We start from the raw sequence: 114,600 nt of genomic DNA, 5'->3' as shown, positions 1-114,600 counted from the left end.
CGGCGCCGCCCTGGCTCCCGAGCGCCTTGGAGAGGGTGACGGTGACGACGACGTGTGGCAGTCCCGCGAGCCCGCGCTCGCGCACCAGGCCGGGCCCGTGCACTCCGAGCCCGTGGGCCTCGTCGACGACCAGCAGGGCACCGTGCTCCTCGCACAGGGCGGCGAGCTCGACGAGCGGCGCCTCGTCGCCGAGCACCGAGTAGACCGACTCGGCGAGCACGAGCACCCGGCGACCGTCGGCGGCCTCGAGCGCCGTGCGGACGGCCGCCACGTCGGAGTGGGGCACGACGGTCAGCGTCGAGCGGGAGAGCCGCACCGCGTCGACGAGCGAGGCGTGGATGTGGGCGTCGGAGACGACCAGCACGTCGGGTCCGCCGAGGGCGGCGACGATGGCGAGGTTGGCGTGGTAGCCGGTGGAGAGCACCAGCCCGGCCGGCTGCCCGACGTACGCCGCCAGCTCGCGCTCGAGGTCGGCGTGGAGCTCGAGCGAGCCGGTGACCAGGCGCGAAGCGCCCGCGCCCGCACCCCAGCGGCGAGCCGCGGCACCCGCGGCCTCGACGACGGCGGGGTCGCGGGCGAGGCCGAGGTAGTCGTTGCCGGCGAGGTCGACCAGGCCGTCGTCGGACGCGCGCGGGCGCAGGGTGCGCACGAGCCCCGCGGCCTCGCGGGCGGCGGCCTGCCCGGCCAGCCAGTCGCTCCAGGTGGCGCTCATGCGACCGCGACCGCCGCGGCGACCCCGCGGCAGATGAGCTCGACGTCGGCGTCGGTGGTGACGTAGGGCGGCATGACGTAGACCAGGTCGCGGAACGGCCTGACCCACACCCCCTCGGCGATCGCGGCGTCGGAGGCGGCGACGGTGTCGACGGGGTGGTCGAGCTGCACGACCCCGACGGCGCCGATGGTGCGCACGTCGGCGACGCCGGGTGCGGTGCGCAGCGGCTCGAGGCCGCGAGCCAGCCCGGCGCCGACGCGGGAGACGTTGGCGGACCAGTCCGAGGACTCGAGCAGGTCGAGCGAGGCCAGCGCCACGGCGCAGGCGAGCGGGTTGCCCATGTAGGTCGGCCCGTGCATGAGCACGCCCGACTCCGACGCCGAGAGCCCGCGGGCGACCTCGCCGGTGCAGACGACGGCCGCCATCGTGAGGTAGCCGCCGGTCAGCGCCTTGCCGACGCACAGGACGTCGGGGGTGACCCCGGCGGCCTCGGCGGCGAAGAACGTGCCGGTGCGCCCGAACCCGGTCGCGATCTCGTCGAAGACCAGCACCAGGCCGTGCTCGTCGGCCACCTCGCGCAGCACGCGCAGACAGGCGGCGTCGTAGACGTGCATCCCACCGGCGCCCTGGAGCAGCGGCTCCACGACGATGCCGGCGAGGTCGTCGTGCCGTTCGGCGAGGGCGCGGACGCCGGCTGCCCAGGTCTCGACGTCGCCTCCGGGCGCCGGGGGACGGTCCGCGAACACGTGCTGGGGGAGCACGCTGGCGAACATCGAGTGCATCCCGCCCACCGGGTCGCACACGCCCATGCAGCCGAACGTGTCGCCGTGGTAGCCGCCGCGCACGGTCAGCATCCGGGTGCGCTCGGGGTGCCCCGTCCCGCGCTGGTGCTGCAGCACCATCTTCAGCGCGACCTCGACGCTCACCGAGCCCGAGTCGGCCAGGAAGACGTGCTCGAGCCCGTCGGGGGTGACCTCGACGAGCCGCTGCGCGAGGCGTACGGCGGGGGCGTGGGTCAGCCCGCCGAACATCACGTGGGCCATGTCGCCGAGCTGGTCGCGCAGGGCGGCGTCGAGCTGCGGCACGGCGTACCCGTGGACCGCCGCCCACCACGAGGACATGCCGTCGACGAGCTCGGTGCCGTCGGCGAGCCGCAGCCGGGTGCCGGCGGCCGAGGCGACCATCCGCACCGGCGCGGGGTCGGTCATGGAGGTGTAGGGGTGCCAGACGTGCTCGCGGTCGTAGGCGAGCAGGTCGGCGGGGGAGTCGAGCGTCACGCGTTGGGCGCGATCGCCGTCCCGGCGCCGCGGCGGCGCTTGCTCGGGTCGCGCGTCTCGACACCCGACCCGGCGTCGAGGACCTCGACCGGGGCGTCGGGCGCACCGAGCACGGTGAAGCCGTGGTCGCGGATCAGCTCGAGGTCGGCCTCGGCGGCCTGGCCCTCGGAGGTGAGGTAGTCGCCGAGGAAGATCGAGTTGGCGACCTGCAGCGCGAGCCCCTGCAGCGAGCGCAGGTGCATCTCGCGGCCGCCGGCGATGCGGATCTCCTTGTCGGGGCACACGAAGCGCGCCATCGCGAGGATCTTGACGCAGCGGAGGGGGGTGAGGTCCCAGACGTTCTCGTAGGGGGTGCCGTCGAACGGCATCAGGAAGTTGATCGGGATCGAGTCGGAGTCGAGCTCCTTGAGCGCGAAGAGCGCCTCGACGAGCTGCTCGTCGGTCTCGCCGAGCCCGGCGATCAGGCCGCTGCACGGCGACAGGCCGGCGCCCTTGGCCTTGGTGACGGTGTCGACCCGGTCGGCGTAGGTGTGGGTCTGCACGATCTGGTCGTGGTGGGACTCGGCGGTGTTGATGTTGTGGTTGTAGGCGTCGACGCCGGCCTCGCGCAGCCGCTCGGCCTGGCCGTCCTTGAGCAGGCCGAGGCAGGCGCAGATCTCGACCTCGGGGTGCTCGGCCTTGATCGTGCCGACCATGTCGGCGACGCGCTCGACGTCCTTGTGGGTCGGGCCGCGGCCGCTGGAGACCATGCACACCCGGGTCGCGCCGCCCTTGAGCCCGGCGCTCGCCTGGGCGAGGGCCTCGTCGGTGTCGAGCCACTTGTACTTCAAGATGTCGGCGGTCGAGCCGAGGGCCTGCGAGCAGTAGTTGCAGTTCTCGGGGCACAGGCCGGACTTGAGGTTGACCAGGTAGTTGACCTTGACGGTGCGGCCGAAGTGCTCGCGCCGCAGCCGGAACGCCGCGGCCACCACGTCCAGCAGCTCGTCGTCGTGCGAACGGAGCACCGCGAGGGCGTCGTCCTCGGTGGCGGGCTTGCCGTCGAGGATGGAGCTGGCCAGCTGGTCGAACGGCGACGTCATGGTCAGCAGTATGCCGACCGGCGCGGGTCACCCGGCTGAGGAGTCCACCACAAGGTCCACGACAGCGCCGTGCAGCTCGGCCAGCGCGACCGCTCCCGCCAGGTCGAGCCGGGTGCCGCGCAGCCGGGCCGCCGTCAGGTCGACGCCGTCGAGCTGCGCGCCGCGCAGGTCGGCCTCGCTCAGGTCGGTGCCGTGGAGCTCAGCCCCGCCGAGACGGGCGCCGCGCAGCACCGCCCTGGTCAGCACCGCCGACGACAGGTCGGCCTCGCGCAGGTCGAGTCCGGTGAGGTCGAGCCCGGACAGGTCGGCGCTGCGCAGCGACACCGCCCGCCACTGCCCGCCACGCACCGTCACCGGCTTGAGCGTGCAGCGCGTGAACGTCGAGCCGGTCAGCTTGCAGCCGTCGAGGGTGGCGTCGAAGAGGTTGGTGCCGCTGAAGGTGCAGCCCGTGAACGCCGTGGCGGTGTGCACCGAGGCGTTGAAACGGCAGCGCTCGAACGAGCAGTCCTCGAACACCGCGCCGTGGGTGCGGGCCTCGGTGAGGTCCACCTCGACGAACCGGACCCCCACGTGGCGGGTCTCCGGGCCCAGCTCGACGGCGTACCAGTCCTCGTCGCGCACCTCTTCGCCCGCGTTGCCCACGAGGGTCAGACTAGGGAAGTGCTGATCAATGGGGGTGGATGTCAGCGTCGTTCCGGTGCGTGCACGGGCGGTGCCGACGAGGGAGCCGTGCCGGAGGCACGGCGACTGAGGAGAAACCGCTCGGGTGCGTGCTGGGGCGGGGCTGACGCCGCCCTCGCCATTGGTCAGCGCTTCCCTAGGCAGTCGTGAGGACACTGCGCGTCGCTCCGGTCGTGGCTCCGCTGGCCCTGCTGATGCTGCTGGTGGGGGGATGCAGCGGAGACCCGCAGTCCTCGTCAGAGCCGTCCGGTGCCGACGCCGGAGCCTGGGTCGAGGCGGTCGCCTCGGGCGACCCGTCGTCGCTCGACCGGGCCGCCGAGGACGCCGCGCCGGGCTCGCCCGCACGCGAGTACGCCGCCGCGCTGGCGACGTACGCCCGCGCGTCGGCCGCGGCCGGGCGACCGGTGAGCGCCGCGACGGTCAGCGGCGACGGACCGTGGAAGGTCTGCGTGGCCGACGCCTGCACGACGTACGCCGACCCTGTCGGCGCCGAGGGGTCGGACGGGGCGCTCGCCGACCTGAGCGTCGACAGCGGCTCGCTCGCCGACGAGGTGGTGGACGTGAGCGGGCAGGGACCGTTCGAGCCCGACGGGCTGTTCGAGGTCGCCCCTCGTGTGGCCGTGGTCGCGCCCGGCGGCGACCTCGCGATCGTCGTCGGCCTCACCTCCCGCGACGCCGCCCTCGAGGTGCGCGCCCGGGGCGCGCTCTACGTCGAGGCCAGCACGGTCCTCACCGGCGCCGACGCCGCGACCTCGGTCCCGGCCGGCTCGTCCGCCGGCGCCGTGCTCGTGTTCCCGGGCGCCTCCGGCGTCGCCCTCGACGGCCAGGTCACCTTCGACGTGCTCCTCGGCGACCGTCCGACCTCCGTCGGGTTCGGGCTGGGCGACGCTGGCTGATGTCGACAGTCGAACTTTCGGTACGTGCCAGCGTCCCGGATGTTCGACTGTCGAGGAACTGGCCTCAGGGACCGTCGAAGTCCGACCCGGACCCGAGACCGAAGACGTCGAGCCAGAACGTCGGGCGACCGGTCTCGGACCAGCGGTGGGTGAAGGCGGCGTCGAGGAGGGCCCAGCCGAGCTCGAGGGTGGTGGCGGGGGCCTGGCGGGCGGAGACGTCGAGGTCGTGCCAGACGAGCGCGACGCGGGCGCCGTCGTGGTCGGACACGAAGCCGTGGACGCAGTCGGCGAAGGCGTCCCACGAGGCGCCGTACCAGTCCGGGAAGTCGAGCAGCGAGGCGAGCTGGGCGTGGGCCGAGGCGCGGTCGACGACCTGGCGGCCGTCGAGGTCGAGGCGGAGGTACTCCTCGGAGGCGAGGTAGGCGTCGACGAGGCCGGCGTGCTCGGCGGAGACGCGCCACAGCGGCCCGGAGCGCAGCCACGGCATCGCACCGCGGACGTGGGGCGGCCTCACGTGAGCCCGACCGCCTGGACGCCGTGCACGACGAGCTCGACGCCGATGGCGAGGATGAGGAAGCCGATGATGCGCGTCAGGGCGCCGATGCCGGTCGGGCCGAGGCGAGCGACCAGGGGCGTGCCGAAGCGCAGCAGGACGCCGATGACCACGGCGAGCACGGCCACCGCGGCGACGATCGCGCCGCGCTCCGCGATGCCGGGGTGGCGGGCGGACAGCGCGATGACGACGCCGATCGCGCCGGGACCGGCGACCAGCGGCAGCGCCATCGGCGAGAACGACACGTCGTCCTTGGTCGCCGCGTGGTCCTTCTCGGCCGCGGTGAACCCCTCGCGCGGCACGATCATCCCGAATCCCGAGTGTGCGACCACCAGTCCGCCGGCGATCTGCAGCGCGCCGAGGCTGATCCCGAACGCCTCCAGCACCAGCGAGCCGAGGAGTGTGAAGACGGCGAGGATCGCGAAGACGTAGATCGCCGTCATGGTGGCCTGCCGCTTCACCTCGGCGGGGGTGAAGGACCCCGTCAGCCCGGCGTACGCCGCCAGCGCGCCGAGCGGGTTGGTGATGGGCAGCAGCGCGGCGAGCGAGGCGACCGCCACCTGCACCACGTCCACGAGGAGAGCCTAGACAGCCGCGCCGGCGACCGCGGCCAGCAGCCGCTCGCACACGACGAGCAGCTCGGCCCGCAGCACCTGACCGCGCTCGGCGAAGCCGCGCTGGGCCTCGGCGTACTCCTGCTTGCCGGACGGTGTCTCGATCCGCACCGGCTCGTAGCCGAGCGGGGCGAGGTCGTACGGCGAGGCGCGCATGTCGAGCACCCGGATGTCGCGGGCGAGCTCGAAGCAGTCGGCCACCAGCTCGCTCGGCACGAGCGGGGCGACGCGGAAGGCGTGCTTGTAGAGGTCCATGCCGGCGTGCAGGCAGGCCGGCTGCTCGAACTCCACGCGGTCGGCCGACGTGGGGGCGAGCGTGTTGAGCGGGCGCGCCGGCTCGGTGAAGAACCGGAAGGCGTCGAAGTGCGAGCACGCGATGCGGTGCGACTCGACGACCCGGTCGGTGCCCTCGGGGCCCAGGCGCAGCGGGTGGCTGGCGTGGCGGGTGCGGGTCTCGTCGAGGCGGTAGACCATCGCCCACTCGTGCAGGCCGAAGCAGCCGTAGTGCGCCGGGCGGCCGGCCGTCGCGGCCAGCAGGCGGCGGGTCGACTCCACGAGGGGAGCTCGCGACTCCAGCAGGTCCGCCCCCGGCTCGAGGTCGGCGCCGCCCTCGAGCCGCACGCCCCACCCGGGCGACCAGCGCCGCAGCTGGGCGGGGCGGAAGGAGTAGTAGGTGAAGAGGAAGTCGTGGACCGGGTGCTTCACACCCGCCTGGCGACGCGCGAGGTGCTCACCGACGAGCGCGTCGACCCGGGCCTCGTGGGCCGCGGCGCGGGTGCGCCACTGCTCCTCGCTGAGGCTCGCCGGGCGCGACGCGGTGAGGTCCACGCCACCAGTGTGCGCGACGGCGTACGCCGCGACGAACCGGCCGGTGGCGCCGCTCGATAGTGTCGAGGGGTGCGCATCGCGAGGTTCAGTGCAGGTGAGGAGCCCCAGTTCGGGGTCGTGACGGGCGAGCTCGACGAGCACGGCCAGCCGGATCCGGACGCGGTCGTGGTCGCGCTCGCCGGCGACCCGTTGTACGTCGGCACGAAGGTCCTGAGCCAGGAGCACAAGCTCTCCGACGTCAAGCTCCTCGCCCCCGTGCTGCCGCGCAGCAAGGTCGTCGGCATCGGACGCAACTACGCCAAGCACGCGGCCGAGATGGGCAACGACGTGCCCACCGAGCCCCTGATGTTCCTCAAGCCCAACACCAGCGTCATCGGCCCCGGCGAGTCGGTGCTCTACCCACCGCAGACGAGCAACCTGCACTACGAGGGCGAGCTCGCCGTCGTGATCGGCCGGATCTGCCGCGACGTGCCGGTCGAGCAGGCCACCGACGTGATCTTCGGCTACACGATCGCCAACGACGTCACCGCCCGCGATCTGCAGAAGTCCGACGGGCAGTGGACCCGCGCCAAGGGCATGGACACCTTCTGCCCGCTCGGCCCGTGGATCGAGGACGACCTCGACCCGCAGGCCTTCGCCGACGGCCGCCGCGTGCAGACCTACCTCAACGGCGACCTCGTCCAGGACGGCACGACCGCCGACCTGGTCTTCGACATCCCGACCCTGGTCGCCCACGTGAGCGCGGCGATGACGCTGCTGCCCGGCGACGTCATCCTCACCGGCACCCCCGACGGCGTCGGGCCCATGGAGGTCGGCGACGACGTCGAGGTCGTCGTCGAGGGCATCGGCAGCCTGAGCAACACGGTGGCCAAGCGATGACCGAGACCAGCACCAGCACCGGCGACCGCCCCGTCCGCGTCCGGTTCTGCCCCTCGCCGACCGGCTCGCCGCACGTCGGCTTCGCGCGCACCGCGCTCTACAACTGGGTCTTCGCGCGCCGCCACGGCGGCACCTTCGTCTTCCGCATCGAGGACACCGACAAGGAGCGCAGCACCACCGAGTCGTACGACGCGATGCTGGGCGCGATGGAGTGGCTCGGCCTCGACTGGGACGAGGGTCCGGGCAAGGGCGGCCCGCACGCGCCGTACCGCCAGTCCGAGCGCGGCGACCTCTACCGCGACGTCCTGGCGAAGCTGCGCGACTCGAAGTTCACCTACGACTGCTACTGCACCACCGAGGAGGTCGACGCGCGCCGCAAGGCGAGCGGCTCCAAGGTGCAGGGCTACGACGGCTTCTGTCGCGACCTCTCGGCCGATCAGGTCGCGGCGTTCGAGGCCGAGGGACGCCGTCCGGTGGTCCGGTTCCGGATGCCCGAGGGTGCGGTGACCTGGGACGACCTGGTGAAGGGCGAGACGACGTTCCAGACCGAGTTCGTCCCCGACTTCGCGCTCTGCCGGGCGAACGGCGACCCGCTCTACACGCTGGTCAACCCCGTCGACGACGCGCTGATGGGCATCACCCACGTCCTGCGCGGCGAGGACCTGCTCTCCAGCACCCCGCGCCAGATCCCGCTGCACCGCGCGCTGGTCGAGCTCGGCGTGAGCGAGGGCGTGCCGGAGTTCGGCCACCTGCCGCTGGTGATGGGGGAGGGCAACAAGAAGCTGTCCAAGCGCGACCCCGAGTCGCACCTGTTCATGTACCGCGACCAGGGGTTCCTGCCCGAGGGACTGCTCAACTACCTCGCGCTGCTCGGCTGGTCGATCGCGCCCGACCGCGACGTCTTCACGCTGGAGGAGATGGTCGGGGCCTTCGAGGTGCGCGACGTGGTGCCCAACCCCGCGCGCTTCGACCTCAAGAAGGCCGAGGCCATCAACGCCGACCACGTGCGGATGCTGTCGATCGAGGACGTCGAGCACCGGGTCGTCCCGTGGCTGCAGCAGGCCGGGGTGCTCACCGACCCGGTCTCGGACGCCGACGCGCAACTGCTGTCGCTGGCGATGCCGCTGGTGGCCGAGCGGATGAACAAGCTCACCGAGGCCGCCCCGATGCTCGGCTTCCTGTTCGCCGACGAGGACTCCCTCGAGCGCATCGACGCCCTCGACGACGCCGGTCGCGACGTCGTACGCGCGGCCCACGAGGCCCTCGCGGGACTCGAGGTCTGGTCGACAGCGGAGATCGAGGCGGCGCTGCGCGACGCCCTCATCGAGGGCCTCGGGCTCAAGCCGCGGGTCGCGTTCGGTCCGGTGCGCATCGCCGTCACCGGCCGCAAGGTGTCGCCGCCGCTGTTCGAGTCCCTCGAGCTGCTCGGGCGCGAGCGGTCGCTGCGGCGGCTGCAGGACGCGCTCGGCTGAGCGGGGCCGACGTGAGCGCAGGCGTGGGGCCGGGACCCGAGGGGCCGGGACTGGAGTACCACCTGCTCCAGCGCGCCCGCCGCTGGTCGTGGTGGCGGCCGCTGGTCGGCGTGCTGACCCTCGGGATCCTGACCCAGTTCATCGCGCTGATCGTGCTGATGGTCGCCTTCACGGTCGGCTTCGTGGTGCTCGGTGGCGGCGGGAGCGTGGGCGACTTCCTGTCCTCGCTCGCCGACACCGACGACGTCAGCCCGCTCAGCCTGGCCTTCCTCAACGCCCTGTGGGCTCTGGCGATCCCGTGCGTGCTGCTGACGGCGTTCGCGCTGCACGGCATGCGCCCGGGCTGGGTCGCCTCCGTCGCGGGTCGGCCGCGCTGGCGCTGGATGGCGACCTGCTTCGGCCTGGCGCTCGTCGCGCTGGTCGCGACCCTCCTCGTCTCCGCCCTCCTGCCCGCGCAGAGCGGCGACCCGCAGATCACCGGACAGGTCAACGACTGGACGAGCACGACGCGCGACTTCGTGCTCGTCGTGCTGCTGCTGACCCCGCTGCAGGCGGCAGGGGAGGAGTACGCCTTCCGCGGCTACCTCACCCAGGCCTTCGGCGGCCTGCTGCGCTCCCGCTGGGCGGCCGTGCTCGTCCCGGCGTTGATCTTCGCGCTGGCCCACGGCGCCCAGGACCCGCCGGTCTTCGTCGACCGGTTCGCCTTCGGGCTGGTCGCCGGGGTCCTGGTCATCACGACCGGCGGGCTCGAGGCCGGCATCGCCATGCACGTGCTCAACAACTTCCTGGCCTTCGGCCTGGCCCTGGCCTTCTCCGACATGAGCTCTGCGCTCAACCCGACCGGCGGCACCTGGTGGAGCCTGCCGACCACGGTGACCCAGTCGGTGGTCTACCTCGTGCTCGCGACCTGGGCCGCCCGGCGTGCTGGCATCGCGACGCGCACGGTGCCCGAGGCGGGTGGCCGGGGTGGTCAGGCGGGTGCTGAGTTGGAGCCCGCACGACCGCCCGTGTAGGTTTCTCTTCGGCCTCGGGCCGATCTGCCGAGCAGGTCGCCGGGGCCGAACACTGGTAAGACAGTGGGATATGGTGTAATTGGCAGCACGACTGGTTCTGGTCCAGTTAGTCTAGGTTCGAGTCCTAGTATCCCAGCGAGACCGAGGCCACACGGCCACGATTTCACCCCTGCAGAGCGTTCCCAGTAGTGTTCAGCAGGTTGCAAGCCCCCGTTGTGTAGCGGCCTAGCACGCTGCCCTCTCACGGCAGTAGCGCCGGTTCGAATCCGGTCGGGGGTACTCGCCACGAAGCGCCGCCGGGCCCCGCCCGGCGGCGCTTCTGCGTTCGGGCGTGGTTTCGAGACAGGACTTCGTCCTTCCTCGACCACCGGCACCGGTGGTCGAGGAGGCCGGCTACGGCCGTCTCGAGACCACGCGACCGGATTCCCCGCGACAGCCCCTGTTCGGTGGGTCTTGGCATCCGTACGATCGACCCGCACGACGGGGTGTCGCCGTGCCGCGACGGGAGGACACGGGGCACGGTGGCAGGAGTCGGTCTGGGACTGCCCGCGGCGCCCGAGCGCGCGCCCGAGTGGGGCCACGACGCGCTCGTGGTGTGCGACAACCTGGTGCGGATCTACCAGTCCGAGGGCATCGAGGTGCAGGCCCTGCAGGGGCTGGACCTGCTCGTCCACGCCGGCGAGATGATCGCGCTGGTCGGCGCCTCGGGATCCGGAAAGTCGACGCTGCTGCAGGTGCTGGCCGGGGTCGACGCCCCGACCGCCGGCCGGGCCCGGGTCGCCGGGCACGACCTGCTGACGCTCACGCGCGCCGAGCGCCTGCACTACCGCCGCCACATCGTGGGGTTCGTGCGGCAGCAGACCGCGCGCAACCTGGTGCCGTACCTCACCGGCCGCGAGGTCGTGGACCTGCCGATGAGCATCGCCGGCACGCCTCGTGGCGAGCGAGCCGAACGGGCCGAGCACCTGCTGACGACCCTCGGGGTGGCGCACTGCGCCGACCGGCGTCCCGACCAGATGTCGGGCGGCGAGCAGCAGCGGGTGGCGATCGCGGTGGCCCTGGCCAACGCGCCGCGGGTGCTGTTGGCCGACGAGCCGACCGGCGAGCTCGACAGCGAGACCGCCCAGGAGGTCTTCGACGCCCTCCGCACCGCCAACCGCGATCTCGGCGCCACGGTCGTCGTGGTCACCCACGACCCGTCGGTGAGCGGCCAGGTCGCCCGCACGGTGGCGATCCGCGACGGCCGTACCAGCAGCGAGGTGCTGCGCGCCGACGGCGGTGGTGCGACCCTCGGCCCCGCGGAGGAGTACGCCGTGATGGACCGCGCCGGCCGGGTGCAGGTGCCGCGGGAGTTCCGCGAGGCGCTCGAGCTCACCCGGCGGGTGCGGCTGGCCCTGACCGGTGACCACGTGGAGATCCGCTCCGACGGACACCGGGACGCTGAGACCCCGTGAGCGACACCTTCCGGCGCCCGCACGACCCGATGGTCGTGGTCCGCGGCCTCACCCGCACCTACGGCACCGGGCCGGCGCCGGTGCACGCGCTGCGCGCCGTCGACCTGGAGGTGCGCGCCGGCGAGCTGGTCGCGGTGGTCGGGCGCTCGGGGTCCGGCAAGACCACGCTGCTCAACCTGGTCGGCGGGCTCGACCGACCCGACGCCGGCACCGTCGAGGTCGACGGCACCGAGGTGACCGCGCTCGACGACGACGGGCGCAGCCGGCTGCGTCGCGACACCGTGGCCTTCGTCTTCCAGACCTTCGGGCTGATGCCCGCGCTCACGGCAGCGGAGAACGTCGGCGTGCCGCTCCGGCTGCGGCGCACTCCGGCCGCCGCGCGCGAGGAGCGCGTCGCGCTGCTGCTCGACCTGGTCGGCCTGCGCGACCACGCCGACCAGCGTCCGGGGGAGCTCTCGGGTGGGCAGCAGCAGAGGGTCGCGATCGCGCGGGCGCTCGCGGGCTCGCCCCGGCTGCTGATCGCCGACGAGCCGACCGGCCAGCTCGACGCCGAGACCGGGCTGGCGGTGATGGCGCTGCTGCGTGCGGTGGTCGAGTCGGAGGGCGTCACCGCGATCGTCGCCACGCACGATCCCGTGATGATGTCGCTCGCCGACCGGGTGCTCACGATCGCCGACGGGCGCGTGGGGGAGTGACGGGCCGGACGTGCTGACGCTGCTCCTGCGCCGCGCCCGGGCGCAGTGGGGTCTCGCGCTGTCGGTGACCGCCCTGGTCGCGCTGGCGGCCACGCTGCTGGGCGTCTGTGCCCTCCTGCTCGGCCCGACCCAGGACCTCGCCTTCACCCGCGGGGTGCAGCGCAGCGACCCGCAGGAGCTCGCCGTCGACGCCTTCCTCGTGGACCTCGCCGCCGACGACGCGGACGGGGTGGGTGACGTCGCCGCCGGGCAGCTGCGCGACGTCCTGCGCGGGCTCGACCCGTCGGTGAGCGCGGTCGTGACCTCGAGGATGCGGGAGCTGGAGAGCCCGGCCGGTGCCGGGCTCGCCTACCTCGCGGCCGGCGACGGCATCGCCCCGCACGCGCAGATCGTCTCCGGGCGCTGGCCTGAGCCGCCCGGGTCGCTGCCCGAGTCGGGGCTCGCGGAGACCGCCGTGCCCGTCGCGGCCGCCGAACGGCTCGGGCTCGCCGTCGGCACCCGGGTCACCCTCGGCCGGGCGACCGGCATCGGCGGCTCCGTGGAGCCCGTCTCGCTCGTGGTCGTCGGGACCTACCGCGCCTCGTCGCCGTCCGGGTGGGACGCCGACCCGCTGCGCGGGGCGGGCTACCAGGCCGACTACAGCGACGGCTCGCAGCAGGCCGCGGCCTACGGACCGCTGGTCGTCGAGGAGGGCGCCCTCGTCACGTCAGGATCGCCGGTCTCGAGCCTGCGGGTCGAGGCCGAGCCGGACGTCGCACTCGCCACGCCCGCCACCGTGCGGGCCGCCGCCGCCAGGCTCGACGGTGCGACCACCCTGCTCGACACCGAGGTCGGTGACCGGGTGCGCATCACCCGGATCGCCTCACAGCTCCCCGCCACGGTCGAGCGGATCGAGGGTCAGCAGACCGCGGGCCGCGCCACCGTGCTCGTGGCCGTCCTGCTGGGGGCCGCGCTGTCGCTGGCCGCCCTCGTGCTCGCCGGTCGGCTCGTGGCCTCGGCGCGCGACGAGGAACGGGTGCTGCTGGTCGCGCTCGGCACGAGTCCGCAGCAGCAGGTCGCGGCCGCGGCGGGCGAGGGGGCGCTCCTCGCGGTGGCGGCGGCGGTGGTCGCCGTCCCGGCGGCGTCGTTCCTGCACGCGGCTGTGACCCGCACCGGTGCCCTGTCCGCCGCCGGGCTCCGGCAGGCGCCCGCAGCGTCGCCGGGGCTCGTGGCCGTCGCGGTCCTCACCGCCGCCGCGGTGGTGCCCGTGCTGGTCGCGACCGGCGTCGACACCCGCACCAGCTCGGTCGCGACGCGGCGCCGCTGGGCGCTGGCGCGCGCCGGTGCCGACCTCGTCCTCCTGGCCGTCGCAGCGGGCGTGGCCGTCCTTGGCTGGTGGCAGCTGCGCTCGCAGCCCGAGGCGGCGACCGGTCGCACCGACCTCGTGGCCACGCTCGCGCCGGCCCTCTGCCTCGGCGCCGTCACGGTGGTCGCCGTGCGCGTGGCGCCGCTCGCGCTGCACCTCGGCGCCCGGCTCGCCCCGCGCTCGCGCTCGCTGGTCGGGCCGCTCGCGATCCAGCAGGCGGCGCGCCGTGCCCACCCCGGCACGGCCGTGCTGCTCGTCGCGGCCTCGGTCGCCGCGGCGACGTTCGGCATGGGACTGCGTGCGACCTGGGAGCGCTCGCAGGCCGACCAGGCCGACCTGCGCACCGGCAGCGACCTCACCCTGACCCTGCCGGGCCCGGCCGACACCTCCGAGCTCGCCACGCTCGAGAGTGCGGCCGCGCGGGTCCGCGCCGCGGCCGCCTCCGCGGTCGTCGACCGGCCGCTCGCCCTCGGGAGGTACGTCGGCGGCGCGGGCCCCGCGCCCCGGCTCGTCGCGCTCGACACCACGGTCGCCGGTGCGCTGCTGCGCGGCCGCGGGGCGCCGGGCACCACGTGGGCCGGGATCGGCGAGGCTCTCAGCCCGGGCTCCGCGGTCACCGGTGCGGCTTTCGGCGACGCCGTGCTCCTGGGCCGCGCGGACACGCCCCTGGCCCTCACGGTCACGCCGACCGCCGTCGTGCAGGACGCGCACGGGCTGAGACACCCGGTCGGTGCGACCGCGGTGGCGCTCGACGGCCGCCCGCACGTCCTGGACTGGGACGCCCCGGTCGCGGCGGGGTCGAGCCTGGTCGCCCTGTCGCTGCGCCTCGACGGCCCGTCGCCCGACACCGGTCAGGCCGGAGTGGTGCCGGTGCGCATCAGGATCGGGTTGCGCGGCTCGGGTCCGCTGGCTGCAGGCCGCGGAGCCGGGGACGGGTGGCACGTCGAGACTGCGCGGGACAGCCCCGTGCAGGACGCCCGCGTCGCCGTGTCCGCGCCGGCCACCGGTCGCGCGCTGGTGGCGGTCGGTGCCGACGTCGACGTGACCTACCTGTCCTACGGGGGCGGCACGGTCCTGGCGACGGCGTTCGACCCGCCCGACGCCGTCCCGGTCGCGGTCTCGTCGTCGCTGGCGTCGTCGGTGGGCACCCGCGTGGGCGGGGAGCTGGCTGCGGTGGTGGGGACGGCGGCGGTGCCGCTGCGCGTCGTCGCGGTGGTGCCGAGCGTGCCGTCGGCCCCGGGGGCTCCGGCCCTGCTCGCCGACACCGACACCCTGTCGCGGGCCCTGGTCGCGGGTGGCGCGCTCGACCCGGTCGTCGACGGCTGGTGGTTCGCCGACCCCGCCGCGGGAGCGCCCGCGGCCCTGAGGGACCTCGACCTCGGCACCGTGCGCACCCGCGCCGCGGTGACCGCCGACCTGACCCGGGGGCCGCTGCAGGTCACCGTGCCGACGGCGCTCACGCTGCTGAGCGCCGCCTCGATCGCACTGCTCTGGGCCGGCACCGCGATCGTCACCGGCAGCGACCGGCGACGTCGTGCGGCCGAGCTCACCCGGCTGCGCGCCCTCGGTCTGTCGCGCCGCGGTGCCCGGTGGCTGCTGCTGGGCGAGCAGGCGGCGTTCCTCGCGCCGCTGGTGGTCGTCGGGGCCGCGGTCGGTGCCCTCGTCACGCTGGTGCTCGGACCGCTCGTCGTGCGCTCCGACCTCGGGGCGGCGCCCGTGCCGCGCGCGCTGGCGACCTGGCCGTGGGCCCAGGAGCTCCTCGTGCTGGGCGTCGCCGTCGCCGGGGTCGCCCTGGTGACGTGGGTGTTGACGGCTCGTCAGGTGCATGGCTCCGACACCGCCGGGCTGAGGGTGGGTGACTAGTGGTCATGTCCGGAAGTTGTTCGGGGGTGGCCCGTGCTCCGAGTGCGTGCATCGCAAGGCGCAGGCGCGACGCCATACCGGGTCGTCTTGCGAGTGTCTGCAACGCAGCGAGGTGCGTGCTCGGGGTGCGGGACACCCGGAGAACTTCCGGAGATGACCACTCATGAGGACGCTGCCTCGCCCGCACGGCCCGAGCGTGCGCGGCCGGCTGCGCACCGACCGCGGCCTGCTGGTGCTCACGGCGGCCGTGGTGGCCCTCGTGACCGCCCTGCTCGCCGCGGTCGGGCCGCTCACCGTCCGCACCGCCGACCGGGCTGTGGCGGCGTCCGTCAGGGACGCCGGCACCCGGGGGGCCGTCGTCGCCACCGTGGCACAGCCGGACTCACGAGGCCCGCGCCGGCGCGACCCCGGCTCGGTCGAGCGTCTCGCGGGCGACGTCGAGTCGGCGCGCAGCCGGATGCCCCGCGTGCTCGCCGCCGCGGTCCGTCCCGGGGTGGTCTCCCTGACCTCCAAGCCCCTCCAGCTGACCGACGCGGGACCCGGCCGCTACCTCCGGCTGGCCTACGTCGCCACGGCCTCGGGTCCGCCGTCGGTCACCTGGGTCGACGGCGAGGCGCCCGCCAGCAGCGCCGCGCCCGGCCAGGAGGCCGTCGTCGTCGACGCGGCGGCACCGCCCTGGCCGGTGCAGGTCGGGCTCTCGACGAGCGCCGCGTCCGCCCTCGGAGTCGGGGCGGGCGACCAGCTCGAGGTCGAGGACGAGGCCCGTCGCTCCGTGGACGTGCGGGTCAGCGGCATCTTCAGTCCCGTCGATCCGGACGACGAGGCGTGGCTCGCCCAGCCGGGGCTGCTGAGCGCCACGACCGGCACCACCGAGGGCGTGGTGCGCACCTCGGCCACCGCGCTGGTCGGTGACGCGTCGCTGCCCGACCTGCGGATCGGCGTACCGTCCGACGACCTGAGCGAGCAGGTCAGCTTCCTGCCGGTGCCCGAGGACGTCACCTGGCGCGGGGCGCCGGCGCTGCGCCGGGCCGTCGTCGGGCTGCAGTCGGGCGGCCAGGGTGAGCTGACGGGCACGGGCTTCGACACCCTCCTGGACCGGGTGCTCGACGACGCGCTCACCCAGGTCGCGACGGCGCGCGGACAGGCGCAGCTCCTGCTGGTCGGTCTGACGGCGACCGCCCTGCTGGTGCTCGTGCTGGGCGCGCAGCTGCTCGTGAGGCGCCGGGCCGGCACGCTCGCGCTCGCCCGCGAGCGGGGGGCGGGTCTGCTCGGCCTCGGTCTCGAGCTGGCGGTCGAGTCGGTGCTCGTCACGGCCGTCGGGACGGCGCTCGGGCTCGGAGCGGTCCTCGCGCTGCTCGGCCCCGAGGGGTGGACGGTGGCGCCGTCCGTCGTCCTGGTCGTCGTGGTGGTCGCCGGGCTGGCCGCGCCGGTGCTGGGGGCGGTCGAGGCGGCGCGGGCCACCGGGGCCCGACGGGTGCCGGCCAACCGGGCCGCTCGCCGCGCGCTGGTGCAGGCCCGCGCGACCCGGCGGCTCCTGCTCGAGGGGCTCGTCGTCACCGCAGCCGTGCTGAGCCTGCTCGCGCTGCGTCAGCGCGGCGTGGGCGACGGCGACCTCGCGGTCGGGAGTGTCTCGACCTGGTGGGCCCTCGTCGCCGCCCTGCTGCTGGTGCGAGCGCTGCCGCTGCTCGTGCGCCCTGCCCTGCGCTGGGCCCGGCGCACGAGCGGACTGAGCCGCCTGGTGGTGGTCGCCCGCGTCGCCGAGGCGGGCACCCGGGCGCTGCCGCTGACGGTGCTGACCGTGGCCGTGGCCCAGCTCGTGCTGGGTGTGTCCCTGGCCGCGACCGAGCGGGCCGGCCAGGAGGCCGGGGCTCGCGTCGCCGTCGGCGGCGACGCCCGGCTCCGGGCCTCACCGGAGCCCTCGCTCGTCCGCACCGCCGCGACCGTCGCCGCCGCCCCGGGAGTGCGGACCGCGGTCGCCGCGCGGGTCACGGACGCACGGCTCTCCTCGAGCAGCCAGGCGGTCGACGTGCGCCTCGTGGTGGTCGACGCGGCAGCGTGGGCGCGGCTGCTCGACGACAGCGACCTGCCCGCGGGGTCGGGTCCGGCCCGGCTCGAGGGCCCTGGTCGGGTCCGCGCCCTCGTCTCCGGTGGATCGGCAGCGGTGGGGGAGGGAGCGCAGCTGCGCTGGGACGACGCGGTCGTCCCGCTCGACGTCGTCGGCACGGCACCGCAGGTCGAGGGGTCCGCCGAGCCCGTCGTGGTCGTCGACACCCGGGCCCTGGCCGGTGCCGGCACCACGGCACCTCCCGACACGGTGTGGGCCACCGGCCCGGGCGCCGTCGAGGCGGTGCGGGCCGCCGCCGAGGCGGGCGACGACGTGACGACGTACGCCGGCGTGCTGGCGCAGCGCCGCGCCGCGCCGCTGCCGAGCGCGCTCGTCGCCCTGGCGGCCGCGTCTGCACTGGTGCTCCTCGCCCTCGCGGCCCTCGGCGTGGTGCTGGCCGCCACGGTCGACGCGCCCGCCCGCCGCGTCTCCGCAGGCCGGCTGCGCTCGCTCGGGGTGCCCGACCGCACGCTGCTCACGATGCTGACCGGCGAGCTGCTCGTGCCGGTGCTGGCCGGCGTCGTCGCGGGACTCGTCGCCGGCGCGACCTGCGCGGCGGCGATCACCGGTCACCTCGGCCTCGAGGTGGTCACCGGCGAGACAGCGCCTCCTTCGCTGGTCGTGCCGTGGTGGGTGCCGCTCGCGGCACTTCTCGTCGCGCTGGTCGTGCCGGTCCTCGCGGTGCGCGAGGCGGCTGCCGTGCGGCGCGCCAGCCTGGCGCGGCTGCTGCGCGGCGGCGGCCCCGGCTGAAGAGTTGGCTGAGGACGTGGCTCAGGATCGGGGGCCGGATCAGGCGCAGAGGCCGTTCTGCGCGGCCTGCTCCTCGGTCTCCTGCTGGGTGGGTCCCTCGGTGGGGGCAGCCGACGTCGCGCCGTCGGAGGGCGACGCGCTAGACGTGGTGCCGGGGGAGGCGCTGGGGCTGCTCCCGGAGGCCGTCGCGCTCGGGGTGCCCGGCGTCTCGGCGGCGCTGATGCTCCCGTCGCGGTAGCGGGCGGGCAGCGGCTGGTCGGCGGTGATCGCCTTCCAGAGCCCCTGCGCCTGGTCGGTCCACACGAGCCGGTTCGGGTCGGAGGGCGCCTCGGCGATCGGGACGGTCACGAAGGTGATGTCGTCGAGTCCCGTCTTGCGGAACTGCAGCGCCAGGTCGCCCAGGTCGCGCAGGGAGTCGAGCTCGGGGTCGGTGACGATCGAGGCGGTCGCGGCCCGCAGGAAGGCGAAGACCCGGGTCGGCTTCGAGAGGGTGCCGGCCGAGACGACCTTGCTGACCATCGAGGCGATGAAGGCCTGCTGGCGCTTCATCCGGCCGATGTCGGCGTTGGGCGTCGAGGAGCGCTCGCGCACGTAGTCGAGGGCCTTCTGGCCGTCGAGGGTCTGCGTGCCGGCCTGGAAGGTGATGCCGTGCTCGCTGTCGTCGATGTCCTCGGGGATGCACACCGTGACGCCGTCGACCGCGTCGACCATGTCCTTGAAGCCGGCGAAGTCGACGACGACGTAGTGGTCGATGTAGACCCCGGTGAGGTCCTGCACCATCGCGACCGTGCACGTCGGACCGCCCACGGAGAATGCGTCGTTGAACATCACGTCGTCGGCGGCCGGCACGGTGTCGCCCTGTGCGTCCGTGCACTCCGGTCGGTCGACGAGGGCGTCGCGCGGCAGCGAGACGCCGTAGACGGTCTGCCGGTCGGCGGAGACGTGGACCAGGATCGTGGTGTCAGCACGTTGACCGATGTCGGTCTGCCCGTCGAGGTCGTTGCCGGCCCCGACACGGGAGTCCGAGCCGAGCACCAGGACGTTGAGGGCGTCACCGCCGATGGCGGGCTTCTTCCCGCGGTGGGGGATCGGGTCGCCAGCGCCGATGTCGTCGACGCGGCCGTACGCGTAGCTCACGGTCAGCCCGGTCAGCAGGGCCAGCACGAGCTGGGTGGCGACGACGACGATCAGCACGGTACGGCGATCGCGCGGCTCCAGCCGCCTGGCGGACACGTGTGAATCGTGGCAGACGTCCGCAACCGGCGTCGGCGGATCGCGCCTGACCGGCGCGGACGACGTTCTGTCCTGGTGTCCGAATCCCGCCAGCCCGGTGTCGGTGCCGTGGGTCAGGATGGTGGGGTGACGACGAACACCGAGGACGAGGAGCCGCGCGCCGGGCTCGATCCCGAGTCCTGCTACCGGGCGGTGAAGTCGCGCGACCGCCGCTTCGACGGGGTGTTCTGGACGGCCGTGCGCACGACCGGCATCTACTGCCGGCCGTCCTGCCCGGCCCGCACCCCGGCGTACGCCAACGTGAGCTTCCACCCGAGTGCGGCCTCGGCCCAGGCGGCGGGCTACCGCGCCTGCAAGCGCTGCCTACCGGACGCCGTCCCCGGCAGTCCCGACTGGGACGTCGCGGCCACGGTCGCCGGCCGCGCGATGCGCCTGCTCGCCGACGGGGTCGTCGACCGCGAGGGCGTGGAGGGGCTGGCCCGTCGCGTCGGCTACACCCCGCGCCACCTCACCCGTCTGCTGACCGCCGAGCTGGGCGCCGGACCGCTCGCGCTGGCCCGGGCCCGTCGCGCCCAGACCGCCCGCGTGCTCGTCGAGACGACCGACCTGAGCTTCGCCGACATCGCCTTCGCGGCCGGGTTCAGCAGCGTGCGGCAGTTCAACGAGACGGTGCGCGAGGTCTACGCCTCGACACCGACCGAGCTGCGCCGCCGCAGCGGTGGTGGCCCGACCCGGGCTCCCGGCGAGCCGGTCGCCGTGGGGACGGTGCGGATGCGCCTGGCCGTGCGGACGCCGTTCGCGGGCCGGGCGCTGCTCGCCTTCCTGGCCTACCACCTCGTGCCCGGTGTCGAGACCGCCGGTCACCACCCCGACGGCAGCGGCTGGTACGCCCGCACCCTCGACCTCCCGCACGGGCCCGGCACGGTGCGGGTCGAGCTCGACGACGCCCCGGCGACCGGCCAGACGGCGTTCGTCACTGCGGAGTTCCGGCTGCACGACCTGCGCGACACCGCCGCCGCGCTCGAGCGTGCCCGCCGGCTCGTCGACGCCGACTGCGACCCGGTCGCGGTCGACGACCAGTTCCTCGGCGACCCGGTCATCGGTCCGCTGGTGCGGGCCTGCCGGGGCCTGCGCGTGCCCGGGCAGGTCGACGGCGACGAGACCGCCATCCGCACCGTCGTCGGACAGCAGGTCAGCGTGACCGGCGCGCGCACCGTGCAGGGCCGGATGGTCGCCGAGCACGGCACTCCGGTCGAGACCGGCGAGCCCGGCCTCACCCACCTCTTCCCGTCGGCGGCGACGCTGGCCGGTGTCGACCCCACGACGCTGCCGATGCCGCGGGCTCGCGGGCGGGCCCTGGTAGCACTGGCCGGCGCCCTCGCCGACGGCACCGTCGCCCTCGACCGCGGGGCCGACCGCGACGCCGTGCGCACCGCGATGATCGCCCTGCCCGGCATCGGGCCCTGGACCGCCGACTACGTCGCGATGCGCGCCCTCGGCCACCCCGACGTCTTCCTCCCCACCGACATCGGCGTCCGCAACGCCCTGCGCGGCCTGGGCCACGACCCCGACTCGGTCGCCGCCGTGATCGCCGACAGCGACCGCTGGCGTCCGTGGCGCTCCTACGCCCTGCTGCACCTGTGGAACACCCTCATGCCGGCCCCCGCAGCCCTCCCAGACCAAGGAGCCTGACGTGTCCTGGACCGTCCTCGACTCACCGATCGACGAGCTGCGGCTCGTCGCCCACGACGACGCGCTGACGATGATCGAGTTCTCGCCGTTCCCGGTCGTCGGTCCCGACCTGCCCGCCGACGGTCTCGACCGGGGCGAGCGGGATGACGCCGATCCGGTGCTGGTCGAGACCGCCGCCCAGCTCACGGCCTACTTCGCCGGCGAGCTCGAGGATTTCGACCTCCCGCTCGCCCCGCGCGGCACGCCGTTCCAGCAGACCGTGTGGACGGCGCTGCGCGGCATCGGCTTCGGCGAGACCGCGTCGTACGGCGAGCTGGCGCGGCGCATCGGCAAGACCCCGGCCGCCTCGCGCGCCGTCGGTCTCGCCAACGGCCGCAACCCGATCCCGGTCGTCATCCCGTGCCACCGCGTCATCGGGGCCAACGGGACCCTCACCGGCTACGCCGGCGGGCTCGGGCGCAAGCAGACGCTGCTCGACCTCGAGACCCGCGGCGCCCTGTTCTGACGCCGACCCGGCGCGAAGTGCTGCTGGACGTACGCCGACCCGGCGCGAAGTGCTGCTGGACGTACGCCGACCCGGCGCGAAGTGCTGCTGGACGGACGCCGACCCGGCGCGAAGTGCGGCGCCTCAGGCCCAACCGAGCTCGAGCGCGGCGAGCAGGAGTGCTCCGGCGGTCTCGGAGTCGTGGATGGTGCCGTCGCGCAGCATCTCGCGCACCTCGCCCCACGGGTGGGCCGAGACGGCGGCGATGCCCTCGGCGGCGTCGAGGCTCGCACCGGGCTCGCGGCTCAGGCCCCTTGCGAGGAAGACCCGCGCCTCGGCGCGCGCCACGCCGTTGAGCGAGAACTGCGTGCCCAGCGGCGTCCAGTCTCGGGCCGTGTGACCGGTCTCCTCCAGCAGCTCACGACGAGCGGCGACCTCGAGGTCGTCGCCGTCGCTGCCCCCGGCCGGCACCTCGACGCTGCGCCCGGTCGTGTAGCGCTCCAGCGTCACGAGCAGCACCTCGTCGGCGTCGGTCACCGCCACCACGAACACCGCGGGCTGGCGCACCTCGACCACGCCGTAGATGCCCGCACCGCCGTCGGGGCGCGTCACGTCGTCCTCGCGCACCCGGATCCAGCGGTTGGCGTAGACCTCCCGCGTGGCCAGCGTCCGCCACCCGGCGCCCTCGGTCGTCACCCCCCAATTGAACGCCACGGCGTTCCGGCGGAACCCCAGCAGATGCTGGTACTGCCAACGTTCTGGGCCGTTGCAACACCCCAGAACGTTGGCGATCCCAGCAGATGCTGGGGTTCCGACACCCTCAGACGGCGTCGGTGGCGGCGGCGCGCCGCAGCGACTCGGAGAGCCGCTCGGCGGCGGCGAGGACGGCAGGGGCGTGCATGCGGCCGGGCTGACGCGAGAGGCGCTCGAGGGGGCCGGAGACGGAGACGGCGGCGATGATCTTGCCGCTGGGGGAGCGCACCGGGGCGGACACGGAGGCGACGCCCTGCTCGCGCTCGCCGACCGACTGCGCCCAGCCGCGGCGACGGATGCCGGACAGCGCCGCGGCGGAGAAGGCGGCGTTCTGCAGGCCGCGGTGCATCCGCTCGGGGTCCTCCCAGGCCAGCAGCACCTGCGCGGCGGAGCCGGCGCGCATCGTGAGCTGCGAGCCCACCGGGATGGTGTCGCGCAGGCCCGAGGGGCGCTCGGCGGCGGCGACGCAGACGCGGACGTCGCCCTGGCGGCGCCACAGCTGGGCGGACTCGCCGGTGATGTCGCGCAGTCGCGCGAGAACCGGACCGGCGGTGGCGAGCAGCCGGTCCTCGCCGGCGGCGGCGGACAGCTCGGCGAGGCGCGGACCGAGGACGAAGCGCCCCTGCATGTCGCGCGCGACGAGGCGGTGGTGCTCGAGGGCGACGGCCAGACGGTGAGCGGTCGGTCGGGCGAGGCCCGTGCCGGCGACGAGTCCTGCCAGGGTGGCGGGGCCTGCTTCGAGGGCCGTGAGCACCAGGGCGGCCTTGTCGAGCACCCCCACGCCCGATCCGTTGTCCATATGGCAATACTGCCGTCTCAGACTATGGGACCGCAAGGCGTACACTCGACCGGTCGAGTGACGAAGGAGTGCACATGGGCAAGACACTGTCGGAGAAGGTCTGGGACGAGCACGTCGTCCGCTCGGAGCCGGGCGAGCCGGACCTGCTCTACATCGACCTCCACCTCATCCACGAGGTGACCAGCCCCCAGGCCTTCGAGGGCCTGCGGCTCAGCGGTCGCACGGTGCGCCGCCCCGACCTGACGCTGGCGACCGAGGACCACAACGTCCCCACGGTCGACTGGGACAAGCCGATCGCCGACCCCGTCTCCCGCACGCAGGTCGAGACGCTGCGCAAGAACGCCGCGGAGTTCGGCGTGCGCCTGCACCCGCTCGGCGACCTCGACCAGGGCATCGTCCACGTCGTCGGCCCGCAGCTCGGGCTCACCCAGCCGGGCATGACGATCGTCTGCGGTGACAGCCACACCAGCACCCACGGTGCGTTCGGTGCGATCGCGTTCGGCATCGGCACCTCCGAGGTCGAGCACGTCCTGGCCACCCAGACGCTGTCGCAGTCGAAGCCCAAGACGATGGCCGTCACGGTCAACGGCTCGCTGCCCGAGGGCGTCACCGCCAAGGACCTCGTGCTCACCCTCATCGCCCACACCGGCACCGGCGGGGGACAGGGCTACATCGTCGAGTACCGCGGCCAGGCCATCGAGGAGCTCTCCATGGAGGGCCGGATGACGGTCTGCAACATGAGCATCGAGTGGGGTGCCAAGGCCGGTCTCATCGCGCCCGACCAGACGACGTTCGACTACATCCAGGGCAAGCCCGAGGCGCCGCAGGGCGAGGAGTGGGACGCCGCCGTCGCGCACTGGCGCACCCTGGTCACCGACGACGACGCCGTCTTCGACGAGGAGATCGTCCTCGACGCCTCGACCATGACGCCGTTCGTCACCTGGGGCACCAACCCCGGCCAGGGCGTGCCGCTCGGTGGGGTCGTGCCCAGCCCCGACGACTTCGAGGAGCCGACCGACAGGACGGCCACCGAGAAGGCGCTGGAGTACATGGGCCTCGAGGCCGGCACCCCGATGCGCGACATCAAGGTCGACACCGTGTTCGTCGGCTCCTGCACCAACGGCCGCATCGAGGACCTCCGCCTCGCCGCCGAGATCGTCAAGGGCCGCCGCGTCGACTCCTCGACCCGCCTGCTCGTCGTCCCCGGCTCGGTCCGGGTGCGGCTGCAGGCCCAGGACGAGGGCCTGGACGTCATCTTCAAGGAGGCTGGCGCCGAGTGGCGCGGCGCCGGCTGCTCGATGTGCCTGGGCATGAACCCCGACACCCTCGAGCCGGGCGAGCGCAGCGCCTCGACCTCCAACCGCAACTTCGAGGGCCGCCAGGGCAAGGGCGGTCGCACCCACCTCGTCTCGGTGCCGGTCGCCGCGGCGACCGCGATCCGCGGCACGCTCTCCTCGCCCGCCGACCTCGAGCCGCTCGAGGTCGCCAGCACCAGCACCGGACAGGAGGGCTGACGTGGACGCGTTCACCAGCCACACCGGCGTCGGCGTCCCGCTGCGCCGCAGCAACGTCGACACCGACCAGATCATCCCCGCGGTCTACCTCAAGCGCGTGACCCGCACGGGCTTCGAGGACGGGCTGTTCTCCGCCTGGCGCAACGACCCGTCGTTCGTCCTCAACCGTCCGGAGTACGCCGCTGGCACGGTGCTCGTCGCCGGCCCCGACTTCGGCACCGGCTCCTCGCGCGAGCACGCCGTGTGGGCGCTGATGGACTACGGCTTCAAGGTCGTGATCTCGAGCCGCTTCGCCGACATCTTCCGCGGCAACTCCGGCAAGGCCGGGCTGCTCGCGGCCAAGGTCGACGAGAAGGTCGTCCAGCGCCTGTGGGACTTCCTCGAGGACAACCCCGGTGGCGTCATCACCGTCGACCTCGAGTCCCGCACGGTGCGCGCCGGTGAGGGCCCCGACGCGATCGAGGACTCCTTCGACATCGACGACTACACCCGCTGGCGGCTGCTCGAGGGGCTCGACGACATCGGGATCACCCTCGGCCACGCCGAGGCCATCGACGCCTTCGAGCAGCAGCGCCCGTCGTTCAAGCCGGTCACGATCTACTCCTGACCCGCGTCTGACCCGCGTCTGACCCGTCCGTCGGGGCGGGGGTACCGAACCACTCCTGGTTCCACCCCCACCCGACGGAAAGGCGCGCTGTGCCCACGATCGAGTCCAACGGCATCTCCCTCAGCTACGAGGACACCGGCGGCGACGGCGCCGTCGTCGTGCTCATCCACGGCTGGCCGCTCAGCGGCGCCTCGTGGTCCGAGCAGGTCCCGGCCCTCACCGAGGCCGGCTACCGCGTCATCACCTACGACCGGCGCGGCTTCGGCCACTCGGACAAGCCTGACGACGGCTACGACTACGACACCTTCACCGCCGACCTCGCCGGCCTGCTCGACGGGCTCGAGGTCCAGGACGCCACGCTCGTCGGCTTCTCGATGGGCGGCGGCGAGGTCGCGCGCTACCTCGGCACGTACGGCGGCACGCGGGCCTCGGCGGGCGTCTTCGCCGGCGCCGTGCCGCCGTACCTGCTGAAGAGCGAGGACAACCCCTCCGGCGGGCTCGCCGAGGAGGACGTGCAGGAGATGGAGGAGGGGGCGCGCTCGGACCGCGCCGGCTTCCTGCAGGAGTTCATGAAGGGCTTCTTCTCCGCGGGCAGCGAACTGATGGTCAGCCAGGCCCGGGTCGACCAGGCCATCGGGCTCTCCGAGCCCGCCCGCGACGAGGCCGTGGTCGGGTGCATCGGAGCCTTCGGCCGCACCGACTTCCGCGCCGACCTGGCCGCGATCTCCGTGCCCTGCCTCGTCATCCACGGCGACAGCGACGGCGTGGTGCCCTTCGAGGTGTCGGGCCAGCGCACCGCCGACGCGCTGTCCGACAGCACCCTCGTGGTCGTCGAGAAGGGCCCGCACGGGTTCAACGTCAGCCACGCCGAGGAGTTCAACCGGGCGCTGCTGAGCTTCCTCGACCGCTGAGCGCTTCCCTCACACCGAGCCCGGCCCCGCGAAACTTCCCGGTTTCGCGGGGCCGTGGTCGTTGTGGGTGGGAGCGTGTGTCCCTAGGTTGCTCAGCAGGGACGGGCGACCGCTCTGCCACGGCATCCGGAAGGGAAGTCAGTTGAACAAGAACCAGCTGATCGACGCGCTCGCCGAGCGCTTCGAGGGCAACAGGAAGGCCGCCCGTCACGCGCTCGAGGCGGTGCTCGACACCATCACCCGCGAGGTGGTGAAGGGGGAGCGCGTCGCCATCACCGGCTTCGGCGCCTTCGAGAGCCGGGTGCGCCAGGCCCGGATGGTCCGCAACCCGCAGACCGGTGAGCGCATCGAGGCCCGCGAGACGACGGTCCCGAAGTTCACCGCCGGTCAGGACCTGAAGAACATCGTCTCCGGCGCCAAGAAGCTCCCGCAGCTGACCATCGCCGCGGCCTACCCGGTGGCCAAGAAGACCGCCGAGAGGGCCGTCGCCGTCGCCACCCCGGGCTCGAGCGGCTCCGCGTCGAAGAGCACCGCGTCGAAAAGCACCGCGAAGAAGGCGTCGGCCTCGAAGACCACCACCTCGAAGACCACCGCCACGAAGGCACCGGCGAAGAAGGCCTCGGCGAAGAAGGCCCCGGCCGCGAAGAAGTCGACGACCGCGACGAGCACCGCGTCGAAGAGCACCGCGTCGAAGAGCACCGCGAAGAGGAGCACCGCGAAGAAGACGTCGGCGTCGAAGACCACCGCGAAGAAGACGTCCACGGCGAAGAAGACCTCGACCGCGAAGAAGGCGCCGGCCAAGAAGACGACGGCCAAGAAGACCGCCGAGAAGGCCTGAACCCGATCAGCCCACGCGCGGGCCGTCTCCCCTCAGGGAGGCGGCCCGCGCGGCCGTCCGGGGCCCGACACCGAGGGCGAGGGCGACGTCGAGGTCGTGCAGGTCGTCGACGTCGCGGCGCAGGCGCTCGGTGGCCTCGAGTCGCCGGGCCCCGCCCGCCTCGTGCGCGGCGGCCGATCCGGGACCGAACCGCGGCGCGAACGCGTCGTACGCCGCCGTGTACGTCGTCGTGCCCACGCCCTCGCTGTCGGCGACGTACGCCGCCTCGCCGGGCTCGACCCCGGCCAGGGCCGCGTCGAGGTCGGGCGCACGCAGCGCGGGGAGGTCGGCGGTGAGGGCGACGGGCACCAGCTCGGGCCAGCGGCGGCGAGCCTCGGCCGCGCACTGCAGCAGCGTGCCGTTGAGGTCCTCTGCGACGCCGTCGGGGATCGTGTGCGCGCCGAGGGCGTCGAGCTCGCTGGCGAAGGCGGCGTCGTCGGTCGCGACGAGCACGTGCGCGACCAGGGCGGCGTCGAGGCAGGCGGTGACGGTGTCCATCGCGAAGGCCGCGGCGAGCGTGCGGCGCTGCTCGTCGTCGAGACCGACGAGGCGCGACTTGCCGACCGCGGGCGGCTTCACGGGGACCAGGGCGACGTACATCGAGCCCATCGTCTCAAGGCGGCCGGGCGCTGCCGCGCGCGGGAGATAGCCTGGCGCGCGTGAAGGTGCGGTCCTTGCAGGAGCGGCCCCGGGGCTGGGCGTGGTGGTTCGCCGTCCCGATCGTGAAGCCCGCTCTGCTGGCCACCACCCGGCACCGCTGGATCGACGGCGACAAGCTGCCCGCGCACGGCGGGTTCATCCTCGTCCTCAACCACATCTCCGAGGCCGACCCGCTGATCGTCGCGCACCTGGTCTGGGACCACGGCCGGATCCCGCGCTACCTCGCCAAGTCGGGCCTGTTCAAGAACCGGACGCTCGGCTGGTTCCTGCGCTCGGCCGGCCAGATCCCCGTCTTCCGTGCCAGCCGCGACGCCCTCAGCGCCTACTCCGCGGCCGTCGACGCCGTCCGCAACGGCAAGTGCGTCGTCGTCTACCCCGAGGGCACGATCACCCGCGACCCCGCGCTGTGGCCGATGACGGGCAAGACCGGTGCGGCTCGCATCGCGCTCGCCACCGGAGCGCCTGTCGTGCCGGTGGGGCAGTGGGGCGCTCACGAGGTGCTGGCGCCGTACGCCAAGCGGCCGCACCTGTTCCCGCGCACCCTCGTCACGATGAAGGTCGGCGACCCCGTCGACCTGGCCGATCTCGAGGGTCAGGAGGGGGCGGCGGCGATCGCCGAGGCCACTGAGCGGATCATGTCGGCTCTCACCGCGCTCGTCGCCGACGTGCGTGGTGAGGAGCCGCCGCCCGAGCGGTTCGACCCGCGCACCCGTGGTGTCTCGGAGTTCGGCAACCCCCACCAGGAAGGACGTCGATGAGCAAGGTCGCGGTGTTCGGAGCCGGCTCGTGGGGCACGGCGTTCTCGATCGTGCTCGCCGACGGCGGCAACGACGTGACGATGTGGGCCCGCCGCGAGGAGGTCGCCGCGACGATCAACGAGCGTCGTGAGAACACCGACTACCTGCCCGGCATCGAGCTGCCGCCCGCGATCTCGGCGACGCACGACGTCGAGAAGGCTGCCCACGACGCCGACGTCGTCATCTTCGCGACCCCGTCGCAGACCTTCCGCGACAACCTCGCCGAGTGGGCGCCGCACATCGGCGACGGGGCGGTCATGGTCTCGCTCATGAAGGGTGTCGAGCTCGGCACGCTCAACCGGATGAGCGAGGTGATCGCCCAGGTCACGGGCGCAGGCCCCGAGCGGGTCGCCGTGATCTCCGGGCCCAACCTCGCCAAGGAGATCGCCCGCCGCGAGCCCGCCGCCTCCGTCGTGGCGTGCGAGGACGAGGGCGTGGCCAAGATGCTGCAGGACCGCTGCCACTCGCCGGCGTTCCGCCCCTACACCTCCACCGACGTCCTCGGCTGCGAGCTCGGTGGCGCCTACAAGAACGTCGTCGGTCTGGCCGTCGGCATGGCCGTCGGCCTCGGCTTCGGCGACAACACCACCGCCTCGGTGATCACCCGCGGGCTCGCCGAGACCGCCCGCCTCGCCATGCGCCTCGGCGCCAACCCGCTGACGCTGATGGGGCTCGCCGGCCTCGGCGACCTCGTCGCCACCTGCTCCTCGCCGCTCTCGCGCAACCGCACGTTCGGCGAGCGCCTCGGTCAGGGCCAGACCGCCGAGCAGATCTACGCCTCCACCCGGCAGGTGGCCGAGGGCGCCAAGTCCTGTGCCTCGCTGCGAGCCCTCGCGGAGTTCAACGAGGTCGACGCCCCCGTCGCGCAGTACGTCGACGACGTGGTCTCGGGGCGTCTCGACGCCCGCCAGATGATGGACGCGATCCTCGCTCGCGACACCAAGGCTGAGACGGACTGACGACCGGGCCGCGCCGTCGGAGTGGCTTCGAGACAGGACTTCGTCCTTCCTCAACCACCGGCACGGTGGTTGAGGAGGCCGGCCGACCACCGGCACGGTGGTTGAGGAGGGCCGGCTACGGCCGTCTCGACACCACCTCAGCCGGGCAGGCGGTCGAGGGCCTGCTCGAGGTCGTCCCAGAGGTCGTCGACGTCCTCGATGCCGACCGAGAGGCGCACGAGGCCGTCGGGGACGGTCGCGGGCTCGGCCTGCCAGCGGCGGCGGCGCTCGAGCGTCGACTCGACCCCGCCGAGCGAGGTGGCGTGCACCCACAGCGCGGTGGAGCGCACGAGCAGGTCGGCGTGGTCGGCGGAGGCGAGGACGACCGAGACGATGCCGCCGGCGCCGGGGTAGCGGACCTCCTCCACGGCCGGGTGCGGCGCGAGGCGGCGGACGAGCTCGGCGGCATTGGCGGACGACCGCTCCACCCGCAGGTGCAGGGTGCGCAGCCCGCGCAGCCCGAGCCACGCCTCGAACGGGCCCGGCGCGTTGCCGTGCAGGTCGCGGCGGCCCTTCAACACGCCGTACAGCTGCTCGTCGGCGGTGACGACGGCACCGAGCAGGACGTCGCTGTGCCCGGCGATGAACTTGGTCGCCGAGTGCACCACGATGTCGGCGCCGAGCTCGAGCGGACGCTGGAGGATCGGGGTCATGAAGGTGTTGTCGACGACCACCCGGGCGCCGGCCTCGTGCGCGGCGGCGCAGATCGCCTCGACGTCGGCCACCTCCAGCGAGGGGTTGGTCGGCGACTCGAACCACACCAGTGCGGCGTCCTCGCAGGCCTCGGCGACGGCAGCGGTGTCGGTGATGTCGACGTACGTCGCCGTGAGGCGCCCGCGCATCTCGAGGTCGGCCAGCGAGAGCAGGGTGCCGGTGTAGGAGTGGCGCGGCGCGACGACCTTGTCGCCGTGGGCCACCAGGTCCAGCACGGTGGTGATGGCCGCCATGCCCGACCCGAACGCCAGGCACCGTCCGCCCTCCAGGTCGCCGAGCGCGTCCTCGAACGCGGTCCACGAGGCGTTGGCGTAGCGGCCGTACTCCAGCTCGCCGCCCGCGACGTACGTCGAGGCGAGGGTGATCGGGACGTTGAGCGGCTCGTCGGGCCGGTGCGGCGGACGCCCGGTCTGGACGGTGCGGGTGGCGGGGTGCAGCGGGTGCAGCGGCTCGGCCATGCCGTCCAGTCTGCCTGGGGTGCGACCTCCTAAGGTGGCCGGGTGATCGCGCTGACGCTGCGGGAGATCGCCGAGGTGGTCGGCGGGACGGTCGAGGGTGACGGCGAGGGTGACGGCGAGGGTGACGGCGACGTCGTCGTCTCGGGTCCGGTGGTCATCGACGGCCGGGAGGCGCGCGAGGGCAGCCTGTTCGCGGCGTTCGTGGGCGAGCGGGTCGACGGCCACGAGCACACGGCCCAGGCCGCCGAGCACGGCGCCGTCGCGGTGCTGGGCTCGCGTCCGACCGAGCTGCCCACCGTCGTGGTGGCCGACCCCCAGGACGCACTGCAGACGCTCGCGGCGTACGTCGTGGCGCGGGTCCGCGAGGCCGGCGACCTGACGGTGCTGGCCGTGACCGGCTCGTCGGGCAAGACCTCGACCAAGGACCTGCTCGCCGCCGTGCTCGGCTCCGCCGGGCCGACCGTGGCGACCCGGGGGTCGTTCAACAACGAGCTCGGCATGCCGTTGACGGCGCTGGGCGTCGACGAGACCACGCGCTTCCTGCTGCTGGAGATGGGTGCGCGCGGGCGGGGTCACATCGCCCAGCTCGCCGCGCTCGTGCCGCCCGACGTCTCGATGGTGCTCAACGTCGGCACCGCCCACCTCGGCGAGTTCGGCTCTCGCGAGGCGATCGCGCAGGCCAAGGGCGAGCTGGTGAGTGGGCTTTTCACCGGCGGCACCGCCGTGCTCAACGCCGACGACGACAAGGTGGCCGCCATGGCCGGGCTCGCGCCGGGCCGGGTGCTGAGGTTCGGCACCGGACCCGGTGCCGACGTGCGCGTCGAGGGGCTCCGGCTCGACCGCCTCGGGCGACCTGCGTTCACGCTGACCGCGGGCGGTGGGAGCGAGGACGTCACGCTGCGCCTCGTCGGCGCCCACCAGGCCCTCAACGCCGCCGCCGCGGCGACCGCGGCCCTCGCGGTCGGGATGGCGCTGCCCGAGGTGGCGGCGGCGCTGCGCGAGGTCGCCTCGCTGTCGCGCTGGCGCATGGAGCTGCACGAACGCGCCGATGGCGTGATCGTGCTCAACGACGCCTACAACGCCAATCCCGAGTCGGTGCGCGCCGCCGTCGACGCGCTCGAGGTGATCGGCGCCGACGACGGCGTACGCCGCACCGTGGCCGTGCTCGGGGAGATGCGCGAGCTCGGCGACGACCACGAGTCCAGCCACCGCGAGATCGGTGCGTACGCCGCGGCGAGGGTCGGCGAGCTGCTCGTCGTCGGCGAGCCCGCGCGCGGCATCCACGACGCCGCGCTCGAGGCGGGCGCGACGACGACGCTGGTCGCCGACGGCGCCGCCGCGACGGCGTGGCTGCGCGAGCGCATCGGCCCGGGTGACGCAGTCCTCGTCAAGGCCTCCCGCGGCGCGCGCCTCGACGAGGTGGCCGACGCGCTTCTGTAGCGTGGCGGACCATGAGTGAGCGCAAGGTCCGGGTCGCGCTGCTGTTCGGTGGACGCTCCGGCGAGCACGCCATCTCGGCGGCCACGGCGGCGGGGGTGCTGCGCGCGATCGACCGCGAGAAGTACGACGTCACGCCCGTGGGCGTCACCCGCGACGGGCGCTGGGTCGTGGCCTCCGACGACCCGACGGTGTGGGAGCTGCGCGCCGACCGGCTGCCCGAGGTGACCGCCCCGGCCGGCTCGGAGATCGTGCTGTCGACGTCCGGCGAGGGCCCGCAGCTGCAGGTGCTGGAGGCCGGCGCGGTGCCGGAGGTGCTCTCGCAGGTCGACGTGGTGTTCCCGGTGCTGCACGGACCGTTCGGCGAGGACGGCACCGTCCAGGGACTGCTCGAGCTGGCCGACGTGCGCTACGTCGGCTCCGGGGTCCTCGCCTCCGCCGTCGGCATGGACAAGCACTACATGAAGCTCGTCTTCGCCGCCCACGGCCTGCCCGTCGGGCCCTACGTCGTCGTGACCCCCCGCGACTGGGTGACCCGGCGCGACGACGTGCTGACCCGGGTGAAGGAGCTGCGGCTGCCGCTGTTCGTCAAGCCCGCCCGCGCCGGCTCCTCGCTCGGGGTCACCCGCGTCGACGACCTCGCCGACCTCGAGGACGCTGTCGAGGCGGCCCGGGTCCACGACCCCAAGGTCATCGTCGAGGAGGGCGTCGACGGGCGCGAGGTCGAGTGCGCCGTGCTCGGCTCACGCGGCGACGCCGCTCCTCGGGCCTCGGTCGTCGGCGAGATCGTCGTCCAGGACACCGGCGAGTTCTACGACTTCGAGGCGAAGTACATCGAGGCCGACACCGCCCGACTCGACATCCCCGCCGACCTGCCCGACGCCGTGAGCGAGCAGGTCCGCGCGCTCGCCGTGGCGGCATTCGAGGCGGTCGGCGCCGAGGGCATCGCCCGCGTCGACGTCTTCGTGACCCCCGAGGGCCGCATCGTCGTCAACGAGATCAACACGATGCCCGGCTTCACGCCGATCTCGATGTACCCCAAGCTCTGGGAGGCCTCCGGGATCTCCTACCCCGACCTCATCGACGAGCTCGTCCAGCTCGCCCTCGACCGGCCCACCGGCCTGCGCTGAGGCGTCGCCCGGCGCCGCCCGTCGGGTCGTGTGCCTGAGAGCGGGTCCGGTCTCGCTCCTGGGCCCGGCGCCCGCCCGAACCGGCTCACTTCGCCCCAGGGAGCGGCAGCCTCAGGCCGGTACGCCGGCGCGGACGGCCCGGGCGAGCAGGTCGCGGGCGACCTCGCCGAGGGAGGTGCCGGAGGCGGTGGCGGCGAACGGCAGCACCGAGGTCTCCGTGGTGCCGGGGGTGATCGCGGTCTCGAGGACGACGAATGAGCCGTCGGCGGCGACGATGAAGTCGCTGCGCGAGACGTCGCGCAGTCCGAGCGTGCGGTGGGCCTGGCAGGCGACCTCGCCGAGGCGAGCCAGCTGCTCCTCGGGCAGGTCCGGGCGGCTCAGCGAGACGAACTCGGCGGTGTAGCGCGCCATGAAGTCGAACTCGTGGCCGCGCTTGTAGGCGATCGCCACGGGCTGCAGCGAGGTGAGGCCGTCGTCGGTCTCGAGCACGACGACCGAGACGTCGACGCCCTCGTGGAACCGCTCGACCAGGGCGTCGTCGCAGTAGGCGTAGGTGCCGACGAGGGCCGAGGGGAGGGCACCGAGGCCGTCGACGCCGGCGACGCCGAGCGCCGAGCCGCCGCGCGCGGGCTTGACGACCACGCGGGAGCCGAGGCGGTCCATCACGTGCGACATCAGTGCCGCGGCCCCGATGTCGCGGAAGGTCTGCGCCGACAGGCTCACCGAGTCGGGCACGGGGATGCCGTCGCGGCGCAGCAGCTCGCGCGCGGTGCCCTTGTCGAACGCCACGCGGCAGGCGCGGCTGCGCGAGCCGACGTAGGGCAGGTCGATCAGCTCGAGCAGGGTCTGGATCTCGCCGTCCTCGCCGAACTGCCCGTGCAGCGCCGGCATCGCGGCGACGACGCGGTCGCGCTCGAGGACGGCCAGCAGGTTGCGGTCGAAGTCGTAGGCCTGCGCCTCGACACCCAGCTGGCGCAGCTCGCGGACGAGGTTGCGGCCGCTGGCCAGCGAGACGTCGCGCTCGTGGCTGAGGCCCCCCGCGATGATCGCGACGGGGCCGGGGAACTCGAACGACGCCATGGCGGGCAGCCTCCCACACGCGCCCGAGGCAGCGGTGCCCCGGACGCACGAGCGCCCCGCACCGGCGAGGTGCGGGGCGCTCGGGACGACGTGGGTCAGGCGTGGGTCAGACGTGGGTCAGATGTGGACGACCGGGCAGGTCAGCGTGCGGGTGATGCCCTCGAGGGTCTGCACCTTGGCGACCACGAGCTTGCCCAGCTCGTCGACGTTGCGGGCCTCGGCGCGCACGATGACGTCGTAGGGACCGGTGACGTCCTCGGCCATGGTGACGCCCTTGACCTGTGCGATGGCGTTGGCCACCTCGGCAGCCTTGCCGACGTCGGTCTGGATCAGGATGTAGGCCTGCACCACCATGTGCGGATCTCCCTGCTGTTGCCGTGCGGGGTGTGGACCCGCTCAACCTACCGTGACCCGTCGCGCGGGTCACACCGCGCGCTGCCGCAGGCCCCCGGGTCCGCTCCGACCGGATGGCTGGTGGGATGGAGGGGTGACCCTGCCAGCCGGTGTGCCCGCCGACGCGACCCTCGCCGACCTCGGGGAGTTCGGCCTCGTCTCCCAGCTCGTTGCGCTCTTCGCGCAGGGTGAGCACGTCCTGGTCGGACCGGGCGACGACGCGGCCGTCCTGCGGGTGCGGACCGGGCACGTCGTGGTCTCGACCGACCTGCTCGTCGAGGGCCGTCACTTCCGCCGCGACTGGTCGGAGGCCGAGGACGTCGGCCACCGCGCCGCCGCCCAGAACCTCTCCGACATCAACGCCATGGGGGGCCGGGCGCACTCGCTCACCGTCGGCCTCGCCGCGCCGGCCGACCTCCCGGCCCGGTGGGCGCTGGAGTTCGCCCGCGGGTTCGCCGACGAGTGCGCCCTGGTCGGTGCGAGCGTCGTCGGGGGCGACCTCACCCGCGCCGACGAGGTCGTGGTGGCCGTGACCGTCATCGGGGCGTGCACCCAGGCTCCCGTCCTGCGCTCGGGGGCCCGGGCGGGCGACGTGCTCGCCCTGACCGGCCGCCAGGGCTGGTCCGCGGGCGGGCTGGCCGTGCTGAGCCGCGGGTTCCGCTCGCCGCGGGCGCTCGTCGAGGCCTACCGCCGCCCCGCTCCGCCGTACGACGCCGGCAAGGTCGCCGCCGAGGCCGGCGCCACCGCGATGATCGACGTCTCCGACGGCCTCCTCGCTGATGCGGGGCACATCGCGGCCGACTCCGGTGTCGCGCTCGACGTGCGCACCGGCTCGCTCGAGGTGCCCGAGCCGCTGCACGCCGTCGCGGCCGCGACCGGCTCCGACCCGCTCAGCTTCGTCCTGGGCGGTGGCGAGGACCACGGCCTGCTCGCGACGTTCCCGGCCGACTCCGTGCCGCCGGGGTGGCTGCAGATCGGCGTCGTCACCGAGGGCGAGGGCGTGACCGTCGACGGGGCGGCGTACGACGGCGACGCCGGCTGGACGCACTTCTGAGGAACGCGGCGCGGCAGAGACGCACGGAGCCCCCGACAGCCAGGCTGTCGGGGGCTCCGGGACGTGCGGGGAGCGGGGGTCAGCGCGTGACCTTGCCCGCCTTCAGGCAGCCGGTGCAGACGTTGAGCCGCTTGGGCGTGCCGTTGACGGTCGCGCGGACCCGCTGGATGTTGGGGTCGAAGCGACGCTTCGTGATCTTCCGCGACCACGGCCGGTTGTGGCCGAAGCCGGGCTTCTTGGCGCAGATGTCACAGACGGCAGCCACCGGATGCTCCTGGGATAGTCGAGGTTCTGGGAGAGCCCGGCGTCTCCAGTCCCGTGGGGGACTGGGCGGCCACGGAGAGGCTCCGTGTGTCGGGCAACCGCACGAGGATATCCGACACCCGCCGAGCCGCCGAAATCCCGACCCGACCTTCGGGCGCGGCTCTCGAACTCCCACGCTGGTTCGAGGGCCATGCCCTAATCTCCCCCCTCGTGGAGGAGCAGGGGAGCGCGCCGGTCACCGGTGACGACGGTAGCGCGATCCGGCTCGAGAGCCTGCTCCTGTTCGTCGATCTCGCGGTCGACGCCCTCGCCGCCGCGCGCGAGGAGATCGACGCGCTCAACGTCTACCCGGTGCCGGACGGCGACACGGGCACCAACATGTACCTCACCGTCGCCGCGGCCCGCGACGCGCTGCGCGAGCGGCTCGAGGCCGGCGCCGGTCGTGCGGAGGCGTTCGAGGCGTTCACCCGCGGCGCGCTGATGGGTGCGCGCGGCAACTCCGGCGTCATCCTCAGCGAGATGCTCCGCGCGATCGTGCGACGCCTGGCCGCCGCGACGCCGCAGGAGCGCAACGCCGCGGTCATGGTCGAGGCCCTGCGCGCGGCCAGCGACGCGAGCTACGCCGCCGTCGGTGAGCCGGTCGAGGGGACCATGCTCTCGGTCTGCCGAGCCGCGGCCGAGGCCGGCGAGGAGCTGCTCGAGCGCGGCGCGGCCGGCCGCTCCCGCGACGTGCTGTTCGCCGGCGCCGCGGCCGCCCGGGAGGCGCTGGCCCGCACGCCCGAGCAGCTGCAGACCCTGCGCGACGCCGGTGTCGTCGACGCCGGGGGACGCGGCGTCGTCGTCGTGCTCGACGCCGCCGAGACCGCGCTCACCGGGCGCCGGCCCGCGCAGGAGCCCGGCCACCGCCCCGCGCTGCCGCAGCCGGTCCTCGCGACCACCGTGCCGGGCGCCGACCTCGAGGCCGGCGGGCCGGCGTACGAGGTGATGTACCTGCTCGACGCCGACGAGGACGCCGTGGCGCACCTGCGCGAGCGCCTCGGCGGACTCGGCGACTCGCTGGTCGTGGTGGGCGGCGAGGGGCTCTGGAACGTCCACGTGCACGTCGACGACGTCGGCGCCGCGATCGAGGCCGGGATCGAGGCGGGCCGCCCGCACCGGATCCGGGTCACCCACTTCGCCGACGAGGCGCACCGCGCCGACCACCACGAGCGTCCCCGCACCGGCCGCGCCTACGTCGCGGTCGCGGCCGGCCCGGGCCTCGCCGCGCTCTTCGAGGAGGCCGGAGCGGTCGTGGTGCCCGGCGGACCGGGGCACCGGCCCTCGACCGGTCAGCTGCTCGAGGCGATCGAGGCGACGGGCGCCGAGGAGGTCGTCGTGCTGCCCAACGACCACGACTCGGTGCGCGTCGCCAAGGTCGCGGCCAGCACGGCCGAGGCCGACCACGGCGTGCGGGTCGCGGTGATCGCGACGACCGCGCAGGTCGAGGGGCTGGCGGCCATCGCCGTGCACGAGCCGGGGCGCACCTTCGACCAGGACGTCCTGGAGATGACGGCCACGGCACGTCACACGCGCCAGGGTGGCGTCACACGGGCCGCGCGCACCGCCATGACCATGGCCGGGCCCTGCGAGCCGGGCGACGCGCTCGGCATCATCGCGGGCGACTTCGTGGTCGTGGGCAGCGACCTGACCGAGACGGCCACCGACGTGCTGGGGCGCCTGCTCGGGGGCGGGGGAGAGCTGGTCACGCTGGTCTCCGGCTCCGACGACGCCGACGGCGAGCTGGCCGCGGCGTGCGCGTCGTGGGTGGAGCGGGCGCACCCCACTGTCGACGTCGTGGTGTACGACGGTGGGCAGGACCGCTACCCCCTGCTGGTCGCAGTCGAGTAGCCGCCGAGACAGGAGCCCGACCGTGATGACCCCTGCGAGCGCACGTGCGAGCGCCCGTGTGAGTGACCGTGGGAGCGACCGGTGATCGAGCTCGACTCACCCGTCGAGACCGTCCTCGGCGAGGCGAAGGACGCGAAGGGCCGCTCGCGCAACCAGAAGATCGTCGAGGGCCTCGGGCTGCGGACCGTGGGCGACCTGCTGCGCCACTTCCCGCGCCGCTACGTCGAGACCGGCGAGCTGACCGCCCTCGACGAGCTCGAGAAGGGCCAGTTCCTCACCCTGGTCGGCGAGATCGCCACCTCGCGGATCAACACCTACCGCGACCGCCGCACCGGCCGCGAGGCCTACCGCGTCGACGTCGTCCTGCGCACCGAGGTCCACCGGCTCAAGATGACGTTCTTCGCCAAGGGCAGGGGGATGGCCGAGTGGCAGGCCAGGAAGCTCAGGCCGGGGAGGCGCGGGCTGTTCATCGGCCAGGCCGACACCTTCCGTGACGAGTGGCAGCTGAGCCACCCCCAGATGATCCTGTTCGGCGAGGAGGACGACGACTCGGGCGTCGCCGACACCCCGGAGGTGGCGGCCCAGCGCACGCTCGACGCCATCGGCGCGCTCTACCCGATCTACCCGCTCACCAAGGGCGTCGAGTCCTGGGACCTGCAGCGTGCGATCGCCTTCGCCCGCACGGTCGTCGACGACGTGCCCGACCTCGTGCCGGCGTCCGTGCGCACCGAGCACGGCCTGCTCAGCGCGCGCGACGCCGTCGACCGGATCCACCAGCCCGACTCGTGGGCCGACGTCGGCAAGGCGCAGAAGCGCTTCCGCTTCGAGGAGGCGCTGGTCACCCAGCTGCTGCTGGGCCGGCGACGGCGGGCGGTGCGCGCCCTCGGCGCCCGGGTGCGCGACGGTGGCGACGGCTCGCTCCTGACGGCGTTCGACGCCTCGCTGCCGTTCGAGCTCACCGCGGGTCAGCGCGAGATCGGCGCGACGATCGAGGCCGACCTCGCCGAGCCCCACCCGATGAACCGGCTGCTGCAGGGTGAGGTCGGCTCGGGCAAGACCCTGGTCGCGCTGCGGGCGATGCTCCGCGTCGTCGACTCCGGCGGTCAGGCGGCGCTGCTGGCCCCGACGGAGGTGCTCGCCCAGCAGCACCACCGCTCGATCACCGCGATGCTCGGCGATCTGGCCGGGGGCGCGCTGATGGGCGGCACGACCGTCGAGCTGCTCACCGGCTCCATGTCCAAGGGCCAGCGCACCGAGCCGCTCTCGCGGCTCGCGACCGGCGAGGCGGGCATCGTCATCGGCACCCACGCGCTGCTCGAGGAGCAGGTGCAGTTCTTCGACCTCGGCCTCGTGGTGGTCGACGAGCAGCACCGCTTCGGCGTCGAGCAGCGCGCCGCGCTCACCTCCAAGAGCCAGGGCGAGGTGCCGCCGCACGTCCTGGTCATGACGGCCACGCCGATCCCGCGCACCGTCGCGATGACCGTCTTCGGCGACCTCGAGGTCTCGACGCTCTCCGAGCTGCCCGCCGGGCGTGCGCCGATCCAGACCAACGTCGTGCCGCTCGCAGAGGCGCCACGCTGGATCGACCGGGTCTGGGCCCGGGTGCGCGAGGAGGTCGAGAAGGGCCACCAGGCCTACGTCGTCTGCCCCCGCATCAGCGGCGACGAGCAGGAGCCCGGCGAGGTCGACGCGGCGTACGACGAGTCGCCGGACCCGGACGGCCCGGCGGTCGCAGGCGGGTCGGACCCGCGGGCGAAGGCGCCGCTGACGGCGGTCGAGGACCTCGCGGCCGAGCTCGCCGACGGACCGTTGCGGGGGCTCCGACTGGCGGTGCTCCACGGCCGGCTCGCTCCCGAGGTCAAGGACCGCACCATGCGGGCCTTCGCCGCCGGGGAGGTCGACGTGCTCGTCTCGACCACCGTCATCGAGGTCGGCGTCGACGTCGCCAACGCCACGACAATGGTCATCACCGACGCCGACCGGTTCGGCATCTCCCAGCTGCACCAGCTGCGCGGCCGGGTCGGCCGTGGCGGGCTGCCGGGCCTGTGCCTGCTCGTCTCCCACGCGCAGCTCGACACCCCCGCCCGCGAGCGGCTCGACGCGGTCGCACGGAGCACCGACGGCTTCGAGCTGAGCCGCGTCGACCTCGAGCAGCGCCGCGAGGGCGACGTGCTCGGCAGCTCGCAGTCGGGCTACCGCTCGACGCTGCGCGACCTGCGGGTGCTGCGCGACGAGAAGACGATCGTGGCCGCCCGCAAGGCCGCCGAGCAGCTGCTCGACGAGGACCCCGCGCTGCGCGCCCACCCGCTGCTGGCGGGTGCGCTCTACCACCTCGAGGACTCAGCCCAAGCCGACTTCATCGAGAAGTCGTAGGGTCCCGCCCAGCCATGACACGCATCATCGGAGGAGACGCCGGCGGCCGACGCATCGGCACCCCGACCGGCCAGCACACCCGTCCCACCACCGACCGGGTGCGCGAGGCGCTGTTCTCCAGCATCGAGTCGTGGTGCGGCTCGCTGCAGGGCCTGCGCTTCCTCGACCTCTACGCCGGCTCGGGGGCGGTCGGCCTCGAGGCGTGGTCGCGCGGGGCGGGGGTCGTGACGCTGGTCGAGTCGGACCGGCGCACGGCGAAGCTGATCTCCGACAACGCCCGGGCGCTCGGCTGCACCCGCGCCGACGTGCGCTCCGCGAGCGTGCCGACCGTGCTGGGCCGCGCGCCGTCGGCGCCCTACGACGTCGTGTTCCTCGACCCGCCGTACCCGCTCACGGAGGCGCAGCTCGCCGACGACCTCGCCGCGCTGTGCGGTCAGGGCTGGCTCGTGCCGGGCGCGATGGTGGTCGTCGAGCGCTCCGGTCGCAGCCCGGAGCCGACCTGGCCCGAGGGCATCGAGGCGACCCGGCACAAGGCCTACGGCGAGACCGCGCTCTGGTACGGTCGCGCGTCGTGACGCGCGCGGTCTGCCCGGGTTCCTTCGACCCCGTCACCCTCGGTCACCTCGACGTCGTGCGCCGCGCGGCCGGGCTCTTCGACGAGGTCGTCGTCGCGGTCGGCGTCAACGCCTCCAAGCGCCGGCTCTTCAGCGACGAGGAGCGGCTCGCCCTCCTCGAGGAGGGCACCCGAGAGCTCGCCAACGTCCGCGTCGCGGGCTTCACCGGCCTGCTGACGACGTTCTGCGCCGAGCAGGGCGCCCAGGCGGTCGTGAAGGGGCTGCGCGGGCCCGGCGACTACGAGTACGAGCTGCCGATGGCGCAGATGAACGCCCACCTGACCGGTCTCGAGACCGTCTTCCTCGCGACCGACCCGCGGTGGTCCTTCGTGTCCTCCAGCCTGGTCAAGGAGGTCGCCGGGCTCGGCGGCGACGTCGCCGCCCTCGTGCCCGACTTCGTGCTCGAGCCGCTGCTCGCGCGGGTCGCGGAGCGCGCCGGCGCCTGAGTCCACGCCCGAGTCGTGCGCGGGTGGGGCTGCATTTGGCCCCGGAGTTCGCGGTGCGTACGATTCTCGCTGGATCTGCCTGCCTGGACCTGGATGTGACCTCCTGAAGACGCTGGACCCGAGAGCGCCGCTCGTGCTCGACACTCGCGAGCTCGGCCGCCGCCCGGGGTCCACCCGTCAGGTGTCACGGACAGTGCCGGCGCCGGCAGATCTGGGCATCGAAGTCCTCTCTGTCCCCGAGGGGTCGCCGGTCGAGTTCGACCTGCGCCTCGAGGCGGTCATGGAGGGGGTGCTGGTCACCGGGACGGCGGACGCCTCGCTCAGCGGGGAGTGTGCACGGTGCCTGGAGCCGATCACGGACGAGATCGTGGTCGACCTCCAGGAGCTGTACGTCTACGAGGACCACGCCATCCCCGGCGAGGACGACGAGGTCAGCGCGCTGCAGGACGACCTGGTCGACCTGGAGCCCCTGCTGCGGGACGCGGTGGTGCTCGCACTACCGTTCCAGCCGCTGTGCACGGACGACTGTCCCGGCCTGTGCCCCGACTGCGGGGCGCGCCTGGCCGACGACCCCGGTCATGCGCACGACGCGGCGATCGACCCGCGGTGGGCCGCGCTGAGCGAGCTCACCACCCAGACCGAGCAAGACCCGCAGAACTGAACCGAAAGTAGGAACCATGGCTGTCCCGAAGCGGAAGATGTCGCGCAGCAACACGCGCCACCGTCGCTCGGCCTGGAAGACCACCGCGCCGACGCTGGTCACCTGCGCCAACCCCGCGTGCGGTGCCAAGCACCTCCCGCACCGCGCCTGCGGCAACTGCGGCCAGTACGGCGCTCGCTCGGCCCGTCGTCAGGTCCTCTGACGCCGGATCGGCACCTGACCACGTGACCGACTCTTCGGTCGACTACGCGCAGCTGCGAGAGGCGCTCGGGGACCCCGTCCTGGACCCCGAGCTCCTCGAGCGCGCGCTGACCCACCGCTCGTTCGCCTACGAGAACGGCGGGCTGCCGACCAACGAGCGCCTGGAGTTCCTCGGCGACTCGGTGCTCGGTGTCGTCGTCACCGAGACGCTCTACCTCACCCACCCGGACCTCTCCGAGGGCCGGCTGGCCAAGCTGCGCGCCGCGGTCGTCAACGCGCGCGCCCTCGCCGAGGTCGCCCGCACCATCGGGCTCGGCGAGCACGTCAAGCTCGGTCGCGGCGAGGAGACGACCGGCGGTCGTCAGAAGGCCTCGATCCTGTCCGACACCGTCGAGGCGGTGATCGGCGCGGTCCACCTCAGTGGCGGCATCGAGGTCTCCGCGGTCGTCGTCCACAAGCTGTTCGACCCGCTCATCGAGGCCGCCTCGGCCCTCGGCGCCGGGCTCGACTGGAAGACCTCGCTCCAGGAGCTGTCCGCCGAGCACGGTCTCGGCGTGCCGGAGTACCTCATCGAGGACGAGGGCCCCGACCACATGAAGACCTTCACCGCGCAGGTGCGCGTGGGCACCAAGGTCTACGGCAACGGTGTCGGTCGCTCCAAGAAGGAGGCCGAGCAGGCCGCTGCGGAGACGGCCTACGGCCAGATCGCCGGCACCCCGGGCGCCGCCGACCCCGTCCAGGCCAAGATCGAGGACGCGGTCGAGCAGGCCGCCGAGGACATCTGATCCGCGCCGTCGCCGTGACCGCCCGTGCCTGAGCTGCCGGAGGTCGAGGTCGTCCGCAGCGGTCTCGAGCGCCACGTCACCGGCGCGCGGATCACCCGCGTCGACGTCCTCCACCCGCGGCCCGTACGCCGTGACCCGCGCGGCCCGGCCGGCTTCGCCGAGGCGCTCGTCGGGCGCCGTGTCGAGGTCGCCCGCCGCCGCGGGAAGTACCTCTGGGTGCCGCTCGACAACGGCGACGCCCTGCTCGCCCACCTCGGCATGAGCGGGCAGTTGCTCGTGCAGCCGCACGACGCGCCGCCGGAGCGGCACCTGCGGGTGCGTCTGGTCCTCGACGGCGCCGCGGAGGGCCGCGAGCTGCGCTTCGTCGACCAGCGGATGTTCGGCGGGCTCTCCGTCTCACCCGGCGGCGCCGAGCTGCCCGCCGAGATCGGCCACATCGCGCGCGACCCGCTCGACCCGGAGTTCGACGACGACGCCTTCGTCGCCAAGGTCCGCCGCCGCGCGTCGGGCATCAAGCGCCAGCTGCTCGACCAGGGGCTCGTCTCCGGCGTCGGCAACATCTACGCCGACGAGGCGCTGTGGCGAGCGCGCATCCACGGCGAGCGGCCGGGGGAGCGGCTCACCGCGGCGCAGGTGCGCGAGCTGCTCGGCCACGCCCGCGACGTGATGACCGAGGCGCTGCGCCAGGGCGGCACGTCGTTCGACGCGCTCTACGTCAACGTCAACGGCGAGTCCGGCTACTTCGACCGCTCCCTGCACGCCTACGGCCGCGAGGGCGAGCCGTGTGAGCGCTGCGGCACCCCGATGCGACGGGCGGCGTTCATGAACCGGTCGTCGTTCTTCTGCCCTGTGTGCCAGCCCGTGCCGCGCCGCCGACGCGCGCCGGGTCGCGTCCCCCCGGTCACGACCGCGCCGGATTGACCTCGGGGCCGCAGCGGTGGGACATTTGCAGACGGCCCGCTCGCGGGTCGCACCACCCCCGACACCCCCCTCTCGTCACGGAAGGTCCCACATGGCCAAGGCGCTGATCGGCCACCTGAGCAGCGACCTGCGCGACCCCCGCATCGCGGCTGACAACAGCCGGCTGCGCGCTCGGGTCGCCGAGCTGGAGGCCCTCGTGCTCCGGCTCAGCGAGGAGAACGACCGGCTCGTCTCGGCTCGCGCCGAGGAGCTCCTCGTCTCCGCGCCCCTGCAGGAGATGCAGCCCGCCTGAAGGCACCGGCCCCACCCGCCGCGCGGCGTACGGCGCGCGCGGTGAGCGGCCCGCTCGACGTCCTCGCACCCCCGCGGCTGGGCGTCGGTTTCCGGCGACTCCTCGCGTCGTCGTGGACGAGCAATCTCGCCGACGGCATCGGCCTGGCGGCCGGACCGCTGCTGGTCGCCTCGCGCACCGACGACGCCTTCGTCGTCGCCCTCGCCGCCCTGCTCGTGTGGGCACCCCCGCTGGTGTTCGCGATCCCCGCGGGCGCGGTGACCGACCGGCTCGACCGTCGCCTCGTCGTGGTCACCGGCAACCTCGTGCGCGTGGCCGTGCTCGCGGTGCTGACTGCGGCGGTCGCGACCGACCGGGTCGGCGTCGCCGCCGTGCTGGTCGCGCTGTTCGTGCTGGGGACGTGCGAGGTCTTCGTCGACAACACCGCGCAGACGCTGCTGCCGATGCTCGTGCACCGCGACGACCTGGCGATCGCCAACGCCCGGCTCCAGGTCGGGCATGTGACGCTCAACCAGCTCGCGGCGCCGCCCCTCGGCGCCCTGCTCTTCACGGTCGGGCACGCTGTGCCGTTCGGCGCCCAGGCCGCCTTGGTGCTGCTCGCGGCCGTGATCGTCGGGCGGCTGCGGCTGCCGGAGCACCGCCGCACCCCGGACGAGCTGCGGCCGGTCTGGCACGACGTCGTCGAGGGGTTCCGCTGGACCTGGCACCACGCAGCCGTGCGCACGCTCGTGCTCACGATCTTCGTCTTCAACCTGACCTTCGGCGCGGCGTGGTCGGTGCTCGTCCTCTACGTCACCGAGCACCTCGGGCTCGGCGACCTCGGCTACGGCCTGGTCACCGCCGTGATCGCGGCCGGCGGACTCGTCGGCACGCTGTCCTACGGCTGGCTGACCCGGCGGTTCAGCCTGGCCGACCTGATGCGGGTCGGCCTGGTCCTCGAGACGCTCACCCACCTCGCGCTGGCCGCCACCTCCCGCGCGTACGTCGCGCTGCCGGTCTTCTTCGTCTTCGGGGCGCACGCCTTCGTCTGGGGAACGACGTCGATCACCGTGCGCCAGCGGGCCGTGCCGATGCACCTGCAGGGCCGGGTCGGCTCGGTGAACCTGGTGGGCATGTACGGCGGCCTGGTGATCGGGGCCGCGATCGGCGGTGTGATCGCCCAGGGCTACGGCGTCACGGCGCCGTTCTGGTTCGCCTTCGCCGGCTCGGTGCTGTGCTGCGTGCTCATCTGGCGCCAGCTCGGCCACATCGCCCACGCCGAGGAGCGAGCGGCGCCGCTCACGGAGGGCACCTCCAGGACGCCCTGACACGCGGGCTGACACGAGGGCTGACACGCGGGTCGCCGTACGGCGGCTGCCCGGCGGTGTCGGCGCGCGAGGTTAGGGTGTGCGCGAGATCCGAGGGAGGCACCGTGCACCTGAAGAGCCTGACCCTGCGGGGGTTCAAGTCCTTCGCCTCCTCGACGACGCTCCAGCTCGAGCCGGGCATCACCTGCATCGTCGGGCCCAACGGCTCCGGCAAGTCCAACGTCGTCGACGCCCTCGCCTGGGTCATGGGCGAGGCGAGCGCCAAGTCGCTGCGCGGCGGCAAGATGGACGACGTCATCTTCGCCGGCACCTCCGGTCGCCCGCCGCTGGGTCGGGCCGAGGTGCTGCTCACCATCGACAACACCGACGGCGCGCTGCCGATCGAGTACTCCGAGGTGACGATCAGCCGCACGATGTTCCGCTCGGGCGGCTCGGAGTACGCCATCAACGGCACCTCGTGCCGCCTCCTCGACGTGCAGGAGCTGCTGAGCGACTCCGGCATCGGACGCGAGATGCACGTCATCGTCGGCCAGGGCCAGCTCGACGCGATCCTGCACGCCACCCCCGAGGACCGGCGCGGCTTCATCGAGGAGGCGGCTGGGGTCCTCAAGCACCGCAAGCGCAAGGAGAAGGCGCTGCGCAAGCTCGACGCGTGCGAGGGCAACCTCACCCGCCTCGGCGACCTGCTCACCGAGCTGCGGCGCCAGCTCAAGCCGCTCGGGCGCCAGGCCGAGGTCGCCCGCCGCGCCGCCGGGGTGCAGTCGACGGTGCGCGACGCCCGCGCGCGGCTGCTCGCCGACGACCTCGTCACCGCCCGCACCTCGCTCGAGCAGGAGCTCGCCGACGAGAGCGTCCTCGTCCAGCGACAGGAGCAGGTCGCGGCGGCCCAGACCGAGGCGAGCGAGCAGGAGGCGCAGCTCGAGGCGGCCCTGCGCGAGGACCTGCCGGCCCTGGCCCAGGCGCAGGAGACGTGGTTCGCTCTGTCGGGCCTGCGCGAGCGGTTGCGCGGCACCGTGTCGCTGGCCGGCGAGCGCGTGCGCAACGCCCAGGGGCTCGCCGGCACCGAGGTCACCTCCGGCCGCGACCCCGACGCCCTCGAGGCCCAGGCCGCGCAGGTGCGCCAGCAGGAGGAGGCGATCGCCGCCGAGGTGGAGGCCCACCGGGTCGCCCTCGAGACCTCGGTCGCCGCGCGCCGCAGCGCCGAGGACGCCGTCGCCGAGGAGGAGCGCCGCGTCGCCGGACTGCACCGCGCCGCCGCCGACCGCCGCGAGGGGCTGGCCCGGCTCACCGGTCAGGTCAATGCCGCCCGCAGCCGGGCCGCGGCCAAGGCCGACGAGATCGGCCGGCTCACCCAGGCCCGTGGGGACGCCCTCGCCCGGGCTCAGCGCGCCCAGCGCGACTTCACCGCCCTCGAGACCCGGGTGGCCGGGCTCGACGCGGGGGAGGAGGGCCTCGACGCCGAGCACGAGACCGCGGCCGCGCTGCTCGACGACGTCGAGGAGCGCCTCGCCAAGGCCCGCGAGGAGCAGCAGCTCGCGGAACGCGACCGCACCGCGCTGACCGCCCGCAAGGACGCCCTCGAGATCGGTCTCAACCGCAAGGACGGAGCCGGCGCCCTGCTCGCCGCGTCCGGCGAGCTCTCCGGTCTGCTCGGCTCGGTCGCCGCCGTCCTCACCGTGCGCGCGGGCTACGAGGCCGCCGTGGCCGCCGCGCTCGGCAGCGCCGCCGACGCCGTCGCCGTGACCGGGGCCGACGCGGCTCTCGCCGCCGTCGCACACCTCAAGGAGCACGACCTCGGCCGTGCCGGGCTGCTGCTCGCCGGCGCCCCCGGCCCCGCCGACGCGAGCGGCTGGCCCGCCCTGCCCGCCCACGCGACGTACGCCGTCGACGTGGTGGAGTGCCCCGCCGAGCTGCGGCCCGCGCTCGCGCGCCTGCTCGATCGGGTGGCCGTGGTCGACGACCTGCCGGCCGCACGGGCGCTGGTCGCCGACGACGCGAGCCTGGTGGCCGTCACCCGCGAGGGCGACGTGCTCGGCGCCCACCTCGCCTCGGGCGGCTCGAGCAGCCAGCCGAGCCTGATCGAGGTGCAGGCCGCGGTCGACGAGGCGACCGCCCAGCTCGCCGAGGCCGTCGCGGCCACCGAGCGCCTCGGGTTCGACCTCTCCCGGCTCGAGCGCGAGCGCCACGAGGCCCAGCTCGGCGTGGACGTGGCCCTGGCCAAGCTGCACGAGTCCGACGCGACCCTGGCGGCGGTCGCCGAGGAGCTCGGTCAGTACGGCGCCCAGGCGCGCGCTGCCCGCGGCGAGGCCGAGCGGCTCGAGGGCTCGCTCGAGCAGGCGCAGCAGGCCGTCGGGTCCGAGGCCGAGGCGCTCAGCGAGCTCGAGGCGCGTCTCGCCGCCGCGGAGTCGGACCCCCAGGCCGAGGAGGAGGTCGTCGACGAGCGCGCCGCGCTCACCGAGGCCGCCCGTGCCGCCCGCCAGGGCGAGATGGACGCCCGGCTGTCCCTGCGCACCGCCGAGGAGCGGTCCCGGGCCATCCACGGCCGCGCCGACGGACTGCTGCGCGCCGCCCGCGAGGAGCGCGCCAACCGCGCCCGTGAGCAGGAGCGGCGCGAGCGGCTGCTGCGCGAGGGCCGGGCCGCCGAGGCGGTGGTCGCCGCGGCGACCTACGTGCTGGAGCGCCTCGACACCTCGATCACCCGCGCCGCCGCCGCCCGCGCCGAGGTCGAGCAGGCCCGGCTCGGTCGCGAGCAGGCGCTGCTCGCCGTCCGCGCCCGGCTGCGCGACCTCAACCGCGAGCACGACGAGCTGGTCAACTCCGCCCACCGCGACGAGCTGGCCCGCGCCCAGCAGCGGATGCGCATCGAGCAGCTCGAGGAGCGGGCCCTGGAGGAGCTCGGCCTCGACCCGGCCTCGCTCGTGCGCGACTACGGCCCCGACGTGCCCGTGCCGGTCGACGCCAAGGACGCCAAGGCCGCCAAGGCCGCCGAGGCCGCACCCGTCGACGGCGAGGAGCCCGGGGAGCCGGAGACGGTGCCGTTCGACCGGGAGCAGCAGCGCAAGGGGCTGCGCGCCGCCGAGCGCGAGCTGTCGATGCTCGGCACGGTCAACCCGCTGGCGCTCGAGGAGTTCAGCGCGCTCGAGGAACGACACCGCTTCCTCACCGAGCAGCTCGAGGACCTCAAGACGACGCGCAAGGACCTGATGGACATCGTCCGCGAGGTCGACGCGCGGGTCGAGCAGGTCTTCGCCGAGGCCTACGCCGACGTGGAGCGCGCCTTCGACGCGACGTTCGCGCGGCTCTTCCCGGGCGGCGAGGGGCGTCTGGTCCTCACCGACCCCGACGACATGCTCACGACCGGCATCGAGGTCGAGGCCCGCCCGCCCGGCAAGAAGGTCAAGCGCCTCTCCCTGCTCTCCGGTGGCGAGCGCTCGCTGGTCGCCGTGGCGTTCCTGGTGGCGCTGTTCAAGGCCCGCCCGTCGCCGTTCTACATCCTGGACGAGGTCGAGGCGGCGCTCGACGACACCAACCTCGGGCGGCTGCTGCAGATCTACGAGGAGCTGCGCGAGAGCTCGCAGCTGCTGGTCATCACGCACCAGAAGCGCACGATGGAGGTCGGCGACGCGCTCTACGGCGTCACGATGCGCGGCGACGGCGTCTCGACCGTCATCAGCCAGCGGCTGCGCGAGCCCGAGCCCGCCTGACCTCTCGAGGGTGCTTGGATCGGGGCATGGCTGCTCGACCTGACCGTCCCCGGCGTGCCGACTACGTCCACTGGGAGCAGGTCACGACGCGCTGGGCCGACATCGACGTCTACGGGCACATGAACAACGCCCGCTACTTCGAGCTCATCGACACCGTGGTCAACAACCACCTCGCCGAGGCCACCGGCACCGACATCCGCCGGCTCCCCGCGATCGGCGTCGTCGCCGAGGTCGGCTGCCGCTACTTCGCCGAGATCGGCTACCCCGAGCCCGTCGACGTCGGGGTCGTCGCCGACAAGGTCGGCACCTCGTCGGTGGTCTACCGCGTCGGGCTCTTCCAAGCTGGCTCCGGTGAGCCGGACGAGCAGGCCCGCGCCGAGGGGCGCTTCGTCCACGTCTACGTCGACAACGACGACCCCGCCCGGCCCGTCGTACCGATGCCCGCGGAGATCCGCGCGGCCGTCGAGCCGCTCCTGCGGGGATAGTCCGCGACGTTCCTTCCGCCGACGCCCCAGGCGATCTGGTCCGCGCCACCCCGGGCCCCGACCCGCTGAGTCGGCGCTGGGGTGAGCGGCTGACAGGATGGAGGCATGTCTGCTCTGGCCGTGCTGATCCTGGTCATCGCCGTCGTCGGCGTCGCGCTCGTGGGCACCGTGGCGGGGCTGCTCGTGCGGGGTCGGCGGCCCAAGCCGCTGCCAAACACCCACACCGACGTCATCGTGTCCCCGCCTCCGGCGGCGGACACCGACACCGACGTCCCGCCGGTCGAGCTCTCCTCCCCGCCGGCCACCCTCGAGCCGACCCTCGAGCCCGAGGCGCCGACCGTTCCCCCGCTCGAGCGGCCCGAGCCGACCGCGTCGCGGCTGGTGCGGCTGCGCCAGCGCCTGGCGGGCAGCCAGGGAGGCTTCGGCCGCGGGCTGCTCGCGCTGCTGAGCCGTGACCGTCTCGACGAGGACACCTGGGAGTCGATCGAGGACGTCCTGCTCACCGCCGACATCGGTGTCGCGGCCACCCAGCAGGTCGTCGAGGGGCTGCGCACCCGGATGCGCGTGGAGGGCGGCGCCGCTCCTGACGCGCGTACGGCGCTGCGCGAGGAGCTGGTCAAGCTCGTCGACCCGGCCATGGACCGCCGCCTGCAGGTGAGCGGCAGCGACGGCAAGCCCGGTGTAGTGCTCGTCGTGGGCGTCAACGGCTCCGGCAAGACCACGACCGTCGGCAAGCTCGCGCGCATCCTGGTCGCCGAGGAGCGCACGGTGACGCTCGGCGCGGCCGACACGTTCCGCGCGGCCGCCGTCGACCAGCTCGCCACCTGGGGTGAGCGCGTCGGCGTCGAGGTCGTGCGCGGCAACGAGGGCACCGACCCCGCCAGCGTCGCCTTCGACGCGGTCAAGGACGGCGTGGACAACGGCGTCGACACCGTCATCGTCGACACCGCCGGCCGCCTGCAGAACAAGGCCGGCCTCATGGACGAGCTCGGCAAGGTCAAGCGGGTCATCGAGAAGCAGGCCCCGGTCACCGAGGTGCTGCTCGTGCTCGACGCCACCACCGGTCAGAACGGCCTGGTCCAGGCCCGCGTCTTCTCCGAGGTCGTCGACGTCACCGGCGTCGTGCTGACCAAGCTCGACGGCTCGGCCAAGGGCGGCATCGTGGTCTCGGTGCAGCGCGAGCTCGGGGTGCCGGTCAAGCTCGTCGGCCTGGGCGAGGGTCCCGACGACCTGGCGCCGTTCGACGCTGAGGCGTTCGTCGACGCGCTGCTGGGCTGAGCCGTGGTGCGGGTCAGCGTCGTCCTCGACGGGGGCCACGACGAGGAGCTGCGCGCGGCCTCGCTGGCCTCGCTGGAGGCGCAGACCGTCACCGACTGGGAGGTCGTGACCTCGCTGGCCGAGGCGACGGGGGTGTACGTCGCGTTCCTCGAGGCGGCCGACCGCTGGGTGCCCGACCGGCTCGAGCGGCTCCTCGCCGTCGGCGCACCCGCCGTCGCCGACCAGGTCGAGGGGGAGCGGGGCAACGGAGAGACGGTGCTGCTGCGCGCGCCGGCCCCCGACGTCGAGCCGGCCCGGCTGCTCATCCGTCGTGACCTCGTCCACCCCGACGCGCTCGCCAACCCGGCGTGGCCGTTCGACCTGTTCCTCCACGGGGGTCTGGAGGTGGCGGCGCTCGACCGGGTCGGGCTGCGGCGACGGTTCCCCGACCGCCGCCGCGCCCTCGCGCTGCGCCCCGGCCACCACCGCAACGCGGTGCTGGCCCGCCACATCGACTGGGACGCCCTCGCCGCGCGTACGCCGACCCGCGGGCTGACCAGCGTCATCGTGCCGACCTACGAGGACGCCGAGCTCACCACCGCCTGCGTCGGGTCGCTGCTCGCGGCGGGCGACGACGTCGAGGTCGTGGTCTGGGACAACGGCTCGAGCCGGGAGATCGCCGAGCAGCTCACGCCCCTCGGCGAGCACGACCGCGTCACCCTGGTGCGAGCGGAGACCAACCACGGCTTCGCCCTCGGCAACGACTACGCCCTGCGCGAGTGCCACGGCGACGTCGTCGTCTTCCTCAACAACGACACGACCGTGCCGCCGGGATGGACCGCCCCGCTGCGGCGAGCGCTCGAGGACCCCGAGGTGCTCGGGGCGCAGCCGCTCCTGCTCTACCCGAGCGGGGCGGTGCAGTGCGCGGGCATCGCGTTCCCGAGCTGTGGCGGGCTGCCGCACGCGTTCCTGCAGGGGTTCCCGGTCGAGGACGCCGCCGGCGTCGACGAGCTCGAGTTCGCGGCGATCACCGGCGCTGCGCTCGCGTTGCGCTGGGAGGACGCGGTCGCGCTGCAGGGCTTCGACGCGACGTACACCAACGGCATGGAGGACGTCGACCTCTGCCTGCGGCTGGCGGCGCTGCGACCGGGGCACTTCCGGGTCGTCGCCGAGGCGCCGGTCGTGCACCACGAGTCGCGCACCCCGGGGCGCTACGACAAGCACCTCGTCAACCGCGCGGTCTACCTCGACCGCTGGCAGCGGGTCGCCGAGCCCCGCGACGACGAGGCCCTGTGGGCCACCCGGGGCTTCACGGTCGCCGGGCACGACCTCGGTCGGCCCCGCCACGGTGAGCAGCCGCGGCTGCGGGTGCCCGCACCGGTCCTGGTGCGCGAGCGGACGACGCTGCGCTGGGCGATCAAGAACCCCGCACCCGCCGGCCCCGGCGGCGACCGGTGGGGCGACACGCCGTTCGCCGAGGCGCTCGCCGCGGCCCTGCGCGACGCCGGCCAGGAGGTCGTCGTCGACCGGCGCCCCGAGTGGGACCGTGCGACCGCGCGCCACGACGACGTCGAGCTGGTGCTGCGCGGGCTGACCCGCCACGACCCCGGCCCCACCGCCGTCTCGCTGCTCTGGGTGATCTCCCACCCCGAGCTGGTCACGCCCGAGGAGGCGCGCGGCTACGACCGGGTGCTCGCCGCCTCGCTCACCTGGGGTGTCGGTGACGTGCCCGTCACGCCGCTGCTGCAGGCCACCGACCCCGACCGCTTCCACCCCGACGCGGCCGAGCCGGACAGCGGAGAGCGGGTGCTCTTCGTCGGCAACTCCCGCCGCGTGCTGCGCCCCGTCGTCCGCGACGCGCTGGCCGCCGGCCTCCCGCTCTCGGTGTACGGCGACCTCTGGTCGGGACTCGTGCCCGACGAGGTCGTGCGGGCGCGCTCGCTGCCCAACCACGCCCTCGCCGCGGCGTACGCCGGCGCGGGGGTGGTGCTCAACGACCACCACCCGGGCATGCGTGCCGCGGGGTTCGTGTCCAACCGGCTCTTCGACGCGGTCGCATCGGGTGCGCGGGTGGTGAGCGACGACGTGGCCGGGGCCCGCGAGCTGTTCGGCGACAGCGTGCAGGTCTACCGCGACGCCGACGACCTGCGCAGGCTGGCGACGGCGCCCGACCTCGACGCGGTCTTCGGCGACCTCGCGCGCCGCCGGGAGGCTGCCGAGCGGGTGCGCCGCGAGCACTCCTTCGCCGCCCGCGCCGCCACCCTCGTCGAGGTCGCGCTCTCAGCCCGCGCCGCCCGCGGGCTCGGCTGAGGTCGGGGCGTTTCCCCGGTCAGCCGGGGAAAGGTGCACCTGGGGGGCGGAATGTTGGCCCCCAGGCGCACCGATCCCCGGTCAGCCGGGGAAATGTCCGCCCGCGGCGAAGCTCGCGGCCAGGTCGGCAGGGTCGGCGACGCGTAGCAGGTGCCGCTCGAAGGCCTCGACGGGAGCGTCGGGCACCTCGGCGCGGATCCGCTCCTTCCACGCCCCGAGCCCGGGGGTGTCGTAGGGGTTGGCGACCAGGAAGCGCCGCTTGAACAGTGGGAACCCCTCGCCGAGCAGGGCGAACGCGCCGGGGCCGTAGACCGGGTGGTTGGGGCGCAGGTCGGGCAGCCAGGTGTCCCAGGCGAAGCCCCGGCCGAGCAGGTAGGCCGTCGTGCCGTACTCGTACTTCTGCACCAGCAGCTCGTGGTCCTCCTGCGGCACCACCGCGTCGAGCCGACGCCGGAAGCCGGAGTCGTCGAGCACCGGTCGGCGCAGCGCGAGGAAGTAGGAGCCGAGGTGCACCTGCTCGCGGGTGCGGAACACCGGCTGGTCGACCCAGGAGCGGCGCACCTCGTCGAGCGGGACCGACTGCGGCTCGAGCGGCGTCGGCTCGAAGCGGCGCGCGGTGAGCTGCATCGCCCAGACGTCGCAGGCGCGGGCGTCCATGCGCGCGAACACCTCGTCGAGCGGGCGCACCAGCCAGCACGAGTCGTTGGCCAGCACCACCTCGTCGTACGCCGCCAGCGCGTCCCAGCCGACGAGCGTGCGGGCCAGGTGGCTCCACGAGCCGAAGTCGTGCGCGCCGCGCCGCTCGGCCCACGACCCGCGGGTGATGCCCGCGAGCCGGTCGAGCTGGCCGGGCTGCAGCGCGCCGTCGTAGAGCACGAACACGTCGGCGTGGCGGGCCAGCTCGGTGACGTAGGCGACGACGGTGTCGTCGACCAGGCCGTCGACGTCGTACGCCGCGAAGAGGACCGCGCGCCGCGGCGTGGCGGGCAGCCGGGCGGGGGAGCCCGGCGGCGGGACCAGGGGAGCGCCGGCCACCGAGGCCTCCACAGCGGGTGGCAACGGCGCCAGCCCGCGGAAGCGGCCGTCGAGCAGGAAGTGCACCAGTGGGTCGACCGCCGTCTCGGAGTCGTCGGCGGGGTCGAGGTGCTCGGTGACGTACCACCACACGTCGAAGTCCAGGCTGGGGTTGCGCTGCCGGCGCCAGCCGCGGCGGCAGAAGTGGTCGACGGGCTCGGCGCCGCGGTCGGCCTGCGGCGGGTTGTGGGCGAGGTAGCCCGCCTCGTCGACGGCCCCGGCCTGCCGCACCACCGCCACCTCGCAGCGACGACCCAGCCCGACCGGGGGTGCGGGCGCCGCGGGGAGGTCGAGGGCGTGGACGCCGTCGGTGAGCGCCCGCTGCAGCAGCTCGCGGGCGGCTGGCGAGTCCGGGCCGGCGGCCTTCCAGGCAGCGACGAGTGCGGCCCAGGACGACGCCCAGCGGGCGAGCTCGGGCGCGGTCACCGGCCCATCATCGCCGAGCCGGTCCCGTCGGGCGTCCCGTGCCTGCCCGAGCGTCGTGCGAAACCTCGATGTAACACCGGCGCGGATGTCGTTTCCTGCTCGCAACACGGGCACGTGCGCGGTGAAACCTCGCGCCGCGAACGTTGCCTGCACCCGAGGGGGACGTCGGTCGAGTGCCGGTGCGTCCTCCACTCACGATCTAGATGGAGGTCTCGTGGACGGCTACTACGCGTTCATGCTCGTGGCCACGGCGCTGGTCCTGATGATGACCGTGCCCGCCCTGGCCCTGTTCTACGGCGGCATGTCCCGCTCGAAGTCCGTCCTCAACATGATGATGATGTCCTACGTCGCCGCCGCGATCGTGGGCATCCTCTACGTCGCGGTCGGCTGGTCGATGGGCTGGAGCGGCGACGGCACGTTCTTCGCCAACCCGTTCGACCTGTTCTGGCTCGACGGAGTCGGCACCGGCGACTACGTCTTCGTGATGTTCCAGATGACCTTCGCCATCATCACGGTGGCCCTCATCAGCGGTGCGGTCGCCGACCGCATGAAGTTCTCCGCCTGGGTCGTCTTCGTCCCGGTCTGGGCGCTGCTGTGCTACTTCCCGATGGCCCACATGGTCTTCAGCTGCACCGAGGACTCGCTCATCTGCGGCCGGATCGGGGCGCAGGACTACGCCGGCGGCACGGCGGTGCACATCAACGCCGGTGTCGCGGGTCTCGTGCTCGCCGTGCTGATCGGCAAGCGCCTCGGCTTCGGCAAGGAGCCGATGCGTCCGCACAACCTGACCCTCACCATGCTCGGCGCCGGTCTGCTCTGGTTCGGCTGGTACGGCTTCAACGTCGGCTCGATCGTGATCGTCGACCAGGACATCACCGCCGAGATGGGCCGCACCTTCGCCAACACCACCCTCGCCACCATGGGCGCCATCATCGGCTGGCTCGTCGTGGAGAAGGTCCTGCACAAGAAGGCCACGTCGCTGGGCGCCGCCTCGGGCATCGTCGCGGGTCTCGTCGCCATCACCCCGGCCGCCGGCGCGGTCGACCTCAGCGGCGCCACGGCCATCGGCCTCATCGCTGGCGCGGTCTGCGCCTGGGCCGTCGGCCTGAAGTTCAAGCTCGGCTACGACGACTCGCTCGACGTCGTCGGCGTCCACCTCGTCGGCGGCATCATCGGCACCGTGCTGATCGGGATCTTCTCGACCTCGGAGGGTGCGGGCGGCGTCGACGGCCTGCTGTACGGCGGCGGCCTCGGCTCGCTCGGCGACCAGACCCTCGGCGCCCTCGTGGCGATCGTCTTCTCCGGCGTGGTGACGACCGTGATCGCCCTGGCCATCAAGTTCACGATCGGGCTGCGCCTCGACGAGGACGGCGAGGTCGCCGGCATCGACGTGGCGGCGCACGGTGAGTCGGCCTACGACATCCACACCGGTGGTGGCGGCGCGGGCTCGTCCAGCGTCCTCGCCCCCAAGACGGCCCCCCTCTCGCAGAGCGAAGGAGCACGCGCATGAAGCTCGTGACCGCGGTGATCAAGCCGCACAAGTGGGAAGACGTCCGCGAGGCCCTCGAGACCTTCGGCGTGACCGGCATGACCGTCAGCGAGGTCAGCGGCTACGGCCGCCAGAAGGGCCACACCGAGGTCTACCGCGGCGCGGAGTACGACATCGCGCTCGTGCCCAAGATCCGCATCGAGATCGTCGTCGACGACGGCGAGGCCAACGACGTGGTCGACATCGTCGTCAAGACGGCGCAGACCGGTCGCATCGGTGACGGCAAGGTCTGGATCAGCCCCGTCGAGACCGTCGTGCGGGTCCGCACCGGCGACCGCGACAGCGCAGCGCTGTGACCCTCGCTCGGACCCCGCACCTCCAGCAGTGAGACACCGGCTCGGCTCCCCAGGATGGGAGCCGGGCCGGTGCCATGATCGCCCCACCCACATCCCCCGGAGGCCCCCGTGAAGCTCGTCACCGCCGTCGTCAAGCCGCACAAGTGGGAGGACGTCCGCGTCGCCCTCGAGACCGTCGGTGTGACCGGCATGACGGTGAGCGAGGTGAGCGGCTACGGGCGCCAGAAGGGCCACACCGAGGTCTACCGCGGCGCGGAGTACGACATCGCGCTCGTGCCCAAGATCCGCATCGAGATCGTGGTCGACGACGCCGACGTGACGAGCGTCGTCGACGCGATCAGCTCGAGCGCCCAGACCGGGCGCATCGGCGACGGCAAGGTCTGGGTCGTGCCCGTCGAGTCGGTCGTGCGGGTGCGCACGGGCGACCGCGACGCCGCCGCGATCTGACGACCGCGTGACCTCACAGGAGCGGGCGCAGCGCACGGCCGACGCCGACGCGCTCTGCGTCAAGGCCTGGGCCGACGTGGGAGCGCCCGAGGTCGGGCTCGCGCTCGTGGCCGTCGGCGGCTACGGCCGCGGCGAGCTCGCGCCGCACTCCGACCTCGACCTCGTCCTCGTCTCCGACGCGCCGCCGGGCGAGCCGGTCGCGGAGGACCCGCTCGTGCGGGACGTGGCCGAGCGGGTCTGGTACCCCCTGTGGGACTCCGGTGCGAACGTCGACCACTCGGTGCGCACGCTGCCCGAGATGCTCACCGCGGCTGACGGCGACCTGCGCGTCGCCTCGGGGCTGCTCGACGTGCGCCACGTCGCCGGCGACCCCAACCTCACCCTCCGGCTGCGCACGACCATGCTCGCGCACTGGCGCCGCCACGCCCGCGAGCGGCTGCCCGCGCTGCAGAAGCTCGTGCGCCAGCGGCACTCCCTCATGGGCGAGCTCGCCCACGAGTCCGTCCCCGACCTCAAGGAGGCCGAGGGCGGCATCCGCGACGCGACGGTGCTGAAGGGACTGGTCGCGACCTGGCTGGTCGACGTACCCCACGTCGAGCTGGAGCGCAGCCGCATCGCGCTGCTCGACGTGCGCGACCACCTGCACGCGGTCGCGGGCCGTGCGACCGACCGCGTCGCGCCCGAGACCTGGGGCGAGCTCGGGGTGCGGCTCGGCCTCGAGGACGCCCGCGCCGCGCAGGTGCACGTGCGCGAGCTCGGCCGCCGGATCACCCACCTCTCGCGGCTGACCTGGCGCCGCGTCGACGACGTGCTCGACCGCCCGGCCTCCCCGGCCCGCGCCCGGAGACCCCAGCTCCTCCCGGTCGCCGAGGGCGTCGCGCTGGCGGGCGGCGAGATCGTCCTGCAGCGCACGGCCCGCCCGGCCCAGGACCCGGTGCTGCTGCTCCGCGCGGCGGCGGAGGCCGCGGAGCGCGACGTCGTGCTCGCCCCACCGACCGCCGCCCGGCTCGCCCGCGAGTGCCCCCCGCTTCCCGACCCCTGGCCCGCCGAGGCGCGCCGGCTGCTGGTGCGGCTGCTCGCGTCCGGTCCCGGGCTGCTCGGGACGTGGGAGACGCTGGAGGAGACCGGCGCGCTGGCAGGGTTCCTGCCCGAGTGGGAGCGGATCCGGCTGCTGCCCCACGCCTCCGCGATCCACCGCTTCACCGTCGACCGGCACGTCGTCGAGACCTGCATGGAGGCGGCCGCCCTGATCCGCAGGGTGGCCCGCCCCGACGTCCTCATGGTGGCGGCGCTGCTGCACGACATCGGCAAGGGCGGGCTGACCGAGCACAGCGTGGCGGGCGAGCCGATCGCGCGCCGCATCGCGGCCCGCATGGGCTTCGAGCCCGCCGCCGTCGACCTCGTCGCACTGCTCGTGCGCTGGCACCTGCTGCTGGCCGAGACCGCGACGACGCGCGACCCCGACGACCCGGCGACCGTGGAGGCGCTCGCCTCGCGGCTCGGGAGCGCCGAGGCGCTCGAGCTGCTCACCGTGCTGACCGAGGCCGACGCCCGCGCGGCATCGCCCAAGGCCTGGTCGTCGTGGCGCTCCGGGCTGATCCTCGGGCTCGCGCGGCGCGCCAACGCCGCGCTGACCTCCGGCGACGCGCCGTCCCTGCCGACGGACGAGTCGGTCGTGGTGCCCGCCGAGGTGGTCCGCGGGGGAGTGTCGATCACCGTCGACCCGGTCGACGACGGGGCCCGGGTCACCGCCATCGCCCCCGACCGGGTCGGCCTCCTCGCCGACCTCGCCGCGGCCTTCGGGCTCCAGCGCGTCGGCATCCGCGCCGCCCGCGTCTGGTCGCAGGAGCAGTACGGCATCTCGGTGTGGGAGGTCGCCGACGAGCACGTCGACGCGACCATCCTGCGCCAGCGCTACGACGCCGTCGTCGAGGGACGTCTCGACCCCGCGGGTCGCTTGGCGCCGCCCGCGGGCCAGTCGCTCGACCCGACGGTCGTCGTACGCCACGAGGCCTCGGCGCAGTCGACGGTCATCGAGGTGCGCACCACCGACCGGCCCGGCGTGGTCTACCTCGTCTGCGCCGCCCTCGCCCGTCTCGACATCGCCGTCCGCTCCGCCCACCTCGACACCCTCGGCCCCCAGGCCGTCGACGTGTTCTACGTCCAGGAGGCCGCCGCCGGCGTCCTCTCCGACACCCGCTCCGCCCAGGCCGCCCACGCTGTCCGCGAGGCCCTCACCGGCTGAGGTGGGAAGATGGCAGTCACTCCCAGAGTCGCCAGTTTCACCGGGTACCCGGTGAAACTGGCACGGGGGAAGACTGACCGCGAGGAACTCACGCCTCCCAGACGAAACTTCATGAGGGAAGCGTGAGTTTCACCGGGTACCCGGTGAAACTGGCCGGGGCTGCCACGCCGGTCCGCGGGGCTCACCGCGCGCCGTTAGGCTGGCGGGGTCCCCGAGTACCAGAGGAACCGTCTTGTTCGCCACGCTCTCCGACCGCCTCGCCGACACCTTCCGCAACCTGCGGGGCAAGGGTCGGCTCTCCGAGGCCGACATCGACGCCACCGCGCGCGAGATCCGCATCGCGCTGCTGGAGGCGGACGTCGCGCTGCCGGTTGTCAAGGAGTTCGTCGGCGCCGTCAAGGAGCGGGCGCGCGGCGAGGAGGTCTCGGGCGCGCTCAACCCGGCGCAGCAGATCATCAAGATCGTCGACGAGGAGCTCGTCGCGATCCTCGGCGGCGAGACCCGCCGGCTGCGCTACGCCAAGTCCGGTCCCACGGTCATCCTGCTCGCGGGTCTGCAGGGTGCGGGCAAGACCACGCTGGCCGCCAAGCTCGCGCTCTGGCTCAAGGAGCAGGGCAAGACGCCGATGCTGGTGGCCTGCGACCTGCAGCGGCCGAACGCCGTGCAGCAGCTTCAGGTCAACGGCGAGCGCGTCGGCGTGCCGGTCTTCGCGCCGGCCCCCGGCAACGGTGTCGGCAACCCGGTCGAGGTGGCGAAGGAGTCGATCGAGGAGGCCAAGCGCCGCCTGCACGACGTCGTCATCGTCGACACCGCCGGTCGACTCGGCGTCGACGCCGAGCTGATGCAGCAGGCCGCCGACATCCGCGACGCCGTGCAGCCCGACGAGGTGCTGTTCGTCGTCGACGCGATGATCGGCCAGGACGCCGTGCAGACCGCGCAGGCGTTCCTCGACGGGGTCGGCTTCGACGGCGTCGTGCTCACCAAGCTCGACGGCGACGCCCGAGGTGGCGCGGCGCTCTCGATCGCCTCGGTCACCGGCCGTCCGGTCATGTTCGCCTCCAACGGCGAGAAGATGACCGACTTCGACCTGTTCCACCCCGACCGGATGGCCTCGCGCATCCTCGACATGGGCGACGTGCTCACCCTGATCGAGCAGGCCGAGAAGACCTTCGACCAGGAGCAGGCGGCCAAGGCGGCCGGCAAGCTGTTCGGCGGTCAGGGCGAGTTCACCCTCGACGACTTCCTCGAGCAGATGCAGCAGGTCCGCAAGCTCGGCTCGATGAGCAAGATCATGGGGATGCTGCCCGGGATGGGGCAGTTCCGCGAGCAGCTCGAGAACTTCGACGAGCGCGAGATCGACCGCATCCAGGCGATCATCCAGTCGATGACCCCCGCCGAGCGGGCCAACCCGAAGATGATCGACGGCTCGCGCCGCCTGCGCATCGCCAAGGGCTCGGGGCGCACCGTCACCGACGTCAACGCCCTCGTCGACCGCTTCTTCGAGGCGCGCAAGATGATGCAGCAGATGGCCAAGGGCGGCGGCATGCCCGGCATGCCGGGGATGCCCGGCATGCCCGGGATGGGCAAGCGCGGGGCGAAGGCCAAGGCGCAGCCGAAGAAGGGCAAGGGACGCCGGGTCTCCGGCAACCCCGCCAAGGCCGCCCAGCAGGCCGCGGCCGACAAGGACAAGGCGGCGGCCTCGGCCGGCAGCAACCCGTTCGGGCTGCCGGCGGGCGAGGAGGTCGACTACGAGAAGGCGGCGGCCAACCTCAACCTGCCGAAGGACTTCTCGAAGTTCCTGAAGTAGGCAGCGCCGGGGTGGTGCGGGTCCTGGTCGTCGACGGCGCGAACGTCGTGGGCGCGCGTCCCGACGGGTGGTGGAAGGACCGGGCCGGGGCCGCGCGACGGCTGCACGAGGGCCTGCTGGTCGCGGACCTGCCTGCCGACGCCGTCGTGCTCGTGCTGGAGGGCGCCGCCAAGGGCGGCGTGCGCGCGGGGCGCGACGGCGACGTCACCACGGCCCACGCGAAGCGCAGCGGGGACGACGAGATCGTCGCGCAGGTCCGCGCCGCGTCCGAGCGCGGCGACGCGGTCACGGTCGTGACCGCCGACCAGATGCTGCGGGCCCGCGCCAGCGCCGCGGGCGCGACGATGTCGCTCGGGCCGAGCTGGCTGCTCGACCTGCTCTGAGCCGGAGGACGGGCGGTCAGCCGGAGGCGACCCGGTTGATCGCCAGCGCGACGGCACCGACGACCTGGGAGCGGTCCTCGAGCCGCCCGGCCACGACCCGCAGCGCCGCCGAGGTCTCCGGCTGGGCGTAGCGGCCGACCGCCCACCGCACCCCCTCGACCACCGACGGCACCCGTCCGACGGGGCCACCCATGACGATCAGCTCGGGGTTGAGGCTGTTGGCGAGATCAGCGACGGCCCGGCCGACCTGGCGCCCGGCGTCGGACAGCACACGCCGCACGCCGCGGTCGCCGCTCGCCTCGAGAGCCTGCACGTCCGCCCAGCCCAGCGTCTCGCCGTACGCCGGTCGCAACAGGTCCATCAGGCGGGGACCGGAGGCGAGCGTCTCGAGGCAGCCGCGGTGACCGCACCGGCACACGGGGCCGTCCTCGCCCACCTGCACGTGCCCGATCTCGCCGGCCGCCCCGGTGGTGCCGCGGTGCAGCCGGCCGCCCAGCACGATGCCGGCGCCGAGGCCGCTGGCGATCTTGATGTAGATGACGTCGTGAGCGCCGCGCGCGGCGCCCTGGGTCAGCTCGGCCAGGGCGCCGAGGTTGGCGTCGTTGTCGGCGAAGACCGGCACGCCGAGTCGTCGGCGCAGCTCCTCGCCGGGGTGCAGGCCGTGCCAGCCCGGCATGATCGGCGTCCGGATGCCGGCCGAGCGGCGGTCGATCGGGGCGGGCACGCACATGCCGACGGCGGTGAGCTCCTCGGGGGTGAACCCGGCCCGCTCCACCAGCTCGCGCACGATCGCGTCCACCCGGTCGAGCGCCTGCGCCCCGTCGGCGTCGACGTCGAGGTGCACCTCGTCCTCCGCGCGTACGACGCCCGCCCGGTCGGCGACGGCGACTCGCACGTGCTCGTGGCCGAAGTCGACGCCCGCGACCGCCCCGGCCGGAGCGCTCAGCGCCACCAGCACCGGCGGTCGGCCGGACCCGCCCTTGTGCGGTCGGCCGCGGTCGGCGGTCTCGACGACCTGGCCTCCACGGATGAGGTCGGCGACGAGGCTGGAGACGGTGGTGCGCGAGAGCCCCGTGCTGCGCACGACGTCTGCGCGGCTCATCGGCCCTTCGGAGGCGAGCGTCGCGAGCACCGTGCGCTGGTTGGCGGCGCGCAGCCGCTCGAGCGCCCCTGCTCCCGACCTCACCGCCACGGCGCACAGTCTAGGTCGATTCATCCCGACCGGGGAGGAAGGTGAACGTGAACACTCGACCTTTGCGCCAGGTCCGGGACGAACCCGACCGTCGTGAGGACCCGTCCGTCGACAGTCGAACATCCGGGACGTCAGAGGGGCCCGGATGTTCGACTGTCGACGACGCGGCCGGCTCCGGGCGTAGGGTCCGCCGGGTGAGTGCACTGCGGGTGAGCGGGCCGGTCCTGCCCGACGGCGAGAGCCGCGACCTCTACCTCGTCGACGGCCGGGTGACGCTCGAACCGCAGACCGGGGCCGAGACCGTCGCGACCGGCTGGATCGTGCCCGGGCTGGTCGACGCGCACTGCCACATCGGCCTCGACGAGCACGGAGAGGTCGACCGGGCGGTCACCGAGGCCCAGGCCGTCGCCGACCGCGACGCCGGCGCGCTGCTGCTGCGCGACTGCGGCAGCCCCACCGACACCCGCTGGGTGCAGGAGCGCGAGGACCTGCCGCGGCTGGTGCGGGCCGGGCGCCACGTCGCGCGCACCAAGCGCTACATCCGCAACTTCGCCCACGAGGTCGACCCCGACGACGTCGTCGCCCAGGTCGAGGAGGAGGCGCGGCGCGGCGACGGCTGGGTCAAGCTCGTCGGCGACTGGATCGACCGTGGCGACGGCGACCTGACGCCGTCGTTCCCGGCCGAGACGTTCGCGGCCGCGATCGAGGCCGCCCACGCGCTCGGCGCCCGGGTGACCGCCCACTGCTTCGGGCGGGAGGTCCTGCCGGGGCTGATCGAGGCCGGTATCGACTGCATCGAGCACGGCACCGGCCTGACCCCCGACCTCGTCGAGTCGATGGTCGCGCACGGCACCGCGCTCGTGCCGACCGTCATGCAGCTCGAGAACTTCCCGGGCTACGCCCGCCAGGCCGAGGACAAGTTCCCGGCGTACGCCGCCACCATGGACGACCTCTACCGGCGTCGTCGCGACACGATCATGGCGGCCTGGGAGGCGGGTGTGCCGCTCTACGCCGGCACCGACGCCGGCGGCGTGCTCGCGCACGGGCTGCTCGCCGACGAGGTGCGCGAGCTCGCGGCGTACGGCGTGCCCGTCGAGGACGCGCTCGGTGCCGCGTCGTGGCGGGCCCGGGAGTGGCTGGGGTGGAACGCCGCGCTCGACGAGGGCGCGCCCGCCGACCTCGTCGTCTACGACGCCGACCCGCGCCTCGACGTCACCGTGCTCGCGCGTCCCGCGCGCGTCGTGCTGCGCGGCCGGGTCGTGGCCTGAGTCGGCTCAGGAGCCGAGGTCGCGCACCAGGTGCTCCGGCGGCGGGTACGTCGCCACGGCGCAGGGGCGCACGACCAGGTCGACCAGGTCGACGTGGTCGCCGGTTGCGCCGTTCGGCCCGGATTTTCCCGGCCCCGCGGCGGTCTGGCAGGATTGCCCGCTGAGTCCTGCCCGCCACGGTCCCTCTCACCCGGGGCGGTGCACGGCCCATCGGAGGTCTCGGCCCGGTGCCCCACACGGGGTCCGATCCCTCCACCACCACCACACTTCGAGGAGACACCACAGACGTGGCCGTCAAGATCCGTTTGAAGCGCCTGGGCAAGGTCCGGACGCCGCAGTACCGCATCGTCGTCGTCGACTCGCGCAAGAAGCGCGACGGCAAGGTGATCGAGGAGATCGGCAAGTACCACCCGAAGGAGGACCCCTCCTACATCTCGGTGGTCTCCGACCGGGCGCAGTACTGGCTCGGCGTCGGCGCGCAGCCTTCCGAGGCCGTCGCCAAGATCCTCAAGATCACCGGTGACTGGCACAAGCACAAGGGCATGACCGAGGGCGCCGAGGGCACCCTCAAGACCGCTGCGCCGAAGCCCGACAAGCTCGAGCTGTTCAACGCCGCGCTCGCCGACGCCCACGGCAGCTCCGCCGCCGAGGCCACCACCAAGAAGTCCGCGGCCAAGAAGCCGGCCAAGGACGAGGCGAAGGCCGACGAGAAGGCCGAGGCCAAGACCGAGGAGAAGGACGGCGCCGCCGAGGCGCAGGCCCTGACCCCGGCCGACGAGACCCCCGAGGGCGCCACCGCGGCGGCCGAGGAGGCCGAGGCGGCCGAGAAGCCGGCCGAGTCCGCCGACTCGGACTCCTGAGCATGCTGGCCGACGCTCTCGAGCACCTGGTCCGCGGCGTCGTCGAGCACCCCGACGACGTCGTCGTCCGCGACAAGCAGCTGCGTCGCGGCTCGATCCTCGAGGTCCGGGTCCACCCCGACGACCTCGGCAAGGTGATCGGGCGCGGCGGTCGCACCGCCACGGCGTTCCGCACCGTCATCGGCGCCCTCGCCGGGCGTGACGGCGCGCGGATCGACTTCGTGGATGTCGACCGGCGCCGCTGAGCCCACGCGCGACCCCGGTGCCGGCTCGTCCGGCACCGAGGTCGTCGTCGGCCGCATCGGCAAGCCGCACGGTCTGCGCGGCGAGGTGACGATCGACGTACGCACCGACGAGCCCGAGCGGCGGTTCGCTCCCGGAGCAGTGCTCCGGGCCGAGCCGCCCTCGGGCTCTGCGTCGTCTCTGCAGACGCTCACGGTGGCCCGGGCCCGCTGGCACCAGTCGGTGCTGCTGCTGAGCTTCGAGGAGCTGCCCGACCGCACGGCGGCCGAAGGAGCGCGCGGCACGCTGCTGCACACGACGATCCCCGCGGGCGAGTCCCCCGAGGACCCCGAGGAGTTCTACGACCACCAGCTCGTCGGGCTGGCCGTCCACGACCTCGACGGCATCCGGATCGGCACCGTCGCCGGGCTGATGCACGGCGGCGCCCAGGACCTGCTGCGGGTCACGACGCCCGACCGTCGCGAGGCCCTGGTCCCGTTCGTCTCCGCGCTGGTGCCGGAGGTCGACCTCGACGCCGGCCGTGTCGTGGTCGCCGACCGCCCCGGGCTGGTCACGCCGTTCCCCGACGACGAGTGAGCGAGGGCTGATCGGGTGCGGCTCGACTACCTCACGATCTTCCCGGGCTACCTCGACGCGCTGCGCGAGTCGCTGCCGGGCAAGGCCGTCGACAAGGGCCTCATCGAGGTCCACGTGCACGACCTGCGTCGCTGGACCCACGACCGGCACCGCACCGTCGACGACAGCCCGTTCGGGGGTGGGGCCGGCATGGTCATGCGACCCGAGCCGTTCGGCGAGGCCTTCGACGAGCTCGAGGTCGACGCCTCGACCACCGTGGTCGTGCCCACGCCGTCGGGCACACCCCTCACCCAGGAGCTGGCCCGGTCGCTGGCGCAGCGCTCGCGGCTGGTGTTCTGCTGCGGGCGCTACGAGGGGATCGACCAGCGGGTCCTCGACCACGCCGCGACCCGCGCCGAGGTCGTCGAGGTCTCGCTCGGCGACTACGTGCTGAACGGCGGCGAGGTGGCGGCGCTCGCCGTGACCGAGGCCGTGGTGCGTCTCCTGCCCGGCTTCATGGGCAACGCCGCGTCGCTGGTCGAGGAGTCCCACGAGGACGGGCTGCTCGAGCACCCCGTCTACACCCGCCCGGCGAGCTGGCGCGGGCTCGACGTACCGCCGGTGCTGCTGTCGGGCGACCACGCGCGCATCGCGGCGTGGCGCCGTACCCAGGCCGAGGAGCGCACCGCCGCGCGCCGTCCCGACCTGCTGCGACCCGCCTCCCTCGGCGCGGCGGGGGAGTGGCACCCGGAGCGGGCCGTCCGCGGTGACGCCGGGGAGCTGCTGACGCTGCAGCTGGCCTGCTGGGTCTCCGAGGCGGTCGCCAACGACGACCTCACCATCCCGCCGCTGCACGAGACGCTGTCCGACGTGCAGGAGTCGATCGCCGCCTGGGAGACCAGCGTCGTGCGGGTCGACGGGCGGCTCGTCGGATCCGTGCGCGGACGGCTCGACCCGGAGGACCCCCGGGTCTGGGAGGTGGGACGGCTCATGGCCGCCCCCGACCTGCGCGGCCGCGGCCTCGGTCGGGCGCTGCTCGAGCACGTCCACGCGCTCGCGCCCGCCGGCGTGACGACGTACCGCCTGTTCACGGGCAAGGCCAGCACGCGCAACCTCGCGATCTACCGCAAGGCGGGCTACCGTCCCGTGCGCACCCTCGGCGGGCCATCCGGTCCCGTCGTCCTGGAGCGCCGTCGTCGCTGACCCCGGGCGTAGCGGACGATTTCTGGGGGGTGAGGCGCGTGTGGCAGACTCAACCCTCGGCCCTGACCGGCCCGGCTCTGCCACAGGGGAGCCCGGTTGCCGCAGGCGCACCGCACCACCTTCCGTGATCGTCCCCGATTCCGTGGCTGACCTGTGGCATCTGCGAGGAGCACCATGAGCAACCTGATCGCCGAGCTCGGCAACGCCTCGAAGCGCGACGACGTCCCCTCCTTCCGCGCTGGCGACACCATCAAGGTGCACGTCAAGGTCGTCGAGGGCAGCCGCTCCCGCGTCCAGGTCTTCCAGGGCGTGGTCATCCGTGTGCACGGCTCCGGCGTGGGCCGCACCTTCACCGTCCGCAAGGTCTCCTTCGGCGTCGGTGTCGAGCGCACCTTCCCGCTGAACTCCCCGATCTTCGAGCAGATCGAGGTCGTCACCCGCGGTGACGTGCGCCGCGCCAAGCTCTACTACCTGCGCAACCTGCGCGGCAAGGCCGCCAAGATCAAGGAGCGCCGCGAGGCCTGAGCCCCGGCTCCCTGATCTCTCGCGTGACGACCGACGACGCCACCGCGTCCACCGAGCCGAGGCGCCGCCCCGAGCGGCGGCACCTGCCCCTGTGGCAGGAGTCCCTCGTGCTGCTCGTGGTCGCGGTGGTGCTCGCCGTCGTCCTCAAGACCTTCTTCGTCCAGGCGTTCTACATCCCGTCGGAGTCGATGGAGCCCGGGCTGGTCAAGGACGACCGCATCCTCGTGCAGAAGGTCTCCCACTGGCGCGGCAGCCCGCAGCGCGGTGACGTCGTGGTCTTCGAGGACCCCGGTGGGTGGCTGCCGACCGACGAGGTCCCGGGACCGGGCAACCCCGTCACCGAGGTCCTCACCCGGGTCGGGCTGATGCCCAGCGGCGGACACCTGGTGAAGCGCGTCATCGGTGTCGCCGGCGACACGATCGTCTGCTGCGACGACAACGGCGACCTGCAGGTCAACGGTGTCGCGATCGACGAGTCGGGCTACGTCCGCGACGACCCGGACTCGCCCTGCAACGGTCCGATGCCGGCCAGCAAGTGCAACTGGACCGCCGGGCCCGTGCCCGTGGGCCACGTCTTCGTGATGGGCGACAACCGCGCCAACTCCGCGGACTCCTCGCAGAAGCTGTGCCTGCCCGACGTGACCGACTGCGTCCCCGGTCGCGAGTTCGTGCCCGACGACCTCGTCGTCGGCAAGGTCTTCGCGCTCGTGTGGCCGCTGAGCCGCTTCGGCGGCGTCACCGGCGCCGGCAGCACCTTCGACGAGGTGCCCGCCGGCACCTCGTGAGCAGCGGAGCGCATCCGTCGTGAGCACCCTGCCCCGAGGATCGACCGTCCGGCGTGACGCCGGCATCTACGGCTACGAGCGCGCGCTGCGCCGTCAGGGGATCGACCCGATCGCCGGCGCCGACGAGGCGGGACGCGGCGCGTGCGCCGGCCCGCTGGTCGCCGGCGCGTGCATCCTGCCCGCGGGCCGGGCCGGGATCGTGCCGGGGCTGGCGGACTCCAAGCTGCTGACCGAGAAGGCCCGCGAGCGGGTCTACGCCCAGGTCGTCCGCCGCGCACTCGCCTGGTCGGTGGTCGTGGTGTCCCACGAGGAGTGCGACCGCCTCGGCATGCACGTCGCCAACCTCGAGGCGCTGCGGCGGGCCGTCGCCGCGCTCGAGGTCGCGCCGGCGTACGTCCTGACCGACGGCTTCCCGGTCGACGGGCTCGGCGCGCCCGGGCTGGCGGTGTGGAAGGGCGACCGGGTGGCGGCCTGCATCGCGGCCGCCTCGGTGCTCGCCAAGGTCACCCGCGACCGGATCATGACCGAGCTCGACGCCAGCTGGCCGGCGTACGACTTCAAGACGCACAAGGGCTACATCACCGAGGTGCACACCGCGGCGCTGACCGCCCACGGGCCCTCGCCGGTGCACCGGATGCGCTTCGTCAACGTCCGGCGCGCCGCCGGGCTCGAGGAGCCGGGTCACGAGGTCGGCACTAAGGTCGTACCGTGAGCGCGGAGGACCTCGAGAAGTACGAGACCGAGATGGAGCTGACGCTCTACCGCGAGTACCGCGACGTCGTCGGCATCTTCAAGTACGTCGTCGAGACCGACCGGCGCTTCTACCTCTGCAACCAGGTCGACGTGAAGGCGCGCAGCGAGGCCGGCGAGGTGTTCTTCGAGGTGTCGATGAGCGACGCGTGGGTCTGGGACATGTACCGGCCCGCCCGCTTCGCCAAGACCGTGAAGGTGCTGACGTTCAAGGACGTCAACGTCGAGGAGCTGAACCAGTCGGACATCGACGTCCCGAAGTCCTCCTGACCCTGTCAGGTTCCCGTCAGGGCGGTCCTGTCTGGACCGCAGTCTCCTCTCGTGCCGTGAGCACCACCTGCGAGACCCGGCCTCCTTAGGATCGGCTCGTCGCCGGTGGGAGGGCGACTGGACCACGTCGGGGGCCGCACAGGAAGTGCTGCCGGATGGACAGCTGGGGCGCGCTGGCATGCCGCCGTCGGCGCGGCGAGGACGGCGCCGCGGCCGTGGAGTTCGCGCTGCTGGTCCCCGTGATCTGCCTGGTCGTGTTCGCGACGATCTCCTACGCCTACATGTTCAGCTTCCGCCAGGCGCTCTCGCAGGCCGCGGCGGAGGGAGCCCGGGCCTCCGTGGGCGCGACCGTCAGCGGGAGCTGTGCCGCCACCGCCGCGTCGTACCCTGCCGCGACGTGCCCAGCCCAGGCCGCGGCTGCTGCCGCTGTCGCCCGGTCCCTCGACGGCTACGGCATGACCTGCAACGGCACGGCCCACCTCACGTGCGCGATCACGCCGCCGACCGCCTGCGCGGGAGCGGCCTCCGGCTCGCCGAGCGGCGGCCAGTGCGTGACGGTCACGGTGAGCTACCCCTACCGCGACCACGACCTGCTGCCGAGCGTGCCCGGCATCGGCTTCACGCTGCCCGAGACGCTCCGCTTCTCCTCGACGGTGGTGGTGCGGTGAGCCACCGAGATGTGCGTCGAGGGGACGAGCGCGGGGCCGCAGCCCTGCTGCTGTCCCTCGTGCTCTGCTTCGTGCTGCTGCCGCTGAGTGCGCTCGCGGTCGACATCGGGATGCAGCGCGTGGCTCGTCGCGACGTGCAGGCGATCGCGGACACGACGGCGCTGGACATGGCCCGCACCCTCGGAGCCGGCACCGTGCCCACCGACGCCATGGCCGCCACGAGCGCGGCCCGCAGCACCGGCTCGATCGGCCGCACACCGAGCGTCTCGGTCCACGTCGGCTACGTCGCCCCGACCGCGCCGTTCCTCTCCGACCAGTCGCTGGGGTGCGGCGGGGAGTCGACCGCCTACAACGCCTACTTCGCGCGCGCCGTCACGGCCGCCCAGCGCAACGCGGTGCTCGTCGTCGTCAGCACCAGCGTGGACTTCTCGCTCCGGCCGGGCGAGGGCGCCGCGTGCCGCTCGGCCATCGCCGGTGTGCCGGGGTCCGGGTCGGCAGCGGGACAGGCGGCCACGGCCTGCTACACGGTGGGCTCCTTCGCCGCAGCTGTCGACACCCGCAACTCCGCGCTCATCGACCCCCTGATGCGGATGCTCGCGCAGCAGACCGGAGTGTTCAGCAACTCGGCGGCGGTGTCCGCCCTGGGCTTCCAGGGGCTCGCGACGTCGCAGGTCGACCTGGCCCGGCTCGCCGCCGGACTCCGGCTCGGCTCCGTGCAGGAGCTGGCGACCGCGACCGTGGGGCTGCACGACCTCTACGTCGCCACGCTGGCCGCCCTCGTGCAGCCCGCCAACGCCTCGTCGGTGAGCGCGCTCGGCACCCTCGTGCAGACCACGACCGCCACCCGCGCGACCGTCGCGCTGGGCCGGATCCTCGGCATCGCGAGCGGGAGCGGCGCCGGGGCCACGTCGAGCATCGACCTTCTCGACCTCGTCGGCGGCTCGCTGGCGGTGGTCAACGGCACCAACCTGGCCAGCCTGAACGTCGGCGCGTCCCTCCCGGGCATCGCCAACGCCAACTTCCAGGTCAAGCTGATCCAGGGCGCGCACCAGTTCTGCGGCGCGGTCGGCGACGCGTCGACGACCGCAACCAGCACCGACCTCACCGAGCAGCTGCGGGTCAGCGCCACCGCCCAGCTCGCCCCGGTCAACGCCACCATCGCCGTGCCGGCCCTGCCCGGACTGATGGGGGCCACGAGCGGCGTCGTCGCCCTGCCCAACAACGTGACCACGACCGTCTCGGTCGCCCCCACCACGACGACGCTCACGGCGATCCGCTGCGCCGGGTCGCCCAAGGGCATCACCCTCGACGTGAGCAACGGCCTCGCCACCGTCACCCTCGACACCTACCTGTCGAACCTCGTGGTCAACGCCGACCTGCTCAACCTGAACCTGCTCGGGGTGCCCGTCGCCCGGCTCAACGCCAAGATCTCGATCAACACCGCGGTCCGGGTCACGGCGACCCTGAGCCCGTCGGGCGTGCAGTCGTTGCGGATCGACGTCCCGAGCCAGAGCTTCGACCACGCCTACCCGGCCGGGAGCGGCGGGGTCGGGCTGGGCCCGGTCACGACGACCTCCCCGTCGATGCAGGTGCAGTCCAACGCCACCCTGCTCGGCGTCATCAGCACCGGCGCGCAGGTGAACCTCTCGGCGACCCAGCGGGGCCAGATCCTCGACCAGGTCGTGCGCGCGACCCTCGCGCCGATGTTCGACTCCACCAACCCGACCAGTTTCGTGCGGACCGTCGTCGATCCCGTGCTCGGGCTCCTCGGCACCCAGATCGGGGGCTCGCTGGTCACGCTCAAGGGCACACCGCCTCCCACCTGCGAGCCGCGGCTGCTCGGCTGAGCCGTCGGCCCGGCCTCAGGCCCGGGGGTGCGCCTGTCGGTAGGCCGCGCGCAGCCGGTCGGTGGTGACGTGCGTGTAGAGCTGGGTCGTCGCCAGCGAGGCGTGGCCCAGCAGCTCCTGCACCGAGCGCAGGTCGGCGCCGCCCTCCAGCAGGTGGGTCGCCGCCGTGTGCCGCAGGCCGTGCGGGCCGATGTCGGGCGCTCCGGGGACGTCGGCGATGCGTCGGTGCACCAGCGCGCGGACGGCCCGCTGGTCGATGCGTCGCCCCCGCGCACCCAGGAACAGGGCCGGTCCCGCGCCCTCGGCCCGCAGGGCCGGGCGGCCGACCGCGAGCCAGCGGTCCAGCGCGCGGGCGGCCGGCCGGCCGAACGGGACGGTCCGCTCCTTGCGACCCTTGCCGAGCACCCGGACGACGTCGCGGTCGCGGTCCACGTCGTCGAGGTCCAGGCCCACGAGCTCCCCGACGCGGATCCCCGTCGCGTAGAGCAGCTCGAGCATCGCGACGTCACGCACTCCCACCGGGCTGCCGTCGTCGGCCAGCTCGGCGGCCGCGCGGATCAGCTCCTCGGCCTCGTCGGCTCGCAGGACCGACGGCAGCGGGCGTCGTGCCTTGGGTGAGCCGAGCGTGGCACCAGCGTCGTGCGCCGCACGCCCCGTGCGGTGGAGCCAGGCCGTGAACACCCTCGCCGCCGTGGCCCGGCGGGCGAGGGTCGTCCTCGACAGTCCGAGGCTCTGCTGCTTGGCCAACCAGCTCCGCAGGCTGCGCAGGTCGAGCTCGTCGACGCCGTCGAGGCCCAGCCGGCTCGCGTGCTCGAGCAGGCCCGCGACGTCACCGACGTAGGCCCGCACGGTGTGGCCGGTGAGGTCGCGCTCGGCGGCGAGGTGGCGCTCGTAGTCGCCGAGCACCCGGGCCATGGGCTCGGGCAGTCCGGCCTCGACCGGCTCGGCCGGCGTCTGCGCGCTCACACGACCAGAGTAGGAACGCCACCGGTGCTCAGCTCTCTGCCGCGCCGTCGGCGAGCCGCCAGCCGACCGGGAGCTGCTCGACCAGGCCGCGCCGGGCCAGGGTGGCCAGCACCCCGGTCACCTCGAGGACCCCGAGGCCCGCCGTACGAGCGATCGAGTCCGACGGGGCCGGACTCGCCACCGGCACGGCCTCGACCACCCGCGCCTCCTTGGGGTTGAGCCGGTCCCGCACGCGTTCGGGGCCGCGCCGCTCCTCGACCAGGTGCTCGCCCGCGACCCCGACGAGCTCGAGCACCTCCGCCGCGCGCGTCACGAGCGTGGCCGCGCCGGTGCGGATCAGCTCGTGCACGCCCTCCGACGTCGCGCTCGTGACCGGGCCGGGCACGCCCATCACCGGTCGCAGCAGACGGTTGGTCCAGTTCGCCGAGTTGAGGGCACCGCTGCGGGCCGCCGCCTCCACGACCACCGTGCCGCGTGAGAGCCCCGCGATCAGGCGGTTGCGGGCCAGGAACCGCACCCGCGTCGGGGCACAGCCCGGGGCCGCCTCGGAGACGATCGCGCCGTGGCGGCCGAGGTGGTCCAGCAGCCGCTCGTGCTTGGCCGGGTAGGCGCGGTCGACCCCGCACGCCAGCACCGCCACCGTCGGACCGTCGCCCGCCAGGGCGCCCCGGTGGGCCGCCTCGTCGATCCCGATCGCCGCCCCGGAGACCACCACGCAGCCGGCGTGCGCCAGCCGCGCCGCGAGGTCCGTCGCGACATCGGTGCCGTAGGTCGTCGCCGACCGCGAGCCGACGAAGGCCACCGGGTCGCTGAGGTCGCGCAGCCTCACGGGACCGCGGACCCAGACGCCCAGCGGGGCGCGACCCAGGCGCTGGAGGGGCTCGGCCGCCTCGAGGTCGTCCAGCGAGGTGGGCCACTCCGGGTCACCCGGGACGACCCACCGGAAGCCGCGCCGCTCGGCCCGCTCCAGGTCGCGCTCGGGATCGTGGCTCTCGAGGCGTCCGGCGACGTCGTCGAGCATCCCGGCGACGTCGCGGTCGGCGAGCAGCGCGTCGAGCAACCGGGGAGCGCCGAGCTCGGCCACCAGGGCCGCGACCCGCAGGTCGCCGGGCTCGCAGAGCCGGTTGAGCGCGAGCCGGGCGAGCCGGTCGACCTGGTGCAGGGCGGCCTCGACCTCCGGTCCGCCCGCACTGCCGCTCATCCGGCTCTCCGGACCGTCGCTGCGAGCAGCGGTGTGCCCGATCTGAGTCGCAGCGCGACGTCGGCCTCCTCGACACCTGGCCGGTCGACGCCGGCGAGGTCGGCGACCGTCCAGGCGAGTCGGTGCACCCGGGTCACGCCTCGGCGGGTCAGTCGACCGTTCCAGAGGTGCTCGTCCACCAGCTTGACCGCCTCGGGCGTGAGCGGCCACCGCTGGGACAGCGACGGGCCGGGCACGTGAGCGTTGAGCCGCCAGCCCTCGCCGGCGTACCTCGCCGCCTGGCGGACCCGGGCGCGCTCGACCCGCCCGCGCACCTCGGACGTCGACTCCCGCGCGCTCAGCGGGTCGCGACCGGCGAATGGCGTCGGCGCGGCGAGGTGGCGGGTGATGTCGATGCGATCGGTGATCGGGCCAGTGACCTTGCGGCGGTAGTCGCGCCGTTCGACCTCACGACAGGTGCAGCGGCTCATCCGGGCCTCCGGGTGGAAGTCGCCGCAGGGGCACGGGTTGGCCGCGAGCACGACCAGGCCCCGGGCGGGCAGCGTCACCGACTCGTCGCGGCGGGCCACGCTGATGTCACCGCTCTCCAGCGGCTGACGCAGCGCGTTGATGACGTCGGCGCGGAACAGCGGGAACTCGTCGAGGAAGAGGACGCCGCAGTGGGCCCGGCTGATCTCGCCCGGCTTGACGGCACCCGAGCCGCCCCCGACCAGGCTGGCGGTGCTGGCGTCGTGGTGGGGAGCCGTGAACGGCGGTCTGGTCAGCATCCGGTCACCCGGCTCCAGAGCCCCCGCGAGCGAGTGCACCGCCGTGAGCTCGAGCGACTCCTCGGGCGTCAGATCGGGCATCAGTCCGGGGATGCGCTCGGCGATGCTGGTCTTGCCCGAGCCCTTGGGTCCGGAGAGCAGCAGGTGGTGACCGCCCGCGGCCGCGACCTCCACGGCGTACCTCGCATCCTCCATGCCGGCGAGGTCCGACAGGTCGACCTCGTCCATCCGGTCGGCCCCTCGCCACGACAGCAGGCGGCTGCCCGACATCTCGGCGACGGGCGGCGCCTCGGGCACGGGCTCGTCGCGGAGCTCGGCGACCACCTGCGCGAGCGAGCGCATGCCGAGCACGTCGACACCCGGCACCATCGAGGCCTCGGCGGCCTGCGGCTCGGGCACGACCACGTGGCGGATGCCGCGCTGCGAGGCGGCCAGCACCATCGGCAGCACCCCGGGCACCGACCGGAGCCCGCCGGCCAGGGTCAGCTCACCGATGAAGACCACACCGTCGAGTGCGGTCGGGGGCACGACACCGACCGCCCCGAGGACGGCCACGGCGATCGCCAGGTCGTAGTGCGTGCCGCGCTTGGGCAGGTCGGCCGGGCTCAGCAGGATCGTGGTGCGCCGCGTCGTCGGCCAGTCGAGGCGACTGTTGACGATGGCCATCCGGCACCGGTCGCGGGCCTCGTTGAGGGCGGTGTCGGGCCGGCCGACGAGGACGGTGGCGACCTGACCGGGTGAGACGTCGGCCTGGACGTCGATGAGGTGGCCGGTCGCGCCGCTGAGCGAGACGGTGCGGCTCGTCGCGAACGGCATCAGCCCAGCCCCTCGACGTGCTCGACCTCGGCCGGCCCGCGCCGGGGCCGCAGCACCGCGACGAGGTCCACGCGCACCTCCTCGGTCCGGTGGTCGTGGTGCTCGGCCCAGCGCCACACCAACCGGTGCAGCCGCTCGAGCCGGGCATCGTCGATGGCCTGGTGGGGCGAGCCGCACCAGGTGCCACGTCGGGTCTTCACCTCGCAGGCCACGAGCACGGGGCCGTCGGTGAGCACCAGGTCGAGCTCGCCCTCGGCGCACCGCCAGTTGCGGTCGAGCAGGGTCATGCCGCGCTCGAGGGTGAGCATCCGGGCGGCGACGTCCTCGCCGTAGGCACCCAGCGCCTGCCGGCTGGCCGCAGTTGTCGTCATGTCTGACCTCCTGGGCACGAGCCTCGTCCGCCGGCGGCCGCTCCGCTCGGGGCGGCGGTGCCTCTGTGGAGAAGTCGTCCGAGGCTGCCGCCTGTGGACGGGAAGTGGACTAGTACGAACGGCCACCTCCTCGCCGTTCGCTCCCGCAGCGCGCGGTGCGCGCCTAGCGTGACGCCAACAGGACTCGGTCTGGGGAGGGTGGCGAGGTGTACTGGCTCCGGTGCCGTCTGCGCGGGCGGTCCGAGCGCGGAGCCGTCGCCGTCGAGGCCGCTCTCGTGACCCCGATCCTGCTCATCATGGTCTTCGGAATCGTCGAGCTCACGATGCTCGTCAGAGATGACGTGGCGCTCACCTCCGCTGTCCGCAACGGAGGTCGGACGGCTTCGGCAGACGCGAACTCCGGGCAGGCCGGTGCTGCGCAAGGCGGAGACTGTGAGGCTGGCTGCGATCCGGTGGCGGCGCCCTTGTTCGCGCAGTATGCCGCCGACGCCATCGAACGGGCCGGGAGTGCCCTGCCGAGGGACTCCGTCCAGGAGTTGTGGATCTACAAGGCGAACGACGAGGGCTATCCCGGCCCCAACGGCTCCAAGCAGTGGATCTGCGGGACCGCGTGCATTCGGTACAAGTGGGTGGCGTCCAAGGACCAGTTCCGCTACGTCAGCGGGACGTGGATGTCGAAGTCGATCGCGGCTTGTGCCAACCAGTCGCCGGACATGGTCGGGGTGTACATGAAGGCACGCCACCGGTTCCTGACCGGGATGTTCGGTGACTCCATCGACATCGACGACCACGCCGTCTTCGGTTTCGAGCCCCTCGCCAGCAACATCTGCGCGGCCAATGCGGTGGGCCGCAAGTGACAGGGTGCCGGCGCCATCAGGACGAGGCCGGGTACGCCGCGCTGCTGGTAGCGATCCTTGCCTCTACGGTCCTGATGGGGTTGGCCGCGGTAGGCGTCGATACGGCCCGCTGGTACGCCGAGGCAGAGCGACTGCAGAAGACGGCCGATGCGGCCGCGCTCGCCGGGGTCACCTACATGCCCAACAACCTCACCGGTGCCCGGGCTGCCGCTGCCGCCGTCGCGAAGCGCAACGGCTATGACACCACGAGTGCTGGCATCGTCATGACTGTGTCGTCGGGCGACCTGCCCAGCGAGCTCCGGGTGTCGCTGTCCGCTCCGGTGGACAACGCCTTCGGGGGCTTCATCGGTCTCGACCGCACGACGATCACGCGATCGGCCACGGCTGACTTCACAGCGCCTGCGCCCATGGGAAGTCCGTGCAACACCTTCGGCAACGAACCACCGAGCCAGGCTGCACCGGCCGCCCAACCCGCCGGGTCTGCTCTGCCGTCGTCGCCGTTCCCGAACTGCTCGAGCACGCCATTCTTCTGGGCTGCGGTCGAGGGAGCCGACACCGACAAGGTGCAAGGCGACAGATTCATGACCTCCGCCTGTGCCGGTGCGTCGACGTATCAGTGCGCAGGCGGGAAGAACTCAGAGTTCCGGGCCGACGGCTACTACTGGGCCGTCCATGTCGAGGAGGAGGCAAAGAACACAGCCATCACGGTGCAGATCTACGACCCGGCCTACATGAGGACAGAGATCAACTGCAGCGCCAGTCCTGTCGGTGCGTACAACAAGATGAACAGCTACGTGACCACCGACGGCAAGAGTCGCTACTCGACGAGCGCGACCTACTGCTCAGGGGACTACAACCCCGGGGGGAAGTCGGGCAGCCCGCCGGTGACCACGTTTGTCCTCCGAGCCGCGAACGAGGCGCGCAACCCCCGTGTCGCAACCCCTATCTCGGGGTGCACGAAGCAGTTCGTCGGGAGCTCGAGTCCACCGACGACGTCTGAACTCTCGCAATGGACCAACATGGACCGAGCCACCGGCAACAACAGCTCCTACGACCTGCAGAAGGCGCAGCTGTTCCACCAGTGGGTCTCCTTGTGCACCTTCACCCCGGGCAGAGCCGGGGACTACTACCTGCAGGTCCGGACGAACGTCACGACGACAGGCGGGACGCCAGTCGGCAACCGGAACCCTGCGGGGGTGGTGAAGAGCTCTCTCGTGTACGAGGGCAATCCCAACGCGCTCCTGTCAGAGGGCAACACCCTGTCGGGGGTGGGCCTGAACTCGTTCGCGCTCCGGGCCGTACCCAGCGACCCGAGCAAGGCGTCGTACGTCGCCGTGGCGGGCAATGAGAACATGCCGATCCTGCAGAACAAGGCGGGCAGCACCGCGACCTTCAATCTCATCCGAGCCCTGCCGAACACGCGCGGACAGTACATCGCCTTCGACTTCTTCGACCCTGCCGACGGAGCCACCACGTCGGGGGCGACGGTGCGTGTCGTGGCGCCGACCGATGCCAAGAACACCCTGAAGTCCGCCAGCGCGATCCCGAACTGCACCCATGCGTTGAACGGTGAGGCGCTGACGCCCGCCGCGAACTGCACCGTCACGGTCCGGTCCAGCACCCACAACGGGCAAGTGGAACGACTGTTCATCCCCATACCCAATGACTACGACTGCAACGACACGACTCTCGGCGGTTGCTGGTTCTCCGTCGCGATCACGTTCCCATCCAGTGTCACGGACTTCACCACCTGGAGCGCGAACATCACAGGCGACCCGGTACGGCTCATCGAGTAGGCCTCGCCAACGGCTCATGGCGCCACAGTGGCAGCAGCCGCACCGGGCCGCCGCCGACGAGCAGCAACGGGTCGAGGTAGGTCTCGCCCTCGATCCAGCCCCAGTGCAGGCAGCTGCGAGGGAAGCAGTGCGATCCCGGCAGCTCGAGCGTGCCGATCGGGTCGCCAGCCGCCAGTGAGGTGCCGACGGTGACGCTCGCGCTCACCGGCTGGTACGTCGTGCGGGTGGTGCCGTGGTCGACCACGACGACCCCGCGCCCGGCCAGCAGCCCGGCGTAGGTGACGGAGCCGGCGAGCGCGGTCGCGACGACCTGGCCCGGGTGGCCGAGCAGGTCGACGCCGCGGTGCCCCGCGGCGTACGGGTCGGCCGGTGGGTCGAAGTGGGTGACGACCGGTGGGGGAGCGGGCTGGAGCGGCCAGACGCCGACCGGCACCGGATCGGGCAGGGCCGCGGCCCGGACCGGCAGGCACAGCAGCAGGAGGAGCGGGGCGAGCCCCACGAGCAGGACGCAGCGGCGGGTGCGGGTCATGACGACCACCCTGCGGCCGTGGGAGGCTCGTGGGCGGCGGAGCCGGGCCGTCTGTGGACGAACGGCAGGCCGAGGGCGCCTGTGGAGGATTCGCGGCCCGGTCGCGGTTGCGACTAGTCTTGCAAGGCAGCCCTCCGGGGCTGACTTCGCACGCATGCAGACCGCGACGGGCCGCCTTGTGAGGCCCGAGCACCCGCGGGCGTCGACCCTCGGTCCCGAGGCTCCACGGAGCGCCGGGTCGGGTCGCGCGCAGGCGTCAGGGCGGCCGACGCAGACCCCTGCACGAGGCCGTGACAACTGAGAACCCGACCGGACCCCGAGCCGGCACGTCCTGAGCCAAGGGCGAGCAGACGGCGCGCGGGCCCACCACAAGGAAGAGAAGATCATGGCAGTCGTCACCATGCGCCAGCTCCTCGAGAGCGGCGTCCACTTCGGTCACCAGACCCGTCGCTGGAACCCGAAGATGAAGCGCTTCATCATGACCGAGCGCAACGGCATCTACATCATCGACCTGCAGCAGTCGCTGGCCTACATCGACCGCAGCTACGCCTTCATCAAGGAGACCGTGGCCAAGGGCGGCTCGATCATGTTCGTCGGCACCAAGAAGCAGGCCCAGGAGGCCATCGCCGAGCAGGCGACGCGCGTCGGCATGCCCTACGTCAACCAGCGCTGGCTCGGCGGCATGCTCACCAACTTCCAGACCGTGCACCAGCGGATCAACCGCCTCAAGGAGCTCGACGACGTCGATTTCGACAACGTCGCCGGCTCGGGTCGCACGAAGAAGGAGCTCCTGCAGATGAAGCGGGAGCGCGACAAGCTCGACAAGACTCTCGGCGGCATCCGCGAGATGGGCCGCACCCCGTCCGCCGTGTGGATCGTCGACACCAAGAAGGAGCACCTGGCGGTCGAGGAGGCCCGCAAGCTGCGGATCCCGATCATCGGCATCCTCGACACCAACTGCGACCCCGACGAGGTCGACTTCCCGATCCCGGGCAACGACGACGCGATCCGCGCCGTCGGGCTGCTGACCCGCGTCGTCGCCGACGCCGTCGCCGAGGGCCTCATCGCCCGTTCCGGCGTGAAGGCCGGCGAGGGCACCGAGGCCGTCGGTGCCGAGGAGCCCCTGGCCGAGTGGGAGCGTGAGCTCCTGGGTGGCGAGGCCGAGAAGGCCGCCGAGACCGCGACCAGCGCCCCGGCCGAGGCCGACGCCGCGAGCGAGGCCACCGGCGCCAGCAGCGAGACCGCCGAGTCGCAGGAGGCCGCCGCGGCTGCCACCGAGGCCCCGGCTGCCGAGTCCACCGAGGCTGCCACCGAGGCGCCCGCGGACGAGTCCGCCCAGGCCTGAGCTCCACCCACCCACCGTTCGGTTCCTAGAGGAAGAGAGAAGCACCCACTCATGGCGAACTTCTCCGCTGCCGACGTCAAGAAGCTCCGCGAGCTCACCGGCGCCGGGATGATGGACTGCAAGAAGGCGCTCGACGAGAGCGACGGCAACATCGAGGCCGCGATCGAGCTGCTCCGCGTCAAGGGCGCCGCCAAGGCGGCCAAGCGCGGTGAGGAGCGCGAGGCCACCAACGGTCTCGTCGCCCACGCCCCCGGCGTGCTCGTCGAGCTCAACTGCGAGACCGACTTCGTGGCCAAGGGTGACGACTTCGTCGCCGCGGCCCAGAAGATCGCCGACGCCGCCTCCGCGGCGGGCGTCGACGACGTCGAGTCCCTCAAGAAGGTCGAGCTGGACGGCCAGACCGTCGGCGAGGTCGTCGAGGGTCTCGCGGTCTCGATCGGCGAGAAGATCGAGCTCGGTCGCTTCGTGCGCTTCGAGGGCGACGTCGTCGCCTACATGCACAAGCGTGCCGCCGACCTGCCCCCGGCGGTCGGCGTCCTCGTCGAGTACACCGGCGACGCGGAGGCCGCTCGTGCCGCCGCCATGCAGGTGGCCGCGATGCGCCCGCAGTACCTCACCCGTGACGAGGTCCCCGCGGACGTCGTCGCCAAGGAGCGCGACATCGCCGAGCAGACCTCCCGCGAGGAGGGCAAGCCCGAGCAGGCGATCGCCAAGATCACCGAGGGTCGCCTCAACGGCTTCTTCAAGGACGTCGTCCTGCTGGAGCAGCCGTCGGTCACCGAGAACAAGAAGACCGTCAAGGCGGTCCTGGACGAGGCCGGCACCACGCTGACGCGCTTCGCCCGCTTCGAGGTCGGCGCCTGAGCCACCACCTCGATCCCGTCCCCGACACCACCCCGGAGGAGCTGCACGTGCCCGGATACCGCCGAGTCCTGCTGAAGCTCTCCGGGGAGGTGTTCGGGGGCGGGAAGGTCGGCGTCGACCCCGACGTCGTCCAGACGATCGCCAAGGAGATCGCGGCCGCCTCGCAGGCCGGCACCGAGATCGCCGTCGTCACCGGCGGCGGCAACTTCTTCCGCGGCTCCGAGCTCCAGCAACGCGGCATGGACCGCGTCCGCGCGGACTACATGGGCATGCTCGGCATCGTCATGAACTGCCTCGCCCTGCAGGACTTCCTCGAGAAGCTGGGCGTCGAGACGCGCGTGCAGACCGCCATCACGATGGGTCAGGTCGCCGAGCCCTACGTGCCGCGCCGCGCGATCCGCCACATGGAGAAGGGCCGCGTCGTCATCTTCGGCGCCGGCATGGGCCTGCCCTTCTTCTCCACCGACACCGTCGCGGTGCAGCGGGCCCTCGAGAGCCGCTGCGACGTCGTGCTCTACGCCAAGAGCGGTGTCGACGGCGTCTACAGCGCCGATCCCCACAAGGACCCGACCGCGACCAAGTACGACGAGCTGACCTACTCCGAGGCCATCGCTCGCGACCTGCGGATCATGGACCAGACGGCGTTCACGCTCTGCAGCGAGAACGAGCTGCCGATGGTCGTCTTCGGCATGCAGACCGAGGGGAACATCCTGCGCGTCGTCCAGGGTGAGAGGATCGGCACGCTGGTCACCGCAGGGTGACCCTCCCGCCGGCGCGACCCGCCCACCGGCACCCCCCAGCAGCAGCCCCGCGCGCCCACGGCCGCCCGGACGAACAGGAGCAGTGGTGATCGACAGCATCCTCAAGGAAGCCGACTCCAAGATGGACAAGTCGGTCGAGGCCACCCGCGAGGAGTTCGCGGCGATCCGCGCCGGCCGCGCGCACCCGAGCATGTTCAACAAGATCACGGTCGAGTACTACGGCTCGATGACGCCGCTGCAGCAGCTCGCGTCGTTCACCGCCCCCGAGCCGCGGATCATCCTGGTGCAGCCCTTCGACCAGGGCTCGATGGGTGCCGTCGAGCGCGCCATCCGCGACTCCGACCTCGGCGTGAACCCCTCGAACGACGGCCGCGTGCTGCGCTGCGTGTTCCCCGAGCTCACCGAGGAGCGCCGCAAGGAGTACATCAAGGTCGCGCGCACCAAGGCCGAGGACGGCCGGATCGCCATCCGCAACCTGCGCCGCACCGCCAAGCAGAACCTCGAGAAGCTCGAGAAGGACGGCGAGGTCGGCAAGGACGACGTCACCGGCGCCGAGAAGCGGCTCGACGGCACGACCAAGAAGCACACCGACGCCATCGACGAGATGCTGAAGCACAAGGAAGCCGAGCTCCTCGAGGTATGACCGGCTCCCAGCCGGCCACGGCGCCCCCCGCCAAGGACCACGGGCGCGCCGGGCGCGACCTGCGAGCGGCGTTCGCCTCGGCGTTCGTCCTGCTCGGCGCGATCGCGCTGAGCCTGTTCTTCTGGAAGACGGCGTTCATGCTGATCGTCGTCGCGGCGGTGGTCGTGGCGATGTGGGAGCTGCGCAAGGGGCTGCTCGCCAAGGGCATCGACCTGCCGGAGCAGCCGCTCATGGTGGGCGGCGCGGTCATGGTCGTGGTCGCCTACTTCTGGGGCGCGCCCGCACTGTCCGTCGCCACCGCCGTCACCGCGCTCGTGACGATGCTCTGGCTCCTGCAGCGCGGCATCGACGGCTACGTCCAGAACGTCACCGCGTCGGTGTTCGCGCTGGTCTACGTGCCGTTCCTCGGCTCCTTCGTCGCCCTGATGCTGGCCGAGGGAGGCACCTCCGGAGCCGGGCTGAGCGACGACGGCGTCGCTGGCATCATCACCTTCATCCTCATCACCATCGCCTCCGACACCGGTGGGTACGTCGCCGGCGTCCTGTTCGGCAAGCACCCGATGGCGCCGGTGATCTCGCCGAAGAAGTCGTGGGAGGGGTTCGCCGGCTCGGTGGTCGCCTGCATCGCCGGCGGCATCGTGCTGGTCGTCTACCTCCTCGACGGCGACTGGTGGGTCGGCGTCGCGCTCGGCGTCATCGCGGTCGTCATGGCCACGCTGGGCGACCTCTGCGAGTCGGTCATGAAGCGCGACCTCGGCATCAAGGACATGAGCCAGGTCATCCCCGGTCACGGCGGCCTGATGGACCGGCTCGACTCGCTGCTCGCCACCATCGCCCCGATCTGGCTGCTGCTGCACTACGCGGTGTTCTGAATCTGACCGACCGAGGAACGAGGTCGGTCAGAGTGATGGTGGTCGAGCGAGCGGCACGGCTGAGGAACGAAGCCGTGACCCGCGTGTCGAGACCCGGTGCGGTGCGAGCAGGTGCCGAGGTGTGGGGGTCTCGACGACGTTCAGGCCTGGCGGCCTTCTCTGCTCGACCAGCGGTGCGGTGGTGCCGTGGTTTCGAGACAGGACTTCGTCTTCCTCAACCGCCGTGGCCGGGACTCGGTCGTTCCCCGACCGGGGGTGGGCGTGCGAAGCGGGCCGCAGAGCCCGGGGCCGGATAGGGTCGGGGCGATGAGCACGGGCGAGCGGGCCGCCGACGCGGCGGCCGAGGACGACGGCGCGCGGCGAGGGCGCCCCGCGTGGCGCGACCGCGAGCACCCGACGTTCGCCGCGCTCACCGGCTTCTACGCCGGTCTGCTGTACGTCGCGCTGGTGCCGGGCGGGTTCATCGCCCTGATGACGGTGCTGTTCGGGGCGGACCGGGCCGAGGAGCTCGTGCCGTTCGTGCTGGTGACGCTGGTGGTGCCGATCGCACTCGTGGTGAACCAGCGCACACGCCGGTTCGGGAAGTACTTCTGGCTGGGGATGGTTCTCTCCGCCGTGGTCGTGATCGGAGTGGCAGCCGCCGTGCTGTGGTTCATGGTGGAGCGTCAGTCGTGAGCGACCAGGCCGGGCGGACGGAGCAGCCGCGCCAGCTGCCCCTCGTCTTCGACCCTCCGAAGGGTCGCGGCAAGCCGCCGCGCCACCTCGCCGACCTGACGCTGGCCGAGCGGCAGGAGCTGGCCGCCGAGCACGGCCTGCCGGCGTTCCGCGCCAAGCAGCTCTCCACGCACTACTTCGGGCGCCTCGTCGACGACCCGGCCGAGATGACCGACCTGCCGGCCGGGCAGCGCGAGGAGCTCGTCTCGGCGTTCCTGCCCGACCTGATGACCCCGCTGCGCACGCTCGAGGCGGACAAGGGCACGACCCGCAAGACGCTGTGGAAGCTCTTCGACGGCTCGCTCGTCGAGTCGGTGCTGATGCGCTACCCCGACCGTGCGACGGTCTGCGTGTCCAGCCAGGCCGGCTGCGGCATGGCGTGCCCGTTCTGCGCGACCGGCCAGGGCGGTCTGCAGCGCAACATGTCGACCGCCGAGATCGTCGAGCAGGTGCTGGCCGGGGCCCGCGCGATGCAGCGCGGCGAGGTGCCGGGCGGTCCGGGCCGCGTCTCCAACGTCGTCTTCATGGGCATGGGCGAGCCGCTGGCCAACTACAAGGCCGTCATCGGCGCCGTGCGCCGGCTCACCGACCCCGCGCCGGAGGGTCTCGGCATGTCGGCGCGCGGTGTCACCGTGTCGACCGTGGGGCTCGTGCCCCGCATCCGTCAGCTGACCGAGGAGGGCATCCCGGTCACGCTCGCGCTCAGCCTGCACGCCCCCGACGACGAGCTGCGCAACGAGCTGGTGCCGATCAACACCCGCTTCTCGGTCGTCGAGACCGTCGAGGCCGCCTGGCAGTACGCCGCGAGGACCAAGCGCCGCGTCTCGATCGAGTACGCCATGATGCGCGGGATCAACGACCAGGCCTGGCGCGCCGACCTGCTCGCCGACGTGCTGCAGGTGCACGGCGACTGGGGCTGGGTGCACGTCAACCTGATCCCGCTCAACCCGACGCCGGGCTCGAAGTGGACCGCCTCCGACCCGGCCGACGAGCGCGAGTTCGTGCGCCGGCTCGAGGCCCGCGGCATCCCGACGACCGTCCGTGACACCCGGGGACGCGAGATCGACGGCGCCTGCGGCCAGCTCGCCGCCTCGGAGTAGACCCACCCGGCCGTTCGTGAGGGCGGTCACGCCGGTCACGCGTCGTTCACACGACGTTGCGCGGGTGCTGGGTCCGCGTTGACCCCGCCTTCCTAGGGTCCGGACCGTGACCGACACACCCCTGCGTGTCCTCGTCGTGGCCGAGTCGTTCCTGCCCCAGGTCAACGGCGTCACCAACTCCGTCCGTCGCGTCCTCGAGCACCTCGCCGCGGAGGGGCACGAGGCCGTGCTCGTCGCGCCGACCGGGCCCGCGACGTACGCCGGCTTCCCGGTGCACCGCACCCGCGGCGCGTCGCTGCCGTTCTACCGCGACTTCCGCATCGGCCTCGAGACCCGCACCCGGCTGCGCGCCGAGATGCTGCGCTTCCGCCCCGACGTGGTCCACATCGCCTCGCCGGCCACCCTCGGCCACCAGGCGGCGCGCGTCGCCGACGAGCTCGGCATCCCGAGCGTGGCGATCTACCAGACCGACCTGGTCGGCTTCGCCCAGCAGTACACCGTGCCCGGGCTCGGGGCCGGGGGAGTGAAGGCGATGGCCTACCTCACCCGCCGCATCCACACCCTCGTCGACCGCACCCTCGCGCCGTCGTCGGCGAGCGTGCAGCAGCTGCGGGAGCTCGAGGTCCCGCGCGTGGCGATCTGGCCGCGCGGGGTCGACCTGTCGTCGTTCCACCCCCGCCACCGCGACCAGGCGTGGCGCGACAGGCTCGCCCCGGACGGTCGCCTCCTCGTGGGGTACGTCGGCCGGCTGGCGCCCGAGAAGGAGCTGGAGCTGCTGACCTACCTCTCCGGCGACGACCGCTACGCCCTCGTCGTGGTCGGCGGCGGTCCCGAGGAGGCCCGGCTGCGCCGCCTGCTGCCCGACGCGCACTTCCTCGGGGTGCTGCACGGCGACGACCTGAGCCGGGCCTACGCCAGCCTGGACGTCTTCGTGCACACCGGCCGCTGGGAGACCTACTGCCAGTCCGCCCAGGAGGCGCTGGCGTCCGGGGTGCCGGTGGTGGCCCCGCGGGCCGGCGGCCCGGTCGACGTCGTCGCCGACGGGGTCGCTGGGTTCCTCTACGAGCCCGGCGACGGCCACGACCTCGGCGGGTACGTCGACCGGTTGGCCCGCGACGCGGCGTTCCGCACCCGGATGGGCCTCGACGCCCGCCGCTCGGTGGAGGGCCGCTCGTGGCAGGCGGTCAACGTCGCCCTGGTCGAGCACTACCGCGACGTGGTCGGCACCTGCACCGGCTACCGCGCGCTGGTGGCCTGAGGCCCCGCGGCACCGGAGGTCAGCAGCGCCGCGGCCTCGTCGACGGTGTCGACGAGGTGCACCCGGTCCTGCATGGTGCGCCCCTGCGCCAGGGCGCGCAGCAGGGGCCACGCCGGCAGCGTCTCGGTCCAGTAGCTCCGCCCGACCAGCACCATGTCGGCCACCGAGGACTCGTCGGCGTAGTAGTTCTCGCAGGCGTCCTGGAACACCTCCTGCACCGTGCCGCCCGCGCCGGGCAGGAAGACGATCCCGGCGTCGCACAGCTCGAGCAGCACCGCCTCGCGGGTGGCGTTGCGGACGTACTTCGCGATCGCCGTCGCGAACACGTTGGGCGGCTCGTGGCCGTAGTGCCAGGTCGGGATGCCCAGCGAGTCGTGCGGCTCCGCGACACCGTCCAGCACCTCGAACGCCGGCGCCACCCAGGCGTCGACCGACGGGCGGAAGGACGGCGCGGCGCTCAGCCGCGCGAGCGCGTCGTCGAGGGCCGCGGCGGGCGCGCCGGCCAGCAGGCAGCCGAGGTTGGCCGCCTCCATCGCGCCGGGGCCGCCGCCGGTCGCGACCACGTGCGCGGCGCCGAGCGCGTGGCCCAGCCGCGCCGCGTCGGCGTACGACGGCTCGCCGCGCTCGGTCGCGTGGCCGCCCATCACCCCGACGAGGCGCTGACCCGCGGCGCGCCGTTGGTGGGTCCAGGCCTGCAGCGCCTCGTCGACGGCGTGGTCGTGGAGGGCCTGTGCCAAGGCGTCGTCCGGGCCGCCCCGTCCCTGCGACCAGGCGTAGGCGCGGGCATCGAGCGAGCGGGCGTAGGGCTGCACGTCGTAGAGCTCGCGCGCTGTGTAGAGCGCGGTGCGGTAGACGTCGACCGGCGCCGTCTCGATGCTCGGCAGCACCAGCGCCCCGGCCCCCTGGACCCGCTCGGCGTCGCCCGGCGCGAAGGTGCAGCCCAGGAACGTCGCGCCCGCGGGTCGGTGGGCGAGCAGCGTGTCGCCGCGCTCGCTCAGGTCGAGCCCGGTCACCCGCCACCCGGAGAGCCGGCTGGCCCCCGCCGCGAGACGCCGGTCGAGCTCCTCGAGCGTCCCGATCCGGACCACCCGACCCCGACTGCGGCTCACGGCCAGACCGTACCCGCACGGCCCGGCCGGCCTCAGGTGGTCGCGGTGCTGCCCGGCGTCGTCGCGCCGGACGGCGCTCCGCCGGGCGGCTGACCGCCGTTCGTCTGACCGGGCATCCCGCCGCCGGGCATGCCACCGCCGGGCATCTGGCCCATCTGACCCGGCATCCCGCCACCCGGCCCGAAGCCGCCGCGGCCCGGCCCGGACGAGGAGCCGCCGTCACCGGAGGCCGCCGCCAGGCCGGCCCCGCCGAGTGCCCCCGCCGCGACCGCGGCGAAGGCCGCCGCCACGAGTCCTGCCTTCCGGAGAGTCGTCTGCATGACGCCAGCGTGGCGAGCCGACCTGTCCGGAACCTGTGGCGCCCCGGTGCACCGCCTCAGAACGCCGCGGCCACGAGCTCGGCGAACAGCGTGTGCTCGTCCACGTCCAGCCCCCGCCCGCGGAACCACGCGCAGACGTTGGCGCAGTCGCGCTGCAACAGGTCGAAGCCCTGCGGGTTGGCCACCAGGTCGACCAGCTGCGGCAGGTCGATGACGACGAGCCGCTCGCCCTGGGCCAGCAGGTTGTAGGCCGACAGGTCGCCGTGGACCACGCCGACCTGGGTCAGCGTCAGCAGCACGGTGCGCAGCTGCTCGAAGTACGACGCCAGCAGCGCGGGCTCCGGACGGGTCTGTGCCAGGCGGGGAGCGGTCTCGCGGGTCCCGTCCGGACCGGTCACCGAGATCCACTCCATGAGCAGCTCGGTGCCGTCGATCTGGACGGGGTAGGGCACCGGCAGGCCGAGCGACCAGAGCCGGGTGAGTGCGGCCCACTCCGCCGCCGCCCATTCGCCCTGGGCCACGAGCCGCCCGAAGGTGCTGCCCCGCTTGACCGCCCGCACGTCGCGGGAGCGGCGCATGCCGCGCCCCTCGGCGTAGGTCGCCGAGCGGTGGAAGGTGCGGTGCTCGGGGCTGCGGTAGCGCTTGGCCGCCATCACGACCCCGCTGTCCGGGTCGTGGGGGTCGGCGCGCTCGAGCAGGTGGACGTCGCCCTCCTTGCCGGTCTTGAGGATGCCGAGCTCGGTGTCGACGGCGCCGCGCGAGGTCACGACCCAGTCGGGGCGGGGCTCCGGGCCGCGGCAGAGCGGCTCGACGTCGAGCCAGGTGCTCCAACGCTGGCCCTCGGCCAGGTCGTCGTAGGTCCGGAAGTCGAAGACGAACGCCGGGTCGAGCGCCGGGTCGAGCGCCGGGTCGAGCGCCGGTTCGTTCTCGTCGGAGGAGTCGTCAGAGGGGTGGAACGGGTGGGACGGCGAAGACATGGGTGGTGGTGCTCCGTGAGGTGAGAGGGGTTCGGGCTGCGGGCAGGCCGAGGACAGTCGTGGTCATGTCACGCCCCTCTCTGGTCACGGGTGGTCGCACGGGTCGGTCCGGCCCATCGTGTCGGCGTACGACGGACGTGCGCAACGGGTTTTGCGACCCGACACGTGGTGCCGACGCGCGGCGCCGAGGTCGCCGCGACGGACGGTTCACGACGCCCGGGACGGGACGGGCGCACTACCCTGACACGGTGAGCGCTGCTCCTCTCGTCGAAGACGTCGCCCACGCGGGTCTGACCGTCCCCGATCTCGACGACGCTCTCAGCATGTGGTGCGACGGCCTCGGGTTCACCCTCGAACGGCAGTTCACCCTCGACGAGGCGGTCACGCAGGGCACCACGGGCGTCGGTGGAGCCACGATCCGCGCTGCGACGGTGACTCTCGGCCCGCACCGCGTCGAGCTGCTGCAGTACGACCCGCCGACCCTCAGCGACGAGCTCACCAGCCCCGCACGATCCGGAGCGGCGCACATCGCGCTCACGGTGCGAGACCTCGACGCCGTGATCGACGTCTGCGGTCGCCACGGCTGGCACGTCGTCGGGGCTCCGCACCTCATGACCGCCGGGCCACGCGCCGGCACACGGATCATCTACCTGGACGGTCCGCGAGGAGGGCACCTCGAGCTCATCGCCCCGCCGCGGTCGCTCGACGATCACCACTGACCCTCGACGGCAGCCCCGGCCCCCTTGACGCGGGTGGCGGGAGTACGTTCACCCCGTGCGCACCCCTTCTCGGCTGACCACCCGTGTGCTCAGCGCCACCGCCGTCCTCGCCCTCTCCTCGACCCTCGTGGCCGGGACCGCCGAGGCGGGCCCCGCCGACACCGGCGCGAAGCCCCAGAAGGGCGCCGCGGGCATCGGCGACCGCTACTTCCCGCGCGACGGCAACGGCGGCATCGACGTCCTGCACTACGACATCCACGACCGCTACGCCTTCGGCAGCGGCCGGCTCACCGGCCGCACGACGCTCGAGCTGCGCACCACCGAGGCGCTCTCTCGCTTCAACCTGGACTTCCTGCTCGACGTCTCCTCGGTGCGCGTCGACGGTCGCCCCGCCGCCTTCGACCAGGTCGGTGACCACGAGCTGCAGATCACCCCGGCGAAGCCGCTGGCCGAGGGCGAGCGCGTCACGGTCCGCGTGGAGTACGCCGGCACGCCGGCCGAGGAGTCCTCGCAGGGCGAGAGCAACTGGCTCGCCGACGGCCAGGAGGTCGTGGCGATGAACGAGCCGCACATGGCGACCTGGTGGTTCCCGGCCAACGACCACCCCAGCGACAAGGCGACCTACGACATCGCGATCACGGCGCCCAAGGCGAAGAAGGTCGTCGCCAACGGCGACCTCGTGGGCCGCAGGGTCGAGGGCGGGTCGGCGACGACCCGCTGGCGCGCCAGCGAGCCGATGGCCTCATACCTCGCGTTCTTCGCGGCCGGGCCCTTCGAGGTGCGCACCGGCTCGACGGCGGGCCACCCGTGGACCGTCGCGGTGTCGAAGCAGCTCCCGCCCGCCCAGCGCAAGGACGGCATGGCCCTGATGCTCCAGAGCGGCGACGTGACCTCCTGGCTGGAGTCGGTGCTCGGCACCTACCCGTTCTCCTCGACCGGCGGTCTGATGACCTCCCTCGACGTCGGCTTCGCCCTGGAGAACCAGACGCGTCCGACCTACCCCGCCGCCAGCTCCGAGACGACCTCGCTGGTGGTCCACGAGCTCGCCCACCAGTGGTTCGGTGACTCGGTGTCGGTCGCGAAGTGGCGCGACATCTGGCTCAACGAGGGGTTCGCGACCTACATGGAGGCCGCCTACGCCGAGACCCACGGCGGTCCGACGACCGACGCCTGGCTGCGCCAGAAGTACGCCGACCTGGCGGGCAACGGACCCTTCTGGTCCGTGCGGGTCTCGGAGCCGGGGGCGAAGAGGATCTTCGACAGCGCCGTCTACGACCGTGGCGGGATGGCGCTGGCGGCGCTGCGCAACCGGGTCGGCGCCACGGCGTTCGCCACGATCCTGCGCGGCTGGGCCGAGCAGCACCGCTACGGCAACGCCTCCGTGGGCGAGTTCGAGGCCTACGCCGAGAGCGTCAGCGGCCAGGACCTCGACGGGTTCTTCGCCGCCTGGCTCGACGCGCGGACCGTCCCGGCGAAGACGGCGGAGAACGGCCTCGGCTGAGCGGGCCGGGGGTCAGCCCCGCAGCCGCACCGACAGGCAGGTCACGCAGCCCTCGAGCTTCTCGAACTCCGAGATGTCGACCGCGACCACGCGCAGGCCGCTCTCCTCGAAGAGCTCACGGGTGCGCGGCGCCGAGGTCGCCATGAGCACGGTGTCGGCGTCGAGCAGCACCACGTGGGCGCCACCCTCCTCGGGCACCGGCAGGAACGACGGGTAGACGCTCGGGTCGTCGACCAGCGGCTCGTGGCCGACCACGGTGCCGTCGGGCAGGGCTGTGACGGCCGACTTGAGGTGCAGGACCTTGGTGATCGGCACGCCCACGACGCGGGCGCCGAGCGGCTCCAGGTGGGCGGCCAGCTGGTCGACGCCGGCCTGGTTCGTACGCCCGCCGAGCCCGACCCACACGGTGCCGTCGTGCTTGAGCACGTCGCCGCCGTCGAGGGCCCCCGGCGCCTCGATGCGGGCGATGCGGTAGCCCGCCTCGACCAGGGCCCGCTCGGTGCCGGGCGTCTCGGGCTTGCGCTCGTCGGCGCCGGGTCGTGTGATCACGGCGAGGTCGCCGTAGACCACCGCGGTGTCCTCGACGAAGACCGCGTCGGGGCAGTCGTCGGCCGGCTCGACCTCGAAGACCTGCCACCCCTCGGCCTGCATCGCCTCGACGTAGTCGAGCCACTGCCGCTGGGCGAGCTGGACGTCGACCGGGGTGCGCTCGAGATGGGTCAGCAGCCCCTCGTCGAGGCGCGGACCGGGACGGCGGACGAGGGCTCGCTTCTGCACGGGACCCATCCTGCACCCTGCTGGGACCTTTCCCCGGTCAGCGGGCAGAGGGTGCACCTGGGGGCCGACATTTCGCCCCCCAGGTGCACCTTTCCCCGGTCAGCCGGGGAAATGTCCCCCTAGCCACCCAGGAGCGGAGCGACGGTGCGCGCCAGCACGCTGGGCCGGCCGGTGAGGCGCTCCTCGGCGTCGGCGGCGGTCATGAGGCGCAGGCCCGCGTTGATGCCGAGCCAGCGCAGCGGCTCGGGCTCCCACGACGGTGAGCGGTGCCCGACCCACGGCAGCCGGGTCAGCTCGGTCTCGCGACCCAGCACCAGGTCGCGCAGCGTGCGCCCGGCGAGGTTGGTCGTCGAGACGCCGTCGCCGACGTAGCCGCCGGCCCAGCCGAGACCGGTCGCGGGGTCGAGGCCGACGGAGGCGTGCCAGTCGCGGGCGATGCCGAGGGGCCCACCCCAGGCGTGGGTGAAGCGGGTGCCCTGCAGGACCGGGAAGAGGTCGAGCAGGGTCGCGTGCAGGTCGGCGAAGACCCGGTGGTCGAGGTCGTAGGACGCGGCGATCCTCGAGCCGAAGTGGTACGGCGCGCCGCGGCCGCCGAAGACCAGCCGGTCGTCGGCGGTGCGCTGGCCGTAGATGATCAGGTGGCGGTGGTCGGAGAAGGTCTCGCGCCGGGCGAGGCCGATCTCGTCCCACACCGCGGTCGGCAGCGGCTCGGTCGCGACGATGAGCGAGTAGACCGGCACCACGGCGCGGGCCAGGCCGCGCAGCCGCGGCGTGAACCCCTCGGTGGCCCGGATGACGTGGGTGGCCCGCACGTCGCCGTACGCAGTGCGGGCCCGGCCGGTCTCGAGGGCGGTCGCCGGGGTCTGCTCGAGGATGCGCACGCCGCGGCGCTCGACGGCGTCGGCCAGTCCGCGCACGAGGCGGGCGGGGTGCAGCGCCGCGCAGTCGGGGGAGTACGTCGCGGCGAGGGTGCCGCTCGCCCGCACGTGCTCACCGGCCTCGGCGGGGGTGAGCACCGGCTCGTCAGCGGCCCGGACCCGCGCCAGCTGGGCCTCGGTGCGCGCGAGCACGATCGTGCCGCCCTTGGCGGCCTGGGCGTCGATGCCCTCCGCGGCGGCGGCGCGCAGGGTCTCGTCGACCGCACCGCGCATCGCGGCGTACTGCGCCTCGGCCTCCGCGGGCGAGGAGGCCTTGGCCAACGTGGCCTGCGACGCGGGGAAGAGCGCCGAGCACCAGCCGCCGTTGCGCCCGGAGGCGCCGAAGCCGGCGACCTCGGACTCGACGACCACGACGCGCAGCGACGGCTCGGCCTCGGCGAGGTAGTGCGCGGTCCACAGACCCGTGAGGCCGGCGCCGACGATCGCGACGTCGGCGTCGAGCGAGCCGTCGAGGCGCGGGCGCGGGCTCCAGTCCGTCGTCGTCGTCTGGTGCCACAGCGACAGGTCGCGGTAGCGGGCGGCGCGCAGGTCGCTCACGACTCCATCACCGCACGCCCCAGGAGTAGGTCTGCTTGTGCAGGCGCAGGTACATGAAGGTCTCCGTCGCCAGCACGCCCTCGATGGCGCGCAGCCGGCCGCTGATGATCTCGAGCAGGTGCTCGTCGCTCTCCGCGACGACCTCGACGAGCAGGTCGTAGCTGCCCGCCGTGACGACGACATAGTCGACCTCGGGCAGCCCCGAGACGGCCTCGGCCACGGGCTCGATCGGGCCCTCGACGCGGACGCCGACCATCGCCTGACGGGCGAAGCCGAGCTCGAGCGGGTCGGTGACGGCGACGACCTGCATCACGCCGCTGTCGGTGAGCCGCTGCACCCGCTGGCGCACGGCGGCCTCGGAGAGCCCCACGACCTTGCCGATGGCGGCGTAGGAGCGACGCCCGTCCTGCTGCAGCTGCTCGATGATCGCCTTCGCGACGTCGTCGAGGGGTGCCCGTTCACGGGCGCGCTTGCGCGTCATGACACCGGAACCTACCCGGCCGCAGCATGGCGCGGGCGGCGCGGGCCGCACGTTTCGCGCAGCGACGTCCGGCGACGGATTTCGTTGCGAACACGTGACAGGAGCACTGGATCCCTTGTCGCACCCGGGTGATCGTGGCACGATCCCGCAGCAGGGTGCTTCTCGGAAAGGGGTGGTGACGGTGGCGACCGGCGACTCGCGGCGCGTCCAGCACGGACCGTCGACGACGCGCCGCGCCCTGCTGCGCGGCGGCGGCGCGGCGGCCTTCGTGGGGGTGAGCGCCGCTGCGCTCAAGCTCCCCTTCTTCGGGGTCGAGGGCGCGCGCGTCGAGGCGGCGTCCTGCGTCGGCACCGACGTCTCCGCCTCCCAGAAGGAGCTGGTCATCTCCAACTGGCCGGCCTACATCGACCCCCGGCGCAAGAAGACCTCGACCTCGGCGGTGTTCACCGCCCAGACCGGCATCACCGTCGACTACACCGACGACGTCAACGACAACGCCGAGTTCTACGCCAAGGTCAAGAACCAGCTCGGCTCCTGCCAGCCGGTCGGGCGCGACATCATGGTGCTCACCGACTGGATGGCCGCGCGGATGATCGACCTGGGCTGGATCCAGGAGCTCGACCTCGCCGAGATCCCCGACGTCACCGCCAACGTGATCGAGCCGCTGCGCGGGCTGTCGTGGGACCCCGACTTCCGCCACCACGTGCCCTGGCAGACCGGCCTCACGGGCATCGCCTACAACGCCGACGCCGTCGGCGAGGTGGGCAGCTTCGAGGAACTGCTGACCCGCGCCGACCTCAAGGGACGCATCTCCCTGCTCACCGAGATGCGCGACACGATGGGCTTCATGCTCAAGCTGACCGGTGCCGACCCGGCGGAGTTCACCGACGACCAGTGGGGGACCGCGCTCGACGAGCTGCGCAAGGTCGTCGCGGCCGGCCAGGTCCGCGCGTTCACCGGCAACGAGTACATCCAGGACCTCGCGGCCGGCAACATCGTCGCCTGCGAGGCGTGGTCCGGCGACGTGATCCAGGCCCAGTTCGACAACCCGGCGATCAAGTTCGTGACGCCGGAGGAGGGCCTGATGCTCTGGAGCGACAACATGCTCGTGCCCAACGGCGCGACCCACCAGGCCAACGCCGAGGCGTGGATGAACTACTACTACGACCCCGTGGTCGCAGCGAAGCTCGCCGCGTGGGTCAACTACATCTGTCCGGTCCAGGGCGCCCAGGCCGAGATGGAGAAGATCGACCCGTCGCTGGTCGACAACCCGCTGATCTTCCCCGACGACGCGACGCTCGCCGCGACGATGAGCTTCATGCCGCTCGACGAGGAGCAGATCACCCGCTACGAAGGAGCGTTCGCCGATGTCACAGGCGGCTGAGACCACCCGCGGCCACGAGCGGCCCGCCCCGCCCGGCGAGCCGAGTGCAGCGCCGTCCTCCGACGGGCTGTCGCTGCGCGCGGTGACCAAGTCGTTCGGCGGCTTCCACGCCGTGCGCTCCCTCGACCTCGACGTCCCGCGCGGGTCGTTCATCGCCCTGCTCGGCCCCTCGGGCTGCGGCAAGACCACGACGCTGCGCATGGTGGCGGGCCTCGAGGTGCCCACCTCCGGCACCATCACGCTGGCCGGTCAGGACATCACCCGGCTCAAGCCCTACCAGCGCCCGGTCAACACCGTCTTCCAGAGCTACGCGCTCTTCCCGCACCTCGACATCTTCGAGAACGTCGCGTTCGGGCTGCGGCGCCGCAAGGCCAAGGACGTCGACGCCACCGTGCGCCAGATGCTCGACCTCGTCGAGCTCGGGAGCCAGGCGCGCAAGCGGCCGGCCCAGCTCTCCGGTGGCCAGCAGCAGCGCGTGGCCCTGGCCCGGGCCCTCATCAACAACCCCGAGGTGCTGCTGCTCGACGAGCCGCTCGGTGCGCTCGACCTCAAGCTGCGCCGCTCGATGCAGGTCGAGATCAAGCGGATCCAGACCGACGTCGGCCGCACCTTCGTGCACGTCACCCACGACCAGGAGGAGGCCATGACGATGGCCGACACGGTCGCGGTCATGAACGCCGGCGTGATCGAGCAGATGGGTGCCCCGGCCGAGCTCTACGAGAACCCGCGATCGACGTTCGTCGCCAACTTCCTCGGCCAGTCCAACCTCATCGCCGGCCGGGTGGTCAGCCGCTCGGCCGACGTGGTCACGGTCGACATGCACGGCATCCAGGTCTCGGTGCCGGCCGCCCGCAGCCACACCGACGGCGACGGCGGCTGGGTCGGGATCCGCCCCGAGAAGGTGCTGATCGGCGAGGCCGGCAGTCAGCTCGACGCCCCGGGCAACACCATCCCCGGGGGAGTGGTGAGCGACGTCAGCTTCGTCGGCGTCTCGACGCAGTACCTCGTCCGGATGCCGTGGGGCCAGGAGCTGCAGGTGTTCAGCCAGAACACCGGCCGCACCCGGATCTTCGAGACCGGCGACCAGGTCGAGCTGTCGTGGCGACCGGAGTACGCCTTCCTCCTCGACGCCGCCCAGGACGCCTCCGCCGGCGCCCAGCGCGCGGACTCCGACTGAGGGCGCCGAGGTGACGAGCACCGCGGGGGTGGCCCCGCTCGCCGAGACCGACGTGACCCAGCCGTCCGCCCCGGACGACGTACCACCGCCGAGCGGGCGCAAGCGGGGCCGCATCGGCTACCTGCTGCTCCTGCCGGGGTTGGCCTGGCTGGCGGTCTTCTTCGTCGTGCCGTTCTACTCGCTGCTGGCCACGAGCCTGTTCGACCCCAGTGGGTCGGACACCCGGGGCTACGACATGACCTACCACGTCGCCAACTACTGGAACGTGCTGCAGGACTACTGGCAGCCCCTGCTCCGCTCGCTGTGGTACGGCGCGCTCGCGACGGCGTTCTGCCTGGTGCTCGGCTACGTGCTGGCCTACGCCATCGCCTTCAAGGCGGGTCGCTGGAAGAACCTCATGCTCGTGCTGGTCATCGCGCCGTTCTTCACCAGCTTCCTGGTGCGCACGCTGTCGTGGAAGCTGATCCTGGCCGACGACGGCTTCGTCGTGAACACCCTGCAGTTCCTGCACGTGCTCGGTGACGACGGCCGGCTGCTGGCGACCCCGGTGGCCGTGGTGGCGGGGCTGACCTACAACTTCCTGCCGTTCATGGTGCTGCCGCTGTTCGCCAGCCTCGACAAGATCGACGGCCGGCTGATCGAGGCCGCGAGCGACCTGTACGCCAACCCGGTGGTCGGCTTCTTCAAGGTCACCTGGCCGCTCTCGCTGCCCGGGGTCGTCTCCGGCACGCTGCTGACCTTCATCCCGTCCGTGGGCGACTACATCAACGCCCAGCTGCTCGGCAGCCCCAACCAGCGGATGGTGGGCAGCGTCATCCAGAGCCTGTTCACCGACGCCAACGACTACCCGGCCGCGGGGGCGCTGTCGGTGATCCTGATGGCGATCATCGTGGCGATGGTGCTCGTCTACGTGCGCCGGGCCGGGACCGAGGAGCTGCTCTGATGGCCTGGCTGCGTCGCAACCTGGTGCTGATCCTGGGCATCGCGGTCCTCGTCTACACCTTCGTGCCGATCTTCGTGGTCGTGCTGATGAGCTTCAACGACCCGGCGAGCCGGCTCATCTACTCCTTCGACGGCTTCACGCTGCACAACTGGCTGAACCTGTGCGAGGACCCCAGCATGTGCTCGGCCCTGGGCCGCTCGGTGCAGATCGGACTGCTCTCGACCGTCGTGTCGACGATCCTGGGCACGATGGCGGCGTTCGCGCTGGTGCGCCACGACTTCCGCGGCCGCTCGGCGACCAACCTGCTCATCTTCCTGCCGATGGCCGCCCCCGAGATCGTGCTCGGCTCCTCGCTGCTGGCGCTCTTCGTCGGTGCCGGCTTCGCGGGGCAGCTCGGCTTCTGGACGATCCTCATCGCCCACATCATGTTCTGCCTGAGCTTCGTCGTCGTCACCGTGCGCGCACGGCTCGCCGGCCTCGACGACACCCTCGAGCAGGCCGCGATGGACCTCTACGCGACGCCCCAGCAGACCTTCTGGCGGGTGACCTTCCCACTCGTCTTCCCGGGCATCCTCGGGGCGGCGCTGCTGAGCTTCAGCCTGTCGTTCGACGACTTCATCGTCACCAACCTCAACGCCGGCCAGACCACGACGTTCCCGATGTACGTCTGGGGCGTCGCGCAGCGCGGCGTGCCGATGCAGGTCAACGTCGTCGGCACGATCATGTTCCTGATCTCGGTCGTCATCGTCGTCGGCGGCGAGGTCGTCTCGCGTCGCCGCAGCCGCGCTCTGGCCTGACCGTGGGTGCGCCGGCTCAGGGTGCCTGGCGCTCTGAGGCCTGGGGGCCTCGGCGCCCGGCAGACCCAGGCTGAGACCGGGTCAGACCTTGAACCGCCCGACGAGGGCGTGCAGCCGCTCGGCGGTGGCCGCGACCTCGCGCGCGGACAGGTCGGCCTGGTCCGCGGTGGTCCGCATCCCCTCGGCGGCCGAGGCGACCTCGACGATGGTCTCGGCGATGCCGCGGGTGGCCGAGGCCGCGCGGGTGACGCCGTCGGCGATCTCGCCGCTGGTCGAGGACTGCGTCTCGACCGTGGCGGCGACACTGCTCTGGATCTCGTCGAGCGAGGCGACGACCGAGCCGATGGTGGCGACCGAGCCCGAGGCCCGCTCGACGTCGGCCTGGAGGCGCTCGATGCGCTGGGCGATGTCCTCGGTCGCCTTCGCGGTCTGCACGCTGAGCTCCTTGACCTCACCCGAGACGACCGCGAACCCGCGTCCCGCCTCGCCGGCCCGGGCCGCCTCGATGGTGGCGTTGAGCGCGAGCAGGTTGGTCTGGTGGGCGATCGAGGAGATGGTCGCGACGATCGCGCTGATCTCGGCCGAGCTGCTCGACAGTGCCTCGAAGACGGTGCGGGTCGAGCGCGACGCCTCGGCGGCCTCGTGGGCGATGCGGGCGGCCTCGGTCGTGCTGCGGGCGATCTCGCCGATGCTGGAGCCGAGCTCCTCGGCGGCCGACGCGATGCCGGTGACCTCGCCGCTCGCCTCCTCCGAGCGCGACGCCGCGACGCCGGTGCGCTCGGCCGAGGAGCCGATCGTCTCCGAGAGCCGGCGGCTCGTCGCGTCGAGGTCGCCCGCGGAGCGGTGCAGGGTCTCGGCCTCCGCGCTGATCTGCGCGACCGTGCCGGCCACGGTGTCGACGAAGCGGTTGAACGCCGCCCCGAGCTCGCCCAGCTCGTCGCGGCGGCTCTCGTCGACGCGGCGGGTCAGGTCGCCGTCGCCGTCGGCGACGTCGCGCAGGCTGTCGCGCAGCTCGCGCACCGGACGGCTCAACCGGCTGCCGATCAGCCAGGTCAGCAGACCGCAGACCAGGACCGCGAGCACACCGAGCAGGATCGTCGTACGCGTCAGGGAGCGCACCGCGGCCGTGACCGCGCTCTCGGGTGCCGCCACCACCAGCGACCAGGTCTGGTCGTCGGTGAGCTGCACCGGTGCCACGACGGTCAGGGCCGAGGCGTCGAGGAACGGGTCGTCGACCACGTCGTGCGTCGCCTCGGCGTCGCCGCTCACCTGGGCGGCCATGGTGCCGATCGGGCCGTCCGCCGCCTGGCTCAGCCGGTCGGCCTCGGGGTGGGTGACGACGGTGCCCTGGTCGGTCATGAGCGAGGCGTAGCCGGCGCCGTAGGGCTTGATGGCCGCGAGCGCGGTGGTCAGGCCGGTGAGGGTCAGGTCGACGGTCACGACCCCGACGAAGCTGCCGTCGACCACGATCGGGGCCGTCGCGGTCGTCATCATCACGTCCTGGCCGTCGACCTCGTAGGCGTAGGGCTCGGTGACCGACGGCTGGAGGGTGTCCTTCGGGTCGAAGTACCACGTCGAGACCTCGGGATCGTCGTAGTCGACGAGGGGCGCGTAGGCGATGTCGGAGCCGTCGCGGTACCAGTACGGGATGAACCGACCGGAGGCGTCGCTCCTCGGGTCGTCGACGAACTCCGCGTCGCGGCCGTCGAGGGCGTTCGGCTCCCACGCCGTGCACATGCCGAAGTAGTCGGGGTGGGCGGCGAGCGTGTCGCGCACCATCTGGGACATGACCGTGCGCGAGGTGTCGCCCTCGCGCCGCATGGTCGCGAGGCTCGAGGCGAGCACGGTCACCGTGTCGAGCGCGCCGGTCAGGTCCTCGCGAACGGTGGCGGCGTACTCACCGGCCAGGGCGTCGGTGTAGTCCTCCGCCTGCCGCTCGCCGAGGGCGGCGCTGCGCAGGGCGACCACGGCCACCAGCGCGGTCGTGGTCACCACCACCATCGCCATCACGCTCGCCACCAGGCGTCCCTTGATGCTGTGCACGTCTCTCCCCGTCCGTGAGGCCCCACTTGGCACGTGTCGGTCAGCCCATCGGCCGGAGCGGGGCGGAGATGAGGGATTCGGGTGGGGGCGGCTCCGTCCCGGGGGCGGAGGGACCGGCACTGACAGGTCCCGCCAGACTGTCGCGGTGGGGAGCGAGGAGACCGACGACGGCGGGCGCGCGGGTCTGGCGCTGGTCTGCGGCGCCGGGGTCGTCTGGGGCACCATCGGTCCCGTCGTCGACGTCGTCGTGCGCCGCTCCGAGCTGACGGTGTGGACCGCCGGCGCCTACCGGGCGGTCTGGGCGCTGCTCGCCCTCGCGGCCGTCGTGGCCGTGCTGCGCCGGGGCGCCGCCTGCGCCCGGGTCCTGCGGCGCTCGGCGTCGCGCACCGCGGCCGTCGGAGTGCTGACCGGCGCCTTCCAGGTGCTCTTCTTCGTCTCGGTCGGAGCAGGCGGCGTCACGATCGCCACCGTGGTGGCCCTCGGGGTGGCCCCGCTGGCCCCGATGGTCCTGCGCTCGGCGCTGCGCCGCCGCCCACCGGGTCGCGGCGAGGTCGTGGCCGTGGTGTGCGCCGTCAGCGGCCTCCTGCTGGTCAGCCTCGGAGGCGCCGGGGCGACCGATCCGGCTCACCCCGGGCTGGCGGTGGCCGCCGCGGTCGGCTCGGGGGTGGCGTTCGGCCTCTCGGCCGAGGTGGCGGGCCCGCTCACCCAGGTCCACGACTCGCTCGCCGTCGCCGCGCTGTCGACCGGCGTCGCCGCGCTGGTCGTGCTGGTCGCCGGACTGGCGGTCGCGGTCCCCGGTGGCCTGCCCCTCGGCCCCGGAGACCCCGGGACCGTGCTGCTCGTCGCCTACCTCGGCGTCGGCACCATGGCGCTCGCCTACGTGCTCTTCTTCGCCGGGCTCCGGACGACGGCGAGCGGCACGGCCGTGCTCGCCGCCCTCCTCGAGCCCGTGACCGCGGTCGTCATCGCCGTGCTGCTGCTCGGCGAGCGGCTCACGGTCGTGAGCGCGGTCGGGGCCGTGCTCATCGTGGCGACGATCGCCTCGCTCGGCCGCCGGCCGGTCGTCGTACCGCGCTGAGTGCTCAGTGCTGGTCGAGGAAGGACGAAGTCCTGTCTCGTGACCACTCAGCCGCAGCGGGAGTGGTTTCGAGACGGTTGCCAGCGCAACCTCCTCAACCACCGGGGAGCGCGGCGCTCAGGAGCGGTTGAGCGCGACCGCCTGCCGCACGAGGTCGGTGAACGCCGCCTCGTCGAGCTCCTCGCCCTCACGGATGTCGACAGCGCGCCGGGTGCCCGCGTCGAGACTGGCGTTGAACACGCCCGCCGGGTCGGAGAGCGAGGCCCCCTTGGCGAAGGTCGACTTCACCTTGTCCTTGTAGGTCTCGACCGTGCAGATGAGCCCGTCGCAGGAGAACGTCGGCACGCCGTCGGGGTTGGTCGGCTTGCGCCACTTGACCTCCTCGACCACGTCGGGGTCGGCCTGGGTGATCAGGGTGCGCAACCGTGCGACGGTCGCGCTGCGCCAGTCCTCGCTCACGGTCCGGGAGCGTACTCCGCGCCGGAGCCCTCCGCCCGCGCCACGACGAAGGCCCGCAGGCGCTCCGCGGGAGCCGGCAGGACGCGCCGGCGCGACCAGGCGAGGCCGATCGTGCGTCGTGCACCGGGGGCGCGCAGCGCGATGCCGACCGTCCCGGACTGGCCGGCGAACGGCTCGGGGACGACGGCGATCCCCAGCCCGGCTGCGACCAGCCCGGTGATCGTCGCGAGGTCCTGGCTCTCGAAGGAGATCGGCAGCGAGACGCCGGCGGTGGACAGCAGGCTGTCGACCAGCGTCCGGAAGCCGAAGCCGACGGGGGTCGTCACGAGCTCCTCGCCCTCGAGGTCGGCCAGCGCCAGCCGCCGCCGGCCCGCGAACCGGTGGGTCGGGGGCACGACCACGACGAGGCGCTCCTCGGCGAGCGGGTGCCACCCGAACCGCTCGTCCACCCCGAACGACGTCACCGCCAGGTCCGCGGCGCCGGAGTCGAGGTCGTCGAGGATCTCGTGAGCCGGCTCCTGGCTGAGCAGCACCCGGGTGGCCGGGGCGTGGGCGTGGAAGTCGCGCAGCAGACCCGGCACCAACGAGGTCGCGATGGAGTCGAGGAAGGCCAGGCGGACCGTGCCCGAGTCGGGGTCGCGCAGCGCCGCGAGCTCGTCGACCAGCCGCGTCCAGCGCGCGGTGACGGCCTGGGCCGCCTCGACGGCGAGCGCCCCGGCCGGCGTGGGGCGCACGCCGTGCGGCGTGCGGACGAAGAGAGCCGAGCCGAGCTCCTCCTCGATGCGGGCGAGGGCACGCGAGAGCGTCGGCTGGGTGGTGCCGAGGCTGGCCGCGGCGTCGGTCACGTGACCGGTCTCGGCGAGGCGGACGAGCCAGGCCAGGTCGCGCACGAGCATCGGTCGAGCATACGTCTGAGGCATGGAACAGCGCCATGCGGCGCATTGGACGTATCGAGCAGCGCGACGCAGAGTGGAGGGGTGAGCGCAGACGTGGTGGAGCGAGTGGAGCGGCCGGCCGTGGACGAGGGGTACGACGCGGGCACGGCGGAGTACCGCCGCGTCGTGGTCGCCCTCTTCGCCGCCGGCATCGCCACCTTCGCGCTCCTCTACAGCACCCAGGCCGTGCTGCCTGACCTGGCGACGGCGTTCGGCGTCTCCGCCGCGGCGACGACCCTCACGGTCTCGCTGACGACCGCCGGGCTCGGCCTCGCCCTGCTGGTCGCCGGACCCGTCTCCGACCGCACTGGGCGCACGAGGCTGGTGCACCTGTCCCTCGGTGCGGCCAGCGTGGTCGCGCTGCTCGGCGCGCTCGCGCCGACGTGGCCGGTGCTGCTCACGCTCCGCACGCTCGAGGGCGTGGCCCTCGCCGGGCTGCCGGCCGTCGCCACGGCGTACCTGCGCGAGGAGCTGCACCCGCGCACCCACGCCCGCGCGGCCGGTCTCTACATCGGCGGCACCGCCCTCGGCGGGATGACGGGACGGCTCCTGACCGGTGCGGTCGCCGAGGCTGCGGGGTGGCGCTGGGCGCTCGCGTCGTCGGCCCTGCTGGCGGCGCTGTGCGCCGTCGTCGTCTGGCTGCTGCTCCCGGCGTCACGGCGCTTCGAGGCGGCGCCGACCGGGGCCCGGGCCACCTGGACGATGACGGTGCGGGCGCTCTCCGACCCCGCCCTGCTCAAGCTGTACGCCGTCGGCGGCCTCGCCATGGGTGCGCTGGTGGCCGTCTTCAACACCATCGGCTTCCGGCTCGAGGCGGCGCCGTTCCACCTCGGTCTCGGTGCGGCCAGCCTGGTCTTCCTGACCTACCCGCTCGGCAGCCTCAGCTCGGCGCTCTCTGGTCGCGCCGCCGACCGTTGGGGACGCCGGGCCGTGCTCCCGCTCGGCGCGCTCGTCGCCGTCGCCGGCCTCGCCGTCAGCCTCGTCGACTCCCTGCCGGTGCTCGTCGTGGGCATCGCGCTGCTGGTGACCGGCTTCTTCGTCGTCCACGGGGTGGCCAGCGGGTGGGTGCCCGCCCGCGCCCACGCCGGCGCGGTCAGCACGGCGCAGGCGGCGTCGTTCTACCTGTTCACCTACTACGCCGGCTCGTCGGTCTTCGGCAGCCTCGCCGGCACGGCCTGGAGCCTCGGTGCCTGGCCCGCCGTCGTCGGTCTCGCGACGGTCCTCATGCTGGTCACCGTCGCGCTCGCGGTGAGCCTCAAGCACTCCGCGTCACTGCTGGCCCGCTGACCTCGGGTGGTTTCGAGACGGCCGTAGCCGGCCTCCTCAACCACCGTGACGGTGGTTGAGGAAGGACGAAGTCCTGTCTCGAAGCCACTCGGCCGACGGGTCAGAGCAGGGAGCCGGCCTTGTCGAGGACGACGCGCAGGATCTGCTCGATCTCGTCGAAGTGTTCCTGGGTGGAGACGAGCGGCGGGGAGAGCTGGACGACCGGGTCGCCGCGGTCGTCGGCGCGGCAGTAGAGCCCCTCGGCGAACAGCTGCTTGGAGACGAAGCCGTAGAGCAGGCGCTCGCACTCCTCGTCGGTGAAGGACTCCTTGGTGTCCTTGTCCTTGACGAGCTCGATGCCGTAGAAGTAGCCGTCGCCACGGACGTCGCCCACGATCGGCAGGTCCTTGAGGCGCTCGAGCGTCGCGCGGAACGCGCCCTCGTTGTCGCGGACGTGCTCGAGCACCAACTCGTTCTCGAAGGCGTCGAAGTTGGCCAGGGCCACGGCGGTGGAGACGGGGTGGCCGCCGAAGGTGTAGCCGTGGGCGAACATCTCGCCGTCGGCCTGGAAGGGCTCCATCAGCCGGTCTGAGGCGATCATCGCGCCGAGGGGGGCGTAGCCCGAGGTGATGCCCTTGGCGCAGGTGATCATGTCGGGCTGGTAGCCGTAGCGCTCGGCGCCGAACATGTGGCCGAGGCGCCCGAAGGCGCAGATGACCTCGTCGGAGACCATCAGCACGTCGTACTGGTCGCAGATCTCCCGCACGCGCTGGAAGTAGCCGGGCGGCGGCGGGAAGCAGCCGCCGGCGTTCTGCACGGGCTCGAGGAAGACGGCGGCGACGGTGTCGGGGCCCTCGTTCTCGATCGCGATGGCGATCTGGTCGGCGGCCCAGCGACCGAACTGCTCGGGGGTGAGCCCGGCCGGCGCGCCGTTCTCCTCGGCGCGGTAGATGTTGGTGTTGGGCACCCGGAACGTCGAGGGCACGAGCGGCTCGAACTGCTGCTTGAGCAGCGGCAGGCCGGTGATCGACAGTGCGCCCTGCGAGGTGCCGTGGTAGGCGATGGTGCGGCTGATGACCTTGTGCTTCATCGGCTTGCCGGTGAGCTTGAAGAAGTTCTTCGCGAGCTTCCACGCCGTCTCGACGGCCTCACCGCCACCGCTGGTGAAGAAGACGCGGTTGAGGTCGCCGGGGGCGTAGCCCGCCACCCGCTGCGCGGCCTCGACGGCGGTCGGGTGGGCGTAGGACCACAGCGGCATGAAGGCCAGCTCACGGGCCTGCGCGGCGGCGGCCTCGGCGAGGTCCTCGCGGCCGTGGCCGAGCTGGTTCACGAAGAGGCCGGCCAGGGCGTCGAGGTAGCGCTTGCCCTGGCTGTCGTAGAGGTAGACGCCCTCCCCGCGCACCATCACGGGCACGTCGGCGTCGCGGTAGGACCCGTGGCGGGTGAAGTGCATCCACAGGTGGTCCTTGGCGGCCTGCTGGAGCTGCTGGGGGTCGAGCGTCATGCGCCCATGATGAGTGACGGGGCGGCGTTCTGGCAAGCGGAATCCGTTGCGTTGTGCGCAGATCACGACGGATTCCGCACCAGCGGGTGGCGTCGGGGACGGGATCGGCCTGGTAGACATCAGCCATGACCCGGTACGGCGCGCAGTTCGGACCCGACATCACCTTCCTCGGCGTCGACCCGGTGGACCTCGACGACGCGGACGCGCTGGCCGCCGCGGACGTCGTGGTGCTCGGGGCGCCGTGGGACGGCGGCACCTCGCACCGCGCGGGCACGCGGTTCGGGCCGATGGCGATCCGCTCGACCGACTACCTGCCCCACGACGGCTCGCGGCCGCACCTCGCGCTGCGCGTCGACGCGCTGCAGGACCTGCGGGTGGTCGACGCCGGCGACGTGCTGATGCCGCCGGGGGAGCGCGAGGTCGCGATGGCCAACCTCGAGGCCGCGGTGCACTCCGTGGCCAGCGCGGGGGCGGTGCCGCTCGTGCTCGGCGGCGACCACGCGGTCGCGCTGCCCGACGCCACCGGGGTGGCCCGCCACCACGGCTTCGGCAAGGTCTCGATGATCCACTTCGACGCCCACGCCGACACCGGGGACATCGACTTCGGCTCGCTCTACGGCCACGGCCAGCCGATGCGCCGGCTCATCGAGTCCGGTGCCCTGCGCGGCGACCGGTTCCTGCAGATCGGGCTGCGCGGCTACTGGCCCGGACCCGAGACGCTCGCCTGGATGGCGAGCGAGCGGATGCGCTCCTTCGAGATGACCGAGATCGTCGCGCGCGGCCTCACCGACTGCCTCGACGAGGCCTTCGAGATCGCGACGGACGAGTGCGAGGCGGTGTTCCTCTCCGTCGACATCGACGTCTGCGACCCCGGCCACGCGCCCGGCACCGGCACGCCCGAGCCGGGTGGCCTGTCGAGCCGCGAGCTCCTGGACGCCGTACGCCGGATCTGCCTCGAGCTCCCCGTCGCCGGCATCGACGTCGTCGAGGTCTCTCCGCCCTACGACCACGCCGACATCACCGCGGCCCTGGCCAACCGGGTCTGCCTGGAGGCGCTCTCGGCGATGGCCGTGCGCAAGCGCGGTGGTCTCGTCCACGACCCCGCCGGCCCGCTCCTGGAGGGCCGGTGACCAGCGGCCTGGGAGCAGGCAGCCCCGGCCCGCACGTGCTGTTCCGGGCCGCAGCCGTCTTCGACGGCCACCGTCACGTCGGGGCCGGCGACGTCCGGGTCCGCGACGGGCGCGTCGTCGAGCTCGGGCGCGGCCTCGACGCCGAGGGCGCCGAGGTCGTGGAGGCGGCGTTCGTCTCGCCGGGGTTCACCGACGCCCACGTGCACCCGGTCCAGGGCGGGCTCGAGCGGCTGCGCTGCGACCTGTCCGAGCTCTCGACGCGCGAGGAGTACCTCACCGCTGTCTCGTCGTACGCCGCCGCGCACGACGGTCCGTGGATCCTCGGCGGCGGCTGGTCGATGCCGGCCTTCCCGGGCGGCACGCCCACGGCGGCCGACCTCGACACGGTGGTCGCGGACCGGCCGGTGCTGCTGCCCAACCGCGACCACCACGGGGCGTGGGTCAACACCCGCGCGCTCGAGCTCGCCGGCATCGACGAGCACACGCCGGACCCGCCCGACGGGCGCATCGAGCGCGACGCCGACGGCCGCCCGACCGGCACCCTCCACGAGGGGGCGACCGCGCTGGTGAGCCGGCTCGCCCCGCAGGCCACCGCCGAGGACTACCGCGCCGCGCTGCTCGAGGGGCAGCGCTACCTCCACTCGCTCGGGGTGACCGCCTGGCAGGACGCGATCGTCGGCGACTACGCCGGGATCGACGACGCGGGCGCGACCTACCTCGCCGCCGCGCGCAGCGGCGAGCTGCTCTCGCACGTCGTCGGGGCGCTGTGGTGGGACCGCACGCGCGGCGTCGAGCAGGTCGCGGACCTGGTGGCCCGGCGCGAGGAGCTCAGCCACGGCCGGTTCCACCCGACGACGGTCAAGGTCATGCAGGACGGCGTCGCCGAGAACGGCACCGCCGCGATGCTCGCGCCCTACCTCGACCGGTGCGGTCACGCGACGACCAACGCCGGTCACTCCTTCGTCGACGCGGCGCTGCTGCGCGAGGCGCTGCCGGCGCTCGACGCGGCGGGGTTCCAGGTGCACGTGCACGCCATCGGCGACCGGGGTGTGCGCGAGGCGCTCGACGCCTTCACGGGCACCGACCCGGCGACGCGGGCGGAGCGCCGCCACCACCTCGCGCACCTGCAGGTGGTGCACCCCGACGACGTGCCCCGCTTCGCCGAGCTCTCGGTGGCGGCCAACTGCCAGGCCCTGTGGGCCTGCTGGGACGAGCAGATGGTCGACCTCACCTGGGACGTGCTGGGGGAGGAGCGGGCCGGCTGGCAGTACCCCTTCGGCGACCTCCACCGCTCCGGCGCGCGCCTCGTGATGGGCAGCGACTGGCCGGTCTCGACGCCCGACCCGCTGGCGGCGATCCACACGGCGGTCACGCGCACGGCGTACGGCGAGCCGGGGCGCGCGGGGGAGGAGGTGTTCCTGGCCGACCAGGCGGTGCCGCTCGAGGTCGCGTTCGCGGCGTACACCTCGGGCAGCGCGTGGGTCGACCACCGCGACCGGCTCGACGGTGCGGGGGTGCTCGCCCCCGGCGCGGCCGCCGACCTCGTCGTGCTCGACCGCGACCCGTTCGCCGGTCCGGTCGAGGAGATCGGGGCGGCGCGGGTCGTCTCGACCTGGATCGACGGACGCGTCGTCTGGTCCTGATCGAGCGTCAGAACGCCGATCGACCGACGGATCCAGTGCCGATCTGGACCTGGGGCTGCCGAAACCGTCGCACGAGGCCCTAGGCTGCGGCCATGACCGACTCCGCCGGCCAGACCATCTTCCACAACCTCGTCGACGGCGAGGTCGTCGACGCCGTCTCCGGTGCGACGTACGACGTCGTCGACCCGACCACCGGCGAGACCTACGCCACCGCTCCGATGTCGGGCGCCGAGGACGTCGACCGGGCCTACGCCGCCGCGGCGCGGGCCTTCGAGACCTGGGGGCTCACCACGCCGCAGGAGCGGGCCAACGCCCTGCTGCGCATCGCCCGCTCGATCGAGGACCGGATCGAGGAGATCAACGAGGTCGAGTGCCGCGACACCGGCAAGCCGCGCGCGGTGACGATGGCCGAGGAGATGCCCTACGCCTCCGACCACTTCAACTTCTTCGCCGGCGCCTCGCGGGTGCTCGAGGGGCGGTCGGCGGGGGAGTACATGGCCGACCACACCTCGTGGGTCCGGCGCGAGCCGGTGGGCGTCGTCGGTCAGGTGACGCCGTGGAACTACCCGCTCATGATGATGATCTGGAAGATCGCGCCCGCGCTCGCTGGCGGCAACACCATCGTGCTCAAGCCGAGCGACACCACGCCGGCGAGCTCGACGCTGCTGGCCCAGATCTGCGCCGAGCACCTGCCGCCCGGCGTGCTCAACGTCGTGTGCGGCGACCGCGACACCGGTCGCGCGCTGGTGTCGCACAAGACCCCGCAGATGGTCGCGATCACCGGCTCGGTGCGCGCCGGCATGGAGGTCGCGGCCTCCGCGGCGACCGACCTCAAGCGGGTCCACCTCGAGCTCGGCGGCAAGGCGCCGGTCGTGGTCTTCGAGGACGCCGACCTCGCGGCCGCCGCCGAGGGGATCGCCGGCGCGGGCCTGTTCAACGCCGGCCAGGACTGCACCGCGGCCACCCGGGTGCTGGTCGCGGACGCGGTGCACGACGAGTTCGTCGCGGCGCTCGCCGAGGCCGCCCGCGCGATGCCGACCGGTGACCCGACCGCCGAGGACACCTACTACGGCCCCCTCAACAACCAGGCCCAGTTCGACCGGGTCGCGGGGATGGTCGACCGGCTCCCCGACCACGCCAGCGTCGAGACGGGCGGGTCGCGCCACGGGTCGGTGGGCTACTTCTACGAGCCGACGGTGCTGTCCGGGCTGCGCCAGGACGACGAGCAGATCCAGACCGAGATCTTCGGCCCCGTCATGACGGTGCAGCGCTTCTCCGACGAGGCCGAGGCCCTGCGCTGGGCCAACGGCGTCGACTACGGCCTGGCCTCCAGCGTCTGGACCAGAGACCACGCGCGGGCCCTGCGGATGTCGCGGCGCCTCGACTTCGGCGTCGTGTGGATCAACACCCACATCCCGTTCGTCTCGGAGATGCCGCACGGCGGGTTCAAGCACTCGGGCTACGGCAAGGACCTGTCGATGTACGGCCTCGAGGACTACACCCGCATCAAGCACGTCATGAGCTACCTGGGGGAGTCCTGATGCGCATCCTGCTCGTCGGTGCCGGCGGGGTGGGCGGCGCCTTCGGCGCCATCGCCGCTCGCCGCGACTTCTACGAGGCGATCGTCGTCGCCGACTACGACCTGGCCAAGGCCGAGCGGGCCGCCGAGGCCGACGCCCGGTTCAGCGCCGCGCAGGTCGACGCCTCGAGCGCGGACGCCGTGGCCGCGCTCTGCCGCGAGCACCGCATCACCCACGTGATGAACGCCGTCGACCCGGTCTTCGACATGCCGGTCTTCGAAGGCGCCCTCGCCGCCGGCGCGGACTACCTCGACATGGCGATGTCGCTGTCGCGGCCGCACCCCGAGACGCCGTACGAGACGCCGGGGGTCAAGCTCGGCGACGAGCAGTTCGCCGCCGCCGCGCAGTGGGAGGAGGCGGGTCGGCTCGCCCTCGTCGGCATCGGCGTCGAGCCCGGGCTCTCGGACGTGTTCGCGCGCTACGCCGCCGACCACCTCTTCGCCGAGATCGACGAGCTCGGCACCCGCGACGGGGCCAACCTGGTCGTGCGGGACGAGGACGGCCACGAGATCTTCGCGCCGTCGTTCTCGATGTGGACCACGATCGAGGAGTGCCTCAACCCGCCGATCGTGTGGGAGGACGGCGCCTGGCACACGACCGCGCCGTTCAGCGAGCCGGAGGTCTTCGACTTCCCCGAGGGCATCGGCCCGGTCGAGTGCGTCAACGTCGAGCACGAGGAGGTGCTCCTCATGCCGCGCTGGGTCGAGTGCCGCCGCGCGACGTTCAAGTACGGCCTCGGCGAGGAGATGATCAACGTCCTGCGCGTGCTCCACACCCTCGGCCTCGACTCGACCGAGAAGGTGCGGGTCAAGGGCGTCGAGGTCAGCCCGCGCGACGTCGTCGCCGCCGTGCTGCCGGACCCGGCGACCATCGGGCCGCGGATGACCGGCAAGACCTGCGCCGGCCTCTGGGTCACCGGCACCGGCAAGGACGCGGACGGCAACCCCACCGGCCCGCGCTCGACGTACCTCTACCACGTCGTCGCCAACGAGTGGACGATGCGGGAGTACGGCCACCAGTGCGTGGTCTGGCAGACCGCGGTCAACCCGGTCGTGGCGCTGGAGCTGCTCGCGCGGGGTACCTGGTCGGGCACGGGCGTGCTCGGACCGGAAGCGTTCGACGCCGTCCCCTTCCTCGAGCTGCTGACGGAGTACGGCAGCCCGTGGGGGATCCAGGAAGTCTCGGGGTGACGGGCCGGCGCGCGGGGTCTGTGGGGGGTTGCGCGCGCCGGTCTCTCTCCGGTCTCGTCCCGGTGTCAGGGCGCCGGGACGGTGAGGGCCTCGATGCCGTCGGGCCCGAACCGCTCGACGACCCCGTCGTCGTGCACCTCGAGCACCCCGTCGCGCTCCACCACGGGTACGCCGGCCGGCGGGTGCGCGACGAGCCGTCCGTCCTCGAGCGTGAGCGACATCGGCAGCGAGGTGGCGCCGACCTCGCGCAGCCAGGTGACCAGGCCGGGTCGGCCGTCCCGGTGGGTGAACGCCGCGCCGGCGTAGTGCAGGCCGTGGCTGAACCGGCGCCAGGGGCCGTCGTCGATGCGGTAGGCGAGGTGGTGCAGCCGCTCGGGCTCCCAGACCGAGACGAGCAGCACGTCGTGGCCGTCGATCGACCACCACTGGGGGCACTCCCAGGCGTGACCGGTGTAGTCACCCAGTCCGTCGGCACCGGCCTCGGGAGAGCGCTGCGCCAGCACCTCCGGTGACGACCAGGTCGCGAGGTCGTCTGAGGTGCAGACCCAGATCGTCGCCGCGTCGGCGGTCGCGCCGCCGACCAGCATCCGCCACCCGTCGCCGTACCGGTGCACGAACGGGTCGCGGAAGTGGGTGGCCCCGGGTGGGGTCGCGACGACGACGTCCTCCTTGCGCCAGGTGCGCCAGTCGTCGTCGAGCGGCACCGCGCGGCGCACGCGCCCGTGGTCGAGGAGCGGCTCGTCGACCGCGGTGTAGAACGCCACGCCGCCCGCGACCGAGCCCGACCAGCACCCGTCCTCCCCGTCACCGGGTGTCAGCGCGATCGGCTGTGGCTCCCAGGTGAGCAGGTCGGTGCTCGTGGCGTGGCCCCAGTGGCAGTCCGATCGCCACGTGGGCGAGCCCGGGACGTGCTGGAAGAACAGGTGGTACCGACCGTCGTGCCAGGTGAGCCCGTAGGGATCGTTGACCCAGCCGTCGGCGGGCTGATGGTGGAAGCGCAGGGCGCTCATGCAGTCGCGGCGAACGCCTCGGCCACGACGTCGAGCGCCTCCTCGAGCAGTGCGTCCGAGATGGCGAGCGGCGGCAGGAACCGGATGACGTTGCCCCAGGTGCCGCAGGTGAGGGTCACGACGCCGGCGCGGTGGCAGGCCGACGACACCGCGGCCGTGCGGGCGGCGTCGGGGGTCGTGGTGCCCGGCTCGCAGAGCTCGATCGCCATCATCGCCCCGCGGCCGCGGACGTCGGCGATCACCGGGTGGGTCTCGGCGAGCGCGCGCAGGCGGCGCTCGAGCACCGCGCCCAGCTCACGCGCCCGGCCGACGAGGTCGTGGCTGCGCATCTCCTCGATCGCCCCGAGCCCGGCGGCGCAGGCGACCGGGTTGCCGCCGTAGGTGCCGCCCAGACCCCCGACGTGCACGGCGTCCATCAGCTCCGCGCGACCGGTCACCGCGGCGAGCGGCAGACCGCCGGCCAGCCCCTTGGCCAGGGTCACGAGGTCGGGCACCACGCCCTCGTCGTCGCAGGCGAACCAGTCGCCGGTGCGGCAGAAGCCCGTCTGGATCTCGTCGGCGAGCAGGAGCACGCCGTGCTCGCGCGCCCACGCGGCGAGCGCGGGCAGGAAGCCCGGCGCCGGCACCACGAAGCCGCCCTCGCCCTGGATCGGCTCGATGGCCACGCACGCGAGGTTGTCGGCGCCGACCTGCTTCTCCAGCACGTCGATCGCGCGGGCCGCGGCCTCGGGCCCGGAGAGGCCGTCGCGCAGCGGGTAGGACATCGGCGCGCGGTAGACCTCGCCGGCGAAGGGTCCGAAGCCGTTCTTGTACGGCATGTTCTTGGCCGTCATGGCCATCGTGAGGTTGGTGCGGCCGTGGTAGGCGTGGTCGAAGACCGCCACCGCGTCGCGGCCGGTCGCGACGCGCGCGATCTTGACGGCGTTCTCGACCGCCTCGGCGCCGGAGTTGAACAGCGCCGACTTCTTGGCGTGGTCGCCGGGGGTCAGCTCGGCGAGCTGCTCGCACACGTCGACGTAGCCGTCGTAGGGCGTCACCATGAAGCAGGTGTGGGTGAACGCCGCGACCTGCTCCTGCACGCGGCTGACGACACCGGGGGCGGCGTTGCCGACGCTGGTGACGGCGATGCCGGAGCCGAGGTCGATGAGCGAGTTGCCGTCGACGTCGAGGAGCACCCCGCCCCCCGCGGCGACCACGAAGACCGGCAGCGTCGTGCCGACCCCGTCGGCGACGTGCGCCTTCTTCCGGTCGAGGCGGGCCATCGACTCCGGCCCGGGGATCTCGGTGACGAGAGAGCGCTGCTGGGGGAGTGCGGGGCCGCCGGTCTGCATGCCCGCGAACCTACTCGCCCGAGGCCCGCGACGGCAGGCCCGAACCTGCGTCAGGGCCGTCCTGCGGTCTGGTCCGCCTCCGTCCGGTGTGGGGCACACCGCTCAGGTGGGGGTTTTCCGGGCCGAAGAGGAAGGTCACTTCTGCGCTCGGAGGAACACCGTGGTCCGACTCGTCTCCCGCCTGAGCATCGGACGGCGCCTCGGCGCGACGTTCGCCGTGCTCATCCTGCTCCTCGTCGTGCTCGCCGGCGTCTCGCTGTCGGGGCTCGGCCAGATGAGCGAGGCGCGCCGGGAGGTCGCCCGCCAGGCCGCGCTGGTCGAGGCGGTGATGCAGGTGAAGTACCGCGCCGCGGACTTCAACGGCTGGCAGACGGCCTACGCCCTCGACGTCGCGACGGGTCCCTCGGACGACCCCGGGGCGGCGGTGGAGGGCGACTCGCGCGCCAGCTTCGTCGCCTCGGCGGCGGCGTTCGAGGACGAGCTCGCGACGGCGACGCGTCTCGCCACCGACGACGGTGAGCGCCGGCAGCTCGCGGCGATCGGCTCGACGTTCGAGGAGTTCATGAGCGTCGACGCGCAGATCGTCGAGCTCTACGGCACCGGGCTGTCTATGAAGGTCGCCCAGGCCGACAAGCTGGTCCTGGTCGACGAGATCGAGCTGTTCCAGTCCATCTCCGACCAGGTCGACGCGCTGGTCGAGGACGCGCACGGCGCGCTGGCAGCCGCCGGCGCCGCCCCCGAGGCGAGCGCGGCCCAGGAGACGGCGACCCGCACGGTGCTCGCGCTCGCTGTGGTCGCGGCGCTGCTGGCCGCGGCGCTCGCGCTCGTCATCACCCGCTCGCTCACCGGGCCGATCGCCTCGCTCCGTGGGCGGCTGCGGCAGCTGGCGGAGGGCGATCTCGTCACCGAGGTCGACAGCGACGGCACCGACGAGCTGGCCGTGATGGGCCGCGACCTCGGTCGGGCCATCGCCACGATGCGCACCTCGGTCGGCGCGATCCACCGGCACTCCGTCACGCTCGCGTCGGCCGCCGGGCAGCTGTCGGCGTCGTCGCAGCAGATCGCGGCCGGTGCCGAGGAGACCTCGGTGCAGGCCGGGGTGGTCTCGGGTGCGGCCGAGGAGGTCTCGCGCAACGTCTCGACGGTCGCGGCGGGTGCCGAGCAGATGGGTGCCTCCATCCGCGAGATCGCGCACTCCGCCAACG

The 114,600-nt window shown here is 73.3% G+C and carries 106 protein-coding genes, 2 tRNA genes and 2 pseudogenes (1 of these 110 running past the window's edge); 76 read left to right on the top strand and 34 right to left on the bottom strand.

What is annotated here, in order from left to right; genetic code table 11:
* The 4 genes in view from GRQ65_RS00945 to GRQ65_RS00930 are tightly spaced (at most 27 nt apart) and all read right to left on the bottom strand, a layout consistent with a single transcriptional unit that may run on beyond the window.
* Window positions 1–712, bottom strand: the 5' portion of a protein-coding gene (locus GRQ65_RS00945) for an 8-amino-7-oxononanoate synthase (protein ID WP_160874238.1). 413 nt of this gene lie to the left of the window's left edge; only the first 712 of its 1,125 coding nucleotides appear in the window; the start codon lies at window positions 710–712; the stop codon falls past the left edge of the window.
* Window positions 709–1,989: an adenosylmethionine--8-amino-7-oxononanoate transaminase gene (locus tag GRQ65_RS00940; protein WP_160874236.1), complete on the bottom strand. Its 1,281-nt coding sequence runs from the start codon at window positions 1,987–1,989 to the stop codon at window positions 709–711. The genes GRQ65_RS00945 and GRQ65_RS00940 overlap by 4 nt, the downstream gene beginning before the upstream one ends.
* Entirely contained in the window at window positions 1,986–3,068 is a 1,083-nt protein-coding gene (bioB, locus tag GRQ65_RS00935) for a biotin synthase BioB (protein WP_160874234.1), read from the bottom strand. Before bioB ends, GRQ65_RS00940 begins: the two co-directional genes overlap by 4 nt.
* Window positions 3,069–3,095: 27 nt before the next feature.
* On the bottom strand, window positions 3,096–3,710 hold the full coding sequence (locus GRQ65_RS00930; protein ID WP_160874232.1) for a pentapeptide repeat-containing protein: 615 nt from the start codon (window positions 3,708–3,710) through the stop codon (window positions 3,096–3,098).
* A gap of 185 nt (window positions 3,711–3,895) precedes the next feature.
* On the opposite strand from GRQ65_RS00930, the gene GRQ65_RS00925 reads away from it, so the two are divergent.
* A complete protein-coding gene (locus tag GRQ65_RS00925; RefSeq protein WP_160874230.1) occupies window positions 3,896–4,645 on the top strand; it encodes a hypothetical protein in 750 nt (249 codons plus the stop codon).
* A gap of 64 nt (window positions 4,646–4,709) precedes the next feature.
* Here GRQ65_RS00925 and GRQ65_RS00920 read toward each other — a convergent pair whose 3' ends face one another.
* From GRQ65_RS00920 to GRQ65_RS00910, 3 genes are read right to left on the bottom strand one after another with little or no spacing between them, the layout of a single operon-like run.
* A complete protein-coding gene (locus tag GRQ65_RS00920; protein WP_160874228.1) occupies window positions 4,710–5,159 on the bottom strand; it encodes a barstar family protein in 450 nt (149 codons plus the stop codon).
* The gene (locus GRQ65_RS00915; protein WP_337191408.1) at window positions 5,156–5,773 is read right to left on the bottom strand and encodes a MarC family protein; all 618 of its coding nucleotides are present in this window, start codon (window positions 5,771–5,773) and stop codon (window positions 5,156–5,158) included. The genes GRQ65_RS00920 and GRQ65_RS00915 overlap by 4 nt, the downstream gene beginning before the upstream one ends.
* 9 nt (window positions 5,774–5,782) lie before the next feature.
* Window positions 5,783–6,640, bottom strand: a complete 858-nt coding sequence (locus tag GRQ65_RS00910; RefSeq protein ID WP_160874226.1) for a 3-methyladenine DNA glycosylase — start codon at window positions 6,638–6,640, stop codon at window positions 5,783–5,785.
* A gap of 69 nt (window positions 6,641–6,709) precedes the next feature.
* On the opposite strand from GRQ65_RS00910, the gene GRQ65_RS00905 reads away from it, so the two are divergent.
* From GRQ65_RS00905 to GRQ65_RS00865, 9 genes are all read left to right on the top strand, one after another.
* Window positions 6,710–7,519 (top strand): fumarylacetoacetate hydrolase family protein, encoded by an 810-nt coding sequence (locus GRQ65_RS00905; RefSeq protein WP_160874224.1) that lies wholly within the window; start codon window positions 6,710–6,712, stop codon window positions 7,517–7,519.
* Window positions 7,516–8,991 carry a glutamate--tRNA ligase gene (gltX, locus tag GRQ65_RS00900; RefSeq protein ID WP_160874222.1) on the top strand — a complete coding sequence of 492 codons (1,476 nt, stop codon included), beginning with the start codon at window positions 7,516–7,518 and terminating at the stop codon, window positions 8,989–8,991. The genes GRQ65_RS00905 and gltX overlap by 4 nt, the downstream gene beginning before the upstream one ends.
* A gap of 11 nt (window positions 8,992–9,002) precedes the next feature.
* A complete protein-coding gene (locus GRQ65_RS00895) occupies window positions 9,003–10,004 on the top strand; it encodes a CPBP family intramembrane glutamic endopeptidase (RefSeq protein WP_337191407.1) in 1,002 nt (333 codons plus the stop codon).
* Between the two features lie 64 nt (window positions 10,005–10,068).
* A tRNA-Gln gene (locus GRQ65_RS00890) sits at window positions 10,069–10,140 on the top strand.
* A gap of 70 nt (window positions 10,141–10,210) precedes the next feature.
* A tRNA-Glu gene (locus GRQ65_RS00885) sits at window positions 10,211–10,283 on the top strand.
* Between the two features lie 242 nt (window positions 10,284–10,525).
* On the top strand, window positions 10,526–11,458 hold the full coding sequence (locus tag GRQ65_RS00880) for an ATP-binding cassette domain-containing protein (protein ID WP_160874221.1): 933 nt from the start codon (window positions 10,526–10,528) through the stop codon (window positions 11,456–11,458).
* Window positions 11,455–12,153 (top strand): ABC transporter ATP-binding protein, encoded by a 699-nt coding sequence (locus GRQ65_RS00875; RefSeq protein WP_337191406.1) that lies wholly within the window; start codon window positions 11,455–11,457, stop codon window positions 12,151–12,153. The genes GRQ65_RS00880 and GRQ65_RS00875 overlap by 4 nt, the downstream gene beginning before the upstream one ends.
* Before the next feature lie 10 nt (window positions 12,154–12,163).
* Complete coding sequence (locus GRQ65_RS00870) at window positions 12,164–15,361, top strand: permease-like cell division protein FtsX (protein ID WP_160874220.1); 3,198 nt, start codon at window positions 12,164–12,166, stop codon at window positions 15,359–15,361.
* 163 nt (window positions 15,362–15,524) lie between these two features.
* On the top strand, window positions 15,525–18,215 hold the full coding sequence (locus GRQ65_RS00865; RefSeq protein WP_160874218.1) for an FtsX-like permease family protein: 2,691 nt from the start codon (window positions 15,525–15,527) through the stop codon (window positions 18,213–18,215).
* A 39-nt stretch (window positions 18,216–18,254) separates the two neighbouring features.
* On the opposite strand, the gene GRQ65_RS00860 is transcribed toward GRQ65_RS00865, so the two are convergent.
* Window positions 18,255–19,448 (bottom strand): LCP family glycopolymer transferase, encoded by a 1,194-nt coding sequence (locus GRQ65_RS00860; RefSeq protein ID WP_160874216.1) that lies wholly within the window; start codon window positions 19,446–19,448, stop codon window positions 18,255–18,257.
* Between the two features lie 126 nt (window positions 19,449–19,574).
* Between GRQ65_RS00860 and GRQ65_RS00855 the strand changes: the two genes are divergently transcribed.
* Complete coding sequence (locus tag GRQ65_RS00855) at window positions 19,575–21,140, top strand: Ada metal-binding domain-containing protein (protein ID WP_337191405.1); 1,566 nt, start codon at window positions 19,575–19,577, stop codon at window positions 21,138–21,140.
* 1 nt (window position 21,141) lies between these two features.
* Window positions 21,142–21,645 carry a methylated-DNA--[protein]-cysteine S-methyltransferase gene (locus GRQ65_RS00850; RefSeq protein ID WP_337191404.1) on the top strand — a complete coding sequence of 168 codons (504 nt, stop codon included), beginning with the start codon at window positions 21,142–21,144 and terminating at the stop codon, window positions 21,643–21,645.
* Window positions 21,646–21,768: 123 nt separating this feature from the next.
* Here GRQ65_RS00850 and GRQ65_RS00845 read toward each other — a convergent pair whose 3' ends face one another.
* A complete protein-coding gene (locus GRQ65_RS00845) occupies window positions 21,769–22,320 on the bottom strand; it encodes an NUDIX domain-containing protein (RefSeq protein ID WP_160874212.1) in 552 nt (183 codons plus the stop codon).
* A gap of 124 nt (window positions 22,321–22,444) precedes the next feature.
* Window positions 22,445–23,176, bottom strand: coding sequence for an IclR family transcriptional regulator (locus GRQ65_RS00840; protein WP_160874210.1), 732 nt, complete (start codon window positions 23,174–23,176; stop codon window positions 22,445–22,447).
* 74 nt (window positions 23,177–23,250) lie between these two features.
* Between GRQ65_RS00840 and leuC the strand changes: the two genes are divergently transcribed.
* The 4 genes from leuC (at window position 23,251) to GRQ65_RS00820 (ending at window position 27,046) form a co-directional block, all read left to right on the top strand.
* A complete protein-coding gene (gene leuC / locus GRQ65_RS00835; protein ID WP_160874208.1) occupies window positions 23,251–24,690 on the top strand; it encodes a 3-isopropylmalate dehydratase large subunit in 1,440 nt (479 codons plus the stop codon).
* Window position 24,691: 1 nt separating this feature from the next.
* Window positions 24,692–25,297, top strand: a complete 606-nt coding sequence (gene leuD / locus GRQ65_RS00830; protein WP_160874206.1) for a 3-isopropylmalate dehydratase small subunit — start codon at window positions 24,692–24,694, stop codon at window positions 25,295–25,297.
* A gap of 89 nt (window positions 25,298–25,386) precedes the next feature.
* Complete coding sequence (locus tag GRQ65_RS00825; RefSeq protein ID WP_160874204.1) at window positions 25,387–26,208, top strand: alpha/beta fold hydrolase; 822 nt, start codon at window positions 25,387–25,389, stop codon at window positions 26,206–26,208.
* Window positions 26,209–26,350: 142 nt separating this feature from the next.
* Window positions 26,351–27,046, top strand: coding sequence for an HU family DNA-binding protein (locus GRQ65_RS00820; protein ID WP_160874202.1), 696 nt, complete (start codon window positions 26,351–26,353; stop codon window positions 27,044–27,046).
* Between the two features lie 6 nt (window positions 27,047–27,052).
* Here GRQ65_RS00820 and cofC read toward each other — a convergent pair whose 3' ends face one another.
* Window positions 27,053–27,685, bottom strand: coding sequence for a 2-phospho-L-lactate guanylyltransferase (gene cofC, locus GRQ65_RS00815; protein WP_237447509.1), 633 nt, complete (start codon window positions 27,683–27,685; stop codon window positions 27,053–27,055).
* Window positions 27,686–27,744: 59 nt separating this feature from the next.
* Here cofC and GRQ65_RS00810 point away from each other — a divergent pair, with 59 nt between their 5' ends.
* Both GRQ65_RS00810 and GRQ65_RS00805 read left to right on the top strand, forming a co-directional pair.
* Window positions 27,745–28,503: a 1-acyl-sn-glycerol-3-phosphate acyltransferase gene (locus tag GRQ65_RS00810; protein WP_160874198.1), complete on the top strand. Its 759-nt coding sequence runs from the start codon at window positions 27,745–27,747 to the stop codon at window positions 28,501–28,503.
* Window positions 28,500–29,501, top strand: coding sequence for an NAD(P)H-dependent glycerol-3-phosphate dehydrogenase (locus GRQ65_RS00805; protein WP_160874196.1), 1,002 nt, complete (start codon window positions 28,500–28,502; stop codon window positions 29,499–29,501). Before GRQ65_RS00810 ends, GRQ65_RS00805 begins: the two co-directional genes overlap by 4 nt.
* A gap of 137 nt (window positions 29,502–29,638) precedes the next feature.
* Here GRQ65_RS00805 and GRQ65_RS00800 read toward each other — a convergent pair whose 3' ends face one another.
* On the bottom strand, window positions 29,639–30,712 hold the full coding sequence (locus GRQ65_RS00800; RefSeq protein ID WP_160874194.1) for a trans-sulfuration enzyme family protein: 1,074 nt from the start codon (window positions 30,710–30,712) through the stop codon (window positions 29,639–29,641).
* A gap of 42 nt (window positions 30,713–30,754) precedes the next feature.
* On the opposite strand from GRQ65_RS00800, the gene GRQ65_RS00795 reads away from it, so the two are divergent.
* Window positions 30,755–32,152, top strand: a complete 1,398-nt coding sequence (locus tag GRQ65_RS00795) for a UDP-N-acetylmuramoyl-tripeptide--D-alanyl-D-alanine ligase (protein ID WP_160874192.1) — start codon at window positions 30,755–30,757, stop codon at window positions 32,150–32,152.
* Window positions 32,153–32,163: 11 nt separating this feature from the next.
* Window positions 32,164–33,279 carry a D-alanine--D-alanine ligase family protein gene (locus GRQ65_RS00790; RefSeq protein WP_160874190.1) on the top strand — a complete coding sequence of 372 codons (1,116 nt, stop codon included), beginning with the start codon at window positions 32,164–32,166 and terminating at the stop codon, window positions 33,277–33,279.
* A gap of 111 nt (window positions 33,280–33,390) precedes the next feature.
* Here the strand turns inward: GRQ65_RS00790 and GRQ65_RS00785 are convergent, their stop codons facing one another.
* Together GRQ65_RS00785 and GRQ65_RS00780 are read right to left on the bottom strand one after the other, a co-directional pair.
* Complete coding sequence (locus tag GRQ65_RS00785) at window positions 33,391–34,359, bottom strand: D-alanine--D-alanine ligase family protein (RefSeq protein WP_160874188.1); 969 nt, start codon at window positions 34,357–34,359, stop codon at window positions 33,391–33,393.
* 117 nt (window positions 34,360–34,476) lie between these two features.
* The gene (locus GRQ65_RS00780) at window positions 34,477–34,713 is read right to left on the bottom strand and encodes an Lrp/AsnC family transcriptional regulator (protein ID WP_160874186.1); all 237 of its coding nucleotides are present in this window, start codon (window positions 34,711–34,713) and stop codon (window positions 34,477–34,479) included.
* A 133-nt stretch (window positions 34,714–34,846) separates the two neighbouring features.
* On the opposite strand from GRQ65_RS00780, the gene GRQ65_RS00775 reads away from it, so the two are divergent.
* Window positions 34,847–35,806, top strand: coding sequence for a thiamine-phosphate kinase (locus tag GRQ65_RS00775; RefSeq protein ID WP_337191403.1), 960 nt, complete (start codon window positions 34,847–34,849; stop codon window positions 35,804–35,806).
* A 79-nt stretch (window positions 35,807–35,885) separates the two neighbouring features.
* Here GRQ65_RS00775 and rpmB read toward each other — a convergent pair whose 3' ends face one another.
* Window positions 35,886–36,071: a 50S ribosomal protein L28 gene (rpmB, locus tag GRQ65_RS00770; protein WP_160874182.1), complete on the bottom strand. Its 186-nt coding sequence runs from the start codon at window positions 36,069–36,071 to the stop codon at window positions 35,886–35,888.
* Window positions 36,072–36,280: 209 nt separating this feature from the next.
* Here rpmB and GRQ65_RS00765 point away from each other — a divergent pair, with 209 nt between their 5' ends.
* From GRQ65_RS00765 to GRQ65_RS00700, 14 genes are all read left to right on the top strand, one after another.
* Window positions 36,281–37,957: a DAK2 domain-containing protein gene (locus tag GRQ65_RS00765; protein WP_160874180.1), complete on the top strand. Its 1,677-nt coding sequence runs from the start codon at window positions 36,281–36,283 to the stop codon at window positions 37,955–37,957.
* A gap of 81 nt (window positions 37,958–38,038) precedes the next feature.
* Window positions 38,039–40,330 carry a DEAD/DEAH box helicase gene (locus GRQ65_RS00760; RefSeq protein ID WP_160874178.1) on the top strand — a complete coding sequence of 764 codons (2,292 nt, stop codon included), beginning with the start codon at window positions 38,039–38,041 and terminating at the stop codon, window positions 40,328–40,330.
* Window positions 40,331–40,344: 14 nt separating this feature from the next.
* The gene (gene rsmD, locus GRQ65_RS00755; protein ID WP_160874176.1) at window positions 40,345–40,905 is read left to right on the top strand and encodes a 16S rRNA (guanine(966)-N(2))-methyltransferase RsmD; all 561 of its coding nucleotides are present in this window, start codon (window positions 40,345–40,347) and stop codon (window positions 40,903–40,905) included.
* The gene (gene coaD, locus GRQ65_RS00750) at window positions 40,902–41,390 is read left to right on the top strand and encodes a pantetheine-phosphate adenylyltransferase (protein ID WP_160874174.1); all 489 of its coding nucleotides are present in this window, start codon (window positions 40,902–40,904) and stop codon (window positions 41,388–41,390) included. The genes rsmD and coaD overlap by 4 nt, the downstream gene beginning before the upstream one ends.
* Window positions 41,391–41,493: 103 nt before the next feature.
* On the top strand, window positions 41,494–42,051 hold the full coding sequence (locus tag GRQ65_RS00745; protein ID WP_160874886.1) for a YceD family protein: 558 nt from the start codon (window positions 41,494–41,496) through the stop codon (window positions 42,049–42,051).
* A 16-nt stretch (window positions 42,052–42,067) separates the two neighbouring features.
* Window positions 42,068–42,253, top strand: coding sequence for a 50S ribosomal protein L32 (gene rpmF, locus GRQ65_RS00740; protein ID WP_160874172.1), 186 nt, complete (start codon window positions 42,068–42,070; stop codon window positions 42,251–42,253).
* A gap of 22 nt (window positions 42,254–42,275) precedes the next feature.
* Entirely contained in the window at window positions 42,276–43,037 is a 762-nt protein-coding gene (gene rnc, locus GRQ65_RS00735) for a ribonuclease III (RefSeq protein WP_160874170.1), read from the top strand.
* A gap of 24 nt (window positions 43,038–43,061) precedes the next feature.
* A complete protein-coding gene (mutM, locus tag GRQ65_RS00730; protein ID WP_160874168.1) occupies window positions 43,062–43,958 on the top strand; it encodes a bifunctional DNA-formamidopyrimidine glycosylase/DNA-(apurinic or apyrimidinic site) lyase in 897 nt (298 codons plus the stop codon).
* Between the two features lie 91 nt (window positions 43,959–44,049).
* Window positions 44,050–44,250, top strand: a complete 201-nt coding sequence (locus tag GRQ65_RS00725; RefSeq protein WP_160874166.1) for a hypothetical protein — start codon at window positions 44,050–44,052, stop codon at window positions 44,248–44,250.
* A 41-nt stretch (window positions 44,251–44,291) separates the two neighbouring features.
* The gene (locus tag GRQ65_RS00720; RefSeq protein WP_160874164.1) at window positions 44,292–45,557 is read left to right on the top strand and encodes an MFS transporter; all 1,266 of its coding nucleotides are present in this window, start codon (window positions 44,292–44,294) and stop codon (window positions 45,555–45,557) included.
* Between the two features lie 104 nt (window positions 45,558–45,661).
* Window positions 45,662–49,261, top strand: coding sequence for a chromosome segregation protein SMC (gene smc, locus GRQ65_RS00715; protein ID WP_160874162.1), 3,600 nt, complete (start codon window positions 45,662–45,664; stop codon window positions 49,259–49,261).
* 26 nt (window positions 49,262–49,287) lie between these two features.
* A complete protein-coding gene (locus tag GRQ65_RS00710) occupies window positions 49,288–49,746 on the top strand; it encodes an acyl-CoA thioesterase (RefSeq protein WP_160874160.1) in 459 nt (152 codons plus the stop codon).
* A 105-nt stretch (window positions 49,747–49,851) separates the two neighbouring features.
* The gene (gene ftsY, locus GRQ65_RS00705) at window positions 49,852–51,024 is read left to right on the top strand and encodes a signal recognition particle-docking protein FtsY (protein WP_202387025.1); all 1,173 of its coding nucleotides are present in this window, start codon (window positions 49,852–49,854) and stop codon (window positions 51,022–51,024) included.
* 3 nt (window positions 51,025–51,027) lie between these two features.
* Window positions 51,028–53,313 carry a glycosyltransferase gene (locus GRQ65_RS00700; RefSeq protein ID WP_160874158.1) on the top strand — a complete coding sequence of 762 codons (2,286 nt, stop codon included), beginning with the start codon at window positions 51,028–51,030 and terminating at the stop codon, window positions 53,311–53,313.
* A gap of 81 nt (window positions 53,314–53,394) precedes the next feature.
* Here GRQ65_RS00700 and GRQ65_RS00695 read toward each other — a convergent pair whose 3' ends face one another.
* Entirely contained in the window at window positions 53,395–54,813 is a 1,419-nt protein-coding gene (locus GRQ65_RS00695) for a rhamnan synthesis F family protein (protein ID WP_160874156.1), read from the bottom strand.
* A 214-nt stretch (window positions 54,814–55,027) separates the two neighbouring features.
* Here GRQ65_RS00695 and GRQ65_RS00690 point away from each other — a divergent pair, with 214 nt between their 5' ends.
* From GRQ65_RS00690 to GRQ65_RS00665, 6 genes are all read left to right on the top strand, one after another.
* Window positions 55,028–56,323: an ammonium transporter gene (locus GRQ65_RS00690; RefSeq protein WP_337191402.1), complete on the top strand. Its 1,296-nt coding sequence runs from the start codon at window positions 55,028–55,030 to the stop codon at window positions 56,321–56,323.
* Window positions 56,320–56,658 (top strand): P-II family nitrogen regulator, encoded by a 339-nt coding sequence (locus GRQ65_RS00685; protein ID WP_160874154.1) that lies wholly within the window; start codon window positions 56,320–56,322, stop codon window positions 56,656–56,658. The genes GRQ65_RS00690 and GRQ65_RS00685 overlap by 4 nt, the downstream gene beginning before the upstream one ends.
* Window positions 56,659–56,766: 108 nt before the next feature.
* Window positions 56,767–57,105 (top strand): P-II family nitrogen regulator, encoded by a 339-nt coding sequence (locus tag GRQ65_RS00680; protein WP_160874152.1) that lies wholly within the window; start codon window positions 56,767–56,769, stop codon window positions 57,103–57,105.
* A 7-nt stretch (window positions 57,106–57,112) separates the two neighbouring features.
* On the top strand, window positions 57,113–59,350 hold the full coding sequence (locus GRQ65_RS00675; protein WP_160874150.1) for a [protein-PII] uridylyltransferase: 2,238 nt from the start codon (window positions 57,113–57,115) through the stop codon (window positions 59,348–59,350).
* 232 nt (window positions 59,351–59,582) lie between these two features.
* The gene (ffh, locus tag GRQ65_RS00670; protein ID WP_160874148.1) at window positions 59,583–61,157 is read left to right on the top strand and encodes a signal recognition particle protein; all 1,575 of its coding nucleotides are present in this window, start codon (window positions 59,583–59,585) and stop codon (window positions 61,155–61,157) included.
* An 11-nt stretch (window positions 61,158–61,168) separates the two neighbouring features.
* A complete protein-coding gene (locus tag GRQ65_RS00665) occupies window positions 61,169–61,540 on the top strand; it encodes a hypothetical protein (protein ID WP_160874146.1) in 372 nt (123 codons plus the stop codon).
* A 16-nt stretch (window positions 61,541–61,556) separates the two neighbouring features.
* Here GRQ65_RS00665 and GRQ65_RS00660 read toward each other — a convergent pair whose 3' ends face one another.
* On the bottom strand, window positions 61,557–62,732 hold the full coding sequence (locus GRQ65_RS00660; RefSeq protein WP_337191401.1) for an ROK family transcriptional regulator: 1,176 nt from the start codon (window positions 62,730–62,732) through the stop codon (window positions 61,557–61,559).
* Between the two features lie 194 nt (window positions 62,733–62,926).
* On the opposite strand from GRQ65_RS00660, the gene GRQ65_RS00655 reads away from it, so the two are divergent.
* The 12 genes and pseudogenes from GRQ65_RS00655 to GRQ65_RS00605 all read left to right on the top strand — a co-directional run bounded on the left by GRQ65_RS00655 (window position 62,927) and on the right by GRQ65_RS00605 (window position 71,706).
* Window positions 62,927–64,000, top strand: a complete 1,074-nt coding sequence (locus GRQ65_RS00655; RefSeq protein WP_160874142.1) for an amidohydrolase family protein — start codon at window positions 62,927–62,929, stop codon at window positions 63,998–64,000.
* Between the two features lie 287 nt (window positions 64,001–64,287).
* Window positions 64,288–64,755 (top strand): annotated as a pseudogene (gene rpsP / locus GRQ65_RS22335) (30S ribosomal protein S16); the annotation flags it as partial.
* A 107-nt stretch (window positions 64,756–64,862) separates the two neighbouring features.
* Window positions 64,863–65,105, top strand: coding sequence for an RNA-binding protein (locus GRQ65_RS00645; protein ID WP_160874138.1), 243 nt, complete (start codon window positions 64,863–64,865; stop codon window positions 65,103–65,105).
* Window positions 65,086–65,679: a ribosome maturation factor RimM gene (gene rimM / locus GRQ65_RS00640; protein ID WP_160874136.1), complete on the top strand. Its 594-nt coding sequence runs from the start codon at window positions 65,086–65,088 to the stop codon at window positions 65,677–65,679. The genes GRQ65_RS00645 and rimM overlap by 20 nt, the downstream gene beginning before the upstream one ends.
* A 15-nt stretch (window positions 65,680–65,694) precedes the next feature.
* Window positions 65,695–66,366 (top strand): annotated as a pseudogene (trmD, locus tag GRQ65_RS22330) (tRNA (guanosine(37)-N1)-methyltransferase TrmD); the annotation flags it as partial.
* Between the two features lie 162 nt (window positions 66,367–66,528).
* Window positions 66,529–66,861, top strand: coding sequence for a GNAT family N-acetyltransferase (locus tag GRQ65_RS22325; RefSeq protein ID WP_337191437.1), 333 nt, complete (start codon window positions 66,529–66,531; stop codon window positions 66,859–66,861).
* A gap of 174 nt (window positions 66,862–67,035) precedes the next feature.
* Window positions 67,036–67,386 carry a 50S ribosomal protein L19 gene (gene rplS / locus GRQ65_RS00630; protein ID WP_160874132.1) on the top strand — a complete coding sequence of 117 codons (351 nt, stop codon included), beginning with the start codon at window positions 67,036–67,038 and terminating at the stop codon, window positions 67,384–67,386.
* A 23-nt stretch (window positions 67,387–67,409) separates the two neighbouring features.
* Window positions 67,410–68,171, top strand: coding sequence for a signal peptidase I (lepB, locus tag GRQ65_RS00625; RefSeq protein ID WP_337191399.1), 762 nt, complete (start codon window positions 67,410–67,412; stop codon window positions 68,169–68,171).
* A 19-nt stretch (window positions 68,172–68,190) separates the two neighbouring features.
* Window positions 68,191–68,883: a ribonuclease HII gene (locus GRQ65_RS00620; RefSeq protein ID WP_160874130.1), complete on the top strand. Its 693-nt coding sequence runs from the start codon at window positions 68,191–68,193 to the stop codon at window positions 68,881–68,883.
* Window positions 68,880–69,191, top strand: a complete 312-nt coding sequence (locus tag GRQ65_RS00615; RefSeq protein WP_160874128.1) for a DUF2469 family protein — start codon at window positions 68,880–68,882, stop codon at window positions 69,189–69,191. Before GRQ65_RS00620 ends, GRQ65_RS00615 begins: the two co-directional genes overlap by 4 nt.
* 155 nt (window positions 69,192–69,346) lie before the next feature.
* Window positions 69,347–69,859 (top strand): TadE/TadG family type IV pilus assembly protein, encoded by a 513-nt coding sequence (locus tag GRQ65_RS00610; protein WP_160874126.1) that lies wholly within the window; start codon window positions 69,347–69,349, stop codon window positions 69,857–69,859.
* Window positions 69,856–71,706, top strand: a complete 1,851-nt coding sequence (locus GRQ65_RS00605) for a pilus assembly protein TadG-related protein (protein ID WP_160874124.1) — start codon at window positions 69,856–69,858, stop codon at window positions 71,704–71,706. Before GRQ65_RS00610 ends, GRQ65_RS00605 begins: the two co-directional genes overlap by 4 nt.
* Before the next feature lie 15 nt (window positions 71,707–71,721).
* Here the strand turns inward: GRQ65_RS00605 and GRQ65_RS00600 are convergent, their stop codons facing one another.
* The 4 genes from GRQ65_RS00600 to GRQ65_RS00585 all read right to left on the bottom strand — a co-directional run bounded on the left by GRQ65_RS00600 (window position 71,722) and on the right by GRQ65_RS00585 (window position 75,827).
* Window positions 71,722–72,621 carry a tyrosine recombinase XerC gene (locus GRQ65_RS00600; protein WP_160874878.1) on the bottom strand — a complete coding sequence of 300 codons (900 nt, stop codon included), beginning with the start codon at window positions 72,619–72,621 and terminating at the stop codon, window positions 71,722–71,724.
* A gap of 79 nt (window positions 72,622–72,700) precedes the next feature.
* Window positions 72,701–73,873 (bottom strand): DNA-processing protein DprA, encoded by a 1,173-nt coding sequence (gene dprA, locus GRQ65_RS00595; RefSeq protein WP_160874122.1) that lies wholly within the window; start codon window positions 73,871–73,873, stop codon window positions 72,701–72,703.
* On the bottom strand, window positions 73,870–75,456 hold the full coding sequence (locus tag GRQ65_RS00590; protein WP_160874120.1) for a YifB family Mg chelatase-like AAA ATPase: 1,587 nt from the start codon (window positions 75,454–75,456) through the stop codon (window positions 73,870–73,872). Before GRQ65_RS00590 ends, dprA begins: the two co-directional genes overlap by 4 nt.
* Window positions 75,456–75,827 carry a YraN family protein gene (locus tag GRQ65_RS00585; protein WP_160874118.1) on the bottom strand — a complete coding sequence of 124 codons (372 nt, stop codon included), beginning with the start codon at window positions 75,825–75,827 and terminating at the stop codon, window positions 75,456–75,458. Before GRQ65_RS00585 ends, GRQ65_RS00590 begins: the two co-directional genes overlap by 1 nt.
* A 206-nt stretch (window positions 75,828–76,033) precedes the next feature.
* Between GRQ65_RS00585 and GRQ65_RS00580 the strand changes: the two genes are divergently transcribed.
* On the top strand, window positions 76,034–76,684 hold the full coding sequence (locus tag GRQ65_RS00580) for a TadE/TadG family type IV pilus assembly protein (RefSeq protein WP_337191398.1): 651 nt from the start codon (window positions 76,034–76,036) through the stop codon (window positions 76,682–76,684).
* A complete protein-coding gene (locus GRQ65_RS00575) occupies window positions 76,681–78,480 on the top strand; it encodes a pilus assembly protein TadG-related protein (protein WP_160874114.1) in 1,800 nt (599 codons plus the stop codon). Before GRQ65_RS00580 ends, GRQ65_RS00575 begins: the two co-directional genes overlap by 4 nt.
* Here GRQ65_RS00575 and GRQ65_RS00570 read toward each other — a convergent pair.
* On the bottom strand, window positions 78,470–79,009 hold the full coding sequence (locus GRQ65_RS00570) for a M23 family metallopeptidase (protein WP_160874112.1): 540 nt from the start codon (window positions 79,007–79,009) through the stop codon (window positions 78,470–78,472). The genes GRQ65_RS00575 and GRQ65_RS00570 overlap by 11 nt on opposite strands.
* A 385-nt stretch (window positions 79,010–79,394) precedes the next feature.
* Between GRQ65_RS00570 and rpsB the strand changes: the two genes are divergently transcribed.
* The 8 genes from rpsB to GRQ65_RS00530 all read left to right on the top strand — a co-directional run bounded on the left by rpsB (window position 79,395) and on the right by GRQ65_RS00530 (window position 86,566).
* Window positions 79,395–80,354 carry a 30S ribosomal protein S2 gene (rpsB, locus tag GRQ65_RS00565; RefSeq protein WP_160874110.1) on the top strand — a complete coding sequence of 320 codons (960 nt, stop codon included), beginning with the start codon at window positions 79,395–79,397 and terminating at the stop codon, window positions 80,352–80,354.
* A 51-nt stretch (window positions 80,355–80,405) separates the two neighbouring features.
* Entirely contained in the window at window positions 80,406–81,218 is an 813-nt protein-coding gene (gene tsf, locus GRQ65_RS00560; RefSeq protein ID WP_160874108.1) for a translation elongation factor Ts, read from the top strand.
* A 47-nt stretch (window positions 81,219–81,265) separates the two neighbouring features.
* Window positions 81,266–81,979, top strand: a complete 714-nt coding sequence (gene pyrH / locus GRQ65_RS00555) for a UMP kinase (RefSeq protein WP_160874106.1) — start codon at window positions 81,266–81,268, stop codon at window positions 81,977–81,979.
* 88 nt (window positions 81,980–82,067) lie between these two features.
* The gene (frr, locus tag GRQ65_RS00550) at window positions 82,068–82,622 is read left to right on the top strand and encodes a ribosome recycling factor (RefSeq protein WP_337191436.1); all 555 of its coding nucleotides are present in this window, start codon (window positions 82,068–82,070) and stop codon (window positions 82,620–82,622) included.
* The gene (locus tag GRQ65_RS00545) at window positions 82,619–83,494 is read left to right on the top strand and encodes a phosphatidate cytidylyltransferase (protein ID WP_160874102.1); all 876 of its coding nucleotides are present in this window, start codon (window positions 82,619–82,621) and stop codon (window positions 83,492–83,494) included. Before frr ends, GRQ65_RS00545 begins: the two co-directional genes overlap by 4 nt.
* A gap of 306 nt (window positions 83,495–83,800) precedes the next feature.
* Window positions 83,801–84,169 carry a hypothetical protein gene (locus GRQ65_RS00540; RefSeq protein WP_160874101.1) on the top strand — a complete coding sequence of 123 codons (369 nt, stop codon included), beginning with the start codon at window positions 83,801–83,803 and terminating at the stop codon, window positions 84,167–84,169.
* Complete coding sequence (gene rlmN, locus GRQ65_RS00535) at window positions 84,166–85,308, top strand: dual-specificity RNA methyltransferase RlmN (protein WP_160874099.1); 1,143 nt, start codon at window positions 84,166–84,168, stop codon at window positions 85,306–85,308. The genes GRQ65_RS00540 and rlmN overlap by 4 nt, the downstream gene beginning before the upstream one ends.
* Window positions 85,309–85,414: 106 nt before the next feature.
* The gene (locus tag GRQ65_RS00530; RefSeq protein ID WP_160874097.1) at window positions 85,415–86,566 is read left to right on the top strand and encodes a glycosyltransferase; all 1,152 of its coding nucleotides are present in this window, start codon (window positions 85,415–85,417) and stop codon (window positions 86,564–86,566) included.
* Here GRQ65_RS00530 and GRQ65_RS00525 read toward each other — a convergent pair.
* From GRQ65_RS00525 to GRQ65_RS00515, 3 genes are read right to left on the bottom strand one after another with little or no spacing between them, the layout of a single operon-like run.
* Entirely contained in the window at window positions 86,545–87,675 is a 1,131-nt protein-coding gene (locus tag GRQ65_RS00525; protein ID WP_160874095.1) for a Rossmann fold nucleotide-binding protein, read from the bottom strand. The genes GRQ65_RS00530 and GRQ65_RS00525 overlap by 22 nt on opposite strands.
* A 32-nt stretch (window positions 87,676–87,707) precedes the next feature.
* On the bottom strand, window positions 87,708–87,995 hold the full coding sequence (locus GRQ65_RS00520) for a hypothetical protein (RefSeq protein WP_160874093.1): 288 nt from the start codon (window positions 87,993–87,995) through the stop codon (window positions 87,708–87,710).
* A 56-nt stretch (window positions 87,996–88,051) separates the two neighbouring features.
* Entirely contained in the window at window positions 88,052–88,972 is a 921-nt protein-coding gene (locus tag GRQ65_RS00515) for an RIO1 family regulatory kinase/ATPase domain-containing protein (protein ID WP_160874091.1), read from the bottom strand.
* 248 nt (window positions 88,973–89,220) lie between these two features.
* On the opposite strand from GRQ65_RS00515, the gene GRQ65_RS23185 reads away from it, so the two are divergent.
* Together GRQ65_RS23185 and GRQ65_RS00505 are read left to right on the top strand one after the other, a co-directional pair.
* Complete coding sequence (locus GRQ65_RS23185) at window positions 89,221–89,691, top strand: VOC family protein (RefSeq protein ID WP_160874089.1); 471 nt, start codon at window positions 89,221–89,223, stop codon at window positions 89,689–89,691.
* A 55-nt stretch (window positions 89,692–89,746) separates the two neighbouring features.
* Window positions 89,747–91,192, top strand: coding sequence for a M1 family aminopeptidase (locus tag GRQ65_RS00505; protein ID WP_160874087.1), 1,446 nt, complete (start codon window positions 89,747–89,749; stop codon window positions 91,190–91,192).
* A gap of 12 nt (window positions 91,193–91,204) precedes the next feature.
* On the opposite strand, the gene ddaH is transcribed toward GRQ65_RS00505, so the two are convergent.
* The 3 genes from ddaH to GRQ65_RS00490 form a co-directional block, all read right to left on the bottom strand.
* Window positions 91,205–91,969, bottom strand: a complete 765-nt coding sequence (gene ddaH, locus GRQ65_RS00500; protein ID WP_439331837.1) for a dimethylargininase — start codon at window positions 91,967–91,969, stop codon at window positions 91,205–91,207.
* 119 nt (window positions 91,970–92,088) lie between these two features.
* A complete protein-coding gene (locus tag GRQ65_RS00495; RefSeq protein WP_337191397.1) occupies window positions 92,089–93,444 on the bottom strand; it encodes an NAD(P)/FAD-dependent oxidoreductase in 1,356 nt (451 codons plus the stop codon).
* A gap of 7 nt (window positions 93,445–93,451) precedes the next feature.
* Window positions 93,452–93,925, bottom strand: coding sequence for an Lrp/AsnC family transcriptional regulator (locus GRQ65_RS00490; RefSeq protein ID WP_160874083.1), 474 nt, complete (start codon window positions 93,923–93,925; stop codon window positions 93,452–93,454).
* A gap of 181 nt (window positions 93,926–94,106) precedes the next feature.
* Between GRQ65_RS00490 and GRQ65_RS00485 the strand changes: the two genes are divergently transcribed.
* The 4 genes from GRQ65_RS00485 to GRQ65_RS00470 are packed head-to-tail and all read left to right on the top strand — an operon-like array spanning window position 94,107 to window position 98,226.
* On the top strand, window positions 94,107–95,309 hold the full coding sequence (locus GRQ65_RS00485) for a polyamine ABC transporter substrate-binding protein (RefSeq protein WP_337191396.1): 1,203 nt from the start codon (window positions 94,107–94,109) through the stop codon (window positions 95,307–95,309).
* Entirely contained in the window at window positions 95,293–96,486 is a 1,194-nt protein-coding gene (locus tag GRQ65_RS00480) for an ABC transporter ATP-binding protein (protein WP_160874079.1), read from the top strand. Before GRQ65_RS00485 ends, GRQ65_RS00480 begins: the two co-directional genes overlap by 17 nt.
* Window positions 96,487–96,496: 10 nt before the next feature.
* Window positions 96,497–97,429, top strand: a complete 933-nt coding sequence (locus GRQ65_RS00475; protein ID WP_337191395.1) for an ABC transporter permease — start codon at window positions 96,497–96,499, stop codon at window positions 97,427–97,429.
* Window positions 97,429–98,226, top strand: coding sequence for an ABC transporter permease (locus GRQ65_RS00470; RefSeq protein ID WP_160874077.1), 798 nt, complete (start codon window positions 97,429–97,431; stop codon window positions 98,224–98,226). The genes GRQ65_RS00475 and GRQ65_RS00470 overlap by 1 nt, the downstream gene beginning before the upstream one ends.
* 81 nt (window positions 98,227–98,307) lie before the next feature.
* Here the strand turns inward: GRQ65_RS00470 and GRQ65_RS00465 are convergent, their stop codons facing one another.
* Window positions 98,308–100,269 (bottom strand): methyl-accepting chemotaxis protein, encoded by a 1,962-nt coding sequence (locus GRQ65_RS00465; protein ID WP_160874075.1) that lies wholly within the window; start codon window positions 100,267–100,269, stop codon window positions 98,308–98,310.
* Between the two features lie 145 nt (window positions 100,270–100,414).
* Here GRQ65_RS00465 and GRQ65_RS00460 point away from each other — a divergent pair, with 145 nt between their 5' ends.
* The gene (locus GRQ65_RS00460) at window positions 100,415–101,347 is read left to right on the top strand and encodes an EamA family transporter (protein ID WP_202387024.1); all 933 of its coding nucleotides are present in this window, start codon (window positions 100,415–100,417) and stop codon (window positions 101,345–101,347) included.
* Window positions 101,348–101,464: 117 nt separating this feature from the next.
* On the opposite strand, the gene GRQ65_RS00455 is transcribed toward GRQ65_RS00460, so the two are convergent.
* Window positions 101,465–101,806, bottom strand: coding sequence for a DUF1801 domain-containing protein (locus GRQ65_RS00455; protein ID WP_160874071.1), 342 nt, complete (start codon window positions 101,804–101,806; stop codon window positions 101,465–101,467).
* Window positions 101,803–102,702: a LysR family transcriptional regulator gene (locus GRQ65_RS00450; protein WP_160874069.1), complete on the bottom strand. Its 900-nt coding sequence runs from the start codon at window positions 102,700–102,702 to the stop codon at window positions 101,803–101,805. The genes GRQ65_RS00455 and GRQ65_RS00450 overlap by 4 nt, the downstream gene beginning before the upstream one ends.
* 81 nt (window positions 102,703–102,783) lie before the next feature.
* On the opposite strand from GRQ65_RS00450, the gene GRQ65_RS00445 reads away from it, so the two are divergent.
* Window positions 102,784–104,028, top strand: coding sequence for an MFS transporter (locus tag GRQ65_RS00445; protein ID WP_337191394.1), 1,245 nt, complete (start codon window positions 102,784–102,786; stop codon window positions 104,026–104,028).
* 100 nt (window positions 104,029–104,128) lie between these two features.
* Here GRQ65_RS00445 and GRQ65_RS00440 read toward each other — a convergent pair whose 3' ends face one another.
* Window positions 104,129–105,511, bottom strand: coding sequence for an aspartate aminotransferase family protein (locus GRQ65_RS00440; protein ID WP_160874067.1), 1,383 nt, complete (start codon window positions 105,509–105,511; stop codon window positions 104,129–104,131).
* A 125-nt stretch (window positions 105,512–105,636) separates the two neighbouring features.
* Between GRQ65_RS00440 and speB the strand changes: the two genes are divergently transcribed.
* From speB to GRQ65_RS00420, 4 genes are all read left to right on the top strand, one after another.
* On the top strand, window positions 105,637–106,641 hold the full coding sequence (gene speB / locus GRQ65_RS00435; RefSeq protein ID WP_160874065.1) for an agmatinase: 1,005 nt from the start codon (window positions 105,637–105,639) through the stop codon (window positions 106,639–106,641).
* Window positions 106,638–108,284: an amidohydrolase gene (locus tag GRQ65_RS00430; RefSeq protein ID WP_337191393.1), complete on the top strand. Its 1,647-nt coding sequence runs from the start codon at window positions 106,638–106,640 to the stop codon at window positions 108,282–108,284. The genes speB and GRQ65_RS00430 overlap by 4 nt, the downstream gene beginning before the upstream one ends.
* 92 nt (window positions 108,285–108,376) lie before the next feature.
* Window positions 108,377–109,825, top strand: a complete 1,449-nt coding sequence (locus tag GRQ65_RS00425) for an aminobutyraldehyde dehydrogenase (protein ID WP_160874063.1) — start codon at window positions 108,377–108,379, stop codon at window positions 109,823–109,825.
* Entirely contained in the window at window positions 109,825–111,054 is a 1,230-nt protein-coding gene (locus GRQ65_RS00420) for a saccharopine dehydrogenase family protein (RefSeq protein WP_160874061.1), read from the top strand. Before GRQ65_RS00425 ends, GRQ65_RS00420 begins: the two co-directional genes overlap by 1 nt.
* A gap of 65 nt (window positions 111,055–111,119) precedes the next feature.
* On the opposite strand, the gene GRQ65_RS00415 is transcribed toward GRQ65_RS00420, so the two are convergent.
* Both GRQ65_RS00415 and gabT read right to left on the bottom strand, forming a co-directional pair.
* Entirely contained in the window at window positions 111,120–112,064 is a 945-nt protein-coding gene (locus tag GRQ65_RS00415; protein ID WP_160874059.1) for a glycoside hydrolase family 32 protein, read from the bottom strand.
* Window positions 112,061–113,395, bottom strand: coding sequence for a 4-aminobutyrate--2-oxoglutarate transaminase (gene gabT, locus GRQ65_RS00410; protein WP_160874057.1), 1,335 nt, complete (start codon window positions 113,393–113,395; stop codon window positions 112,061–112,063). The genes GRQ65_RS00415 and gabT overlap by 4 nt, the downstream gene beginning before the upstream one ends.
* Before the next feature lie 160 nt (window positions 113,396–113,555).
* Between gabT and GRQ65_RS22035 the strand changes: the two genes are divergently transcribed.
* Window positions 113,556–114,600: HAMP domain-containing protein (locus tag GRQ65_RS22035; protein WP_202387022.1), on the top strand; the 1,045-nt coding region annotated here is incomplete at its 3' end.

The sequence above is a fragment of the Nocardioides flavescens genome, from assembly GCF_009823805.1.
Classification (GTDB): Bacteria; Actinomycetota; Actinomycetes; order Propionibacteriales; family Nocardioidaceae; genus Nocardioides; species Nocardioides flavescens.
This window is presented reverse-complemented; position numbering and strand designations above follow the sequence as displayed.

What these genes read in the sequence shown, in the direction of transcription:
- GRQ65_RS00570 (WP_160874112.1), bottom strand. Translation starts at nt 79,009, where the DNA reads ATGACCCGCACCCGCCGCTGCGTCCTGCTCGTGGGGCTCGCCCCGCTC.
- GRQ65_RS00590 (WP_160874120.1), bottom strand. Translation starts at nt 75,456, where the DNA reads ATGCCGTTCGCGACGAGCCGCACCGTCTCGCTCAGCGGCGCGACCGGC.
- GRQ65_RS00790 (WP_160874190.1), top strand. Translation starts at nt 32,164, where the DNA reads ATGAGTGAGCGCAAGGTCCGGGTCGCGCTGCTGTTCGGTGGACGCTCC.
- dprA (WP_160874122.1), bottom strand. Translation starts at nt 73,873, where the DNA reads ATGAGCGGCAGTGCGGGCGGACCGGAGGTCGAGGCCGCCCTGCACCAG.
- rpsB (WP_160874110.1), top strand. Translation starts at nt 79,395, where the DNA reads ATGGCAGTCGTCACCATGCGCCAGCTCCTCGAGAGCGGCGTCCACTTC.
- GRQ65_RS00800 (WP_160874194.1), bottom strand. Translation starts at nt 30,712, where the DNA reads ATGGCCGAGCCGCTGCACCCGCTGCACCCCGCCACCCGCACCGTCCAG.
- rpmF (WP_160874172.1), top strand. Translation starts at nt 42,068, where the DNA reads ATGGCTGTCCCGAAGCGGAAGATGTCGCGCAGCAACACGCGCCACCGT.
- GRQ65_RS00415 (WP_160874059.1), bottom strand. Translation starts at nt 112,064, where the DNA reads ATGAGCGCCCTGCGCTTCCACCATCAGCCCGCCGACGGCTGGGTCAAC.
- GRQ65_RS00545 (WP_160874102.1), top strand. Translation starts at nt 82,619, where the DNA reads ATGACCGGCTCCCAGCCGGCCACGGCGCCCCCCGCCAAGGACCACGGG.
- GRQ65_RS00610 (WP_160874126.1), top strand. Translation starts at nt 69,347, where the DNA reads ATGGACAGCTGGGGCGCGCTGGCATGCCGCCGTCGGCGCGGCGAGGAC.
- ftsY (WP_202387025.1), top strand. Translation starts at nt 49,852, where the DNA reads ATGTCTGCTCTGGCCGTGCTGATCCTGGTCATCGCCGTCGTCGGCGTC.
- cofC (WP_237447509.1), bottom strand. Translation starts at nt 27,685, where the DNA reads ATGTACGTCGCCCTGGTCCCCGTGAAGCCGCCCGCGGTCGGCAAGTCG.
- GRQ65_RS00780 (WP_160874186.1), bottom strand. Translation starts at nt 34,713, where the DNA reads ATGGTGGTGCAGGCCTACATCCTGATCCAGACCGACGTCGGCAAGGCT.
- rsmD (WP_160874176.1), top strand. Translation starts at nt 40,345, where the DNA reads ATGACACGCATCATCGGAGGAGACGCCGGCGGCCGACGCATCGGCACC.
- GRQ65_RS00490 (WP_160874083.1), bottom strand. Translation starts at nt 93,925, where the DNA reads ATGACGCGCAAGCGCGCCCGTGAACGGGCACCCCTCGACGACGTCGCG.
- GRQ65_RS00710 (WP_160874160.1), top strand. Translation starts at nt 49,288, where the DNA reads ATGGCTGCTCGACCTGACCGTCCCCGGCGTGCCGACTACGTCCACTGG.
- GRQ65_RS00865 (WP_160874218.1), top strand. Translation starts at nt 15,525, where the DNA reads ATGAGGACGCTGCCTCGCCCGCACGGCCCGAGCGTGCGCGGCCGGCTG.
- GRQ65_RS00725 (WP_160874166.1), top strand. Translation starts at nt 44,050, where the DNA reads ATGGCCAAGGCGCTGATCGGCCACCTGAGCAGCGACCTGCGCGACCCC.
- leuC (WP_160874208.1), top strand. Translation starts at nt 23,251, where the DNA reads ATGGGCAAGACACTGTCGGAGAAGGTCTGGGACGAGCACGTCGTCCGC.
- gabT (WP_160874057.1), bottom strand. Translation starts at nt 113,395, where the DNA reads ATGCAGACCGGCGGCCCCGCACTCCCCCAGCAGCGCTCTCTCGTCACC.
- speB (WP_160874065.1), top strand. Translation starts at nt 105,637, where the DNA reads ATGACCCGGTACGGCGCGCAGTTCGGACCCGACATCACCTTCCTCGGC.
- GRQ65_RS00685 (WP_160874154.1), top strand. Translation starts at nt 56,320, where the DNA reads ATGAAGCTCGTGACCGCGGTGATCAAGCCGCACAAGTGGGAAGACGTC.
- rplS (WP_160874132.1), top strand. Translation starts at nt 67,036, where the DNA reads ATGAGCAACCTGATCGCCGAGCTCGGCAACGCCTCGAAGCGCGACGAC.
- GRQ65_RS00450 (WP_160874069.1), bottom strand. Translation starts at nt 102,702, where the DNA reads ATGCTCGTGCGCGACCTGGCCTGGCTCGTCCGCCTCGCCGAGACCGGT.
- GRQ65_RS00480 (WP_160874079.1), top strand. Translation starts at nt 95,293, where the DNA reads ATGTCACAGGCGGCTGAGACCACCCGCGGCCACGAGCGGCCCGCCCCG.
- gltX (WP_160874222.1), top strand. Translation starts at nt 7,516, where the DNA reads ATGACCGAGACCAGCACCAGCACCGGCGACCGCCCCGTCCGCGTCCGG.
- GRQ65_RS00805 (WP_160874196.1), top strand. Translation starts at nt 28,500, where the DNA reads ATGAGCAAGGTCGCGGTGTTCGGAGCCGGCTCGTGGGGCACGGCGTTC.
- GRQ65_RS00470 (WP_160874077.1), top strand. Translation starts at nt 97,429, where the DNA reads ATGGCCTGGCTGCGTCGCAACCTGGTGCTGATCCTGGGCATCGCGGTC.
- bioB (WP_160874234.1), bottom strand. Translation starts at nt 3,068, where the DNA reads ATGACGTCGCCGTTCGACCAGCTGGCCAGCTCCATCCTCGACGGCAAG.
- GRQ65_RS00585 (WP_160874118.1), bottom strand. Translation starts at nt 75,827, where the DNA reads ATGACGACAACTGCGGCCAGCCGGCAGGCGCTGGGTGCCTACGGCGAG.
- GRQ65_RS00420 (WP_160874061.1), top strand. Translation starts at nt 109,825, where the DNA reads ATGCGCATCCTGCTCGTCGGTGCCGGCGGGGTGGGCGGCGCCTTCGGC.
- GRQ65_RS00515 (WP_160874091.1), bottom strand. Translation starts at nt 88,972, where the DNA reads ATGTCTTCGCCGTCCCACCCGTTCCACCCCTCTGACGACTCCTCCGAC.
- GRQ65_RS00785 (WP_160874188.1), bottom strand. Translation starts at nt 34,359, where the DNA reads ATGGCGTCGTTCGAGTTCCCCGGCCCCGTCGCGATCATCGCGGGGGGC.
- GRQ65_RS00645 (WP_160874138.1), top strand. Translation starts at nt 64,863, where the DNA reads ATGCTGGCCGACGCTCTCGAGCACCTGGTCCGCGGCGTCGTCGAGCAC.
- tsf (WP_160874108.1), top strand. Translation starts at nt 80,406, where the DNA reads ATGGCGAACTTCTCCGCTGCCGACGTCAAGAAGCTCCGCGAGCTCACC.
- GRQ65_RS00425 (WP_160874063.1), top strand. Translation starts at nt 108,377, where the DNA reads ATGACCGACTCCGCCGGCCAGACCATCTTCCACAACCTCGTCGACGGC.
- rimM (WP_160874136.1), top strand. Translation starts at nt 65,086, where the DNA reads ATGTCGACCGGCGCCGCTGAGCCCACGCGCGACCCCGGTGCCGGCTCG.
- GRQ65_RS00840 (WP_160874210.1), bottom strand. Translation starts at nt 23,176, where the DNA reads ATGGACAACGGATCGGGCGTGGGGGTGCTCGACAAGGCCGCCCTGGTG.
- GRQ65_RS00600 (WP_160874878.1), bottom strand. Translation starts at nt 72,621, where the DNA reads ATGGCCCGGGTGCTCGGCGACTACGAGCGCCACCTCGCCGCCGAGCGC.
- GRQ65_RS00540 (WP_160874101.1), top strand. Translation starts at nt 83,801, where the DNA reads ATGAGCACGGGCGAGCGGGCCGCCGACGCGGCGGCCGAGGACGACGGC.
- GRQ65_RS00440 (WP_160874067.1), bottom strand. Translation starts at nt 105,511, where the DNA reads ATGACGCTCGACCCCCAGCAGCTCCAGCAGGCCGCCAAGGACCACCTG.
- GRQ65_RS00520 (WP_160874093.1), bottom strand. Translation starts at nt 87,995, where the DNA reads ATGCAGACGACTCTCCGGAAGGCAGGACTCGTGGCGGCGGCCTTCGCC.